The sequence below is a fragment of the Lentzea waywayandensis genome (assembly GCF_900115955.1).
Taxonomy (GTDB): domain Bacteria; phylum Actinomycetota; class Actinomycetes; order Mycobacteriales; family Pseudonocardiaceae; genus Lentzea; species Lentzea waywayandensis.
On sequence record NZ_FOYL01000001.1, the window covers coordinates 514,410 to 626,605 of the forward strand.

Here is a 112,196-nt window from a genome sequence, read left to right on the forward strand (position 1 = left end):
GACACCCGGTACCAGGACTCGTACTTCGATCTCGTCTTCGATGACCGGGCCACCCCGGTGCCGGACATCCCCGAGGGGGCGGTCACCGAATCGCAGACTTTCGAGAGCGGGGACCCCGACCCGTGGACGCTGGTGAACGTCATCGCCAGGTGCACCGACACCTCGTACCGGAACGGAGCGAACGCCAGTGACCTCCAGAACTGGGAGCCGCTGCTGGTGTCGGGTCTCGACCAGCGAGGGGGTGTGCTCATCGCCCATCGTGAGCACGACGCTTGGGCGACCTGCAGCTTCGGCCCCAGCGTGTTGGGCGGCGTTCACTGGGAGCATCTCCCCGCCGTCACGAAGAAACCCGAGAAACCCGTGCTGGTCACGATTCACGGGAACGAGTCGGCACTCATGGTCGTCGGGCGCATCAAGCGCTCGGCCGGCACCGTCGAGGTGTCCGTCGACGACGAGCAAGCGGTGACCGCGGACGTCGTCGACGGCTACTTCATCGCCACGCTCCCGGTCTCCACCAAGAACAGGACCGACTACATCAACAGCCTGCACGTCGTCGGCCGCGACTCCGACAACGAAGTCGTCTACGAGGGCGGGTTCGAGTGATCATGGAGCCATGACCTGGACGGCACCCGAAGTAGAAGTGACCGACGAACCGCTCCTCGGGGCGGAACGCCCGATGCTGGAGGCGTGGCTCGACCGCCATCGAGCCACGTTCCTGGGCAACTGCGCGGGACTCACCGGTGAACAACTGGCCGAGGAGTCCGCGGCGCCGTCGAACCTGAGTCTGCTGGGCCTGATCCGCCACCTCGCGGACGTGGAGCGCGTCTGGTTCCGCGTCCGCCTGGCCGGTCAGGACGTGAAGGCCCGGCACAGCGTGCCGGGCGACTGGGACGGCGCCTTCGAGGGCGTCGACCCGGCCCGCGCGGAGGCCGAGTACGCCGATCTCGTGGCTGAAATGGCCGAGGCCCGCGCGGCGGCTGCCACGCGGGACCTCGACGACGTCTTCGTGCACGAACGGGTGGGCGAGATCTCGGTGCGCTGGCTCTACGTCCACCTGATCGAGGAGTACGCGCAACACAACGGCCACGCCGACCTCATCCGCGAACGCATCGACGGACGCACCAACAAGTAGCCGGCCGCGTGGTCAGTCGCACCACCCGTAGGGCCCGTACTTCTGGGCGTAGCGGACCATGTCGTCCTCCCAGACCACGCCGTGGATGCGCACGCACTTACCCGGTGCGTACGCGTAGTGCGGGCCGGCGTAGTACTCGTAGTAGCCGGCGTCGCCGACCATGTTCGAGCCCTGGACCTGCAGGTGGGCGACCGTGTAGCTCTCCACGCCGACCTCGAAGCGCTTGATCGTGACCACGCAGTTCTTCTTCGTGGCAGAGCTGTAGAGCAGGTAGGTCTGGCCCCAGAGGGCCGAGCCGTTCTTCAGGTCCAGCGTCGCGTTCGGCGACACGCGCTGGTAGCCGGAGCCGCAGACCCCCTCTGGCGTGTACGGGTTCGCCGCCGCCTGCCCGGACGGCGCGAACAGCACCGTCATCACGACGGCCAGCGCACCCGCCAGCACGAACCGCGCCCGCTTCAACGTCGGTTTGTTCCTGCGTTCCACCAATGCCTCCCTACATAGGTGGTCCGTACACGCGCGGGTGGGACCGCCGGTTGCCTTGATCGACGACCAGCGGTCCCGGCCCGGGTCAGCCCACCTTCACCACGCGGGCCGCGCCGCCGCCGCGCCTCGTCGGCTCGGCGACCGCGCGCCAGCGTCCGTCCCCGGCCCGTTCGACGGCCGTGGCGGCGCCGATCTCGGCGTTCTGGCTGAACCTGTGCCCGATGGCCTGCAGGCCCGCGGTGGTCGAGGCGGCGATGAACGCGGCCTCCGCCGGGGTCGTGGCGGCGTTGCGCTGGGAGGCGCGCGGGGCCGCGACGGCGTCGACCAGGGACATCTTGCGGTCCAGGCGGGCGGTCAGGATCTGGGTGACCGTGGTGATGATGGTGGAGCCACCCGGCGAGCCGACGGCGAGCAGGACCTTGCCGTGGTCGACGACGATCGTCGGGGCCATCGACGAGCGCGGGCGCTTGCCGGGGCCGGGGAGGTTCGGGTGCGGAACGCCGGCGGTCGGGGCGACGAACTCGAAGTCGGTGAGCTCGTTGTTGAGCAGGAAGCCTCGGTTCGGCACGACGATGCCGCTGCCGCCCTCCGCCTCGATGGTCAGGGTGTAGGCGACGACGTTGCCCCAGCGGTCGGCCGTCGTGAGGTGCGTGGTGCGTTCGGCGTCCTCGCGCAGGGCCGAGATTCCGGCGGTGGCCTCGCAGGCCTTGGGGTCGCGCGGGTCGGCGGCGGGCTGCGGGGCGGGCAGCACGGCGTCGGGCTTGATCAGGCAGGCGCGGCTGTCGGCGAACTTCTGTGAGAGCAGGCCCTCGGTCGGCACGCGGGAGAAGGCGGGGTCGCCCACCCAGCGCAGGCGGTCGGCGAAGGAGAGCTTGGTCGACTCGATGAAGCGGTGCAGGTACTCGACGTCGGAGACCTTCGCGAGGTCGGTCGACTCGAGGATGTTGAGCGCCTCACCGACGGTCGTGCCGCCGGACGACGGCGCCGCCATGCCGTAGACGTCGAGGCCGCGGTAGCGGGTGTGCGTCGGGTCGCGGCGTTCGACCTGGTAGCGGGCCAGGTCGGAGATTTGCATGTCACCGGAGCGGACGTTGCGGGTCGAGCCGGGCACGACCGGCGGCTTCTGCACGGTCCTGACGAGGTCGCGGCCGACCGCGCCGCCGTACAGCGAGGCCAGTTCGGTGCGGGCGAGCTCGCGGTAGGTGTCGGCGAGCTGCGGGTTGCGGAACGTGCTGCCGACCGCGGGCGCCTGGCCACCGGGCAGGTAGAGGTCGCGGGTCGAGGTGAAGTCGGCGAAGCGGGCGGCGTTGTTCGTGATCTGCGAGTTGAAGGTCCGGTCGACGACGAAACCACGGCGTGCCAACGCTTCCGCGGGCGCCATCGCCTCGCGCAGGTTGAGCGTGCCCCACTTGCGCAGCGCCTGCTGCCACGTCTTGGGCGTGCCGGGGACACCGACGGACTTGCCGCTGGTCATCGCCTCGGCGAACGGCAGGGGCTGGCCGTTCTCCACGAAGAGCTGGTCGGTGGCGGACCGCGGCGCGGTCTCCCGGCCGTCCAAAGTGGACACACGGCCGGTTCGGGCGTCGTAGTGGACGAAGAACCCGCCGCCACCGATGCCCGCGCTGAACGGGTCGGTCACGCCGAGCGCGGCGGCGGTGGCGACGGCGGCGTCGACGGCGTTGCCACCGCGGCGGAGCACGTCGATGCCGATCTGGGACGCGTCGGGGTCGACGCTCGAGACAGCGCCTCCCCAGCCCACCTGCTCGGGCACGCGTGGCGATGATTCCGCCGCGCCTGCCGGGGCAGGGGCGACCAGTACGACGGAGAGCGTCAGTGCGGCAACCGTTCGCAACATGCGGAAACTTCTACTCCGTTACGACCGGATGGCAACACTCCTTGAGGAAGGCCTAAGGTGCGGACGTGTCGATCGATCTTGATCAGTTGCGAACCGATTTCACGAACACCCCGCTCGACGAGGCCGACCGCGAGGACGCGCTGCACCTCCTGCTGCGCGAACGCCGCGATGACGACGCCGGTCTGCTGCGCCATCTCCTCGCCGAGGAGACCGCCGCGCACCAGGAGGGCTGGGGCGTGCGCGAGACGTTGGTGCTCGCCGCGCTGCTGCTCGCCGAGTGCGGCCGTGAGGAGGACGTCTGGGCCCTGTGGGAGGCCAAGAACGCCTCCTTCGACACGATGGCGGGCCTCGACGGCTTCCTGCTGTTCCCGGCGGGCATCGCGGGCACGACGGCGCACGTGATCGCGGGTGAGGAGCATCCCGAACGCGGCGACCTCATGACCTACATGAGCGAGTACCTCGAGTACGAGAAGCTGACCGACGAGGACATCCGCGAGCACATCGCCGGTCTGCGCTCCCACTTCGCGCACTGAGCGCCTAGAGGACCTCCAGCGGGTCGAGCTTGATGCGCACCAGGTCCTGTTCCTTGCGCGCCGTCCGCACGGCCTGCGCCTCGGCCAGCACGGCGGCCAGCTGACGGCCTTCGCCGCGCGCGACCCGCACCAGGGCACGTTCCTTGGTCTCGTCGTCGCCCAGCGGCACCGGGCCGAGGATCTCGCCGGTGGGCGGCAGCCGGAGCTCGTCGAGCATGGCGTTGACCGCGTCCGGCGTGCCGTCGACGGTCGCCATCCGCACCGCAGGCGGGAAGCCCAGCTCGGTCCGCGCGGCGAGTTCGGTGGCGGCGTGCCACACCGGGTCCCAGCGAACGAGGGCCTGCACCGGGGTCAGGGACGAGTCCGCGATCACGACCACCCGCCCGTTGCCCGGCCGCACCAGGCCCGCGGCCGTCATCCACCGCCGAAGCGCCTCCTCGGAGGCGCGAAGGTCGGCCCTGCCCAGCAACGCCCACCCGTCGAGCAGCAGCACGGCGCCGTAGCCGCCCTCGGCCACGGGTTCGGCGCCCGGCGTCGCGACCACCAGGGAGGGTTTGCCGGGCACCTTGGTCAGCACCTCGTCCGCGCCGCTGGTCCGCACCGGAATCCCGGGAAACGCCCGCCCGAGCTCCTCCGCCGTGCGCCGAGCCCCGATGATCTGCCCGCGGAGCTTGCGCGACCCGCACGTGGGGCACCGGAACCCGGCCTCCGTCGCCGCGCACCACCGGCAGTACGCGGGCTTCGGCAGCCCGTGCTCAGTGCCTCCCGGCAACGCCAGCGGCCCCGCGCACCGGCGGCACCGGGCAGGACCCCGGCACTGCCCGCAGGCGAGCGACGGCACGTAACCACGGCGCGGCACCTGGATCAGCACCGGCGAGTCGGTGAGGGCGAACCGGGCCGCGTCGAACGCGATGGACGGAAGCCGAGCCGTACGAGCAGCAGGGTCCTTGACGTCCTGCCACTCGTTGTCGCCCACCGACACCACCCGCGGCGCCACGGACCTCAGCGTCTCGCGCGACGCCACGATCTCGTGCGCCCAGCCCGTCTCCACCAGCAACTGCGCCTCGGCCGTGCGGGCGAACCCACCGATGAGCAGCGCGGCCCCGGTCATGTGCGCGCGCTGCACCAACACGTCACGCACGTTCGGATACGGCGAACGCTGCTCGACGTGCAGATCGTCACCGTCGTCCCACACGACCAACAGCCCAGGATCCTTGACCGGCGCGAACGCCGTGGCCCGCGTACCGACCACCACCCGCGCCACGCCACGGCGCACGGACAGCCAGCGCTTGTAGCGCTCCGACGGCCCAAGGTCGGCCGACAGCGTCACGACGCCCTCGATCAACGCGCCACACGCCTCGACGACCCTGGCGAGGTCGCGGTGGTCGGGAACGACGATGGCCACCCCACGCCCGGACGACGCAACGGCGGCAGCCGCCTCCGCGAGCCGGGCGGGCCAGTCCTCGGCGGGCAGCGCCTGCCAGACGGCGTGGGCGGGACGGCCCTCGTGCAGGGCCTCCAGGTACTTGGGGCCGCGGGGATAGCGCGCCCAGGCGTCGGCGGGGACGGGCGGCAGCTGCGAGCGCGCGGCTGCTGCCTCGGTCGGCGGGACGGCTTCGGCCGATGGGGCTGCTTCGGGCTGGTAGGCGGCTGCGGAACGCGGCCCCTCGGGCTGCGGCACGGTTTCGGCCGACGGGGCTGCTTCGGACTGGTAGGCGGCTGTGGGACGCGGCCCCTCGGGCTGCGGCACGGTTTCGGCCGACAGGGCTGCTTCGGACTGGTAGGCGGCTGCGGAACGCGGCCCTTCGGACTGCGGCACGGCGTCGGCCGACAGGGCTGCTTCGGACTGCTGGGCGGCTGTGGGACGCGGCCCTTCGGACTGCGACACGGCGTCGGCCGACAGGGCTGCTTCGGACTGCTGGGCGGCTGTGGAACGCGACCCTTCGGACTGCGGGCCGGCTTCCGAACTCAGGACAGCTTCGGAACGGGGGACGGCTCGGACCGAAGAGGCGACTTCAGGATGCGAGGCGCCTTCGGCGGAACTCGGCTGCTCTGGCTGCGGGCCCGCGCCGGTGTGCGGAGCAGCCCCGGCCTGCGGAGCTCCGGTCTGCGGGATTCCGGCTTGTGGAGCTCCGGTCTGCGAAGCGGCCTCGGACGGAGAGGCGGCCTCAGGATGCGAGGCACCTTCGCCCTGCGGCACCTCGGCCTGTGCTGCCATCTCGGTCCGCGGCGCGGCTCCGGCCTGCGGCACGTCGGCCGACCGTTGCCCCACCCACTCGGGAAGCTGAGGCAGGGGCGGCGACTCCCCAGGCGCGGCGGCTTCCGCTCGGGCGTGCCGGGGTGGGATGGCCAGGCGCAGCACGTCGATCATGCCGCCCGCGTACCTGTCGGCGATGGCGCGGGCCAGGGTCGCGATCTCGGGGGCGAGCACCGGTTCTGGTGAGACGACCTTCTCGATGAAGGCCAGTTTCTTGCCGTACTCCGAGGTTTCCGCGCGCTCCAGCAGGTAGCCGTCGACGAGTTGGCCCGCGAACCTCACCCTGACTCGGCAGCCGGGGACGGCGGTTTCGTCCAGTTCGGACGGAACCGAGTAGTCGAAGGGGCGGTCCAGGTGGGCCAGCGGCACGTCCACTACGATCCGGGCGACCGGCAGCGACTCCGCGGGGACCCGCTCCCCTTTTCTCGCTCCGGTCTTCGCGTTCATGCCTCCTGGTGTATCAGACACCCCCGACAGTCACGCGTTGCGCCTCACCAATCCGGTGAAGCCCGCCACGAACAGGGTCGCGAACGCCCAGGCCAGGATCTGCAGCAGCCACGTGGCCGCGAGGACCACCTGGCCGGACGCCGCACCCGCGTCGACGGTGCAGCGAGTGGCGTCGACCTTGACCAGCGGCGTTGCCACGTTCAGGGCGTAGCCGACCTGTTCCACCGTCGAGCAGCGCACGGCGCCGGAGATCAACACCACCCCCACCGACACGGCGAGCACGCCGGCCAGCCACACGAGCGCGAGGCCGGGGCGGTAGCCGTGGCCTACCGTCACGCCTCGGATCAGGTGCCAGGCGCGGCCCCACCGCGAGAGCTGGCCGCGGCGGCGCAGATCACGTTGCTGGGCAACCCGGATCCGCCGCACGTCGCGTTCGTGGCCGGCGGCCTGATGGGCGGCGGCGAGCTGGGTCCACGGTTGCGTCGAGTAGCGGAGGGTGCGGGTCGCCAGGAACGAGAGCCATTCGTCCACAGTGGCGTCTCGTGGCAGGCCCTCGTAGGTCAGGCCTTCGAGTTGTGCCTTGCCCTCGACGCCGTCGAACGCCAGGAACAGCTCCTTGCCGACGCGCACGTGCCGCACGTCCAAAGCGACGTCGGGTGAGCTGAACCGGCCGTCTCGGAAGATGAGCTGGCCGTCGACCCGTGTCCCGCGTAATCGCACCGACGCGTGGACGCCGCCGCCCGAGACGTCGCAGCCCTGGGACAGGAAGATCCCGTCGCCGACCCGCAGGTCGACCAGCACGAGCCCCGCCTCGAAACGCGCACCGGCGCACCTCAGCACGGCCGAGATCTGCGAACCGCTCAGCGTCACCGAACCCGCGGCGTGGAAACCGTCGTCCAGGTAGACGCTGCCGCCGATGCGCATGTGCAGCGCGTCGATCGACTCCGCGGCGCTCAGGCGGGCGCCGCTCAGGCTCAGGTTGTGGTCCACGGTCAGGCCCCGCGCGTGCACGGCGGGCGCGCTCAGGCCGCGCAGGTCCAGCTGCGAGAACTGCGCCCGGTCGAGCAGCACCGGCTGCTCGGTCGTGCAGTCGCGCAGCACCAACGGTTTCTTCGCCACGACGTCGGACAGGTCGAGCTGACCGGTGATCTGGGCCCCGACGAGCACGAACCCGCCCGGATCCAACAAATCGTGCTCGATCATCCGCCGCCGGATCTCATCCCCCTTGATCTCCACGGGAGCAACGTTATCCGGAGATCGACTCCTGGCCGTTCTCGATGTGACCGCACAGACGGCGGCGGAACCGGGGCTCTTCCTCCACCGTCACCGTCAGGTCGTACCAGCCGGAGTTCATGATGGTCAGCCATGGGATGACGTGACGATGTCCTGGCCTCACGACGTAACGACGCCGCCCCAGCACGAACGTCAGCCGCGACGAACCGCTGTTCTCGAACGTCAACGTCAGCACACGGCTGTATCCGCGCACCGACGACGAGACGCGCGCACGGTCAGAAGACGACCCAACGAACTCACGGCGGAAGCCGTTGGGGCCGAGCAGCACGAGGTCGTGATCACCCGCGACCTCGAGCGACGCCGACGACGAGACGTCGAAGTGCTGCGGCAGCGCGAACTGCCCCGAGTACGGGTACAGCGCGAAGTGCACGGACGCTGACCCGGAGTTCGACATGTCCAGCGACGACCCGCGCAACGACGCGTCAGGCTGGTACGGCAGAGCGCGCGCTCGGCGGCGTCCAGGCTCCTGCTCCGGCATCTTCTGCTCGGACGGAGGCGCGGGACGCCAGCGCGGCGTCGCGGGCGGCACGGCGGCGGGCTCGCCGACCTCGGGCCACGTGCGGCGCCGGTCGAAGTCGAACGTCGAGGTCAGGTCGCCGGCGACGGTCCGGCGCCACGCGGAGATCTCCTCCGACCGCACCCCGGTCCACTTCTCCAGGAACTGCGTCATCGACGTGTGGTCGAACACCTGCGAGTTCACGTAACCGCCGACGGACCACGGCGAGACGACGGTCATCGGCACGCGGGTACCCAGCCCCAACGGCCGGTCGCCCACGTACTCATCGGTCACGGACAACGGCGGGCGCGGCGGCGGCACGTGGTCGTAGAAGCCGTCGTTCTCGTCGTAGGTGATGAACAGGACCGTGGACTCCCACACCTCCTGGTTGGACGCCAGCGCGTCCAGCACCTGGTAGGTGATCGAGGCGGAGGCGGCGGGCGACGACGCGCCGGGGTGCTCCGAGTCCACAGAGGACGGAACCAGGTACGACACGGCGGGCAACCGGCCGGCCGCGACGTCCACGCGGAACGTCTCCCCCAGCCCGCCGGGCTTCACCCGGTGCAGTCCCCTGTCGTACAGCGACTTCTCGGCCGCGGAGAGCTTCGAGAGGTCCAGCGAGCCGATCAGCGCGGGGTCGCCGGTCCCGTACAGCTTGTCCAGCGACTTGAACCCGGCGGGCAGCACCTTGCGCGCGATCTCCTTGAACCGCACGTAGAACTCCAGGTTGTTGTCCTGGAAGTTGTCCCACTCCTGGTACACCCGCCACGACTTCCCGGCCGCCTCAAGGCGTTCCGGGTACGTCTTCCACGTGTAGCCGGTGTGCGTGTCCTCGCTGTAGGCCGCGTTGCCGGTCGCGCGGCCACCGGACGGCTCGAAGCCGGTGTACCCGGACACCCAGTAGTTGCGGTTCGGCGAGGTCGAGGACGGCACCGAGCAGTGGTAGGCGTCGCACAGCGTGAACGTGTCCGCGAGCTCGTAGTGGAACGGGATGTCCTGGCGCGTGTAGAACGCCATCGTCGCCGCGGTCTTCGCGGGCACCCAGTTGTCGTTCCACCCGCCGCGCAACGCCGAGTGCCCACCGTTCCAGCTGTGGTCCAGGTCACCGATGTACTGGATGTCCCGCCCCGACGCCGCCTCACGCACCGGGAACGGCAGCACGCCCGACTGGTTGAACACGCCCTTCAGCGCGTTGCGGTCGGAGAACCCGCGCACGCCGCGGAGAGTCCCGTAGTAGTGGTCGAACGAACGGTTCTCCTGCATCAACAGCACGACGTGCTTGATCGCGCGCAGCCCTCCCCCACGGGGCTCACGGGCCAACGCGGCGTACACCGACGGTGGCAGCAGCGTGCCCGCACCAGCAGCAGCGACGGCAGCCATGAACCCACGACGAGAAAGCGACATGAACCGAGTTTGTAGTCCCGGAACGTGTCGTGGAACCAACCCTCGTATGAACAAAGGCCCTGGACGACCAGGGCGTTCTTCACACATCACAGCCGGCGCGCTCCGGTTAGCGTTCGGGCAACGCCCGGTTGTGACCCTCTCCCCAGGCAAGACACAGAAGAGGGGAAACGACCATGAGACTGCGCATTGCCGCCGCCGCACTCGCCATCGGGCTCTGCACCGCCGGTGTCGCCCAGGCCGACGAGGTACCGCCGGAGTTCCAGAACAGACCCACGCCCGCGGACTGCTACAACGCCGTGCCCACGATCGTCGGCGCGGGGTTCATCGTCGGCGGGCCGGGACCGGACGTGATCGTCGGCAGCAACGGCCCGGACACCATCTTCGGGCTGGGCGACAACGACATCATCCTCGGGCTCGGTGCCGACGACACGATCTTCGGCGGCGAGGGCAACGACCTGGTCTGCGCCGGCTGGGGCCCTGACCAGGTCCAGGGTGGAGACGGCCACGACACCGTCTACGGCGAGGGCGGCGACGACGACATGCGCGGCGGCGACGGCATGGACCTGTTGTCCGGCGACCTGAACCTCGACCGCGGCGACGGCCAGCTCGGCTTCGACTTCTGCCCGCCGTCGACGGAGATCACCGTCAGCTGCGTGTGACCGCCTGACGAAGCAGGATCTCCGTGGCCGGGTCGGGTCTCACCCCGAGCTGCCGCAACGAGTCCAGCACGCGCGCACGGACCTCCTCGGTCCTTTGTGGATTCCGTGCGCGCAACGCGGCGGCGAGCGCGAGCCGGTGGCCTCGCGGTTCGAACGGCTCCAGTTCCAGAGCCCGGTCGGCGAGGTGACGCGCCTCGGACGAGTCTCCGGTGACGAGCCGGAGCTCGCCCAGTGCCAGCAGGTTGCCGACGTGGCGCGCCCTGATCTGGGCGATCTCCGGCTCGCACAGATCGGTCAGGTCCGGGAGCGGCTCGCCTCGCCACAACGCGATCGCCTCGCTCAGCCTGGTCGTGTCGCTCAGCTCGTGGAACGACCAGAGATCCACTGTCAGCCGGTCGCTTCGGACGAGACGGAGGGTGTCGCTGTCGCTGCGCAGGAAGTAGCTGGCCTCGCCACCGGCACGGTCGGGTTCCAGCAGCCGCCGGAGGTGGGTCATCGTCACGCGCAGGTTTCTCGCGGCACTCGCGGGGTCCAGTTCGGGCCACAGCAGGTCGATCGCCTGGGCGCGGGTGATCACGGTGCGCACCACGAGAAGGCCGAGGAGCTGGCGGACACGGGCGCGGCGCAGTTCCGGAGCCTGTGCGGTGAGGCCGTTCCTGGTGACCCGCATCGGCCCGAGAACCTCGATGCCGACCGGGTGATGCGGTGGCGCGGGCACGGTGGCCAGCAGCTTGGCGGCACCGGCGGCGAGGCCGGGATCTCTGGCGAGCTCGCGGAACTGGCGATGCGCGGCCGGACCGACGCGGTCCGCCAGCCAGGTGCCCAGCTTCGTCCTGCCTCTCGCCGCCTGGCGCACGGCGAGTTCCGCCGACCAGGGCAGGGGAAGGAAGCAGAGGACGTGTTCCTCCGGCAGATCGGTGCGGAGATCTCCTTGCCTGGCTTGCAGGAACGCTCGTCCGGCCGTGCGGGCCCTGCGGTGGGACGGGCCCAGATCGGTGCTGTCCCAGCGTTCCCTGAGTTCGTCGCTGAGCACGTAGCCCAGCGTCAGGAACCGGCGCAGGTGCCGTTCGGCGACCTTGATGTCGGCGGGCCACCTTGCCAGGTGCTGCTTGTAGAGGTCGCGGGCCAGGTCCTCGTCGCCGCGGGTGACGGCTGCCGCTGCTTGCGCCGCACACGTCAGAACCGCGTCACGCGGGTTGTCCTGCTCGGCGGAGAGCTCGGCGGTGATCTCACCGAACGACGCGGCGATGACCGCGTGAAAGGCCCGCGCCACGAACTCGTCGCGAGCCGTGCCGTCCTCGTTGCCCCCTTGGAACTCAACGGGTTCACCGTCGAACCAACGCGCCGTGGCGACGTGACGGCGGGACAGGTCGCCGGTGAGCATCCGTCCGGCCAGTTCGGCCGCGTCCCGGCCCCGCCCGCACAGCGCGAGGCAGTGCACGTGGAACCGCGTCGTGGACACCGCAAGCGCTTGGGGCACCTCACTCGTGGGCGCCTGAGCGAGGTGGGTGAGCGCGGTCTCCGGGTCTCCGGCGAGCTCGGCGACCACCGCGGCGACGCTGTGCCGGAGCAGCCTCAGCACGGGTGACCGCGCTTCGAGCCGTTGGGCCCGTTGGGCGACGGCGACCAGTCTGGTGAGATCTCCCCTGGAGTGCGCGGTGATCACGGCCTGCCCCAGCGCCACCGCCGCACCGTCGTGGTCACCGGCGTCGAGCCAGCGCGCACACGCCCTGTCGACGAGGCAGTCGATGAACGGGTCGGCGAAGTCGTCGGCGTGCCGGACCGCGGCGGTGAGCACCAGGAACGCGGGCTCCTGAAGATGGTGTGCCGGAACCGCTTCGAGCCATCTCCTGGCCGTCGCGCTGGGCAGGACCGACAGCGTGGTCCGCACGAGCTCGACCGCCAGGCGCGCGAGCAGTGTCCAGTCGGCGGCCCGGCACGCGACCCGTCCGGCGCCTGCCAGTTCGCCGCGCTGGACCAGCACTTCGGCCGCTGTGGCGCGCATGTGACGGGTGGGCAGGACGCTCGCCCACAGGTCGTGGGCCCGGTAGCGGCCGTCGTCGAGCCGGTCCACGAGCGGAACGGTCCGGACCAGGTGTTCCACGTCGACGGGTGAGCCCGCCACCGCACTGACCTCCGAGGCGGTCGCGGACCCGAGAATCACCAGCGCCGCCAACGTTTCCCGCATCGGTGCGGACAGCCGGCCCAGCACCTCCTCGGCGGCGTAGCGCCAGGACGCGGCGGGGCCGGCGGTGAGCGACAGCCTGATCAGCGCGGGCCAGCCGTGCAGGTCCTCGGTGAGCTCACGGCCGAATCTCCTGGCCAGCGCGGACGTTTCGGCGTCGGTGAAGGCCAGGTCGGCGGTCTCGATCGTGGCCACCTCCCCCGCCGCTTCCCTGCGGGCCAGCGGAAGTCCCGGCACGACACGCCCGGACAGGACGAGGTGCGCGGTGGCCGGCAACGCGCGGGCAAGGGCGGCGAGCAGTTCCGCACCAGGTGATCCGTCCGGGACCTCGTGCACGTCGTCGAGCAGCAGGCACACGTCGAGCGGGGCCTTGCGGTGCAGCGCCTGGAGGATCTCCGCCACGCCGGGCTGGGAACCATGCGCTGCCGCGAGAGCGTCCAGGATCGTCGTGGCGAGGCGGGTCGCGTCCTCGTGGCCGGGACCGCAGGTCACCCAGGCGTCGATGCCGCGTGGTTCCAGGAGGTTCGCGCGGACCGCCTGGGCCAGCGCGGTGGTCTTGCCGAAACCCGGACCGGCGGTCACCAGCGTGACCGGACGGCACCACCGGCCTCGGAGGCGGTCGACCAGGCGCGGGCGGGCCAGTTCGACGTCGAGCGGGCGCGGCACCGCGTGCAAGCCTCTCTGGTTGTCCCCCACTCACTGCGGAGACCCGCGGGAGACCCGAAATACGCGAAACGGCCCGCCTCCAGGTGGAGGTGGGCCGTTCGGGCGTGCGGGCGATCAGGCGCCGGCGGCGTTGCGCAGGGCGTCGGCGCGGTCCGTCGACTCCCAGGGCAGGTCCACGTCGGTGCGGCCGAAGTGGCCGTACGCGGCGGTCGGGGCGTAGATCGGGCGGAGCAGGTCGAGGTCGCGGATGATCGCGGCGGGCCTGAGGTCGAAGACCTCCGAGATGGCCTGCTGGATCTTGGACGGGTCCACGGTCTCGGTGCCGAAGGTCTCGACGAACAGGCCGACCGGGGCCGCCTTGCCGATGGCGTAGGCGACCTGGACCTCGACGCGGGTGGCGAGGCCGGCCGCGACGGTGTTCTTGGCGACCCAGCGCATGGCGTAGGCGGCGGAGCGGTCGACCTTCGACGGGTCCTTGCCGGAGAAGGCGCCGCCGCCGTGACGGGCCATGCCGCCGTAGGTGTCGACGATGATCTTGCGACCGGTGAGACCCGCGTCACCCATCGGGCCGCCGATGACGAAGCGGCCGGTCGGGTTGGTGAGCAGCCGGACGCTCGAGGTGTCGAGGCCCAGTTCGGCGATCTCGGGGGCCACGACGTGCTCGCGCAGGTCGACGCCGAGCAGCTTCTCCAGGTCGATGCCGTCGGCGTGCTGCGTGGAGATGACGACGGTGTCGAGGCGCACGGGCTGGTCGCCCGCGTACTCGATGGTGACCTGGGTCTTGCCGTCCGGGCGCAGGTACGGCACGGTGCCGTCCTTGCGGACCGCGGTCAGGCGGCGGGACAGGCGGTGGGCCAGCGCGATCGGCAGCGGCATGAGCTCGGGCGTGTCGGTGCACGCGTAGCCGAACATCAGGCCCTGGTCGCCGGCGCCCTGCTTGTCGATCTCGTCGTCGGCGCCCTCGACGCGGTTCTCGAACGCCGTGTCGACGCCCTGCGCGATGTCCGGGGACTGCGCGCCGATGGCGACGTTCACGCCACAGGAGTTGCCGTCGAAGCCCTTCTGCGACGAGTCGTAGCCGATCTCGAGGATCTTCTCGCGGACGATCGTGGGGATGTCCGCGTACGCCTCGGTGGTGACCTCACCCGCGACGTGGACCTGGCCGGTGGTGACGAGCGTCTCCACCGCGACGCGGGAGCGCGGGTCCTTGGCCAGCAACGCGTCCAGGATCGAGTCACTGATCGCGTCGCAGATCTTGTCGGGGTGTCCCTCGGTCACCGACTCACTGGTGAACAGCCTGCTGCTGTGCTGGCTCACGGACACTCCTTGTTCGAGGGGCTCAACAGGGAAAAATTCTACTGAGAATCAGTCAAGCGAACGGTAACTGCGTCCCACACCGCGGACGCCACTTGTGTTTTGGGGCCGTGGGGTATAGGCGTCTCGGCGCCGTCCGGGGACAGCAGCCAGCCGGCGTTGTCCTCCTGCTCGAACGCCTTGCCGTCACCGACCGCGTTCAGCACCAGGAGATCGCAGCCCTTGCGCCGCAGCTTCGCCCGCCCGTAGTCGAGCACCGACGTCGTCTCGTCGCCGGTCTCCGCGGCGAACCCGACGATCAGCTGACCCGTCCTACGTGCGGAAACGAGCTCCACGAGGATGTCGGGGTTCTTCGTCAGCGCGATCGGGTCAGGGTCGCCGTCGGTCTTCTTGATCTTGTGCCCGGTGAGCGACAACGGCCGGAAGTCGGCCACCGCGGCGGCCATCACGACCACGTCCGCGTCCGCCGCCACCTTGTGCATGGCCTCGCGCAGCTCCACCGCCGAACCCACCCGGACCAGGTCGACACCGGCCGGCGTGACCAGGTCCGCGGTGTTGCCGGCGACCAAGGTCACTCGGGCACCGCGTTGCGCCGCCACCCGTGCGAGTGCATAGCCCTGCTTGCCGGACGAGCGGTTGCCGATGAACCGGACCGGATCGAGTGGTTCTCGCGTGCCACCGGCGGAGATCGCGACGTGCACACCTTCGAGTGTCCTCGCGAGGGCGTCCCGGCGCACCAACAGCAGCCGGACGAGTTCGACGATCTCGGCGGGGTCGGGCAGGCGGCCCTTGCCGGTGTCCTTGCCGGTGAGCCGGCCGGACGCGGGTTCGGCGACGATCACGCCACGGCTGCGCAGCAACGCCACGTTGTGCTGGGTGGCCGGGTGCTCCCACATCTCCGTGTGCATCGCCGGCACCAGCAGGACCGGGCAGCGCGCGGTCAGCAGGGTGTTCGTCAGAAGATCGTCCGCGAGGCCGTGCGCGGCCTTCGCGATCAGGTTCGCCGTCGCCGGGGCGACCACGACGAGGTCGGCGTTCTGCCCGAGCTTGACGTGCGGCACCTCGTGCACGTCGTCGAACGGGTCCGCGGTCACGACCTGGCCGGAGAGCGCCTCGAACGTGGCGGCTCCCACGAACTTCAGCGCGCCCTCGGTGGGAACGACCCGCACGGAGTGACCGGATTCGGTCAACCGCCGCAAAACCTCACAGGCCTTGTACGCGGCGATGCCCCCGCCAACCCCAAGAACGATCTTGGGGCGAACAGGGGCACCAGCGTCAGATGACGCAGTCACTCGCCCTCGGTGTGCTCAAGCAGACCCGCGTGGATCTCGCGAAGAGCAATCGAGAGGGGCTTCTCACGCGGGCCCGGCTCGACGAGCGGGCCGACGTACTCGAGCAGGCCCTCGCCGAGCTGCGCGTAGTAGTCGTTGATCTGGCGGGCACGCTTCGCGGCGTAGATCACCAACGCGTACTTCGAGCTCACCTGCTCAAGCAGGTCGTCGATCGGCGGGTTGGTGATGCCCTCCGGAGAACCGGTCAGGTGACCGAGCTCGGTGTGGGTGATCACTCGTCAATCTCCTGAATTTCGTGGTCCGACCATCAAGGATAGCAAGTCGGACGCGGCCGACTGCACGTCGGCGTTCACGACGACCTCGTCGAACTCCTTTTCGGCCGCCAACTCCTCGCGGGCGATGGCCAGCCGGCGTTCGACGACGTCCGGGTGTTCGGTGCCTCTGCCGGTCAGCCGGTCGACCAGGTGCTCCCAGGACGGGGGCGCCAGCATGACCAGCTGGGCGTCTGGCATGGCCACGCGGACCTGCCGCGCGCCCTGCAGTTCGATCTCCAGGAGCGCGGGACGGCCCGCGGCCAAAGCTTCCTCGACGGGCCTGCGAGGGGTTCCGTAGTGGTTTCCGGCGAACTCGGCGTGTTCGAGGAACTCGCCAGCCTCGACCATCTGCTGGAACTTCTCGTGGTCGACGAAGTGGTAGTGCACTCCGTCGACTTCGCCCGGCCTCGGCTTCCTGGTGGTCGCCGAGACGGAAAAGTAGATATCGGGTTGCTGGCTGCGCAGCTCCGTCAGAACGCTGGACTTGCCAACGCCCGACGGCCCGGACAAGACGGTGAGGCGGGAACGGGCAGAGCCCGTTCCCGCCTCGGTGCCAATCACTCTCCGCTGAACTCGGAGAGCAGGGCCTTGCGCTGACGGTCACCAAGACCGCGCAGGCGACGGCTGGGAGCGATCTCGAGGCGCTCCATGATCTGCTGAGCACGCACCTTGCCGACACCCGGCAGGGCCTCAAGCAGCGCGGACACCTTCATCTTGCCAAGGATCTCATCGCTCTCGGCGGACTTCAGCACGTCCGTCAGGGTCGTGCCGCCACGCTTGAGGCGCTCCTTGAGCTCAGCCCGAACGCGACGAGCGGCAGCAGCCTTCTCCAGCGCTGCGGCCCGCTGCTCCTCGGTAAGCTGGGGAAGAGCCACGATTTCCTCCGTGGTGTGGATTCTTTTCGGATCGGTGCCGCGACCGTACCGACCGCAATTGCCTGAGTACAACGTGACCCAGTCAGGTAAATCTTCAGCGGTCATGATTGCGGCGGGTGGTAGTAGTACCAACACCCTCCGGCGGCCTGTTCACCGCCCTCCGGCAACCCGTCGCCCACTCTAGGTGTGCTATGAGGCCGGTGACCAGCGGGGCAGCCGGTGGCGTGGACCCTACCAACACATGTTTGCCCTGGTGAGCGCGCCACACCCGAAAAGACGCGGCGCGCCCCTCCTCAGAGGCTCTCCTGCACCCTTCGCACGGCGCTGACCAGCGACGATACGTCCGGGCCGTGCTTGAGAACATCTCGTGAAGAAGTCGGAAAGACGTTGCGCATGTCGGGTCCGAAGAGCCGTTTTAGATCGGCCACGGAGCCTCCCTGAGCTCCGAAACCGGGCGCCAGGATCGGTCCGTTGAACCCGGAGAGGTCTACATCCGTTTCCCCGATCGTGGCGCCCACGACGAGACCAACATCGCCGCACGGGGAAATGCCTGAATTCCGAGCGGTGGCGAAATCGATGATCGTCCGCGCCACGGTTCGCCCGTCCGGAGCAACCGCCCGCTGGACCTGCGCGCCTTCCGGGTTCGACGTGAGGGCGAGCACGAACACGCCCCGGCCCGTCGCCCGCGCCGTGTCGAGCGCGGGCTGGAGCGATCCGAAACCGAGGAACGGGGAGATCGTGACCGCGTCACCGGCCAGCGGCGAGCCGTCGCCCAGGAACGCCTGCGCGTAGGCGGCCATGGTCGAGCCGATGTCGCCGCGCTTGGCGTCCACGAGCACCAGCGTGCCCGAGTCGCGCAGCTCCGCGATCACCCGCTCCAGCACGGCGACGCCACGAGACCCGTAGGCCTCGAAGAACGCCGCCTGCGGCTTCACCATCGACACCTTGCCGCCGAACGCCTCCACGGCCGTCAGAGCGAACCGTTCGAGGCCCTCCGCGGTCGGGGAGAGGCCCCACGCCTCCAGCAGGCTGGGGTGCGGGTCGATCCCGACGCACAGAGGCCCGTACGCCTCGACGGCTTTCGCCAGTTTGTCGCCGAAGGTCACTTGTCACCCCGCAGCGTGGCCTGGAGCGCCTGCAGCGGCTGGACCCCGATGTCACCCTGGATGAGCGCCTCGATGCCGTGCACGGCCGCGGCAGCGCCCTGGATCGTGGTGACGCACGGGATGTCCTTGGCCACAGCGGCGGTGCGGATCTCGTAGCCGTCGATGCGCGGGCCGCTGTTGCCGTACGGCGTGTTGAAGATCATGTCGATCTCGCCGGCCAGGATCATGTCGACGACGTTGCCGTCACCCTCGAAGTGCTTGCGCACCTCGGTGCACGCGATCCCGTTGCGCTTGAGCACCTCCGCCGTGCCCGCGGTCGCCAGGATCTGGAACCCGAGGTCGGCCAGCCGCTTGACCGGGAAGATCATCGCGCGCTTGTCGCGGTTCGCGAAGGACACGAACACCTTGCCCGACGTCGGCAGCGAGCCGTACGAGGCCGTCTGCGACTTCGCGAACGCCTTGCCGAACGACGAGTCGATGCCCATGACCTCGCCGGTGGACTTCATCTCCGGGCCCAGCAACGAGTCCACGCCGTGGCCCTCGGGCGTGCGGAAGCGGTGGAACTGCATGACCGCTTCCTTCACCGCGACCGGCGCGTGCTCGGGCAGCCGGGCACCGTCACCGGTGGCCGGCAGGATGCCCTCCACGCGCAGCTCCGCGATCGTCGCGCCGAGCATCACGCGGGACGCGGCCTTGGCCATCGACACGGCCGTCGCCTTGGACACGAACGGCACCGTGCGCGACGCACGCGGGTTCGCCTCAAGGACGTACAGCACGTCGTCCTTGAGGGCGTACTGGACGTTCAGGAGCCCCTTCACGCCGATGCCCTTCGCGATGGCCTCGGTGGAGCGGCGGACGTTCTCGATGTCGGAGGCGCCGAGCGTGATGGGCGGCAACGCGCACGACGAGTCGCCGGAGTGGATGCCGGCTTCCTCGATGTGCTCCATGACACCGCCGATGAACACTTCTTCGCCGTCGCACAGCGCGTCGACGTCGATCTCGATGGCGTCGTCGAGGAACCGGTCGACCAGCACCGGGTGCTCGGGCGTCACCTCGGTCGCGCGGGCGATGTAGCCCGACAGCGACTCCTCGTCGTACACGATCTCCATGCCGCGTCCGCCGAGGACGTAGGAGGGCCGCACGAGGACCGGGTAACCGATCTCGTCCGCGATCTCCTTGGCCTCGCTGAACGACGTGGCCGTGCCGAACTTCGGCGCGGGCAGGCCGGCCTCGGTGAGGACCTTGCCGAACTGGCCGCGGTCCTCGGCGAGGTGGATCGCCTCGGGCGTCGTGCCCACGACGGGCACACCGGCGTCGGACAGGCGCTGCGCCAGGCCCAGCGGCGTCTGGCCGCCGAGCTGGACGATCACGCCCGCCACGGTGCCGGAGCGCTGCTCGGAGTGCACGACCTCCAGCACGTCCTCGAACGTCAGCGGCTCGAAGTACAGGCGGTCCGACGTGTCGTAGTCCGTCGAGACGGTCTCCGGGTTGCAGTTGACCATCACGGTCTCGTACCCGGCCGCCCGCAACGCCATCGCCGCGTGCACGCACGAGTAGTCGAACTCGATGCCCTGACCGATGCGGTTCGGCCCGGAGCCCAGGATCAGCACCTTGGGCTTCTCCCGCTGCTCCGCGACCTCGGTCTCGGCGTTCGGGTCCAGCTCGTACGCGGAGTAGTGGTACGGCGTCTCGGACTTGAACTCCGCCGCGCACGTGTCGACCGTCTTGTAGACCGGCCGCACGCCCAGGCGGTGCCGCAACGTGCGCACGCCGTCCTCACCGGCCAGTTCGGACCGCAGCGCGGCGATCTGCCGGTCGGAGAGACCGGCGCGCTTCGCCTTGCGCAGCAACGGCTCGTCGAGCACGGGCGCGTCCAGCAGCTCCTGCCGCAGCGTCCCGAGCCACGCGATCTGCTCGATGAACCACGGGTCGATCTTCGACGCGTTGTACACGTCCTCAATGGACGCGCCGAGTCGGAGAGCACGCTCGACCGTGTAGAGGCGCCCGTCGTGGCCGCGCTCCAGCTGCTTCAGAGTGGACTCCAGAGTAGTGCCCTCCGGGTCCGGCTGAGTCCAGAAACCGACCGATTTCGTTTCCAGCGAACGCAGCGCCTTACCCAGCGCCTCCACGAAGTTCCGGCCGATCGACATGGCCTCGCCGACCGACTTCATCGTGGTCGTCAGCGTCGGGTCCGCACCGGGGAACTTCTCGAACGCGAACCGCGGCGCCTTCACGACCACGTAGTCGAGCGACGGCTCGAACGACGCCGGGGTCTCCCCCGTGATGTCGTTGGTGATCTCGTCGAGCGTGTAGCCGATGGCGAGCTTCGCGGCGATCTTGGCGATCGGGAAGCCCGTCGCCTTGGACGCGAGAGCAGACGACCGCGAGACGCGCGGGTTCATCTCGATGACGACCATGCGGCCGTTGTCCGGGTGGATCGCGAACTGGATGTTGCAGCCACCGGTGTCGACACCGACCTCGCGGATGACCTGGATGCCGACGTCGCGCATGTGCTGGTACTCGCGGTCGGTCAGCGTCATCGCGGGCGCCACCGTGACCGAGTCACCGGTGTGCACGCCCATCGGGTCGATGTTCTCGATCGAGCAGATGACGACGACGTTGTCGTTGCGGTCGCGCATCAGCTCGAGCTCGTACTCCTTCCACCCGAGCACGCTCTCCTCGATGAGCACCTCGGTGACCGGAGACTCCTCCAGGCCGATGGCCGCGAGGCGCTCCAGCTCCTCCGCCGTGTACGCCATGCCGGAACCCAGGCCGCCCATGGTGAACGACGGGCGGATGACGACTGGCAGGCCCAGCTCGGCGACGGTCTTGCGGACCTCGTCCATCGACTTGCAGACGGCGGAGCGCGGGACCTCGGAACCGATGCCCCGCACCAGGTCCTTGAAGATCTGCCGGTCCTCACCGCGCTGGATCGCGTCGATGTCCGCGCCGATCAGCTCGACGTTGTACTTCTCCAGCACACCGCGCTCGTGCAGCGCGATGGCCGTGTTCAAAGCAGTCTGGCCGCCCAGCGTCGCCAGGATCGCGTCCGGGCGTTCCTGCGCGATGACCTTCTCCACGAACTCGGCCGTGATCGGCTCGATGTAGGTGGCGTCCGCGAACTCGGGGTCCGTCATGATCGTCGCCGGGTTGGAGTTCACCAGGCTGACCCTGATGCCCTCCTCCCGCAGCACCCGGCACGCCTGGGTGCCGGAGTAGTCGAACTCACAGGCCTGACCGATGACGATCGGACCAGACCCGATGACCAGGATGTGCTTCAAGTCTTCGCGTTTGGGCATGTCAGCGGCCTTCGTTCATAAGGGTCACGAACTCGTCGAACAGGGGCGCGGCGTCGTGCGGGCCCGCCGCGGCCTCGGGGTGGTACTGCACGGAGAACGCCGGCGCGTCGAGCAGCCGGACGCCCTCGACGGTGCCGTCGTTCGGGCAGTAGTGCGACAGCACGGCGCGGCCGAACTCCGAGGAGAACTCCTCACCCGGCGTGCCCTCCAGCGCGAACCCGTGGTTCTGCGAGGTGATGGCGACCTTGCCGGTGGCCACGTCGATGACCGGGATGTTGATGCCGCGGTGGCCGTAGCGCATCTTGTACGTCCCACGACCGACCGCGCGGCCCAGGATCTGGTTGCCGAAGCAGATGCCGAACAGCGGCAGCTTCCGGCCCAGCGCCTCCTTCGTCAGCGCGATCGCGTGGTCCTGCGTGGCCGGGTCGCCAGGGCCGTTCGAGAGGAACAGGCCGTCGGGGCTGACCTTGAGGATGTCCTCGAAGGAACTGGTCAGCGGCAGCACGTGCACCTCGATGCCGCGCGCCGCCATCATCCGCGGGGTGTTCGACTTGATGCCCAGGTCGAGCGCCGCGACGGTGAACTTCTTGGCACCGATGGCCTCGACCACGTACGGCTTGTCCGTGGTGACGTCGACCGCGAGGTTCGCGCCGACCATCTCCGCCGAGGCCTTGACCTGCTCGACCATCGACGCGTCGTCGGTGAGCTCGGAACCCGAGAACACACCGGCGCGCATGGCGCCCTGCTCGCGGATGTGGCGGGTCAGGGTGCGGGTGTCGAGGCCCGCGATGCCGACCACGCCCTGGTTGGTCAGTTCCTCGTCGAGGCCGCGCTTGGACCGCCAGTTCGACGGCGTGCGCGCGGGGTCGCGGACCACGTAACCGGCGACCCAGATCCTCGAGGACTCGTCGTCCTCGTCGTTCCAGCCGGTGTTGCCGATCTGCGGCGCGGTCTGCACCACGATCTGACGGTGGTAGGAGGGGTCGGTCAGGGTTTCCTGGTACCCGGTCATGGCCGTGGAGAACACGACCTCGCCGAGCGAGACGCCGGTCGCTCCGTACGCCTCACCGCGGAAGACACGTCCGTCTTCCAGCACCAATGCCGCGTTCGTCACGCCTTGCCTCCCACGAGAGCTGCTACCCATTCGCCATAAACGTCTTTGTCATCGCCACGGAAGCCCGTGTCGAACAAGTGGCCTTCGTTCTCCCACTGGACCACCAGCAGGCCCTCTTCGCTGAACATGACCTTCCCGGCCAGACCGCGGTCGGTGCGGGCGTCCCGGATGGACTCGGCGGGGATGAAGATCGGTGACGCGCCAACGCGTTCGATGGCGACGCCCTCCGGAACGAGGCTCAGCGTGGCCTCGGCGCGGAAGCCGATGTCCCCGACCTGAATGCGGTCCTGCCAGTTGCCCGCGTTCGTCGTTCCGATGTAGACGCCCGTGGTCGCGAGCCTCGGGGCGCCCAGGGCGACCGGCGTCGAGGGGAACGCGGGGAGGTCGGCCTGCTTGCGCTGGCGTCGCTTCCAGCCGTGCCACATGCCGTAGACGCACAGGGCGAAGAAGACGAAGACCGCCAGGGACAGGAGGATCCGGGTCATTCCGCAATCCTCCCCGCCAGTGCGGTCACCCGGCCACGCAAGATGGTGGCCGTCACCGCGGCGGGCAGTTCCATGCCCTCGAACGGGGTGTTGCCCGCGATGCTCGCGAGCTGCGCGCCGTTCACCGTCCACGACGCGTCCGGGTCGACCAGCACGAGGTTCGCGGGCTCGCCGACCGCGATCGGACGGCCCTGGTCGGTCAGGCCGGCGATCTCGGCGGGCTTCTCGCTCATCACCCGTGCGACACCGCGCCAGTCCAGCAGGCCGGTCCTCACCATCGTCTCGACGACGATGCCGAGCGCGGTCTGCAGGCCGAGCATGCCCGGACGGGCCGCCGACCACTCGCAGTCCTTGTCCTGGATCGCGTGCGGGGCGTGGTCGGTGGCGACGCAGTCGATGGTGCCGTCCGCGAGCGCCTGCCGCAGCGCGTCCACGTCGGACTGGGTGCGCAGCGGCGGGTTGACCTTGTTGACCGGGTCGTAGGTGCTCAGCCGGTCGTCGGTCAGGATCAGGTGGTGCGGGGTGACCTCGGCGGACACCTTGGTGCCGCGGGCCTTGGCCCACTTCAGGACGTCGGCCGTGCCGGTGGTGCTGACGTGGCAGACGTGCAGCCTCGCGTCGACCTGCTTCGCGAGGATGCAGTCGCGGGCGACGATCGACTCCTCGGCCGCGGCGGGCCAGCCCTGCAGACCGAGCCTGGAGGCGTTCTCACCTTCGTGTGCCTGGGCGCCGACCGTGAGGCGCGGTTCCTCGGCGTGCTGGGCGATGACGGCGTTGAGCGCCTTCGAGTACTCCAGCGCGCGACGCATGATCAACGGGTCGTGCACGCAGTGGCCGTCGTCGGAGAACACCCTGACGTTCGCCTTGGAGTTGGCCATCGTGCCGAGCTCCGCGAGCTTCTCGCCCTTGAGCCCGACCGTGACGGCGCCGACCGGGTGGACGTCGACCAGGCCGACCTCCTGGCCGCGGCGGGCGACGTGCTCGACGATGACGGCGTTGTCGGCGACCGGATCCGTGTTGGCCATCGCGAAAACGGCCGTGTAGCCACCGAGTGCGGCGGCCTTGGAACCCGTTTCGATGGTCTCGGTGTCCTCGCGACCCGGCTCACGCAGGTGGGTGTGCAGGTCGACGAAGCCCGGCAGCAGAACCGCCCCGTTGCCTTCGATGACTTCGGCTTCTGGATCCGTGCCCTCTGCGATCACGCCGTCGCGGATCAGCAGGTCGATCGGTTCCCCCTCGCCGTAGGGACGTACTCCCTTGAGAAGCAAGGATTTCTTCACTTTGCAATTCCTCGCGAGCTGCTAGTGGTCAGCAAGGGTTTCACTGTGTTCGATGGTTCGGTCGCAAGCTCCCTCACGGGGTTTCCTCCTCGTGGGCAAGCAGGTGGTACAGCACGGCCATGCGCACGTGGACACCGTTGCGGACCTGCTCGGTGATCGCGGCCTGCGGGCTGTCGGCGACGACGGAGGCGATCTCCATGCCGCGCAGCATCGGGCCGGGGTGCAGCACGACGGCGTGCTCTGGCAGCAGCTTCAGGCGCCGCTCGTTGAGGCCGTACGCGATCGAGTACTCGCGCGAGCTCGGGAAGAAGCCGCCAGTCATCCGCTCGGCCTGCACGCGCAGCAACATCACCGCGTCCTGCGAGGCGAGCTCGGAGTCGATCTCGTGCGAGACCGTGACCGGCCACTTCTCGACGCCGGTGGGCAGCAGGGTCGGCGGGGCGACCAGCGTGACCTCGGCACCGAGCGTGGTCAGCAGGTGCACGTTCGACCGGGCGACGCGGCTGTGCAGGACGTCACCGACGATCGCGACCCGGCGGCCGTCGAGGCTGCCCAGGCGGTCGCGCAGCGTGGCGGCGTCGAGCAACGCCTGCGTGGGGTGCTCGTGCATGCCGTCGCCGGCGTTCACCACGGACGTGCTGGTGTGCTTGAGCCAGCCCGCGAGCCGGTGGGCGGCACCGGACGCCGGGTGGCGCACGATCACGCAGTCGGCGCCCGCGGCCTGCAGGGTCAGCGCGGTGTCGCGCAGCGACTCGCCCTTGCTGACGCTGGAACCGGAGCTGCTGACGTTGATCACGTCCGCGGACATCCACTTGCCGGCGATCTCGAACGACACCCGCGTGCGCGTGCTGTTCTCGTAGAACATCGTGATCACCGTGCGGCCGCGCAGCGTCGGCAGCTTGCGGACCTCGCGGCCGAGCAGCGCCTGCTTCAGCCGGTCCGCGGTGTCGAGGATCGCGATCGCCTGGTCGCGGTCGAGGCCGTCGGTGGAGAGCAGGTGCTTCACTTCAGCACCACTCCGTCGCGGCCGTCGAACTCCTCGAGCATCACGACGACGTCCTCGGTCTTCGACGTCGGCAGGTTCTTGCCCACGTAGTCCGCGCGGATCGGCAGTTCGCGGTGACCGCGGTCGACCAGCACGGCGAGCTGGACGGCGCGGGGCCGGCCGTGGTCGCGCAGCGCGTCGAGGGCCGAGCGGATCGTGCGGCCGGAGAACAGCACGTCGTCCACGAGAACGACCAGCTTGTCGTCGATGCCGCCCTCGGGCAGCTTCGTCGCTTCCAGGGGCCGCGTGGGGCCTCGGCGCAGGTCGTCGCGGTAGAGGGTGATGTCGAGCGTGCCCTCGTGCACCGTCCGGCCGGAAAATTCGGCGATCTTAGCGGCTAGACGTCGTGCGAGGGGGGCTCCACGGCTGGGAATACCCATCAAGACGACGTCGGGTGCGCTGGGTGCATCGAGAGCGGTCTTCTCGATGATCTGATGGGCCATTCGGGCGACAGTGCGCGCGACGTCACCGGCCGAGAGAATCTCGCGATCCCCGGCCGGATCCGTCGCGCCACGTTGACGTGACGCCACGGCTGGACCTCCTTCCCCGCCTCACTGGACGGGTCCTTAAAGGACGTCGGACACCTAGTGACAACTAGGCTGACCTGCACCGTATCACCTACGGACGGTCAACCATCCGAGTGGTGTGCCAGGCGTGGCGCGCGTCTCTCCTTGAGATCAGCTTGACCTGTCGACCACGGCGAGTAATCATTACTCTGCGTATCGATCGAAGCCTCCCCGCAGCACGCCGGTACTGCTGACGGGGCGAATGAACGGAGAACCGCCACATGGGCGACTACGCCAAGGCGCTGGGGGCCAAGCTCCGCGCTATCCGCCAGCAGCAGGGACTCTCCCTGCACGGCGTCGAGCAGAAGTCCGGCGGTCGCTGGAAGGCCGTGGTCGTCGGCTCCTACGAGCGCGGTGACCGCGCGGTGACCGTGCAGAAGCTGGCCGAGCTGGCCGACTTCTACGGCGTTCCCGTCGCCGAGCTCCTGCCCGAGGGCCGCGTTCCCTCCGGTGCCGAGCCGGCCACCAAGATCGTGATCAACCTCGAACGGCTGCAGCAGCTGCCCGTCGAGAAGGTCGGACCGCTGGCCCGCTACGCCGCGACCATCCAGTCGCAGCGCGGGGACTACAACGGCAAGGTCCTCTCCATCCGCACCGAGGACCTGCGTTCGCTCGCGATCATCTACGACATGACGCCGGGCGAGCTCACCGAGCAGCTCATCGACTGGGGTGTGCTGCCTCCCGAGGCCCGTCCCGCCAAGGAAGACTGAGCTTCACACGCCGTCCATGGCTCCCCCGACGTCCTGCTTGTCGCCCTGAGGACGTTCGAGGGAGCCATGTGCGTTCTTCAGGTCATTCGGGTGAGAACAGCCGCCGGACGTGCTCCCGGTCCGTGATCGCGTGGATCGCCGCGATCTTCCGCTCGCGCACCGTGAACGCCACCAGCGCGACCGGCTGACCGTCCACTGTCGACACCAGTCCCGCCTCGCCGCCGACGACCGCGGGTTCCATGCACGGCGCCTCCTGAATCACCGCCGTCCTGGGCGCGACCATGCCGGCACCCCGCAGCCAGATTCCCTCCGAGCGCAGCGTCACGTCCGCGTCGAGCACGTTCTTGCCCGCCATGAACGCGTCGACGACCTCGCGCTGCCCTGCCAGGTCCACATCGGACACCGGTCTGCCCGCCACCCGTTTGCGCGCCCGTGCCTCCACCTGGAGCGCGCCCAGCGGTGTGCGGCCGATCAGTGGCGCGACCTGCTCGAACGGCTCCTCGAACATGTCGTGCAGCACGTACGCGACGCGTTCGTCGGGGGTCAGCGCGTCGAGTGCGGTCAGCACGCCGAGGCCGGGTTCGTGGTTCGGTCCCCTGCTCACCACCGGGTCCGGCATCTGGAAGCCGTTCCTGGCCCGCACGCGCAGCATCGTGAGGCTCACGCGTGCGACGACCGTGGCCAGCCAGCCCGGCTCACCGGTCTTCTCGATCTTGCGTCGCGCTTCCCGCACCGCGTCCGCGGCTTCGGCGAACCGGCCGAGCATCCGGTAGGCGAGCCTGTCCTCCTGGTCCAACTCCCCGATCATCGTTGGTCCCCTTCAATCGAGCGCCCACTTCCACTAGACACCTGGCGGGCGTTCGATGTGACCAGTGATGGCAGTGGTAATGCTCACGGAACAAGTGAGGCGAGTTGTCGCTGGTCCTGGATCACGTGGATCGCGGCGATCCGGTCGTCGCGCACCGTGAACGCCATGATCGAGAACACCACGCCGTCCACCCGCGTGACGAAGCCGATCTCGTCGCCGACGACCGCGAACTCGACGGCCGCCATCGCGGCGTACTTCCGGAACAGGCTCGCACGGCCCGCGACGGTCCGCCCGCCGATGACCTGAAGGTCGCCCGCGCGCAGCACGACGTCCGGGTGCAGCACCGCGACCAGGCCTTCCAGGTCGCCTTCCCGGGACGCCTTGAGGAACGCCTGCACCACCTCGCGCTGCTGGGGCAGGTCGACGTTCGGCTGCGGCCGGTCCTGCACGCGCTTGCGGGCCCTGCTCGCGAGCTGACGTGCGGTGGCCGGGGTCTTGTCGATCAACGGCGCGATGTCGTCGAACGGCACGGCGAACAGGTCGTGCAGCACGAACGCCAGCCGCTCGTCGGGCTTGAGCGAGTCCAGCACGATCAGCATCGCGAGCCCGACCTGGTCCTTCGCGACGGCCTGCTGTTCGGGCTCCTCCCCCGTCTCGATCACGGGATCGGGCATCTCGAACGCGTGCTCACGCCTGTCACGCAGCATGTTCAGGCAGACCCGCCCCACGACGGTCGTGAGCCAGGCTGCCGGGTTGTCGATCTCGCTCGTGTCGGCGCGCTCGACGCGGAGCCAGGCGTCCTGCAGCGCGTCGTCGGCCTCGGCGAACGACCCGAGCATGCGGTGGGCGATGGCGCGCAACCTCGTGCGCTCCTGCTCGAACTGCGCGATCAAAGCTTCCCCCTGTGGCCTGGCACACACCCTGTCACGTTCCCGCGCGCTGCCGGGTCGACCGGGCAACGACTCATTCGGGAGGGTAATCATGAAGATCCTCGTGACCGGCGGCACCGGCACTCTCGGCAGGCACGTCGTCCCGCGGCTGCGCGCGGCAGGAGCCGACGTGACCGTGCTCAGCCGCCACGGCGACATCGCCTGCGACCTGCTCGGGGACGTCCCGCCGATCGAGGCCGACGTCGTGGTGCACCTCGCCGGCGGGCAGAAGGGTGACGACGTCGCCACCCGCAACCTCCTGGCGGCCTGCCGGGGCGTCCGGCACTTCGTGTACATCTCGGTGATCGGCGCCGACACCGTGCCGCTGGCGTGGTTGCGCACCAAGCTCGCCTGCGAGCAGGCGATCGCCGCGTCGGGCATCCCGTTCACGATCCTGCGCGCGGCCCAGTTCCACGACCTGACGCTGACGATGGTGCGCGGGCTCGCGAAGCTGCCGGTCGTGCCGGTGCCGGGGATGCGGTTGCAGCCCGTCGACGCTCGCGACGTGGCCGCCCGGCTCGTCGAACTGGCGATCGGACAGCCAGCCGGACGCGTGGCCGACCTCGCAGGCCCAGCCGTTCTCGACCTGAGACACCTCGTGCGCGGCTACCTGGGCGCCGCGGGCAAACGCCGGCTCACCGTGCCGGTGCGGCTGCCGGGCAAGGCCGGGCAGGCCTACCGGGACGGGCGGAACCTGACGCTGGACGGCGACCACGGCGCCCGGACGTGGGAGGAGTTCCTGGCCGATCGGTAGAATCCCGGCAACGTGACCTCTTCCGACGCAGGACTTCTCGCCGATCAGAACCCGCTGCCGTCCGGTGTGGACTCCCGGCTGCGCGAGCACCTCACGTTCCTGATCGAGGTCGATCAGCTCAAGACCGTGCTGCGCGCGTCCCCTCTCGCGGCGGCGGACCGGCGGGAGAACGACGCGGAGCACTCGTGGCACCTCGCGCTGATGGTGCTGACTCTCGCGGAGTACGCCGACGAACCCATCGACGTCGGCCACACGATGAAGCTCGTGGTCGTGCACGACCTGGTCGAGATCTACGCGGGCGACACACCGATCTACGACACCGAACTGGGCGAGAGCCAGCAGGAACGCGAGGAGGCCGCCGCCGACCGGCTGTTCGGCATCCTGCCCGAGGACGCGGGCCGCGCGCTGAGGGCGTTGTGGGACGAGTTCGAGGCTCGCAAGACGCCCGAGGCGCGGTTCGCGAAGGCCATGGACCGGCTGCAACCGTTGCTGCTCAACTGGATGGCGAAGGGCGGGACCTGGCGGACGCCCGGTGTGACCGCGGAGGCCGTGCGCGGTCGCAAGGCCGTGATCGGTGAGGGCTCGACGAAGCTCTGGGAAGCGGCGCTGGAGCTGATCGACGAGGGCGAGCGGCGGGGCTGGGCCCGAAGTTAGACCGGGGTGCCGGCCGGGGTGTGCCAGCCGCCGACGAACCACTCGACGTCGCCGGTCGCCGGGTCGTAGCGGCGGCGTTCGATGGTGCCGATGTCGGCGCCGTAGACGTGGATGCCGATGGTCGGTTCGCCGGACTCCGCCACGACCGAGTGAACATCGTCGTCGGTCGTGCAGCACACGGTGACCTCGCCGCGCCGGAAGACCTGCTCGCCGAGCTCGACCAGGGGACCTGGTCCGGTGGGCTTGGCGTAGCGGATCTCGCGTTCGGCGCCGGAGTAGATGCCGACGGCGCCCCACGTCTCATGGCCGTGCACGGGCGTGCGCTGGCCTGGCGCCCACACGACGACGGCGACGCACCAGCCGGGAGCGAGGTGCAACGGGTAGTTGACGTGGTGGTCGGGCGACGGGCGGGTGAGTTCGGGCGGGAGGCGGTAACCGCTGTCCAGCAAGGCGGACAGGCGCTCCGCGACCCGTTCGGTGATCTCGTGCTGGTCGTCGGAGGCGGCCACGATCGACGCCACGTCGTCGAGGAAGGTCTGCAGGTTCATGACCTGAAGCCTGGGACAGCGCTCGTATGACGTCCAATGCCAAAACCGCGGGCATCCCATCAACCTGGTTGATGAGACGCCCGCGGAAAGGGAACTACAGGACAGCGCGCAGCTGGTCCGCGATGACCGCGATCCGGCCGAGCACGCCGTTGACGAACCGCGGCGAGTCGTCCGTGGACAGGCCCTTGGCGAGCTCCACGGCCTCGTCGATGGCGACCGCGTCCGGCACGTCGGCCGCCCACAGCAGCTCGTACAGGCCGAGGCGCAGGATCGCGCGGTCGACCGCCGGCATGCGCTGCAGGGTCCAGCCCTCGGCGTGCTCCGAGATGAGATCGTCGATGCGCGACCGGTGTGCGGTGACGCCCTCGACGAGCGTCACCGTGTAGTCGTTCACCGGCGGCACGTCAGGAGACCCGACGCGCGAGGCCAGCAACGTCACCGCGTCGCTGCCCAGCAGGTCGGCTTCGTAGAGGAAGTCGACCGCGCGCTTGCGGGCCTTGCTCCGAGCACCCATCAGGACTTGTCGCTGATGCGGCCGAGGTAGCGGCCGTCGCGGGTGTCGACCTTGATCTTCTCGCCGGTCGTGACGAACAGCGGGACCTGGATCTCGGCGCCGGTCTCCAGGCGGGCGGGCTTGGTGCCGCCGGTGGAGCGGTCGCCCTGCAGGCCCGGGTCGGTGTGCTCGATGACGAGCTCGACCGAGGTCGGGAGCTCGACGAACAGCGGGACGCCCTCGTGCGTGGCGACCATCGCTTCCTGGTTCTCCAGCAGGTAGTTCGCGGCGTCGCTGACCGTCTCGGCCGAGACCGGGATCTGGTCGTAGGTGTCGCCGTCCATGAAGATGAAGTCGGTGCCTTCCTTGTACAGGAAGGTCATGCCGCGCTTGTCCACGGTGGCGGTCTCGACCTTGGTGCCCGCGTTGAAGGTCTTGTCGACGACCTTCCCGGTCAGCACGTGCTTGAGGGTCGTGCGCACGAAGGCGCCACCCTTGCCGGGCTTGACGTGCTGGAACGCGGTGACGGTCCAGAGCTGGCCGTCGAGGTTCAGCACCAGGCCGTTCTTCAGGTCGTTCGTGGTGGCCACGGTGGGATTTCTCCTGTGTAGGACGGGGGTGTCAGACGACCACGAGTTCTTTCGTGGTCAGGGTGAGGAGCTCAGGCCCGCTCTCGCGGACCACGAGGGTGTCCTCGATGCGGACCCCGCCCCGCCCCGACAAGTAGACGCCGGGCTCGACGGTGACCGCCATACCGGCCGAAAGTGTACCGGCACCCACCTTCGACAACGCCGGTGCCTCGTGGATCTCCAGCCCGACCCCGTGGCCGAGGCCGTGCAGGAACTCGTTCCCGTGCCCGGCCTTCTCGATCACCTCGCGTGACGCGTGGTCGACGTCGCTCACCCGCGCACCCGGCGTCAGCGCGTTGCGGCCCGCCGCCTGCGACCGCGCGACCAGGTCGTACAGGTCGCGCTGCCAGTCCGCGGGCTTGCCGAGGACGAGCGTGCGGGTCATGTCGGAGTGGTAGCCGTCGACCAGCGCGCCGAAGTCGAGCTTGATGAGGTCGCCCACGTGCAGGGTCGCGTCCGTCGGCGAGTGGTGCGGCACGGCCGAGTTCGCGCCGAACGCCACGATCGAGGAGAACGACGGGCCCTCCGCGCCGTGGTCGAGCATGCGGCTCTCCAGCTCGCGCGCGACCTCGCGTTCGGTGCGGCCCGCACGCAGCCCGCCGTGGCCGATCAACGCCCCGAGCGCGCGGTCCGCCGCCGCGCACGCCATCCGCAGCGCCTCGATCTCGACCTCGTCCTTGACCAGCCGCAGCTTCTCGACCAGGCCGCCGGCCTTCACCAGCTCCGCCTTGCCCGCGGCGGCGGTCAGCTCGTCCAGGCCGTCGACCGTCACCTGCTGGCTCTCGAACCCGAGCCTGCCCTTCGCACGCTGGGCCAGGGCGGTGTCGCACGGCCGGTCGATCAGCCGCTCCAGGTCCGGCACCTGCTTCGCCGACTGGGTGAGATAGCGGCCGTCGGTGCAGAACACCGTGGTGTCGTCGCCGGCCGCGTCGATCAGGACGGCGGCGTTCGATCCGGTGAACCCGGTGAGGTACCGGACGTTCAACAGGTTCGTGACGAGCAGCGCGTCCAGGTTGGTGGCCTGGAGCTCCTGACGCAGGGCGGTTCGGCGTGCGGCGTACGACGACATGTCTCGCAGCGTACGGCCAGTCCTAAGCTGTCCGCATGCGTCCTTGGTTCGTCCGTGCGTTGTGGATGGGGCTCCTTCATGGAGCCGTGCAGACCGGCGTGGCGGCCGTAGGCGTGCGCAGCCCCGAGGCCTCCTCGATCCGCCCGATCGCGATCGGGCTGCTGATCGCCGCCGCCGTCATCTGGGGCGCCGTCGACACGGCGCGCGAACTGGACGGCCGCGGCATGCAGTGGTTCATCGCGTCGCTGATCGCGGGCCCGTTCGCGGGTGCGCTGGGGGTGATCGGGTCGGCGTTGCTGGTCGACCAGACCGGGCAGGAGGCGCTGTGGGTGGCGCTGACGGGCGGAGCGGCGTTCACGGCGTTGCTCGTGCTCGCGCCCGCCGGGCTGGGGATGCTGCTGGGCGGGTTCCTGGTCGGCAAGGACTCGGCTAGTCCGAGGAGCTGACGATGAGCAGGTAGCGCGCCGTGGTGGTGAAGGTGCCCGACTGGCCCTTGACCAGCAGCTCGTGCTCCCCCGGCTTCAACGGCGGGATCCACGCCCACAGTCCGCACCCCTGCGCCGGCACGCGTCCCTCGCGCTGCCCCACCACGTTGTCGCGCGCGGCCTGGTAGGTGATCGCGACCGGCGCGATCCGGCGCAGTTCCATCAGCTGCCCGTCGAGGGTCACCGAGCCCTTGGCGTTCGCCATGAACGCGGTGCAGTTCGCGTCCGTGGAGGCGAGGTTGACCGCGGGACCGGCGAGCGGGCGACCGGCGGGCACCTGGCACCTGCGGTTCACGGCGCCGCCGAACGTGCCGGCGAAGAACCACACGTCCTTCGGCTGGTTCTCCGCGCACCACTGCCCCGTGTCGTCGACCACGGGGTTGCGGTTCTCCGGACTCGACGCCGCCCACGTCCACCACTTCGCCTGCAGGTCCTGATCGGACAGCTGCTCGCCCGCGGCCGTGGTCGTCTCGCTGCTGACGGGCGTGGGCTCCGGCGCGGCGGCGCACCCGGCGAGGAGCAGGGCGAACGCGGCGATCCACAGTCTCGGCACGATCAGCATCTTTACACGTTCAGACGGCCACGAGCTCGATTTCGAAGCCGTCCGCGTTCTCCAGGAACGCCGCGTAGTGATCTGGACCTCCCGCGTGCGGGTGTTTGTCCGCGAACATGAGTTTCCAGCCGTGCGCCTCGGATTCCCGCGTCAGCCGGTCGACGTCCGCGCGGGTTCCGGCGTGCAGGGCGAGGTGGTTCAGGCCCGCCTTCATCCGGTCGTGCGGCCCGGTCATGGCCGGAGACTGCTCGACCACGACGTAGGTCTCGCCGAGCTTCCAGCTGACGCCCGCGTTCCAGCGCTGGTGCTCGGTCCAGCCGAGCTCGGTGAAAATCCACCCGAACGTGGCATCGGCACGCGCGAGGTCAGGTACCCACAGTTCGACGTGATGCAGCACTCCGCTTCCCCCGGCTTCCTGTGATCGGCTGATGAAGATCGTCTGGTCACGGCGGTCGCGAGCACGGGGTCGGAGCCAAGTGAGGCGTCCACGAGGAGGCAAACCTCTGGATGCGCCACTACCGACAAACACCCGAACGCGGAATGTCCGCTTGTTGGTCATTGATTGACGATCAACTGGGTGTGGTGATGGCCAAAATCGCCACTGGCGTTCTGGACATCCCACCGCGAATCCCAGACCGAGGGCGGCCATGAACGACAACTCCCGCACGTGCAACACCATCTCGGGCGACGTCCGGAAGGAAGGCGCGGTCGTGCAGGTGCACAACGTGAACGGGGACCTCTTGTTCACGACGAACCCGCGACAGTCGGCGATCGCGGCACGCCCGCGACTCGGCGCGAGCACCGTCGAACCGGTGGTGCTCGGCGCGACCGCGCTCGCAGCCTTGGCCTTGCTGGGCTGGAGCTACCTCTTGAGCGCCAGCCAGCGCAGTGCCAGCAGGTAGCCCTCGACGCCCAGGCCCACGATCACGCCGCTCGCGATGGCCGAGATGACGCTGTGGTGCCGGAACTCCTCGCGCTGGTGGATGTTCGAGATGTGCACCTCGACCAGCGGCGCGGTGAGCTGCGAGCAGGCGTCGCGGACCGCGATCGAGTAGTGCGTCCAGGCGGCGCCGTTGAGGACCACGGGGATCGCGGCGTCGGCGGCCTCGTGCAGCCACGCGACCATCTCGCCCTCGTGGGCGGTCTGGCGGACCTCGACCTCGAAGTTGAGCTCCTTGCCTTCGGCCACGCACATCTGGACCAGGTCCGCGTACGTCGTGCGGCCGTAGACGTCCGGCTCGCGCGTGCCGAGGCGGTCGAGGTTCGGACCGTTGAGGACGAGGACCCTCACAGCAGCACCTTTCCGGAGCCGGTGGTCGGCTCGGCGGCGACGGCCGAGTAGGCGGCGGCGATCAGGGCCGGGTCCGGGCCTTCGAGGCGGCCGGGCTTGGCGAGACCGTCGAGGACGACGAAGCGGAGCACGCCCGCCTTGTTCTTCTTGTCGACCTTCATGCCGTCCATGAGCTGCGGGAGGGCGTCCGGGTCGTAGGACGTCGGCAGGCCGAGCAGTTCCAGGACGCGCTTGTGGCGGTCGGCCGTCTCGTCGTCGAGGCGACCCGCGAGGCGGGCCAGTTCGGCGGCGAAGACCAGGCCCACGCTGATGGCGGCGCCGTGCCGCCAGCGGTAGCGCTCGCGGCGTTCGATCGCGTGGCCGAGGGTGTGGCCGTAGTTCAGGATCTCGCGCAGGTTCGACTCGCGCAGGTCCGTCGTGACGACGTCCGCCTTGATCTGGATCTTGCGGCGGACCAGTTCGGCCAGCACCTCGCCGGTCGGGTCGAGGGCGAGCGCGGGGTCGGCCTCGATCAGGTCGAGGATGACCGGGTCGGCGATGAAGCCGCCCTTCACGATCTCGGCCATGCCGGCGATCAGTTCGTTGCGCGGCAGCGTCTCCAGCGTCGCGAGGTCGACGAAGATGGCGTCCGGCTCGTAGAACGTGCCGACGAGGTTCTTGCCCGCGTCGGTGTTGATGCCGGTCTTGCCGCCGACCGCCGCGTCGACCATGCCGAGCAGCGTCGTCGGGATGTTGACCAGCCGCACGCCGCGCATCCACGTGGACGCGACGAAGCCCGCCAGGTCCGTGACCGCGCCGCCGCCCAGGCCGACGACGACGTCGGAGCGCGACAGGCCGATCCTGCCCAGCACGTCCCAGCAGAATCCGGCGACGGCCAGGTCCTTGCCGTCCTCGGCGTCGGGGACCTCGACGCGGTGCGCGTCGGCGCCCACGGCCTTGAGCTCGTCGACCAGCACCTTGGCCGTCTCGGCCAGTGTCGGCTGGTGCACGATCGCGATCTTGGCCGTGCCGCTCAGGAACTCGACGATGTCGCCGAGCAGGCCGCGGCCGATCACCACGTCGTAGGCCTTCTCCGCGGCGACCCGGATGCGCACGGGCTCGGTCATGCTTGCTCTCCCTCGATCACCGCGTCGGTGACCTGTTCCGGGTCCAGCGAATCCGTCAGGACCTCGATCGTCGCGACCTCGCGGTACAGCGGCAGGCGCGCGTCCAGCAGCGCCTTGAACGTGGCGCGCGGGTTGATGCCGGACAGCAGCGGCCGCGAGGACGACAGCCCGGTGCGGCGCACGCCTTCGGCCATGCCCACGTTCAGGAACACGACGGTGTGCTCGTGCAGGCGCTCGCGGGTCGCCGCGGACAGCACGGCTCCCCCGCCCAGCGCCAGCACACCCTCGTGCTCGACGAGTGCCTTGGCGACCGCTTCCTCTTCCATGGCACGGAAAGCGGGCTCGCCGTCGTCGGTGAAGATGTCCGAGACGGGCTTGCCGGCCAGCGCGACGATGTCCGCGTCGACGTCGCGGAACGGCAGGCCGAGGCGTGCCGCCAGCAACTCGCTGACCGTGGTCTTGCCCGCGCCCGGCGGGCCGACCACGACGTAGCGCGGGCTCACATGCCCTCCCAGCGGGCTTCCAGGGCCTTGAGGTACGCGTGGGCGTTGCGGCGCGTCTCGGGAAGCGAGTCGCCGCCGAACTTCTCCAGCGCGGCCTCGGCCAGCACCAGCGCCACCACGGACTCCAGCACGACACCGGCACGCGGCACGGCGCAGACGTCCGAACGCTGGTGGATCGCGGTGGCGGCCTCGCCGGTGCGCACGTCCACCGTGGCCAGTGCGCGCGGGACGGTCGAGATGGGCTTCATCGCCACGCGGACGCGCAGGATCTCGCCGTTGGTGATGCCGCCCTCGAGGCCACCGGCGCGGTTCGAGCGGCGCGTCACGCCGACCGGGCCGCTGCCGCGGTCGATCTCGTCGTGGGCCTGCGAACCCCAGCGCTGGGCGGAGGTGAAGCCGTCGCCGATCTCCACGCCCTTCATCGCCTGCACGCCCATCAGGGCGGCGGCCAGGCGGGCGTCGAGGCGGCGGTCCCAGTGCACGTGCGAGCCGAGGCCCGGCGGCAACCCGTACACCAGCACCTCGATCACGCCACCGACGGTGTCGGCGGCCTTCTGCACGGCCTCCACCTCGGCGACCATCGCGGCGGTGCCGCGGGAGTCGAAGCAGCGCACCGGCGACTCGTCGATCGCGGGCAGGTCGTCCGGCGTGGGCAGCGCCGAGTCCTCGGGCGTCACGGCCTTGCCGATGGACACCACGTGGCTCAGGACCTGGACGCCGAGCAACTGCTGCAGGAACTGCCGTGCGACCGTGCCCAGCGCGGTGCGGGCGGCCGTCTCGCGGGCGGAGGCGCGCTCCAGCACCGGGCGGGCCTCGTCGAAGCCGAACTTCTGCATGCCCGGCAGGTCGGCGTGACCGGGGCGCGGGCGGGTGAGGGCCTCGTTGCGGCCCGTCGTCTTGAGCAGGCTCGGGTCGACCGGGTCCGGCGACATGACCGTCTGCCACTTGGGCCACTCGGAGTTGCCGATCGTGACCGCGACCGGACCGCCCTGGGTCTTGCCGTGGCGCACGCCGCCGAGGATCTCGACCTCGTCCTGCTCGAAGCCCATGCGGGGCGAGCGACCGAAGCCGAGCCTGCGGCGCCCGAGCTGGGCGACGAGGTCCTCGGTGGTCACCTCCACTCCGGCGGGCATGCCCTCCAGGACGGCGACGAGGGCGGGGCCGTGTGACTCTCCAGCGGTGATCCAGCGCAGCACGTTCACAATCCTTTCACAGCGTCGTCAACGCCCAGGTGGCGGCCAGCAGCCCCGGTCCGTGCGGCACGGCACGGCTGCGGCGGAGCGCGGCGACGACGAGAGTGACCGCGCTGGACAGGATCGCCGCAGGTAAGAGGGACGGCAGCGGGAGCGCCGCGCCGAGGCCGAAAGCGAGCTTCACGTCCCCTCCGCCCATGAACGCGGGCCGGAAGCGCCGGACGGCGAGATGCGCGCCACCGAAGACGAGTGCCGACAGCACCGCCGCTCCCAGTCCGTGGAACCGCAGGAGCAACAGCGCGGCACCCAACGGGAGGGTCAGCGCGTCCGGCAACCGGTGGTGCCGCAGATCGATCATCGCGAGCACGATGCCGAACCAGGCCAGCAGGAACGACGAGGGTGGTGCGTCCAGGACGGCGGCGACCGTCCACAGGGAACCCAGCGCGGACGCGAGCAGGACCGTGGTCATGGGACCACGGTCCTGCTCGGCACGACCTGGCACAAATTCCGGCCCGTCGTGAACGGTCCGTTCACGCACAGGCTTCACGGTGCCTCAGACAGGGCTGGGAGAACGCCCGAACAACGGGTTCAGCGAGACCAGTCGAACAGGGCGTCGTTCGCCGCCACGTCGACGTCCAGCGCGAGGTCGGCCAGCGCCTCGGCGGACGCGTCCAGCGCGATCACCGGGCAGATCGGCGCGAACCCGGCCGCCTCGACCTCGGCCGGGTCCCACGTCACGATCCGCTGACCGGCCTGGACCTGCTCGCCCTTGACGACGTGCAGCTCGAAGCCCTCGCCCTTGCGCTTGACGGTGTCGATGCCGAGGTGGACCAGGATGGCCGCACCGTCACCGTTGGCGACCACGAACGCGTGGGGGTGCAGCGTGACGACGGTCCCGTCGAGCGGCGACACCACATCGGCCTTGGCCCGAACCGGCTCGACGGCCACGCCGGGACCGACCATCGCCTCGGCGAAGACCTGGTCCGGAACCGCGGAAAGCGCGACCACCCTGCCCGCTACGGGGCTGCCGACGCGGAGGCTCACAGGAGGTCCTCGATGTCCGACGCGATGGTGTCCGCCTCGGGTCCGACGACGACCTGGACGACGTTGCCGGAGCGCATGACTCCGTGTGCTCCCAACGCCTTCAGGGCCTTCTCGTCCACGACGGAACCATCCTCGAGCTCGCACCTCAGACGGGTGATGCAGGGCTCGATCTCGACGATGTTGTCCCGTCCGCCCAGCGCGGCGAGGATCTTCTGAGCCTTCTCGTCAGCCACGTTCGTACCTCTCGTTCCCGTAACAGCGGTTGACACCCGCTCGGTGCGCGGAGCATTCTCCCGCACCAACTGGTCTAGACCGGAAAGTACCACTAGCGACGAGGGAGGTGAGTTGGTGAACGAGATCGTGGACGGGCCCAAGCCCAAGCACGCGCAGTTGCGCGAGATCCTGCGACGGCTGGCCGAACAGGAGCTCGCTCCAGGCTCACCGATTCCGTCGGAGCGCGACCTCGCCGAGCGGTACGGAGTCTCTCGCATCACCGTGCGGGCCGCAGTCGGCCAGCTGGTCGCCGACGGCCTGCTCACGCGGGCCAAGGGACGTGGGACGTTCACCGCCAAGCGGCGCTACGACCTGCAGCTCTTCCTGGCCTCGTTCACCTCGGACATGAAGGCGCGCGGGGTCGAACCCAGCACCGAGGTGATCAGCTGCGGCCAGGCGGCACCGGGCTCGAAGGCCTCGCTGGGCCTGGAGGCCGACGAGTACGCGTACCGCGTCGTGCGGCTGCGCAAGGCCGACGGGGCACCGTTGGCGCTCGAAGCCGGCTGGTACAGCCCGCACATGCTCCCCGAGCTCGACCGATGTGACCTGACCGGATCGATCTACGAGATCATCGCGACCCGGTACGGAATTCAGCTCGACCACGCGCGGCAGACCGTGTGGGCCGAGACCGCCGACGCGGAGACCGCGAAGGCGCTCGACGTCCGCAAGGGCAGCCCGCTCCTCGTGTTCAGAAGGGTCGCCAGCTCCGACGGGCAGCCCTGTGAAGACGTGACTTCCTGGTACCGGGGCGATCTCTACCAGGTGACCATGCAACTGGACCGGACCGTCCCGGGTTCCGGACCGAACTCCGCCAAGGGAGGTACCACATGAGCGCCAGCGCCCCAGAGGCGACAGGCGGTCGCGGGTTCAAGGGCCTGGCCGGTATGCAGCGGTTCGGCCGCAGCCTGATGCTGCCGATCGCCTCACTGCCCGCCGCCGCGATTCTCCTGCGTTTCGGTCAGCCTGACCTGCTCGGCAAGGACGGCCTGGGCTGGAACAAGGTCGCCGCCGTCATCGGCGGCGCGGGCGACGCCCTGTTCAGCAACCTGCCGCTGCTGTTCGCCGTGGGTGTGGCCATCGGCTTCGCCCGCCGTGGTGACGGTTCGACCGCACTCTCCGCCGTGGTCGGCTTCGTGGTCACCCAGGCCGTGTTCAAGGCCATGTCTCCGATGGTGCTTCCTCTCGCCGAGGATCCCACCAAGCAGGAGCAGATCAACTACTCGGTGCTGACCGGCATCGTGGTCGGCCTGATCTCCGCCGTTCTGTGGCAGAAGTACCACCGCATCAAGCTGCCGCCGTACCTGGCGTTCTTCGGCGGCCGGCGCTTCGTGCCGATCATCGTCGCGGCTGTCATGATCCCGGTCGCGGTCCTCATGGGTCTCATCTACCCGTGGTTCGACAAGGGCCTGACCGCGGTCGGCGAGGCCGTCTCGGGCAGCACGATCCTCGGCGCCGGTGTCTACGGCGTCATCAACCGCCTGCTCATCCCGCTGGGTCTGCACCACATCCCGAACACGTTCATGTGGCAGGTCTTCGGCGAGTACCAGGTGGACGGCGCCACCAAGACCGGTGACATCCCGAGGTTCTTCGCGGGCGACCCGACCGCCGGCACGTTCATGAGCGGCTTCTTCCCGATCTTCATGTTCGCGCTCCCCGCGGCCGCGCTGGCGATCATCCACACCGCCAGGCCGTCGCAGAAGAAGATCATCGCCGGCATCATGGGCTCGGCGGCCCTCACCTCGTTCATCACGGGTGTCACCGAGCCGCTCGAGTTCGCGTTCATGTTCGTCGCGTGGCCGCTGTACGTCATCCACGCGTTCCTCACCGGCACGTCGCTGGCGATCACCAACGCGCTGGGTGTGCACGACGGTTTCGGCTTCTCGGCGGGTGTGATCGACTACCTGCTCAACTTCAACATCGCGACGAGGCCGTTGCTGATCATTCCGATCGGTCTTGTCTACGCGGCGATCTACTACTTCCTGTTCCGCTTCGTCATCACCAAGTGGAACCTGAAGACGCCCGGCCGCGAAGATGACGAGTCGCCGGAGGCCGACGAGAGCGTCGTCGGCAGCAGCGGTGACACCGCCGTGCGCGAGACCGCGGTGCGCGAGAAGCGCGCCACGAACGAACAGCAGTAAGCACAACCAGCTCTACCGGGAGGAACCATCATGGCCGAGCGACGGGTCACCGTGGCCAGCAAGGTCGGACTGCACGCCCGGCCTGCCGCACTGCTGGCGAAGGCCGCCGCCGACCAACCGGTGACGGTCACCATCAGCAAGGACGGCGGCGAAGCCGTTGACGCGGCGAGTGTCCTGGGACTCATGACCCTGGGCGCTATGCATGGTGACGAGGTGGTGCTCACCGCCGATGGGGACGGAGCGGATGCCGCTCTGGACGCCATCGCCGAACTGATCGCCACCGATCACGACGAGTGAGCCGGGTCGTGAGTGGTCTCGGTCGCCCCGATGGCCGAGACCACTCGCGACCCACCCGAAGTGCAGCACGACACCCGCGGTCACGACGCCGGCCAAGGTCGACGGCGTGGCCTGCGGGTAGCTCACCATCAGCCAGACCCCGCCCACGGCCAGCACGGGCGGCACGAGAAGTCCCGCGGTCCACTTGCGCAGCAACAGGAACGCGAGCGTCGAGACCAGCAGAGCAGCACCGAGCGTGTCGCTGAACCGGTGCCAGCCGAGTGACACCGTCTCCGCCGCGACCGCCCCCGCGCCGATCGCCCCCGGCACCGCCACGAACAGCGCGAACCGCCTGGGCACGGCCATCGTCACCGCGATCACCGACGCCACCGCGGCCGTCGTGTGTCCACTCGGGAAGCTGTTGTGCACCAGCACGGCGTCGTCGTCCAGCGGCGGCCGCACCAGCACGTAGAGCTTCAGCACCTGTGCGCCAAGTACCGAACCGCCGAGCAGCAGCAACGGTGTCAGGGACTTCGTGCGTGCGAAGAGAATCACGAGGACAGCGGCGACGAGGATCGCCATGTCCACGTTGGACGCCCACGAACGTTGCAGTGACAGTTCGGGCAACGCGGCGTTCTCCGCCTTCTGCCCGAACGACGTCCACACCAGCGCGAAGTACGTGTAGAGGAATCCCAGCAAGCTTCCGGCCATGACTTCGAGATTCCGCGAGCCGCTCTATGGGAACGTGCACGGCATGTCATGGTTCGGCTACAGAACCAGCGCTGGTGCCGTCTCCTGCCGATAATGGATCTCGTGGCGATGGTCTTGCTGGTCGAGGACGACCCCTCGGTGCGTGAAGGACTCGGACTGGCGTTGCGCCGGCAGGGACACGACGTCCGGGCCGCGGGAACGGGCGAGGAAGGCGTCGAGAGACTGCGCGAGTCCCGCCCCGACATCGTGGTCCTCGACATCATGCTGCCCGGCATCGACGGCTTCGAGACGTGCCGCCGGATGCGCACGCACGCCGAGGTGCCGATCATCATGCTCACCGCGCGCGGCGACGACTTCGACGTGGTCGCGGGCCTGGAGGCGGGCGCGGACGACTACGTGGTCAAACCCGTCGAACCCCGCGTGCTGGAGGCCCGCATCCGCGCCGTGCTGCGGCGGACCGTCGCCGAGCCGTCCAGCCTCGAACGCCACGGCTCGCTGGTGATCGATCGGGCAGGCCTTCAGGTGCTGAAGAACGACGTGAAGGTCGCGCTGACCCCGACCGAGCTGAAGCTGCTGCTCGAACTCTCCCGCACGCCCGGCCGCGTGCTGACCCGCCAGCAGATCCTCGAAGCGGTGTGGGAGCACGACTACCTCGGCGACTCGCGGCTCGTCGACGCGTGCGTGCAGCGGTTGCGCGCGAAGATCGAGGACGTGCCCTCCGACCCCGGCTACGTCCACACCGTGCGCGGCTTCGGTTACCGCTTCGGCCCGCGATGAGGTCGCTGTTCCGCGGCCTGCGCCCGAGACTGATGGCCGCGTTCCTGCTGTTGACGGTGCTGGGCGCGGTGGGAGCCGCGGGCGCCTCCTACGCGACCGCCCGCACGTTGCTGCTGGCGGACGCTCAGGACAACTTCATGAACCCGCTCGTGAAGGACGTCCGCGACTACGCGCCCCGGCTGACCGTGCCGCCGGCGCAGCAGGACCTGGACGAGTTCGGCACGTACCTGCGCGGGTCGGGAGTGGTGCTGTACGAGGGCCTGCGCTCCGCCACCGGCCCCGATCCGGCGTTCATCCCCGCCGAGATGCGCGAGATGCTCAAGACGAGCAGGACGACCCTCTGGCAGCGCCGCACCGACCTGACCGACCCGTACGTCGTCATCGGCATCCCGCTGCTGCGCGCGGACGGCAATCCGACCGGCGTCGAGGTGTGGGCGCTGCTGTACCTGAGGGGCCCGCAGACCGCCATCGACAGCTTCTCGACCGCCGCCTGGGTGGGCGTCAGCCTGGTCCTCCCCCTGGCCCTGGGTCTCGCGCTCTTCACCGCCCGCGGCGTCCTGCGTCCCGTGCGCCGGCTCGGCACCGCCGCCCGCGCGCTGGGCTCCGGCCGGCTGGACACCCGCGTGGACGAACGCGGCTCCGACGAGTTCGCCGACCTGGCCCGCACGTTCAACCGCGCCGCCGAACAGCTGGAAGCCTCGCAGGCCGCGTCCCGGCGCTTCGTCGCCGACGTGTCCCACGAGCTGCGCACGCCGCTGACCGCGATGAACGCCGTGACCGCCGTCCTGGACGAGGACGCCGACACGTTGCCGCCCGACACGGCCGTCGCGGCCAGGCTGGTGTCGGCCGAGACGCGCAAGCTCACCCGCCTGGTCAACGACCTGATGGAGATCTCCCGCTTCGACGAGGGCCGCAACCTGCTGGAGCTGGACGACTGGGACATCAGCACGGCGGTCCGCGACACCCTGGCCGCCCGCGGCTGGGCCACGTCCGTCGAGGCCTCGTTGCCCGAGGGCGTGGTGGGCCGGGTGGACCGCCGCCGTCTGGACGTCATAGTGGCCAACCTCGTGGGCAACGCGCTCAAGCACGGTGGCGTACCGGTGCGGGTGGCCGTGCGGCCCGGTGTGATCGAGGTGTCCGACCACGGCCCCGGTATCTCTCCCGAGGCCCTTCCTCACATCTTCGACCGCTTCTACAAGGCAGACACGGCCCGCTCCCGTTCCGAGGGCAGCGGGCTGGGATTGGCGATCGCATGGGAGAACGCACGCCTGCACGGCGGCACCATCGAAGCGGCCAGCGTGCCCTCGGGTGGCGCGGTCTTCACCTTGCGCTTGCCCTGGTGACCCTCACGGCCTGCGGCATCCGCCCGACGTCGGTCCTCACCGGGGCCGAGGCGCCGACGGTCTCGTCGCACTCGGTGACCATCTACCTCGTGAAGCCGGAGCGGGACGGCCTGGTGCGGCGGAACCGCGACTACACCGGCACCGTCGACATCACGACGGCCATGAACCTTCTGCTGGCCGGCCTCACCGACGAGGAGCAGAAGCTCGGCCTGGTGAGCGAGCTGCCCACCACGTCGGCCAAGGCGATCGCCGTGCAGAACGTGATCGTGATGCCGCAGGGCGTCGAGCCGCCGTCATCCAAGTGGGCGGTGTTCCAGGTGCACTGCACGGCGCTGGCGAGCCGCGCGAAGGTGGCGGGAGTGGAGTCGCTCCCCGACGAGAACTGCCCGTAGTGGCGGCATCATGTCGGTCATGGCTCACACCGCCCGTCGCATGTTCGAGCTCCTGGAGCCGATCTGCCTGGTGACCTTCTTCGCCGACGAGTGCGGCGATGAACTGGCCGCGCTCGGCCACCGCACCTACTGGGACGGCTACTTCGCGAGCCGTGCCGCGCCGCTGGGACTGGTTCCGGCGGAGATCGTGCACGCGGCGTTCTACAGCTTCGCCGCCGGGGAGGCCGCGCGGCACATCCCCAGCGCCTGGGAGACGATCCCGCCCGAGGAGTCGCTCGCCGCGCGGGAACGGGGCAGCGCGGCCTCCCTGCGGCGGATCCTCGGCGAGCTGGCTGACTCTCCCGGCCTGGTGCGCGCCGCCGACCTGACCACCAAGGCGGCGACGAGCGCGCCCACGGCGGGCCGGGTGATGTACGCCGGGATGCGCACCGTCGCGGTGCCGGGTGACCCGGTCGCCCGCCTGTGGCACTCCGCGACCATGCTGCGCGAGCACCGCGGTGACGGGCACGTCGCCGCTCTCGTCGGCGCCCGGATCGGCGGCACCGAGGCCCACGTGCTCTCCGCGCTGGCGATGGGCATCCACCCGGCGGAGACGTTCGGGCGCATCCACCACCTGCCGAAGAAGCGGCTGGCCGCGGTGATGGACGGCTTGCGCGAGCGCGGTCTCATCGACGCCGACGGCCACTTCACCGACGCCGGCCGCGAGACCCAGCAAGGCATCGAGACCCTCACCGACGAGCTCGCCGCGGCGCCCTACGAGGCCCTCTCCCCCGCCGAACTGGACGAGCTGGCCGCCGAGCTCGCCCCCGTCAGCGCGAAGCTGGTCGCCGCGGGATCGAAGTGACGTCAACGGTCGTAGAGCAAGTCCGGCTCGTTGGTGAGATGACCGTCCGTCACGCGCGCGCCGTCGTGGAAGACACCGGACGCCGCTGCCTCCAGCGCCAGGAAGGCGCGCTCCACCAGGTCATCCTGGAAAGAGGCGGGACGCACCGGCGGCCGTAGGCCGTGCGTCCCACCGACCGGCCCTCCCAAGGTGAGGAACACCGGCATGCGATGGCTCCGGCCGAGTGGCACATCGTCCACAGCCAACGAGTCAGCGGTAGGCAACCACAGGCCCGGCGCACACCGGAATCGAACAGCCGAAGATCAAGACGAAAGTTACGCGCGGGCCGCGAGGGCGGCGTCGAGCGCTGACCGCATGACGTCCTGCGGCGCGGGCTTGCCGGTGAACTGCTCCACCTGCCCGAAAGCCTGGTGCAGCAACATGTCCAGCCCGGTGGCCAGTCGCGCTCCGGACGCCTCCACGGCCGCGGCGACCGGCGTGGGCCACGGGTGGTAGATCACGTCCAACACGTAGGGCGCACGGGCCAGGTCGGCGGCCAGCGGCACGGTGGCCTCGGCGGGCACCGTCGACACCAGCACGTCCGACGCGCCGGCCAGCACGCCGAGGTCCACAGAGGACAGTTCCAGGACCTCGACGGTGAGGCCGACCCTGGACGCGGTCTCCAGGGCCTCTCCCGCACGCGAAGGATCGCGCACCACAAGGGAAGCAGAGGTGATCCCGAGTGCGGCGAACCCGGCCAGAGCGGCCGTGGCCGTGCCGCCGGCACCCAGCACTACGCCGTGTGAGCCGCCGGAGAACCCCTTCTCCCGCAACGCACCCACCACACCGTCCACATCGGTGCAGTCCGCGTACCACTCGGAACCGTTGCGCACCAACGTGTTCGCCGCCCCCACCGCCGAAGCCCGCGCGGTCACGACGGACGCGAACGCCAGCGCGGCCCGTTTGGTGGGCATCGTGCAGGACAGGCCGACCCACTCCGGCCCCAACGAGGCGACCAGAGCGGGAACTTCTGCCTCGGAGCACTCCAGGCGCGTGTACTCCCAGTCGAGGCCCAGGGCGGCGTACGCGGCGTTGTGCAGCACCGGAGAAAGCGAGTGCTCGATCGGCGAACCGATCACCGCGGCCTTGCGCACCACTAGTAGACGCCGTCCTTCTGAGCCTTCTGGTCGTTCGCGTTGTGCTCCTCGAACGTGGTCGCGAAGCACGACGTGCCGTCCGTCTGGCACTTCACGAAGTACAGGATGTCGCCGCCCTCTGGCTTGATCGCGGCGGCGATCGCCTGCTGCGACGGCGAGCCGATCGGGGTCGGCGTCAGATTCTGGTTGATGTAGGTGTTGTACGGCCCCTGCGCCTCGCGGTCCGCGTCGGACGTGCGGATGTGGGGCTGGTTGTTCTTGTAGTTGATGGTCGAGTCGAACTGCAGGGGCATCGGCTTCTTGATGCGGTTGTAGATGACCTGCGAGACCTTGGTGAAGTCCTTCTCGATGGCTTCCTTCTCGATCAACGAGGCGATGACCAGCACCTCGTAGGGACGGAAGCCGGTGTTCATGGTGCCGCCGGGGATGCCCGCGCCCTGGAGCTTCTGCGAGGAGGACACGATGACGCCGCGGAGCAGCTCGACCGCGCTGACACCCGGTTTGACCTGGTAGACGCCGCGCATGATCAGGCCTTCGAGGCGGTACTGCGGCTCGGCGCGCTTCACGTCGGCGAGCGCCCAGTCCGGCACACCGAGGGCGACCGGGTCGGTCTGCTCGGCGGCGGCCTTGATCTCGTCGCCGGTCAGGCAGACCTTCGCGCCGTCCTTCTCCGTACAGCTCGCGTCGGCCAGCAGGGAGTAGATGCCCTTCACGGTCTTGCCGTTGGCCTGGATGTCGGTGAGCTTGAGGCCACCGACGACCTGGACGGCCGGAACGCGGGTCTTCGGGTCGATCATGCGGGCCACGGCGTTCTGACCCGACATCTTCGTCTTCATGAGGTAGAAGCCGGGCTGGATCGACGTCACACGGGCGTCGGTCTTGCTGGCCTCGACGAAGGCGCGCGCGGAGGCGATGACGCCGTTGTCGTACAGGGTCGACGCGATCTTGCTGACCACGTCGCCGTCCTGGACCTCGACGATGGCGTCGGCCTCGCCGGTACCCGCGAAGTCCTCGAACGAGCCGATGCCGCGCAGTTCGCGGTAGCCGTAGTAGGCGCCGCCCATGCCGACCGCGAGGATCAGCGCCACGACGAGCCAGAGGACCGTCTTCTTGCGCTTCTTCGCTTTGGCACGGGCGTTGTCCCGGCTGCGGTCACGCTTCAGCGGACGTCGCTCGTCCGCTTCGGGGTCGGTGAACAACCCGAGATCGTCGCCGCTCACACCTCGTCCTTTCGGGCGGACACAACCCGTGCCCGTGCGTCCAGCCAAGACTGCAGGATCTCGACAGCGGCAGCCTGGTCGACCACGGCACGCTGCTTCTTGCCCTTCACACCGCGCTGTGCCAGCACTCGGCTCACCACAACCGTCGTCAGTCTTTCGTCACTCAGGCGTACCGGCACCGGAGCGATGCGGTCGGCCAGGGCCGCAGCGTACGCGGTCGCCGACTCCGCTGCGGGGCCGTGCCGACCGGCCAATGTCTTCGGTAAGCCGACCACGACCTCAACGACGTCATGTTCGGCCACGAGACGTACGAGCTCGGTGAGGTCCGAGCCGCGCTTCTCGTCACGCTGGAGGGTAACCAGCGGAGTGGCCAGAAATGCCGATGGATCGCTGAGGGAAATTCCCACGCGAACCGATCCGACGTCGACGCCGAGCCTCCTGCCGAGGCCCGGGTCGCCGACATCAGTGGAATCAGCGCTGTTCAAGCACCTTGTCCAGTTCGTTCGTGAGGGCCGTGATGGCGTCGGGAACGCCGGCAGGGTTGGTGCCGCCGCCCTGGGCCAGGTCCGGCTTGCCTCCACCGCGGGCGGCGATGGCCGGGCCGAACACCGGGACGAGCTTGCCGGCGGCGAGACCCAGGTCGCGGGCGGCGGCCGTGGTGGCCACCACGAAGCTGACCTTGTCGCCGTCGACCGAGAACAGGGCCACCACACCGGGCTTGCTGCCCAGGCGGTTGCGGACCTCGCCGCCGAGGGTGCGCAGGTCGTTGCCCGACACGCCCTCCAGGCCCAGGGCCACGAGCGACAGGCCGCGGATGTCGAGGGCCTTGTCGGCCAGCGACCCGGCGTTGCCCAGCAGCTCGGCGGCGCGGACCTTCTCGAGCTCCTTCTCGGCGGACTTCAGGCGCTCGACCAGCGACTCGATCCGCTCGGGCAGGCCCTCGGAACCGACCTTGAGCATGTCGGAGAGGTTCTGCACGATGGCGCGTTCCTTGGCCAGGAACCGCATGGCCTCGATGCCGACGTAGGCCTCCAGGCGGCGCACGCCGGAACCGACCGAAGACTCACCCAGCAGGGTGATCGGGCCGATCTGCGACGAGTGCTCGACGTGGGTGCCACCGCACAGCTCGCGAGACCACTCGCCACCGATCTCGATGACGCGCACGGTCTCGTCGTAGGTCTCGCCGAACAGGGCGACGGCACCCAGCTCCTGGGCACCGGCCATGTCCGTGTAGACGATGCTGACCGGCAGGTCCCTGCGCACGGCGAGGTTCGAGACCTCCTCGATCTCGCTCTTGGCCTCGGCGGACAGGCCACCGGTCCAGGCGAAGTCGAGACGCAGGTAGCCGGGCTTGTTGTACGAACCGCTCTGCAGGGCCGACGGGCCGAGCACGTGCCGCAGGGCGGCGTGCACGACGTGCGTGCCGGAGTGGCCCTGACGGGCACCGACTCGCCACTCCGGGTCGACCCGGGCCTCGACGTGTTCGCCCTCGCTGACCTCGCCGGAGCGGACGCGCACCTGGTGCACCCACAGCTTGCGGGCGACCTTCTGCACGTCGAGCACTTCCAGCTCGGCGTTGGCGGTGACGATCGTGCCGGCGTCGGACTCCTGGCCACCGGACTCGGCGTAGAGCGGCGTGCGGTCCAGCACGACCTCGACGATGTCGCCCTCGCGAGCCGACTTCACCCGAGCACCGTTCAGCACGATGCCGCGCAGCGTGGCCTCGGAGGCGAGCTCGGTGTAGCCGGTGAACTCGGTCGGGCCCTGCTCCAGCAGCTCGCGGTACACCGACTGGTCGCCGTGGCCGGTCTTCTTGCCGGCGGCGTCGGCCTTGGCGCGGGCGCGCTGCTCGGCCATCAGCTTGCGGAAGCCGTCCTCGTCGACCGACAGGCCGGCCTCGGAGGCCATCTCCAGCGTGAGGTCGATCGGGAAGCCGTACGTGTCGTGCAGCTGGAAGGCCTTGTCACCGGGCAGCGTGGCGCGGCCGTCGGACTTCACCTCGGCGGCGGCACCCTCGAAGATCCGCGAACCGGCGTCGAGCGTGCGCAGGAACGTGTCCTCCTCGGCCTTGAGCACCTGCTGGATGCGGGCGAACCCGCTGACCAGCTCGGGGTAGGCCTCGCCCATCGAGTCGCGGACGACCTCGGCGAACTGCTGGAGCACCGGCTCGTTCACGCCGAGCAGGCGGCTGCTGCGCACGATGCGGCGCAGCAGGCGGCGCAGCACGTAGCCGCGGGCCTCGTTGCCGGGCGTGACGCCGTCGCCGACCAGCAGCACACCGCTGCGGGCGTGGTCGGCGATGACGCGGAAGCGGATGTCGTCGACCTCGTTGGCGCCGTACTTGCGGCCGGACAGCTCCTCGGCCCTGGTGATGACGGCGCGGACCAGGTCGGTCTCGTAGACGTTGTCGACGCCCTGCAACAGGTAGGCGACGCGCTCGACGCCCATGCCGGTGTCGATGTTCTTCGACGGCAGCTCACCGATGACCGGGTAGTCCTTCTTGGCACCACCCTCGCCGCGGATGTTCTGCATGAAGACGAGGTTCCAGATCTCCAGGTACCTGTCCTCGTCGACTACCGGGCCGCCCTCCTTGCCGTACTCGGGGCCGCGGTCGTAGTAGATCTCCGAGCACGGGCCGCACGGGCCGGGGACGCCCATCGACCAGAAGTTGTCCTCGACGCCGCGGCGCTGGATGCGCTCCAGCGGCATGCCGGCGACCTTCTGCCACAGCTCGATGGCCTCGTCGTCGTCCAGGTAGACCGTCACCCAGATGCGCTCGGGGTCGAAGCCGTAGCCGCCGTCGGACTGGGAGTTGGTGATCAGCTCCCAGGCCAGCCGGATGGCGTCTTCCTTGAAGTAGTCGCCGAGCGAGAAGTTGCCGGCCATCTGGAAGAACGTGAGGTGGCGCGTGGTCTTGCCGACCTCGTCGATGTCCGGCGTGCGCACGCACTTCTGGATGCTCGTCATCCGCGGGGCGGGCGGCGGGGCCTCACCGAGGAAGTACGGCTTGAAGGGCACCATGCCGGCGTTGACGAACAGCAGGTTGGGGTCGTCGAGCAGCAGCGAGGCGCTGGGGATGTACTTGTGCCCGGCCTTCTCGAAGTGCTCGCGGAAACGCTTGATGATCTCGTGGGTCTGCACGGGAGTCCTTGTGTGTTGCTGGGGATTGTCAGGGCATGGTCACGAGGCGAACGGTGTGTCAGTGCTTCCCGTTCGCCCTGGGCGCTCGGCGCCCTGGCGTGAATCCCGTCTGACGTTCCACGGTGTCCTGCAACTCCTGTTCCCGTTCGGCCATTCCCGCGCGCACCTCGGCCCCGAAGGAACCGATGGCGCCGGCGAGCTCACGCAGGCCTTCACCCACGTTAGTGCCGATCCCGGCCGGAGTCGCCTGCTTTGCGACCTCGGCGGCCTTCTTCGCGGCGAACAGCCCCGCCGCGGCGCCCAGCCCGAACCAGAAGAGGCGGCTCACTTCGCACCCCGCTTCGGGCGGCGCTTGGCGTGCTTGTTCGGCTGCTCGGCGGCCTTGCGGCGGGCCTTGACGGCCTTGCTCACGCCGTAGGACAGCGCGGCGGCCTTGACCAGCGGCCCGCCGAGCGTGGCGGTGAACAGGCTGGTGAGCGCGGAGACGTTGCCGGTGACGGCGCGCGCGTTGGCCGTGATGCCGTCGACGCGCTCAAGCTGCGTGTTCACGTGCGTGAGCGTCGTGTTGGCCTCGACGAACAACGGGTCCGTGTTCTCGTGGGCCTTGCGCATCGCGACCGTGGCCTCGTCGAAGAAACGCGCCGCCTTGATCGCCACGATCCCCACGATGAGCACGAGCAGCACGAAGGCACCGGCGGCGAGCCACCCTGGCGACACGGATCCTCCTGGTGAACAGGCGTTCGGGCTTGGTTGCGGGTGAGATTACCGGGTAGGTCCGACACCCGACCGAGGGGCACCATTTGTTGATCTTCAACGCCCCGTGGCGCCGTCGATCTGCTCCCGGATGATGTCGGCGTGGCCCGCGTGCCGGGCGGTCTCGGTGGTCATGTGCGCGAGGACCCAGCGCAGCGTCTTCGACACGCCTTCGACCGGGGTCACCATCACCGCCTCGGGATGGCCGGCGGCCTCGATCGCCCCGTCGCTGCCGGCCATCGCCGCGCGGTAGTCCGCGATCACCGTCGCCGCGTCGCGGTCGGCGGGCACCGTCATGCCGAACTCGGTGTCCGCGGACCACTCGGCGCCCGCGAGGTGGTACCCGAACCAGTAGCGCTCGGCTTCGGCCAGGTGCTGGATCAGGCCGAGGATCGACGTGCCGCTGGCGACCATCGGCCGCCGCAGCTCCTCGTCGGTCAGCCCCTCGGCCTTCTTGAGCACACAGTGGCGCTGGAACTCGAGGAACGCGTGCGCGACGTCGAGCTCGCCCGTGTCGACGCGCGGCACCGGCTCTCGCTGGGTCTCCGGCATGACGATCAACCTACGCACAGCCAATTGGAACGGACCACTCATTGACTCCTGGCCGTCACAGCCTGTGAAATACCCGTCACACAGGGCTTGACAGCTCGGCCTTGCACCGCGTGAAGTTAGGCAACCCTAAGTTGACCGTGCAGGAGGCCAAGTGAAGCCGGTGTCGCACCTGGACTCCTATCGGCTCCAGATCACCGCGGGCCCACCGCCCGTTCCGGACCTGTCGATGCCGTGGGACGCCCGCGTCGCCCGTGCGGACGGCTACGACCTGCACCTCGTGCACCGCTGGAACCAGGCACCGCACGTGGCGGCGTTCTGGCGGCAGGCGTGGACGCTGCCGCAGTGGGAACGCCGGCTGGAAGAGCAGCTGGCGGGCGACGACGACCGGCCGTTGCTGATCAGCTGGCACGGCCGCCCGGTGATCTACGCCGAGGTCTACCGAGCGGCCAGGCACGCCGTCGCCCGTTGCTACCAGGCGCGGCCGCACGACCTGGGGCTGAACCTCGCGGTCGGCGACCTGGCCATGACCGACCGCGGACTCGTGCGGTCGCTGCTCCCCCGGCTCACCGACGCGCTGTTCGAGGCCGACCCGCACTGCACCCGGATCGTGCTGGAACCGGACGTGCGCAACACCCGCGCCATCAGGTCGTTCGAGGCAGGCGGGTTCGTGGCGGCGGACGAGATCATGCTGCCGGGCAAGCTCGCACTGCTGATGGTGTGCCGTCGTTAGAACGCGGTGATGTCCTGCGGTGCGCGTTCCTTACGACTGAGCGCGCGCACGACGTCGATCGCGCGATGCTTGTTGAGCGCCATGCGGGTCAGCAGGTCGATGACGGTCTCGTTGACGGGGCGCGGGAACTCGGGCGTCTCCAGCCCGACGCTCACCGCGAGGTCGTCGGAGTGCACGACGAACTCCATCAAGCGGCTGACCAGGTACTCGTCCAGTGGCACCGCCCACGGCCCCCAGTGCGGCATCCGGACGCCCCGGTTCTCCTGCCCCGGCAACGTCTTGGCGAGTTCTTCGAGGGTCTGCTCGAACCGGTCGCACAGGGCCGCCTGCCCCTCCGCCGCGAGCTTCTCGCCGCCCGCCCGGATGCGGGTGTGGAACTCGGAGTCGACGTCCAGATCGGTCCACTTCGCGCGCTCGTAGTGCTCCATCAGGCTGACGACCGGCTCGTCACCGACCGGCGTCCCGATCATGCCCGGCAGCGGCAGGACCTGGTAGGCGACGTGCCCGGCGAGGCCGCTGACCCCGAACTCCGGCAGGGCGCTGGGCTGGTCCCAGTTCAGCGCGACCTGCTGGTGGCGCAGCAGGTCCAGGGCGATGCGGGCGGTGGTCAGGAAGTCTTCTCTGATCGTCACCTCGCCGAAGCTACGCGATGCTTCCCGATCGCCCGACGGATTTCTTCGGCATGTGCTTGCGGCTCAACGACCACAGCATCGCGGCCATCAGCAGGATCCAGCCGATGACGGTCCCGGCCAGCGCGAGCCCGGCGAGGTTCGGGTAGCGCTTGGTGTCGGAGTCGGCCACCAGGTTCCGGCCGTTGTGCGTGGTGGCGACCGGAACCGGGACACCGATGTGGTCGGGGGTGAGAAAGCCCCGCGACTCCATCGTGCGTGACGGCCCGCCGCGCGCGCTGACGTCGACCTGGCAGATGTACCAGGCCTTGAAGCCACCGGTCAGCGTGATCGGGTCCTGCCGCTCGCACGACCTCGCCACCCCGACGAGGGTGCTGGTGCCGCCGGCTTCGATCTGGTCGCCCAGGTGGGTCCAGACCGTGGCCGCCGTGAGGTACCCGAGCGGCGGCATCACGAAGAAGACGAACAGGAATCCGAGGAGCTTCATCCACCCTGCTTCTGTTCGGGCTCCGAGTCGAACAGATCGCCCGACTGACTGTCGAACACCTTGCCCGCCTCCTTGCCCAGGTCGACACCCAGCTTCGGCACGGAGTCGGCGGGCGCGGACTTCACCCCGTCCACGACGTGCTTCTTCGCCTCGCTCACCCCGTGCTTCACCGCGTCCAGGTTGGTCGCCTTGCTGACGATGGCGTTCGCCACGTAGAAGTTCGTCACCCCGCTGCGCGCACCGCTGGAGAGCTTGGTCAGTGCGTTCATGGCACCCTGGAAGACGTTCTCCAGCTTGCCGAACAGGCCGGTGGCGTTGCTGAACGCCTTGGAGAGCTTCTTGCACCAGCCCAGGGCCTTGTTCGCGTATTTGACGGCCGTGGCGGTGCATTCCGCGATCGCGCCCGCGACACCCGCACCGAACGCGGCCATGGCCGGGGCCCACCGAATGCAGATGCTGATCAGTTTGCCGACGGCTTCGGAGATCAGGTCGCGGACGATGCCCCGCACCACGTTGAGGATGGTCTTGCAGACGTTGACGAGCACGGAGATGCCCTGCGCGCCGGTCGCGACGGAGCCGTACGTGTCGGCCTTGTCGACACCGAACCGCTCGTACGCCCGGAACTCCTCGCCGGTCCACTGGCCGGTGTCGGTCTTCACCCACTGCCTGAGGTCGGTGGAGACCTGTTCGACGTGGTTGGCGATGTTGCCCCACGTCTTCGACATCGAGTCGAGCTGTTGCTGGTCGCCGGTGAGCCAGTCGAGCGGCTCCCGCAGGAACGGGACGTGCTCGATCAGCCAGCCGAAGCCCGCGCCGATCAGGCCCGCGAGCGGGTCCGCCAGGAAGCCCGCCACCCCCGTCGCGCCGCCCGCCGCGTTCATCAGGCCCTCGGCCCAGTTGCCCTGGCTGATGGCGGAGAACGTCTCGGCGGCGTCGTGCGCCAGGCCGAGGCCCTCGGTCGCCTTGGTCTGTTCGCCTGCGACTTTCAGCGGGTTCGTCATTTCCGGTGCGTCCCGTCGAGGTTCGTGGCCTGGGCTTGTTCGTTCGACTTGATGTGCAGCGCCATGTCGGCGAACTCGCGGTAGTGCGCGACCGCCGAGTCCGAGGCCTTCTCGATGGCGTTGGCGGCCAGGGCCGACGCGCCCGCGCAGATGCCCGCGAGCGGCATGCCCAGCAGGCCGAACGCCGTCGCGTCCATGGTCGCGTTCGCGGACGTGACCGCGGTGTTGATGCGGGCGCCGATGTCGTCGAGCTTGCCCAGGTGCGCCTTCATCTCGGCTTCGTCGCTGGCGTGGTTCATCGCAGGTACCCGCCGTCGCCGAAGTCCTCGTCCTCCTCGGGCGGACGGGGTGCGCGGGGCGGGCGCGGGACCGGCGGGTGGTCGTCCTCGATCTGGCCGAGGGCGGACTGCGGCGGGCCCCACGACGGGCGTTCGGGCTCGACGGGCGGCGCAGCGCTGCGGAGCTTGTCCATCATCATGTGCATCGCCTCGGAGTCCGCGCCCATCAACGGCGTCATGGCCTCCTGCACCGTCGACGCGACACGTCCCTGCGCGGCCTGCACGACCCGCAGCACCTCGCGGCCGACCGTGTCGCCGTCCTTGCGCTGCAAGGCGTTGCCGAGCCGGAGGTCCACCAGGTTGCCGGCGTCGTTCACCGTCACCGAGATCTGGCCGTCCGCGCTGCGTTCGGTCACCCGCAACGTCGCCAGCGTCTCGCGAATCGCGTCGCTGCGGCGTTGTGCCTCGGCGAGCGTCCCCTCGTAGTTCGCGAGGATCCGGTCAGGATCTGTCATCGTCGCCCCCGGTGTACGCGTAGTCACCCAACGCGACCGGATACTAGTCCGAACAGAGCAACGCCACGCGGGCTACTCGCCCCGGATCACCCGGCGCAGCCGGGGCAACCGCTCCGCCACAGCGCGTTCGTTGCCGCGCCCGGTCGGCTCGTAGTAGTCGCGCCCCACCAGGTCGTCCGGCGCGTACTGCTGCGTCAGCACGCCCTCCGGCACGTCGTGCGGATACCGGTAGCCCTGGGCGTTGCCCAGCTTCGCCGCGCCCGCGTAGTGGCCATCGCGCAGATGTGCGGGCACGGAACCGATGGCGCCCTTGCGGACGTCCTCGACGGCAGCGGAGATCGCGGTGGTGACGGCGTTCGACTTCGGCGCGGTGGCGAGGTGGATCGTGGCCTGCGCGAGGTTCAGGGTGCATTCGGGCAGGCCGATGAGCTGCACGGCCTGAGCCGCCGCCACGCACGTCTGCAGCGCCGTCGGGTCGGCCATGCCGATGTCCTCGCTGGCGTGGATCACCAGCCGGCGCGCGATGAAGCGGGGGTCCTCCCCCGCCTCGATCATCCGCGCGAGGTAGTGCAGGGCCGCGTCGACGTCCGAGCCGCGGATCGACTTGATGAACGCCGAGGTCACGTCGTAGTGCTGGTCGCCGTCGCGGTCGTAGCGCACCGCCGCCTTGTCCACAGTGGACTCCAGCAGCGACAGCGTGATCACGCCCTCGTTCGACGCCAGCGCCGAGTCCGCCGCCGCCTCCAGCGCCGTGAGCGACCGGCGGGCGTCGCCACCGGCCAGGCGGATCAGGTGGTCCTCGGCCTCGGGTTCCAGCACGACGGAACCACCCAGGCCGCGTTCGTCGGACACCGCGCGCTTGATGACCGAGCGCACGCCGTCGTCGGTCAACGACTTGAGCTGCAACACGAGCGAACGCGACAGCAAGGGCGACACGACCGAGAAGAACGGGTTCTCCGTGGTGGCCGCGACGAGCAGCACGATCCGGTCCTCGACCGCGCCCAGCAGGGCGTCCTGCTGCGTCTTGGAGAACCGGTGCACCTCGTCGATGAACAGGACGGTCGACTCACCGGAGCGGACCAGGCGGCGCCGGGCCTCGTCGATGACCGCCCGCACCTCCTTGACTCCGGCCGACAGGGCCGACAGAGCGACGAACCGGCGTCCGGTCGCCTTCGACACCAGCGTCGCGAGAGTCGTCTTGCCGGTGCCGGGAGGGCCGTAGAGCATCACGGACGCCGGTGTGGCGCCCTCGACCAGGCGGCGCAACGGGGCGCCCGGCCCGAGCAGGTGGTCCTGGCCGACGACCTCGTCCAGCGTGACCGGACGCATCCGCACGGCCAGCGGGGCGTTGGCCGCGATGCGCTCGGCCTTCTCCTCGTCGGACGCGCCGAAGAGGCCCTCGTCGAACAGACCTTCGCTCATGCGTTCGAGCCTAAGTCATGTGCGAGGATCGCGTTCCGTGCCCATCCCTCGTGCCGTGCTGCTCGCCGGACCCTCCGGCTCAGGCAAGTCGACACTCGCCGCCCACCTCGGCTGGCCCGTGCTGCGCCTGGACGACTTCTACCGCGACGGCGACGACCCGCTGCTGCCCCGCGACGAGCACGGCAGGGCCGACTGGGACGACATCGGCTCGTGGAACGCGGACAAGGCGCTCCAGGCGATCATCGAGCTGTCGGACAACGGCCGGGTCGAGGCGCCGGTCTACTCGATCAGCGAGGACCGCGCGGTCGGCACGCAGACGATCGAGCTCGGCGACGCGCCCGCGTTCATCGCGGAGGGGCTGTTCGCGGACCTGCTGGTCCAGGGCGCGCGGGAGGCGGGGGTGCTACGGGACGCGATCGTGCTCGCGCCGAGTCCGCCGGTCACGTTCGTGCGCCGGTTCGCCCGCGACGTCGCCGAGGCCCGCAAGCCGGTGCCGACGCTGGTCAGGCGCGGGTTGCGGCTGATGCGCGAACAGCCGCAGGTGGTCAAACGGTGCGTCAGCGCAGGCATGCGGCGCACGACACCGGCCAAGGCGCGGACCGAGCTCGTTTCGTGATCGCGTTCGCCAGTGGCGGTGGTGCTGATCTGGCAGGATGCCGCTCACACCACGACCGGGGGTAGCCGAGATGTCCGAAACGCCCGGCTGGTCCTCACCGGACCAGCCATCGAACCAGCCGCAGCAGCCGGGGCAGCAGCCGCCTCAGTACGGCCAGCAGCCCGGCTACAACGCCCCTCCGCCGCCCGGAGCGGGACCGACGATCAAGCCCGGCGTGATCCCGCTGCGCCCGCTGGCGGTCGGTGAGATCGTCGACGGCGCCATCACGACGATGCGCCGCTACCCGAAGCTGATCATCGGCGCGGCCGCCATCGTCGCCGCGGTCACGCAGATCCTCGGCCTGCTGGTGCAGCTGCCGTTCCTGGACGACCTCACCGCCGTCGTGACGCTCGACCCGAACTCGGTGACGCAGGAACAGGCGATCGACCAGTTCACCAGCGCCATCACCGGTTTCCTCACCGGCACGCTGCTCAGCGTCTTCCTGCTGCTGCTCGGCACCGTGTTCCTGTCGGGCTTCATCACCGTCATCGTGGGCCACGCCGTGCTGGGCAAGCCGGTCACGTTCGCGCAGGCGTGGGAGGAGTTCAAGCCGCGGCTGCTCCCGCTGCTCGGCGCGACGCTGCTCTCCGGTCTCGTGATCACCGTCGGCCTGATCCTCTGCATCGTGCCCGGCGTCTGGCTGTGGGTGTTGTTCGCGCTGGTCACGCCCGCGCTGGTGCTGGAGCGCTGCGGCGTCACCACCGCGTTCGGCCGGTCGAAGAAGCTCGTGGACGGCGCCTGGTGGCGGACGTTCGGCATCCTGCTGCTCACCGTCGTGATCGGCTGGGTGATCAGCTGGATCATCAGCCTGCCGTTCGGCCTGCTGGGCGCGGCGACGACCGGTTTCTCGTCCGACCCCACGGCGGCGCTGAGCATCGGCTCGCTGATCCTGTCGACCATCGGCGCGATCATCGCCTCGACGATCACGCTGCCGTTCAGCTCCGCGGTGACCGTGCTGCTCTACGTCGACCGCCGGATGCGTTCCGAGGGCATGGACATCGAACTCCAGCGGGCCGCAGGGCATGGCGGTATCTGACGTACCGGTAGATCTCGGCCGCGACGAGGCTCGGGAGGCGGCCGTCCGGGAGCTCAGTGACCCGGCGTACGTCTCCGACGACCCGAACCCGCTGCAACGCGCCATCGACTGGATCCTCGACCGCCTCGGCGAGCTCTTCGCCGGGGCGGGTGGCATGAGCGGGTTCACCGCGATCGCGATCATCGTGGCCGTGGCGGTGCTGATCGTGATCATCATCAGGCTCCGCGTCGGGCGCACAGGCCGTGTGCTGCGATCGGGCGGCACGGTGTTCGGTTCGACCGTCCTGACCGCCGCGCAGCACCGGGCCGCCGCCGAGAAGGCCGCGGCCGCCGGTGACCTGGCCGAGGCCGTGCGCGAACGCTTCCGCGCGGTGGTGCGCGAACTGGAGCAACGCGGCGTGCTCGACGCACGGGCCGGCCGCACCGTGGACGAGGTCGCTTTCGAGGCGGGCCAGGCACTTCCGGTGCTCGCGGACGACCTGCGCGGCGCGGCGATGCAGTTCGACGACGTCTGGTACGGCGGCAGGCCCGCGACGGTGGAGGGGTATCAGGCGTTGGTCTCCGTGGACGGCAAGGTGAGCGGATGACGGCGGTCTCCCCCGACGCCGGGCGGATCTGGACGGCCGCGCGCGGGCCACTGCTGATCGGCGTGATCATCCTCTTCACCGCCGTCGTGATCACGTTGGTGCGCGGCAGCGGCGAGGGCGGGTCGTTCGACCCCCGCTCGTTCCGGCCGGAGGGCAGCCACGCGGTCGCCGATCTGCTGGAGCAGAACGGCGTGCGGGTCGAGCTCACCGACACCGCGTCCGCTGTGGACGGTGCGACGCTGTTCGTGACGCAGCCGAACCTGATCGACCCGGAACGGCTCGCGGACCTGAGCAGCCGGGCCTCCGCGACCGTGCTCCTCGCGCCCGCCACCGGGGTGGGCCGGCTGGAGCCGGAGACCCGGCAACCGGGCTGCCCGCTGGCGGCCAAGGCGGGTGCGGCGACCACAGGCGGGTTCGTCTACGAGGGCGAACAGAGGTGCTACGACTCGACGCTGGTACGCACCGGCACCGTGACGATGATCGGCTACGGCGGGATCTTCACCAACCGCGACATCGACGAGGAGGGCAACGCGGCGCTCGCGTTGTCGTTGCTGGGCCAGCACGAACGGCTGGTCTGGTACGTGCCGTCGGCGGCGGACAGGTCCCAGCAGAAGTCGCTGACCGACCTGGTCCCGGACGGCTGGAAGTTCGCCGCGCTCCAGCTCGGCATCGCCGCCGTGCTGATCGCACTGTGGCGGGCGCGCAGGCTCGGCCGCGTGGTGCCCGAACGGCTTCCGGTCGTGGTGCGCGCCGCCGAGACCGTGGAGGGCCGCGCTCGGTTGTATCGCCGGTCGCACGCCGCCTCGCACGCTGCTTCAGTGCTGCGCCAGGCGACTCGCGACCGGTTGGCGCCGCTGCTGGGGGTGCCGTTGGGCGACGATCCGTCCGAGGAGATCGCCCGCAGGACTTCGCGTCCCGTCGCCTCGGTGCGGGCGCTGCTGTACGACGAGGGGCCGGTGGACGACCGGGGGCTGGTCGCGCTGGCAACTGATCTGGACGTTCTGGAGGACGAGGTGCGCAAGGGATGACGGCTGTGGTCACCACCGAGGAAGCCCGCACGGCGCTGGTGGCGTTGCGCGCGGAGATCGGCAAGGCCGTGGTGGGCAACGACGCCGCCGTGACGTCGCTGATCCTCGCGTTGCTGTGCAAGGGACACGTGCTGTTGGAGGGCGTACCCGGCGTCGCGAAGACGTTGCTCGTGCGTGCTCTTGCGCGCGCGTTGGACCTGTCCACGACACGTGTGCAGTTCACGCCGGACCTGATGCCCGGCGACCTGACGGGTTCGCTGGTCTACGACTCGCACAACGCCGCGTTCTCGTTCCGCGAGGGCCCGGTCTTCACGAACCTGCTGCTCGCCGACGAGATCAACCGGACGCCGCCGAAGACGCAGGCCGCGCTGCTGGAGGCGATGGAGGAACGGCAGGTCTCCGCCGACGGCAAGACCCGGCCGCTGCCCTCGCCGTTCATCGTCGTGGCGACGCAGAACCCGGTGGAGTACGAGGGCACCTACCCGTTGCCCGAGGCGCAGCTGGACCGGTTCCTGCTCAAGGTCACGATGCCGATTCCCGCGCGGGAGCACGAGATCGACGTGCTGACGCGCCACGCCTCCGGCTTCGACCCGCGCGACCTGTCCTCGTTGCAGCCGGTGGCGAGTGCCGCGCACCTGGAGGCGGGCGGGGCGGCCGTGCGCGCGTTGACCGTGGCTCCTGAGGTGATCGCGTACGTCGTGGACGTGTGCCGTGCGACTCGTCAGTCTCCGGCTGTCCGTCTGGGCGTTTCTCCGCGTGGTGCAACGGCTCTGCTCGCCGCCGCACGCGCGTGGGCGTGGCTCTCGGGCCGTGACTACGTGACGCCGGACGACGTGAAGTCGTTGGCCCGCCCTGCTCTGCGGCACCGCCTGGAGCTGCGTCCGGAGGCCGAACTGGAGGGCGTGACGACGGACGGCGTGCTGGACGGCGTGCTCGGCGCGGTCCAGGTGCCGCGCTGACGTGGCGCTCACGGGCCGCGCGGGCCTGCTCGCGCTCATCGGGGTTCTCGTCGTCGGACTCTTCTTGCCTTCGTGGCAAGGGATTCTCGTCGTGTTCGCTGTTCTTGTGCTGTGCGTGTCGGCCGACCTGTTGTTGGCTGCCAGCGTCCGGCCGTTGACGTTCTCGCGCGCGGGGTCGACCTCTGTGCGCACGGGCGAGCTGTGCTCTGTTCAGCTGACCGTGCACAACCCCGGACGTCGGCTCCATGGCGTTCTTCGTGACGCATGGACGCCTTCTGCCGGTGTGGTCGCCGACCGTGTTGCGGTTGATGTGCCCGCTGGTGGCTCGCGTGCGTTGTCGTTCGAGCTACGGCCGGTGCGTCGCGGCGATCGCACGGCGGACCGTGTGACCGTGCGTTCTCTCGGCCCGTTGGGCATCGCGGCACGGCAAGGCTCGCATGTCGTGCCGTGGACCGTGCGCGCGCTGCCGCCGTTCCACAGCCGCCGCCACCTCCCGCCCCTGCTGGAACGCCTGCGCGAACTGGACGGCCGCCGCGCGTCGTTGATCCGTGGCGCGGGCACGGAGTTCGACTCACTACGCGCGTACGTCATCGGCGACGACGTGCGCTCTATCGACTGGCGTGCGTCGGCTCGTTCGTCGGACGTGGTGGTGCGCACCTGGCGCCCGGAACGCGACCGTCAGGTGACGATCGTGCTGGACACCGCCCGCACCTCCGCGAGCCGGGTGGAGGGCGCCCTGGGCGGCCTGCCGCGCCTGGACACGTCGATGGACGCCGCGCTGTTGTTGTCCGCCCTGGCATCGCAGGCCCGCGACCAGGTGGACTTCCTGGCGTTCAGCACCAAGGTCCGCGCCTCGGTCCCCCGCGCCACGTTGCCCGTCCTGGTGCAGGCGATGGGACCGCTGGAAGCCGAGCTGGTCGAGTTCGACGCCCGTGCCGCCGTGGCCGAGGTCCTCCGCCGCGCCGGCCGCCGTTCGCTGGTCGTGCTGCTGACGTCGCTGGAGCCGTCGATCGAGCACGGCCTGTTGCCGCTGCTGCCGACGCTGGCCTCACGGCACCACCTGCTGATCGCCTCGGTGTCCGATCCGGCCGTGCACGCGATGGCCGCCGGACGGGGCGATTTGGAGGCCGTCTACACGGCTGCCGCCGCGGAGCGCACTCTGGCCGAACGGCGTCGTCTCACCGCTTTGCTCGCACGACACGGAGTCGATGTCGTAGACGCACTGCCCGATGACCTGCCACGCGCTCTCGCGGACCGCTATCTCTCGTTGAAGGCCGCGGGCAAGCTTTAGACGGCGACGGGCGTGACGTCCTCACGCTCGCTCGCGTCCACGTCGCCCGTCTCGCCTTGCTGCGCCGCTCGGCGTCCGATCACGAAGACGTACAACAGGAACAGCACCTCCGCGACCACGCCGATGCCGACGCGCGCCCACGTCGGCAGGCCGGACGGCGTCACGAACCCTTCCAGCACCCCGGAGACCAGCAGCACCACGACCAGCCCGAGTGCCACGGCCACGACCGATCGTCCTTCCGCGGCAAGGGCTTGGGCACGCGTGCGCTTGCCGGGGTCGATCACCTGCCACCCGAGCCGCATGCCGATGCCCGCCGCCACGAACACAGCCGTGAGCTCCAACAGCCCGTGCGGCGCCAACAGCCCGAGGAACAACTCACCGCGCCCCGCACCGAACATCAGTCCGATGCCCACGGCGACGTTCACGGCGTTGGTGAAGAGCAGGTAGATCGGCGGAATCGCGAACAGCACGCCGAGCAACAGGCACGCGGCGGTCATCCAGGCGTTGTTGGTCCACACCTTCGCCGCGAACGACCCGGCGGGATCGCTGGAGTAGTAGGACTCGTACCCGCCGCCGACCTTGGTCATCTCGCGCAGTTCGTCGGGCGCGGCGATGGCGGCCTGCACGTCCGGGTTGGAGGCGATCCACGCCGCGATGATGCCGGTGACCAGGTAGAACGCGACACCGGCCGGCACCCACCAGCGCCAGCCGAGGTAGATGGCGGCGGGCAGCCGATGTGTGAAGAAGCGCGTGAAGACCCGCCAGGCCGGCGTGTGGGTGCCCGTCAGCGCCGACCGAGCCTGCGCGACCAGCGACGACAACCGTTCAACTGTGGCCGGGTCCGGGGTCTGGCTGCGCACGATCGACAGGTGCGTCGTGACGCGCTGGTAGAGCTCGATCAGCTCGTCGGCCTCGGCACCGCTGAGCCGGCCGGACCGTTTGACCAGCTTCTCGAGCCGGTGCCACGACTCGCGGTGGCGATCGATGAACACGTCCAGATCCACGATGAGTCACACTATCCGCGTGGGGGACCTAGTCACCGGTGAAGCCGTAGTTCTGGACCTGCGCGTCGCACAGCTCGCCAGCAGGGCGGTCGCGTTCGCGTTCGACGTCGCGGTGCAGTTCGGCCTGCTGCTGCTCGTGTCGCTGCTGGTGCCGATCGGCTTCGACGACGCGCTGCAAACGGCCCTCGCCCTCTCCCTGACCGTGCTGGTCCTGGTCGGCTACCCCACCGCCGTCGAGTCGCTGTCCCGCGGCCGTTCGCTGGGCAAGCTCGTGATGGGCCTGCGCGTGGTGCGCGACGACGGCGGCGCCATCCGCTTCCGGCACGCCCTGGTGCGCGCGCTCGGCGGCTTCTTCGTGGACTTCTGGGCACTGGGCATGGGCGGCGCCGTCGCACTGTTCGTGTCCCTGTTCTCCCCGCAGGGCAAGCGCGTAGGCGACTACCTCGCGGGCACTGTCGTGATCCACACGCGGGTGCCGAAGCAGCAGGTGGAACTCGCCACGATGCCGCCGCAGCTCGCCGAGTGGGCGTCCGGGCTGGACCTGTCGCAGCTGCCGGACGAGCTGGTGCTGGCGGCGCGGCAGTACCTGAGCCGCTATCACGAGCTGACCGAGCAGGCGCGGTGGGATCTGGGGTCGCGGCTGTCGGACGACGTCGGGGCCGCCATCCGGTCGCCGCGCCTGGAGTACACGCATCCGCATCCGTACCTGTCGGCGGTGCTGGCGGAACGTCGGCGGCGCGCGGCTGGCTAGGCGTTCGCCAGCCGGAGACGTTCGGCACCCTGCTCCCGCACGGCGTCACCGGACGGCGTCGGATCGCCGTGCAACACCTCCCAGCGTGCGTTGTGCACGGCGGTCCACATGCTCCCGGCCCACGCGATCTCCATCTCCTCCACGGAGAACGCACGCCCACGGACCTGCTGGTAGGTCTCGATGAACGCCAGGGAACTCTCCAAAGGCACCCAGCTCGGCGGCGAAGCGTTGGCGAACGCCCCGGAGGCCGCGCCCACCAACGCCGCCTCCGGTTGCCACGCCAGGCTGTCCCAGTCGTGCACGGCCAGCACCGCGCCGTCCTGCCAGCGGAGGTTCTGCGCCTCGAAGTCGGCATGGCCCAGCACGCACGGCAGGTCGGTGGCCAGCAGCCGCGCACGCACCCGAGAAGCCACCTCCACGACGAACGGCGGCACCACGCTCTGGTCCCGCGCGTCGAGGAAGTCGATCACCGGCCACACACCGGGATCCTTGTGGTCCCAACGAGCCCAACGCGGCGACGGCAGCGGCGGTGGGACGGACACGTCGGCCAGCAAGGCCATCAGCGAAGCGAACACGGCCGCGTAGCGCCGGGCGACGTCAGGCGAAGTGCCGAGCAGCATCTCCCCGCCGGGCAACGACTCCTCGGCGTGCACGGCCAGCCCGTCCGCGAACACGACCGGCGTGAGCGGGCGGGGACACGGAAACCCCCGCTCCGCCAAAGAAGCCTGTGCGGCCAGGCACGACACGGCTCGGCCGTCGTCCTCGCGGGCCTTCACGTAGACCTCGCGGCCGTCGTCCAGCAGCAGGCCGAAGACCGAGGAGATCGACACCCGCTCGTACCGCACCTCGGACACCGGACTCCCCAGCTCCGAGATGCACCAAGCAGGCAGATCAAAGGTCATACGCCCAGCAACTCGGTCAGCAGCAACGGGTTCATGTAGTCGTCGTAGCGGACGATCTCGCCGTCGCGCAAGTGGAGGATCGCGACGGCGGTGAACGTGTAGTAGTCCTGCTTCACCTTCGACCAGCCGCGGTGGGTGATCTCGGCGACCGCGACGTCGGGGTCGTTGGTGCGCCAGCACTGGGCTTCCACGCTCTGGATCTCGATCCTGTCCCGCACGGAGGCGCCGCGGACCTGACTGAAGTAGGCGCGGATCTCCTCGCGGCCCTTGATCTCCTCCGGCTGGAAGTGCGTCGGGAAGCGGTAGGCCATGACCCCGTCCTCGGCGAAGAGGTCGGCGAACTGGCCGTGCGTCTCCTCCCCCGCCACCATGCGGCGGACGTGGTCGACGATCTGTTCGGGTGTGCGCGTCATGGCTTCATCCCCAAAAGTAGAATCGGAACGGTGACCCCGGTTATGACGATACGGAACGCGCGCCCCGGTTGGCAACGATGAGGGCCGATGCGGCTCGGAACCGCGAGAAGGTGCTGGAAGCGGCGCGTGAGCTCTTCGCGACGCAGGGCTTCGACGTGCCGCTGGACGAGATCGCCGGCAAGGCGGGGGTCGGGCCGGGCACGGTCTACCGGCACTTCCCGACGAAGCAGGCGTTGTTCCAGGCCGTCACCGAGACGCGGGTGTCGGCCATGATCGCGTCGGCCGACGAGCACGCGGACGACCCGCGGCAAGCGCTGTTCGCGTTCCTCACCAAGATGGCGGACGAGGCGGCGGTGAAGCGGGACATGTCCGACGCGATCACCGTGTCACCCGACCTGCGCAAGAGCCTGCACAAGGCGTTGGGCGGGCTTCTCCACCGAGCCCAGGAAGCGGGAACGGTCCGCGCCGACGTCACAGCCACGGACCTGGTGGTGCTGATGAAGGGGATGCTCCAGAGCATGCACGAAGGGGCGAATCCCGCCGTGTTGCTGGAGATCGTCCTGAAGGGACTTCAGTCGAGCCGGAAGCCGTAGGGCAGTTCGAGGCGGTGACGCGCCAGAAGCGCGGTGTCGGCGAGGATCTCGCGGGTCGGGCCGTCCGCGACGACCACGCCGTCGTCGATCAGCACGCTGCGAGGGCAGATCTGCAACGCGAACGGCAGGTCGTGCGTGACCATGAGCATGGTGGGGGCCAACGAGAGCAGCAGCTCGGCCAGTTCGCGGCGGGCCACCGGTTCGAGGTTCGCCGACGGCTCGTCCAGCACCAGGATCTCCGGTGAGCAGGCCAGCACGGACGCCAGCGCGACGCGACGTCGCTGACCGCCGGAGAGGTGCAACGGGGAGCGGTCGGCCACCGACTCCATTCCCACGGCGCTCAACGCCTTCGTCACCCGCGAGTCCACATCGGACATGCCGAAGTTGCGCGGGCCGAACGCGACGTCCTCGGCGACCGTCGGGCAGAACAGCTGGTCGTCGGGGTCCTGGAAGACGAGCCCGACGCGGCGGCGGATCTCGCGCAGGTTCTGCTTGCGGACCTCCAGGCCGGCGATCGAGATCGATCCCGAGCCGCCGCCGAGAACTCCGTTGAGGTGCAACGCGAACGTGGTCTTGCCGGCGCCGTTCGGGCCGAGCACCGCGACGCGTTCGCCGCGGTCGACGCGCAGGTCGATGCCGAACAACGCCTGGTGCCCGTCCGGGTAGGCGAAGGCCAGCTTCGAGACCTCCAGAGCGGGAGCCGCCACCGTCTCGGGGACGATCGTCGCCGAACCTCCCGGCTGACCCGTCCAGCCACGCGACACCATCGCGAGATGCACCCTCTCTCCGCGTTCGTAGGACCGGATGAACAGCGTGCCGACCGACCGGGCCACCGCGCCCGCCTGCCACAGGAACCGCGGGTCGTCGCCGCGCGAGATGCGGGCGACGCGCATGCGTTTCGCCTCGCCCACGACGACTTCGCCATAACGCAGCATCAAGGTGGCGATCATGACCAACGGCGCCGGCACCCGCAACGTCTGCAGACCGCGCAACAACTCCCCCGGCGCCGTCGTGGCCGCCAGGGTCAGGCTGATCAGCACGCCCAGCGTGCCCTTGGCCAGGATGTTCCAGCCCGCAAGTGTTCCCTCGACGGACACGGAGAGGCCCAGGAAGCCGATGCGCGGGTCCGTGCCGAAGATCGGCAGCAGGAACGCGAGCACCACGAACGGCGCCTCGATCACCGCACGCCTGAGAAACCACAGCACCGGTACCTGCGCGACGAACCACACCGCGACGATCACCAGCAGGTACAGCCCGAACAGCGGGAAGAGCGTGCGCGGGGTCGCCACGACACCCAGCACCGCCCCGAACGCCACGAGGATCTTCACGTGGGGCGCGAGGCGGTGCACCGGCGAGTCGCCGGCGTGGTGCAGGACGTCGTGGGCGCCGCTCACTACGCGTCGGACTTCTTGCGCAGCACCCAGAACAGGCCGAACGAGAGGGCCAGCACGACGATCACGCCGAGCACGCCCGCGAGGCCGGTGAACTTGTCGTCGCCGCCGAGCGCGTAGTCGGCGAACGTGCTGCCGGAGAACGGGTGCTCCTGCGCGTGCTCGGCGATCCCGGTGTCCTCGACGGTCTTGTCCAGGCCGTCCGGGTCGCCGGACGCGAAGTACGACAGCACTCCCGCGATCAGCAGTGACACGAACGCGAACCCGATGAAGAACTTCTTCACGATCGCACCTCCAGCGGCTTGCGGCTGCCCTTCAGCAGGTAGACGAGGTCTGGCCGGATCGACGCGACCGAGGTGACCGTGACGGCGGTGATCAGGCCCTCGCCGATGCCGATCAACGCGTGCAGGCCCCACATCAGCAGCGCGACCTTGCCGATCTCCACGCCGCCCGCGCCACCGATCGCGTACTCGACGACGAAGCCGGTCGCGGCGACCACCGTGTTGACGAACGCCGAGATGAACGCGACGGCGAACAGGCCGCCCTTGCCCCGCTCGGCGATCTTGCGCAGGGCGACGGCGACGAGGAACCCGGTCGCGGTGCCGATCAACGCCATGTTGGTGACGTTCGCGCCCAGGGCGGTGAGACCGCCGTCCGCGAACAGCAGCGCCTGCACCACCAGCACGATCGTCACGCACAGCGCGCCGACCCACGGGCCGACCAGGATCGCCGCGAGCGCGCCGCCGAGCAGGTGCCCGGACGCGCCGGGCAGGATCGGGAAGTTGATCATCTGGACGGCGAAGATGAACGTGGCCACCAGGCCCGCCATCGGCGCCGTGCGGTCGTCGAGGTCCGCACGGGCCTTGACCAGCGCGAAACCGACGCCCGCCGCCGCGATGACGAGGAAGACGACCGACACCGGCGCGTTCAGCAGACCGTCGCTCATGTGCATGGCAACAGGTGACATGAGCCGTCACGCTAATTGCCCGACCTCGGCTATGGCTAGGACTGTGCAACAACGATTTGCAGGCAAGAAGGGCGTTGATCGTCACACGGTCGCTAGTCATCGGATGACTTCTGCGGTTAGATCCGTTCCGCCGCCGCCACGGCACGGAGGGACGAACAGTGACAGAGCTGTCGCGTAGAACCTTTTTGTACGGGACGGGCGCGGCCGTGGGGGCCTCCGCACTGGGGGTGGGCACCGCGGTCGCAGCGCCCGAAACATCGGGTCACAACGTGCACCGGGACGTGGTCCGCGATGCCCGCATGGAGTGGAAGAGGCTGCCGCAGAACTGGGGCGACAGTCCTTTCCTCGCCAATGGGTTCCTGGGCGTCCAGGTCTACGCGGGACGCAACGCGAACGAGCTGAAGCTCATGCTCAGCCACTCCGAGGTGCAGGACCAGCGCGAGCACTGGGAGGCCGCGGTCGGCCTGTCCCGGCTGCCCATCGGGTACCTGACCTTGCAGTTCGCCGGCGCGATCACCGCTGTCGACTGGACGCTCGACCTGTGGAACGCCGAGCTCACGGGCTCGGTGACGACAACTCAGGGCAGCGCCACGTTCACGATGCTCGTGCACAACTCGCGCAGCACGTTCCTCGCCTCCGTCAAGGGCGAGGCGACCTGGGGTTTCCAGCCGCTGGAGTCGTCGACGACCCGTCAGATCCGCAGGCCGGCGGACTACACGGCCAACCCCGCCCCCACTCTGGGCACGGCCAACGGCGTCTCCTACGCCGCACAGCCACTGCTCGCGGGCGGTGGCTACACAACGGCCTGGCAGACCCGCAACGGCCGGTTCGCCGCGCACGTGGCGTACACACACCCTGCGGACACGCACACGTCCGACGCGATCCGTGAGGTGCGGCAGGCGCTCGCGATCCCGGCCGAGGTGCTGACGTCACAGCATCGCCGTTGGTGGAACGCCTACTTCGCGAAGTCGCTGGTGTCCGTGCCCGACAAGCTCGTGCAGCGCTTCTACTGGTTGCAGCTCTACAAGATGGCCGCCGCGACGAGGAACGACGCGCCTGTCATCTCGGAGTGGGGCCCGTGGTTCCCCGAGCAGGGCAACAGCTGGACGGCCGTGTGGTGGAACCTCAACGTCCAGATCTCGTATCCGCTGATCAACGGCTCGAACCACCACGAGCTCGACGCGGTCACGACGACGTTGAAGCGGTTCGAGCACAACCTCGAACTCAACGTGAACCCGGCGTACCGCGACGGGAACTCGTACGCGATCTGCCACCCCGGCGACCGCACGCTGCGCTCCGGGCCGCGCTACTGCGGCGTTCCGGGCGTCGCGCCGAACGACCATACGGGCAATCTTCTGTGGGCCTGCCACAACGTGTGGCTGGGCTACCGGCACACGATGGACAAGAAGATCCTGAAGGACGTCCTCTTCCCGATCCTGACGAAGGCGGTCAACTACTACGCCCGCTTCCTCGTCGAGGGCGCGGACGGCAAGCTGCATCTGCCGGAGACGCGCTCACCGGAGTACGCGAACGCCACGGACACCACGTACGACCTCTCGCTGATCCGCTGGGGCGTGCGCACGCTGCTGTCCATCGAGGAGAACGCGCGCTGGCGAGATATCGCCAATCGGCTCGTGCCTTACCACCTGGGCCCGAACGGTGCTTTGATCGGCAAGGACGTGTCGCTCAACGACTCGCACCGGCACTTCTCGCACATGCTCTGGTTCTACCCGTTGCGCGAGCTGACCTACGACATGCCGGAGCACCGCGACCTGATCAACAAGACGTTCGACCACTGGGTGTCGCGCCGGCAGGCGTGGGCCGGGTACAGCTACGGGGCCGCGTCCGCGATGGCGTCGGCGATGGGCAGGCCGGAGGAGGCACTCCAGTTCCTGCGCTACTTCCTCGACCGCAAACAGGTCGGCACGAACGCCGTGCTGACCGAGAACACCTTCTACCGCGAGGGAGGCAACCTCGCGATCGAGTCGCCGTTGATGTCCGGTCAGGCCGTGCTGGAAATGATGGTCCAGTCTCACAACAACGTCGTGCGCGTCTTCCCGTCAGTTTCGTCCACATGGGCCGATGCGTCCATCTCGTCGTTGCGCACGCAAGGAGCGTTCCTTGTGGACGCTTCCCGTTCCTCCGGACGGACGGACTGGATCAAGGTCCATTCGGAGGCGGGCTCGCCTTTGCTTCTGGAGCACGGGATCGCGGGCGACATCGACGTCCGCGACACGTGGGGACGACGCCTCGACTACAAGACGCGTGGCTCGGCCATCGAGATCCCGCTTCGCCGAGGTCAGAGCGCCGTCGTCTCGCGTCGTGGTACACGACCTGACGTCTCGGCACGTGATGTGAAGGCGAACGGCTCGTCTTCGCGCTGGGGTCTGCCGTAACGTCCAAATTCGAACATTCGGATTGCGCGTGTGGACGAGTGGAGTGTGCGGTGGATCTTCAGCACTGGCTCAACGAGGCGTTGGCCAACCACGAGAAGTGGACGGCCGACTACGGCACCTTCACACCCCACTCGTCCCTGCAGGTCGACCCGGCGCTCTTCGGTTCGGCACTCGCCGAGCTCCAGGACCGCCTGCGCGACAACTACCCGTTCTTCCATCCGCGCTACGCGGGCCAGATGCTCAAGCCGCCGCATCCCGCGGCGGTCGTGGGCTACCTGTCCGCGATGCTGATCAACCCGAACAACCACGCCCTCGACGGCGGTCCCGCGACCGCCGCGATGGAACGCGAGGTCGTGTCGGACCTGGCGACGATGTTCGGCTACGGCGACCAGCACCTCGGCCACCTGACGTCCAGCGGCACGATCGCGAACCTCGAAGCGCTCTTCGTGGCCCGTTCGCTGCATCCGGCCCGTGGCGTCGCCTACTCCTCGGAGGCGCACTACACGCACTCACGGATGTGCGGCGTGCTCGGCATCGAGGGATTCCCCGTCGCCGTGGACGGCCTCGGGCGCATGGATCTGGACGCGCTCGAAGAGCTCTTGAAGACCGGCAAGGTCGGAACGGTCGTGGTCACCCCGGGAACCACCGCTTTGGGTGCCATCGAACCGGTGCATCTTGTACTGGATGTCGCACGCCGATACGACGCACGGGTGCATGTGGACGGAGCGTACGGCGGCTTCTTCACGTTGCTCGCGGGCACCGACCTGGCGCCTGAGCCGTGGGAGGCCATCGGGTCGTGCGACTCCGTGGTGGTGGACCCGCACAAGCACGGCCTACAGCCCTACGGCTGCGGCGCGGTCCTGTTCCGCGACCCGTCCGTGGGCCGCTTCTACCTGCACGACTCCCCCTACACGTACTTCACGTCCGACGAGATGCACCTGGGCGAGATCAGCCTGGAGTGCTCGCGCGCGGGGGCCGCGGCGGCCGGCCTCTGGCTGACGCTGCGGTTGCTCCCGCTGACGCGCGACGGTCTGGGCGAGGTGCTGGCGGCCGGACGGCGGACGGCCGTGCGGTGGGCGTCGATGATCCGCGAGTCCGAGGCCCTGGAGCTCTACCAGGAGCCCGAGCTGGACATCGTCACGTACTTCCCGCGGACCGACCCGCTGTCCCTGTCCGCGGTGGACGCCGCCTCCCACCGCGTGATGGAGACGGGCATGAACGCGGCCGTCGACCCGATCTTCCTGAGCGTGGCACGGGCCTCGAAGACCGCGTTCGCCGCCCGGCACCCCGAGGTGGAGGCCGATGTGGACGGTGCGCGGGTGCTGCGCAGCGTGCTGATGAAGCCGGAGTCCGAGGACTACCTCGACACCCTGCACGCGCGGGTGCTGAGCCTGCTCTGAGGCCTGCCCTCTGACCGGTCAGACCCCGGTTCAACGCCAAATTGGGCGACTCACCCCCGGTGAGTCGCCCACTGGCGGCAGGTCAGCCGTGCTTCGCGCGCCGACCGGATCGGCGCGGCGGCAGCGGCGTGTCTCCGCGCAGGTCGAGGCGGCGCTGCTCGCCGTTGGCCTCGAGGTGCGTCACCATGCGGCGCAGCATCTCGGCCAGCGACTGGGCCTCGGACGACTCCAGCGGACCGCTGACGAAGACCTCTTCCTCGTTGAACTTGGGGAAGAGGTCGGCCATCAGTTCTTCACCCTCAGGGGTGAGCCGCAGGACCGCCAGACGCCCGTCGGTCGGGTGGCCCAGGCGCTCCAGCAGGCCCCGCGACTGCAGCGTCTTGGCGACGCCCGTCAGGGTGCCCTTGGAGATACCCGCCTCCTCGGCGACGTAGCGCGTCTCCATCTCGCCCCAGATCCACACGACCCAGAGCACGACGAAGCCGGTCCAGGTCAGATCGCTGGTGCGCAGCACCGAGTTCTCGAGGTGCTGGCGAATCGCGGTCGCGGCGCGGTGGATGTTCGACACCGCCGCCATCTGCTCGCGATGCAGCGGCACCGCACCGAGCTTGGCCTGGACGGCCTTCTCGGTCTCGGCAATCGTGTGGTGACCAGACAACTCAAAGTCTCCCGTGCTCGAGCTCAGGTGTTCCCGGCACAATACTTGCGGTTCCGAACTATGTCTGTGATGTGGTGCGAGTCAGTCCGCAACCACTTTGATCACGATCCCACATCGTGCATGATCTCGTGACGGTCGTCACCCGTCCAGTTACGGACTGTTGCCTCGTGGTGGACGATGAGTGTGGGGCACCGAACGGGGACCAATGGCGGTCTTTGCTCCACGGACGGGTCGATAGCGTTTGCCCCTCAACGTTATCCCCTCCGCGTCAGCGACACACTGTGCCGGAAAGGTAGTTCGACGTGGTCGGTGAACAGGTGACACGGGAACTCGCGGCAAGACTCGGCGAGGACGGGATCGACGTGGTGCGCGTCGTCTTCCCCGACCTGCTCGGCACCGACCGGGGCCGTGACGTCCTCGTAGAGCACCTACCTGCGGTGATTCAGCGCGGACTGTCGTTCTGCCGGGCCGTGTACAGCACCACGCCCGGCGGCAAGACGACCGAGACCGGGGGCGTGCTCGACGCCGGGCTGCCCGACGTGATCGTGGTCCCCGACCTCGACACGCTGCTCCCCATTCCGTGGGAACCGGGCGTGGCGTGGTGCATCGGCGACGCGGTGAGCCCCGCCGACGAAAGGCCCGTCGACGAATCTCCCCGACAGGTGCTCCGCAGGGCCCTGGAGGTGTTCGAGACCACCGGGCTGCAACCGGTGATCGGGCCCGAGCTGGAATATTTTCTCTGCGAGCCGGACGAAGATCGCCCGAACGGGTGGCGCCCCTACTGCGATGAGCCCGGCAACGTCTACGCGACCGGGCGCCGGGGCGATTCGGACGGTCATCTGCTGAGAACTCTCCGCACGCTCAGTTCGGCGGGCCTGCAGACGACCGGCGGCAACCACGAATACGCCGGGGGCCAGTTCGAGATCAACCTGGTCCATTCACCCGCCATGGACGCGGCCGATCGCGCGTTCCGCTTCAAAACGAGCGTGAAAGAGCTGGCCAGGCGGGAAGGCCGGCTGGCTACGTTCATGGCCAAGCCGTTCAACGACGGCGGTGGCAGCGGGTTCCACCTGCACCTGTCGTGCCACGAGAAGGACGGCCGCAACGCGTTCCAGGCGCCGGGGAGCTCCAGCGGCCTGTCGGACGAGGCGCGCTGGGCCATCGGCGGCATCCTCAAGCACGCCCCGGCGCTGGCCGCGCTGCTCAACCCCACGGTCAACTCGTACAAGCGGTTCGGCCCGGACTCGCTCGCGCCGTGGCTGATCGACTGGGGTCTCGACAACCGCAGCTCGATGCTCCGGGTGCCGGCCGAGCGCGGCGAGACCACCCGGCTCGAACTGCGGCTCGGCGACGCGAGCGCGAACCCCTATCTCGGCATCGCGGGCCTCGTCGCGGCCACCTACCTGGGCATTCGCGACCGGATCGAGCCGCCGCGGCCGTCCGCGGGGTACGGCTACGACCCGTCGAAGGCCCCGACGCTGCCCGCCACGCTGCCCGACGCCCTCGCCTATCTGGAGGAGGACACGGCGATGGTCGAGGTGCTGGGCAAGGACTTCGTGCGGTCCTATGTGGACTTCAAGTGGGAGGAGGTGGCCCGGTTCCAGCGGTTCGTGACCGACTGGGAGTTCACCGAATACGCGTACCACCTATAGTTCACCTGCGATGACTGCACTTACGGACCGGCTCACCTCGATCGCCGACGAAGACGAACTGTTCGACGCCTTCTCCCACTGGGCGACTGAGCGCGGCCTCGCGCTGTACCCGGCGCAGGAGGAAGCGGTCATCGAGCTCGTCTCGGGGGCCAACGTCATCCTCAGCACCCCCACGGGGTCGGGCAAGAGCCTGGTGGCGATCGGCGCCCACCTGGTCGCGATGGCGGCCAACCAGCGCAGCTTCTACACCGCGCCGATCAAGGCCCTGGTCTCGGAGAAGTTCTTCGCGCTGTGCGAGATCTTCGGGCCGGAGAACGTCGGCATGATGACCGGCGACGCCAGCGTCAACGACCAGGCGCCCATCATCTGCTGCACAGCCGAGATCCTCGCGAACATCGCCCTGCGCGACGGCCACACGGCCGACGTCGGCCAGGTCGTGATGGACGAGTTCCACTTCTACAGCGAGCCCGACCGCGGCTGGGCCTGGCAAGTGCCGATCGTCGAGCTGCCGCAGGCCCAGTTCCTGCTGATGTCGGCGACGCTGGGCGACGTCTCGTTCTTCGAGAAGGACCTGACGCGGCGCACCGGCAGGCCGACGGCGGTGGTCCGCTCGGCGCAGCGCCCGGTGCCGTTGAACTTCCAGTACGTCTCCACGCCGTTGCACGAGACGATCGAGGACCTGCTGCACGGCCGTGAGGCGCCGATCTACGTCGTGCACTTCACCCAGGCCGCGGCTCTGGAACGCGCGCAGTCGCTGATGAGCGTCAACGTCGCCACGAAGCCGGAGAAGGAGCAGATCGCCGCCACGATCGGCAACTTCCGGTTCTCGGCCGGGTTCGGCAAGACGCTGTCGCGGCTGGTCCGGCACGGCATCGGCGTGCACCACGCCGGCATGCTGCCGAAGTACCGCCGCCTGGTCGAGCAGCTCGCGCAGGCCGGTCTGCTGAAGGTCATCTGCGGCACGGACACGCTCGGCGTCGGCATCAACGTCCCCATCCGCACGGTCGTGTTCACCGCGTTGTCGAAGTACGACGGCACGCGCACCCGGATCCTCAAGGCCCGTGAGTTCCACCAGATCGCCGGACGGGCGGGCCGCGCGGGCTACGACACCGTCGGCACGGTCGTCGTGCAGGCGCCCGAGCACGAGGTCGAGAACATCAAGGCGCTGGCGAAGGCCGGCGACGACCCGAAGAAGCGCCGCAAGGTCGTGCGCAAGAAGGCTCCGGACGGGTTCGTGTCGTGGAGCGAGTCGACGTTCGAACGGCTCGTCGGCGCCGAACCGGAGCCGCTCACGTCGTCGTTCCAGGTCTCGCACGCCATGCTGCTGAACGTGATCGGCCGCCCTTCGGGTGGCGCGTTCCAAGCGATGCGGCACCTCCTGGAGGACAACCACGAGGACCGGCCGAAGCAGCTCAGGCACATCCGCCGCGCGCTGGCGATGTACCGGGCGCTGGTCGCGGCGGGCGTCGTGGAACGCCACGGCGACGACTTCCAGCTCACCGTCGACCTGCAGTTCAACTTCGCCCTGAACCAGCCGCTGTCGCCGTTCGCGCTGGCCGCGATCGAGCTGCTCGACCGCGAGGCACCGGGCTACGAGCTGGACGTGCTGTCGGTGATCGAGTCCATTTTGGACAACCCGCGGCAGATCCTGAGCGCTCAGGAGCACAAGGCGCGTGGCGAGGCCATCGGCGCGATGAAGGCCGACGGCATCGAGTACGACCAGCGCATGGAGATGCTGGACGAGGTCACGTACCCGAAGCCGCTCGCCGAACTCCTCGACGCCGCGTTCTTCACCTACCGCCGCGGCCACCCGTGGGTCGGCGACTACGACCTGTCCCCCAAGTCCGTCGTGCGGGACATGTACGAGCGCGCGATGACGTTCACGGAGTACGTGGCGTTCTACGGCCTCGCACGCTCCGAGGGCCTGGTGCTGCGCTACCTGGCCGACGCATACAAGGCGCTGTCGCAGACGGTGCCGGACGAGGCGAAGACCGAGGAGCTCAACGACCTGATCTCGTGGCTGGGCGAGCTCGTCCGCCAGGTCGACTCGTCGCTCATCGACGAGTGGGAGAAGCTCACCAACCCGGACGCGCCGGAGCAGGAAGTGCGCGTCGACCTGCCGCCCGCGGTCACCCGCAACGTCCGCGCGTTCCGCGTGCTGGTCCGCAACGCGCTGTTCCGCCGCGTCGAACTGGCCGCCAAGCGCGACTGGTACTCCCTGGGCGAGCTCGACCACGAGTCGGGCTGGACGGCCAAGGAGTGGATGGACGCGCTGGAGCCGTACTTCGAGGAGCACTCGGACATCGGCGCGGGCCCGAACGCGCGCGGCCCGGCGTTCCTGATCATCAACGTCGAGCGCGAGCGCTGGGTGTGCCGGCAGATCTTCGAGGACCCGGCCGGGGACAAGGACTGGGGCTTCAACGCCGAGGTCGACCTGGCGGCGTCGGACGAGCTGGGCGAGGCGGTCGTGACGATCACGGACGTCGGCCGGCTCTGACTCATCGGTTGTCGAGGCGCTCCATCAGCAGGCGCGCCTCGTCAGGGCTGATCGGCAGTTCCTCGTAGGTGTTGCCGCCGTTGCTGATGCCCCTGAGCAACGAGCACCGCTCCCACGCACCCTTGCGATAGGCGTACTCCTCCCACGAGTCTCCTTTGACGAGCGCGAACGCGTTCGCGAGGTCGAGTGCGTCCACGGCGTCGGAGAAGATCGCGAAGTACCCGGCCCCCTTCCAGTGGAGGCGCTGCCACAGCCTTCGCTGGGCCAGGGCCAGGTGGTAGGCGGCAAGGTCACCCGTCGCGTCCGCTGAGAGCTCCTCGACCCACCGGCCGCGGTGGGCCGCGACCTCGGCCAGCAGCGTCGACGGCCCCCACGCCAGCTCGCGCGTGAACGCCTCCTCGTGCTCTCCGTTCACCCTGACCACCGCGAACGGCAGGTTCGGCCCCTCCACGGACAGCACCTGGAAGCACCGTCGCGCGGGCTTCCCGGCGATGATCGTCTCGGCCTCCTCCTCGCTCACGGGCAACGCCCGGTACGACGAGTAGTCCTCCTTCTCCATCCGCCGCAGCACTCTCGACGGCACCCAGCCACTGTGCCCGGTGTGGATCTCCTCCCCGCCCAGCCGTGTCCGCCTGAGCACGGAGTGCAGGTGGCGCGGTTCGAACTCGGTCCTCTTCCACAGCGCGAAGTACCGGGGCCGGCCGCGTTGCCGCTCGGTGCGCACGGCGATCTCGATGGCGGCCCTCGCCTCACCGGCGTCCGACTCGTAGGCGACCTCGTCGATCCGCAGATCGGCGCGCCCGAGCAGGTCGGAGGGTTTCCACCGCAGATCGCGGGTGAACGCCTCCTCCGCCGACGCGGTCTTCCTGACCACCGCGAACGGGTGGTCGCGCCGGTCGCGGTGGATGAAGTACTTCATGCGATCCCCCCAGATCGGCCGAGCTCGAGTCAGTCATAGCAGAGCGGCACATGCCGCCTGACACAAACCGCGCAACCCTGCGGCAAAAGAGTTAATTCGCCTGTCGAGAACTCTTCCGGCAAGAGGACGCAATGCCGTGATTGATGCGACCCAGGACACACCGGTCCAGCCCGGCTCCTCCGGCGCCACCTGGTCTACCAGGGCGGTAGAACCGACACGGTGTCGAGAAACGTCGACTAAACGCCGAAACCCGTCCATTTCAGCCGACGGCCATAAGTGCGCGCCAGTTGAGACGAGCGCCAAACGAGACGGATTGCGCAATCGATTGACCGGGTAGTCCCCTTGGGGCAACATCATTGCACTGGACCGCAGTGGTCGGGATATGGTGATGCCCAGTGGGGGAAATGTCTGGCGCAGCACGACTGGAGGAATCCGTGGACCCGGCACTGGACGCCTTGCGCGACCGGCTGGCGGAGATCGTCGCGTCACCGCCGGACAACACCGAGGAGCTCGTGGACACGCTGAGCGGTCTCGCGAAGCTCTCGAACCAGTGGTCAGAGGCGATCCAGGCGCTGCGCGCGCCCACCCGCAGACTGGTCGGCCCGGCCGCCGCGGCCTCCGTGAGCGTCGCCGCCCGGCGCGCCGAGGAGTCGTTCATCGAGCTGGAGATCACGCTCGGTGACGCGCTGGCGGCCCAGCCCCGCGCGATCCGGCAGCCCTGACCGGTCTTTCCGCTCTCAGGAGCAGCCGAGGTCACTGACGGTTCCCACCCCCTCACCGAGACACACCCGATCGGAGGGTTTCCGCTCCTCGTCTCCCTGGCGGATGATGCGGCCGATCGGGGTTTCAGGGCGGGAGGGGGTGCTCGTGGTGCACACGGTGCGCAACCGGACCCCCGCGGCGGGTCACCCTCCGTGAGGGGGCATGATCGCGTATCCGACGCCCACGGCTCACCAGGCGCGCGATGACCGAGCGTGGTCTAATCGCCGCCACGTGAGGATCGGCCGTACACAGTTTGGACTCGATCTCGAATGACCTCAGGTCTGCCCTGCCCCATCTGCGAGGGGCCGGATCGACGTGGCAGCCTCGAGCGCTCCCTGCGGGTGCTCGCCGTTGACGACGAGGCGCCCGCGCTGGAAGACCTCACGTACCTGTTGCGCTCCGATCCGCGCATCGCTCACGTGGAAGCGGTCACCGACGCCACCAAGGCGCTCCGGGTGCTGCACCGCGCGATGGACGCCGGGCAGCCGTTGGACGCGGTGTTCCTCGACATCCGCATGCCCGGGCTGGACGGTCTCGACCTCGCCAGGGTGCTGTCGCGGTTCGCGCAGCCGCCGCCCGTCGTGTTCGTGACGGCGCACCAGCAGCCCGCGGTGGAGGCGTTCGAGCTCAAGGCGCTCGACTACCTGCTCAAGCCCGTGCGCGCGGAACGGCTCGCCGAGTCCGTGCACCGCATCGTGCACGAGGTCTGGGACTCGAAGACCGCTGCCGAACCCACTGCCCCGGCGCCCGCGCAGCCCGCGAACTCCACGCCACCGGAGATGGGTGACGAGGTCATCCCCGTCGAGCTCGGTGGCGTCACCCGCTTCATCCGCCTCGCCGACATCCGGTACGTGGAGGCGCACGGCGACTACGCCCGCCTGCACACCGCGACCGGCAGCGGCCTCGTGCGCGCGGCGTTGAACGGTCTCGAGGAACGCTGGCGCAGCGCGGGGTTCGTCCGCATCCACCGCAGCCATCTGGTGTCGCTCGGCCACATCGACGAGCTGCGGCTGGAGGACGGGCACCTGAGCGTCACGATCGGCGGCGCGGTGCTGCCGGTCAGCCGCCGGCACGCCCGTCACCTGCGGCAACTGCTCGTACGTCGCGCCCGGCCCACTCCCGTGCCGGGTACCGCCGGTGTCCTGCAACCGAGGAACGGGCTCGGGTCGTGACGACGCCGCCACCCCGGAGGCCGGACCCGAAGCCGACCCAGCGCGTGGTGGTGACGAGCCCGCGCACGCGGGCACCCCGTGCGCGCCGTCCGTACTCGGGCACGCGCGAGATCAACGAGCAGAGCGAGCTCGGCGCCGTCTACATGCGCACGCTGATCGGGGCGCAACGGCGGCTGGGCCTGTCGGTCTGCCTGGTGGCGTGCGGCGCGCTCGGCCTGCTGCCACTGCTGTTCGCGATCGAGCCGGAGTTCGGCAAGTTCCGGATCCTCGGGCTCGGCCTGCCGTGGTTCCTGCTGTGCGTGGCGACGTGCCCGATGCTGCTGCTGGCCGGCTGGTTCTACGTGCGGCAGGCCGAACGCAGTGAGCGCGAGTTCGCGGAGCTGGTCGAACGTCCATGACGAGTGGTTACGCCATCGTGGCGGTGCTGGTCGTCGCACTGGGCACGATCCTGGTCGGCACGTACGGACTGCGCGTCTCCCGCACCACGTCCGACTTCTACGTCGCCTCGCGCACGGTCTCCCCGTGGTGGAACGCCTCCGCGATCGGCGGCGAGTACCTCTCGGCGGCGTCGTTCGTCGGCATCGCCGGGCTGATCTTCGCCTACGGGCCGGACATGCTGTGGTTCCCGGTCGGCTACACCGCGGGCTACCTGGTGCTGCTGACCATGGTCGCCGCTCCCCTGCGGCGGTCCGGCGCCTACACGCTGCCGGACTTCGCCGAGGCCCGCTTCCGTTCCCGCGGCGTGCGCGCGGTCGCGTCGATCCTGGCGCTGGCGATCGGCTGGCTGTACCTGTTGCCGCAGCTGGAAGGCGCCGGCCTGACGCTGAACACGGTGACGGGCGCGCCGGACTGGTTGGGCGCGCTGGTGGTCACGGTGGTCGTGACGGCGAACGTGATGTCCGGCGGGATGCGGTCGATCACGTTCGTGCAGGCGTTCCAGTACTGGCTCAAGCTCACCGCGATCACCGTGCCGATCGTGTTCCTGATCGTCGTCTGGCAGGCGCACGGCGCCGACTCGCTGACCAAGCCCGAGTACCCGGCGTTCCGGCAGGACACCGAGGTCGCGTTCCAGCGCCCGACCACGATCCACGCCGAGAAGGCCCTCTTCATCAAGGGCACCGGCGAGGTCGACGGCGTGCGCATCGAGAACACCGGCATCGTGCTGACCGACGGCTACCACCGCATCGGGCAGGGCTCGGAGTTCACGTTCCCCAAGGACGCGCCGGTCCCGCATCTGTCCACAATGGCGCACAACACCAACGAGATGTGGTCGCTGCCGATGTCGAGCGGCCAGGACTTCCCGTTGTACGGGGCCTATTCGCTCATCATCGCGACGTTCCTGGGCACCATGGGCCTGCCGCACGTGATCGTGCGCTTCTACACCAACCCGAACGGGACCGCCGCGCGCCGCACGACGTTGATCGTGCTCGGCCTGCTGTCCGTCTTCTACCTGATGCCGCCGATGTACGGGGCGCTCGGCCGCCTCTACACCCCCGAACTGCTGATGACCGGCCAGACCGACGCCGTGGTGCTGGTGCTGCCGACGCGGATGATCGACGGCATCGGCGGCGAACTGCTCGGCGCCCTGGTGGCGGGCGGCGCTTTCGCGGCGTTCCTCTCCACCTCGTCGGGGCTGGTGGTATCGCTGGCGGGTGTGCTCTCGCAGGACGTGCTGCGCCTGGGCGGCGTGCGCGGCTTCCGGATCTCCACGGTGCTCGCGGGCCTCGTGCCGCTGGCGATGACGTTCGTGTCGACCGGCATGCCCGTGGCGGACATGGTCGGCCTCGCGTTCGCCGTCGCCGCGTCCTCGTTGTGCCCCTTGCTGATGCTGGGGATCTGGTCGAGTCGCATCACGACGGTCGGCGCCATCGCCGGCATGCTCGCGGGCGGCGTGCCCGCTCTGACCGCGGGCCTCGTCACGATGTTCGCCGACACCGGCGACGCCTGGTACGAGATCCTGCTCTCCCGCCCCGCCGCGTGGACGGTCCCGCTCGGCTTCACGGTCATGTACGTCGTCTCCCTGCTCACCCAACGGCACGTTCCGGCGGGGGTGCAGCGCACGATGGTCAAGCTCCACGCGCCCGAGAACCTCGGGCTGGACAGCTCAAGCTCCCACTCGGGCCCGGCCTCGGGCGACGAGCGAAGCCAGGGGTGATGTGAAATGCAGGACTTCCTCACCGCCGCCGCGATCCTGATCGTCGGCGGAGCGGCCGTCCTCGTCCTGTGGCGAGGCACGCGCAACAAGCAGTCGCTCTCGACCGAGGCCCAGCGCGTCACCTACGAAACCCTCCACACGGCCTGGTCCGCCGCTCCCCCGCTGCGCGCCGGGCTGGTCCCCGACGCGGCGAAGAAGTCCGCCCGGCACCTGCGCACGTTGCTGGACACCCCTGCTCTCGCCCTGACCGACGAGACGGAGGTCGTCGCCTGGGAAGGCGTCTCCGACCACCACGCGGCCGAGGCCATGGCCCAGGCCGAGGACGTCTTCCTGACCGGCCGCACCCAGGCGTTCGACATCGGCTGCACCGAACCGAACTGCCCGATCAACTGCGCGGTCGTGGCCCCGCTGACCGTCGAGGGCCGCGTCGTCGGCACCCTGGCCGCCTACTCCCGGGAAGCCTCCGCCGGACTCGTGCGCGCGACGAACCAGGTGGCCCGCTGGGCGGCAGGCCAGCTGGAGCTGGCCGAGCTGGACCGCTCCCGCACCCGCCTGGTGGAGGCCGAGGTGCGGGCCCTGCGCGCGCAGATCTCGCCGCACTTCATCTACAACTCGTTGTCCGCCATCGCCTCCTACGTCCGCACGAACCCGGAGCGCGCCCGGACCCTGCTCCTCGACTTCGCGGACTTCACCCGTTACTCGTTCCGCCGGCACGGTGACTTCACGACCCTGGCGGAGGAGCTGCGGTCGATCGACCAGTACCTGGCCCTGGAACGGGCGCGCTTCGGCGAACGCCTGAAGGTCACCCTGCAGGTGGCGCCCGAGGTGCTGCCGGTGACCGTGCCGTTCCTGTGCCTGCAGCCGCTGGTGGAGAACGCCGTCCGGCACGGCATGGAGGGCAAGGTCGAGCCGGGCCACATCCAGATCTACGCGAACGACGGCGGCGCCGAAGCCCACATCACCATCGAGGACGACGGCATCGGCATGGACCCCGAGAAGCTGCGCCGCACCCTGGCCGGGCAGGTGGACGAGTCGGCCGGCATCGGGCTCGGCAACATCGACGAACGCCTGCGGCGGGTCTACGGGGACGAGTACGGGCTGGTCGTCGAGACCGCGTGCGGGCTGGGCACGAAGATCACCGTGCGGGTGCCGAAGTACCAGGCGGGGATCAACGGCATGTGAGCCGCTCATCCTGCGATGAGCGGTCATCGGCACGATGAACGGTCGTTGACCGGCGAGGCGCACGAAAACGCCGGAGCCACCCTGTTCAGGGTGACTCCGGCGAAGCTCAGGACCAGCGGTCAGCTGGCGGCCTTCGCGGCACGGCGGTCCGCCGCGTCCAGCACCGCGCGAATCCAGTCGATCTCGTCGGTCCCGCACGCGCCCTCAGCCGCGGCGCGGCGAAGCCGGACCCACAGCCCCAGGTCGGTCCACTCCTGGAACCGGCGGTGCACGGTGGGAACGGTCACGCCGAACGAGGCCGGCAGGTGCCGCCAGGCGCATCCGGACGACAGCACGAACACGATCGCGGTGAACACCGAACGGCTGCACACGCGGCCGCGGCCGCCGCCCTGACGGCGGACCTTGGCCGGCGGGATGAGCGGTTCGACGACGGCCCAGAGGTTGGCCGACACGAGACGGGCGGAGAGCTGGTCGATGACGTCACCGCGGCCGGACTCCAGGCCGGACTCGGGCCAGGCGGACGTGCGCATCCACGAGTCGGGGCGCTGCGCGACGTCGGCGGGGCGCTGGTCCTGGCGGGCGGACTCGGCGCGCTGACGGGAGCGGAGCAGGGTGGCCAGGGCGGTGTCCTCGGCCGTGGTGCGGCGCTGGGGGACGGCGTAGGCCTGGTGCTGCTGGGCGTGGCGGGCGATCTCGGCGCCGACCGTGCGGCGGAACGACGGGTTCGCCGCGAGGCGCGGGTCCACCGGCTGGCCGTAGCGGGCCGGGACCTGGCTCACCGCCGCCTGGCGCGGCGGGATCTGGCCCGCGGGCGTCTGGCGTGGGGGGACTGGTCGCCCTGGCACCTGACGGGGCGGGACCTGGCGCGCGAGTCGCGGGTCCGGGGTGCGAGCGAACTGTGAGTCGGTCATGGGGTCCTCCGCCAGGACTTTTCCGTCAGGTGACAGCGCTCACAGTAGGAAGGCGGCCAGAAAACAGGTAAGTACGTAGGCCATAAAAGGCGATGAACGGGCGTGCGGCGGCGATACACGGCTTGCCCTGTTGAGACGAGTGGCGCACTGTCTGCGACGAACGGATAACCGGTCGTGGTACCGCTCTCACGATCGAGTGGCCCATCGAGAGGTAATGATCCGGTCGTTGACGCCACAGATAACGTTCGAACTGTGAAGCTCTTGGCCACCAGCGACCTGCACGTCTCCTACCAGGACAACCGTGATGTCGTGGAGACGATCGCCTCAGCGGACGAGACCGACTGGCTGATCATCGCCGGGGACATCGGCGAGAAGTTCGCCGACATCGAGTGGACGCTCGCCACCCTCCGGCCGAAGTTCGCGAAGCTGATCTGGTCGCCGGGCAACCACGAGCTCTGGACCACCAAGGACGACCCCAACCAGGCCCGCGGCGAGATGCGCTACAAGCAGCTCGTGGAGCTGTGCCGCGGGCTCGACGTCGTCACTCCGGAAGACCCGTACGTCACGTTCGACGGCGCCAAGGGTCCGGTCACCGTCTGTCCACTTTTCCTCGGCTACGACTACTCCTTTCGGCCCCATGGCGCCACGGACGTGAAGTCGGCCCTCGCCATCGCGCACGAGGCGGGAGTGGTCTGCACGGACGAGTACTTCCTGCACCCCGACCCGTACCCGTCCCGCGAGGCGTGGTGCCAGGCGCGCGTGCGGGAGACGGAGGAGCGGCTCGCGCAGATCCAGGGCCCGACCGTGCTGATCAACCACTACCCGCTCGTCCGCGACCCCACGTTCGTGCTGCGCTACCCCGAGTTCGCGCTCTGGTGCGGCACGACGCTGACCGCCGACTGGCACAAGCGGTTCAACGTGGTCGAGATGGTCTACGGCCACCTGCACATCCCCCGCACGACGCACTACGACGGCGTGCGCTTCGACGAGGTCTCGCTCGGCTACCCGCGCGAGTGGAAACCACGCGGCACCACCCAGGTGAAGCTGCACGACGTGCTTCGGGAGTCATGACAGTGCTGGAGCAGGTTCTGCCCCCGCCCATCGCGGCGGTGGAGCGGTACGACGACGAACAGCCGGCCGACCTCTTCCCCGAGGAGGAGGCACTGCTGGGCAACGCCGTGCCCAAGCGCCGGTTCGAGTTCGGCACGGTCCGCGCGTGCGCCCGCGAGGCGATGCGGCGACTCGACGTCGAGCCCGCCGCGATCCTGCCGGGCCCGAAGCGCGAACCGCTGTGGCCGGCCGGGATCGTCGGCAGCCTGACGCACTGCGCCGGGTACCGGGCCGCGGCGCTGGCCCGCGAGAGCGACTTCCAGACGATCGGCATCGACGCCGAACCGCACAAGCCCGCGCCGGACGGCGTGCTGGGCGCGATCGCGATCCCGGCCGAGCTGCGCCGGATGCCGGGACTGAAGGTCGACGACCCGAAGATCTGCTGGGACCGGCTGCTGTTCAGCGCCAAGGAGAGCACCTACAAGGCCTGGTATCCGGTCACCCGGCGCTGGCTCGGGTTCGAGGACGCGGACATCACGCTCAACGCCGACGGCACGTTCCACTCGCGCATCCTGCTGCCCGACACCCCGGTCGCCGGGTTCGACGGCCGCTGGCTGGTGCAGGGCGACCTCCTGCTCACCGTCATCGCCGTGCCCGCGCGCGGGTAAGTGGCCGTTCCGGGGGCCTGTCCCGTTGTTCCGGAACAAGACACACGAGTGTCGGATTGATCAACCATGGTGCACAGTGGTGGGGTGAACCCTCGACCGCCGGGAGGCCACCATGGGCGAGGACGTCGCGAAGCACGAGTTCACGCGCGAGGACCGCACGCGGTACCGCACCAAGGTGCGGCGTTGCCTCGACGTGTTCGCACGGATGCTGCGTGAAGCGCGCTTCGACTTCGAAAGGCCGATGACCGGCCTGGAGATCGAGATCAACCTCATCGACGAGAACTGCGATCCGGCGATGAAGAACCACGAGGCCCTGGACGTCATCGACGACCCGGACTTCGTGACCGAGCTGGGCCAGTGGAACATCGAGATCAACGTGGCCCCGCGCCGGCTCGCGGGCGGCGGCATCACGTCGTTCGAGGAGACCGTCCGCCGCAGCCTGAACTCCGCCGAGGAGAAGGCCCGCGCGGTCGGCGCGCACATGGTCATCAACGGCATCCTGCCGACCCTGCGCACCAAGGACATCTCCCCCGAGCTGCTCTCCGGCAACCCGCGCTACGCGTTGCTCAACGAGCAGGTGCTGGCCGCGCGGGGCGAGGACCTCCAGATCTCCATCGACGGCGTCGAGCGGCTGCACCTCACGGCCAGCTCGATCGTCCCCGAGGCCGCCTGCACGAGCACGCAGCTGCACCTCCAGGTGTCGCCGGAGCAGTTCCCCGCCTACTGGAACGCCGCCCAGGCCATCGCGGGCGTGCAGGTCGCGGTCGGCGCCAACTCGCCGTTCTTCCTCGGCAAGGAGCTGTGGCGCGAGACCCGCATCGCGCTGTTCCAGCAGGCCACCGACACCCGCGGCGACGAGCTCAAGGCCCAGGGCGTGCGGCCGCGCGTGTGGTTCGGCGAGCGGTGGATCAACTCGATCTTCGACCTGTTCGAGGAGAACGTCCGCTACTTCCCCGCGTTGCTGCCGATCTGCGACGACGAGGACCCGCTGGCCGTGCTCGACAAGGGCGACACGCCCACCCTGAGCGAGCTGAAGCTGCACAACGGCACCATCTACCGCTGGAACCGGCCCGTGTACGACGTGGTCCGCGACCGTCCGCACCTGCGCGTCGAGAACCGCGTCCTGCCGGCCGGGCCGACCGTCGTGGACACCCTGGCCAACGCCGCGCTGTACTTCGGTCTGGTGCGCGCCCTGGCCGAGGACGAACGTCCACTGTGGTCGCAGATGAGCTTCCAGGCGGCGGAGGAGAACTTCAACGCCGCCTCGCGCAACGGCATGGACGCGCAGATGTACTGGCCCGGCGTCGGCACCGTGCCGGTGGTCGAGCTGGTGCTGCGCCGGTTGTTGCCGCTCGCGCACGAGGGACTGATCCGGTGGGGCGTCGACTCGGCCGAGCGCGACCGTTTACTGGGCGTCATCGAGCAGCGGTGCCTGAGTGGCGTGAACGGGGCGACCTGGCAGGCCCGGGAGTTCCACCGGCACTACGACCACACGCACATGGACCGGTCGGACGCGCTGCGCACGATGCTCCGGACCTACGTGGACCTGATGCACGCCAACGAACCTGTGCACACCTGGCCGTTGACGTAGAAGAAGGGGGTGTAGCCGCAAGCGGCTACACCCCCTTCGTTCAGCTGGTTGGGAAGTTGTCAGGCGTACGGATGCGCTCGCGCACCCACACGCCCGCTTCCTTCAGCACACCGGTACCCGAGAAGTTCGTGCCGGAGCAGGTGCCCGTCTTGAACACCGCACCCGACAGACCGTCGTCGGAGTAGTTCCAGTTGGCCCACGAGATCTTCTTCTGGGCCATCAGGTCGATGTACTTCTGCGACGTCGTGAAGTCGTTCGAGCCGCCGCCGGACGCCGTCTGCGTGCCGAACTCGGTCACGAACACCGGAACAGCGCTGGAGACGCGGTTCAGGACGTCGATGTACGCCTGCTTGTGCGAGTTGGCGTAGAAGTGGAACGAGTACATGAAGTTGGTCGCGTTGACCTTGTTGTTCAGCACCACCGACGGGTCCTCGCCGTCGGAGTGGCCGAACGTCGACCAGCCGTTCGTGCCCGAGACGATGAGGCTGTCCGGGTCGATGTTGCGGATGACCGGGATCATCTGCTCGGCGTAGGACTTGACCCTCGCCCACGACGTGCCGTTGGGCTCGTTGGCGATGTCGTAGATGATGTTCGTCTTGTCCTTGTGCCGGTTGGCGATCTCCGTGAAGAACGTCTTGGCGCGGGACAGGTTGTAGTTCGGGTCACCGGGCGAGAGCTGGTGCCAGTCCACGAGGACGTAGATGCCGCGACGCGTGGCTTCCTCGATGTAGCCGTGCATCATGTCGGTGAACTTGCGGGGGTCGGTCTCGTAACCGTCCTCCTGGATGTACATGGCGACGCGGATGAAGTCCGCGTTCCAGTCGTTCACCAGCGCGTCCCACCACTGGGACTTCGCGCACTGGTGGTACCACTGGATGCCGTGCGTGCTCATGCCGCGCAGCTGGATCGGGTTGCCGTACTGGTTGCACAGCTGCACACCGCACACGCGCAGAAGGCCGTTGATGTCGTGCGGCCTGGTGCCGCCGGGCGTGCCCGGCTGCGTGCGCACCGAGATGGAGTTCGAGGCGCCGGACAGGTTGCCCGCCGCGTCGCGCGCCTGCACGGTGAAGGTGTACGCGGTGTCCGGCGTCAGGCCGGTCACGGTGTGCGTGGTGCCGGTCGCGGTCTGCCCGTTGGACAGGACGTACGCGGCGACGCCCACGTTGTCGGTGGACGCGTTCCACGCCAGCGACACCGAGGACGACGTGGTGCCCGTCGAGCGCAGGTTGCCCGGCACCGAGGGAGCCACGGTGTCCGGCGTGCCCGACTGGGCGTCGACGTCGATGCGGTCCAGGTTCGGGCCGCCGTTCGCCGTCGTCGCGACCGTCTTGATCGTGTTGGTACCCGCCGCGAGGGTGACTGTCGTGGACTTGGTCGTCCACGTGGTCCACGCGCCGGTGGCCGGGAACGACAGGTTCGACGCCACCACGGTGCCGTTGACCGAGATGTTCATCGGGCGGTTCGTCGTGGTGCCGTTGGCGAACCGGAACGTGAGTGCCGCCGGACCGGCGGTGCCCGCGTTCACCGTGAACTCGACGGAGCTGCCGACCTCGTTGTCGTAGTTGACGAAGCCCGAGCCGGTGAAGCCGGCGTGGTTGGACTCGACGAGGCCGTTGGAGATCGTCGCGCTCTCCGCCTGGTACTGGACCGGGGCGGCGACGGCGACGGCCGGAGCAACAGCGACTGCGAGAGCTGCTGGTACGACCAGGAACAGGGATCTGGCCACAGGGTGCCTCCTGTGTAAGGGGGACAGCAGGGCGCGGCGGCGATTTAGTTAAGAAGGTTTCCTATCAGTGGTGGCTTGAATCACAGCACTAGACCACTGCTCCTGTCAACAAATTCGGGCGACCGGAACAAGAGGGATGAGGCATCCTCAACCACCTGATGCGATCCAAAGTCACCGTGACCCCAGCGCAGCTCCCGGAGGTGCTGCTGCACGTCGCCGTCGTCCGGCCGGTCTTCCTGTGGGGAGCACCGGGTATCGGCAAGTCCTCACTCGTCCGCAAGTTCGCCGCCGAGCTGGGCCTGGAGTGCGTGACGCTGCTGGGCACGCAGCTCGCGCCGGAGGACCTCATCGGAGTTCCGGAACTGGTCGGTGGCCGTTCCCGGTTCGCCCCGCCGGAGTCCATCGCGCGGCACGACCCGTACTGCCTGTTCCTCGACGAGCTGAACGCGAGCTCCCCCGAGGTGCAGAAGGCGTTCTACTCGTTGATCCTCGACCGGCGCATCGGCTCCTACGAGCTGCCGAAGGGCTCGATCGTGATCGGCGCCGGCAACCGGGCGGTCGACAACGCCCTGGCGCGCCCGATGGCGTCCGCACTCGTGAACCGCATGATCCACGTGCACCTCACGGCGTCCGCTCGCGACTGGCTGACGTGGGCGCGTGAGAGTAACATCCACCCGTGGGTGCTGGAGTACCTGACGCAGCGCCCGGACCACCTGTGGAGCGCGGCGCCGAAGGTCGAGGAGTCGTTCTCCACGCCGCGCGGCTGGCACATGCTCTCCGACGCGCTGCACTCGTTCGGCGACGACATCTCCGACGACCTGCTGGAGGTGCTGGCGTTCGGCACGGTCACCGCGAACCACGCGTCGATGTTCAAGGCGTACGTGAAGACCGTGCGGCACGCGTACGGGCTGGAGGCCGTGCTGCGCGGTGACGCCTGCTGGCCGTCCGCTCCCCAGGACCGGGACCTGCTGTACTTCCTGGCCGAGGCGTTCCGCGCGCGGCTGGTGAAGGAGCTGCCGCACGACAAGGCGCACGCGCCGGCGGCGGGCAAGCAGCTGGCGCACCGGGGCAAGGCGCTGCTGCTGGAGCTGGCCGAGCTGTCGCTGGAGATCGCGCAGATGGTGATCGCGGCCGACGACGACGGCAATCCCGTGCTGCCCGCGTGGTTCCTCGTCGAGGTCACCCGCGACCTGCCCCGACTGGTGGCCGCACGCGCATGAGCAAGCGCGGGAAGGCTTTCGTCGACCAGGCCGCGCTGGACTTCGAGGCCGCACGCGCGCAGATCCGGCTGCATCCGCTGTTCGCGCCGTTGAGCAGCTACGAGAGCCGGAGCTCGGATCACCCGTGGGCGGACATTTCGCTGGACGGGTCGATGCGCGCGCATCCGACACGCAAGGCCGGTGAGGCCGAATGGGTGTGGGTGTTCGCGCATTGCCTGCTGCACCTGGGTTTCGGCACCGGCTCGTGCGACGAGGTGCTGGACTTCCAGCCCGCGATCCGGCTCGGCACCCGCCCGTTCTCGTGGGAGCCGGGCCGGTGCGTGCGCGGCGGACCGGCCAAGGACCCGAAGCGCTGGGCCGATCGGTTCGCCGCCGGACTGTCCAACGCCGCCGTGGCCGCGATCGACGTGGCGGGCGGCGCGCGGTCGTCGTTGTCCGACTCGCGGCCGGTGCGCAGCGAGTGGGACCTCGCGCTGAGCTGGTTCGTGTCGAACTACCCGCTGCTGGGCGCGCTGGCGTCGACCATGACGGTCGTGGCGGACGCGGAACTGGCGCGGGGCTGGGACATCTCGATCGCGGCGGTGTCCGCGGCCTCGGCCGAGATCTACGTGAACCCGTTGGCGGGATTGACGAAACCCGAATGGCGGTTCGTGCTCGCGCACGAGATGCTGCACGCCGCTCTCCGCCACTGCGACCGGGTCGGCGGGCGGGACCCGTACCTGTGGAACATCGCCGCCGACTTCGTGGTGAACGGCTGGCTGGTCGAGATGGGTGTCGGCTCCCCGCCTTCCGGGGTCCTGCACGACCCCGAGCTGCGCGGCCTCTCGGCGGAGTCCGTCTACGACCGGATCGCGGTGGACCTGCGGCGGTACCGCAAGCTGCTCACGTTGCGCGGCAACCATCAGGGTGATCTGCTCGGGGAACCTCTGCGCGGGCCTTCGGACGTGGCCGATCTGGACGAGTTCTACCGGCGGGCGTTGCTGACGGGGCTGAGCTATCACACGTCGTCGCGCGGACTCCTGCCCGCCGGACTGGTCGAGGAGATCCGGGCGCTGGAGCACCCGCCGCTGTCGTGGGACGCGCAGCTGGCGCGGTGGTTCGGGGAGTTCGTTCCGGCTGTGGAGAAGCGCCGCACCTACGCCCGCGCGTCGCGGCGGCAAGCGTCCACTCCGGACATTCCGCGGCCCGGCTGGGCGCGGCCGGAGTCGCTGGAGTCGCGGTCGACGTTCGGCGTCGTGCTCGACACGTCCGGCTCGATGGACCCCCGGTTGCTGGGCAAGGCTCTCGGCGCGATCGCTTCTTATGCCGCGGCACGTGACGTGCCCGCCGCACGCGTGGTTTTCTGTGATGCGATGGCATATGACGCTGGATATGTGCCCGTCGAGGACATCGCGGGCCGGGTGTCGGTGCGCGGGCGCGGCGGAACGGTGCTGCAGCCCGGCGTCGACCTGCTCGAACGCGCCTCCGACTTCCCCGAGGCCGGTCCGATCCTGATCATCACCGACGCCGGGTGCGACGTGCTGCGGATCCGGCGCGAGCACGCGTTCCTGATCCCGGCGGGCGCGCACCTGCCGTTCCGCGCTCGCGGCCCGGTCTTCCGGATGTCCTGATGGAGATCGCCTGCGACGAGTCGGGGTCCGAGGGCGAGAAGCTCGTCGGCGGGGTCACCGCGGTCTTCGCCCACGCCGGCGTGCTGCTCTCTCACGAGGAGGCGTCGGGGTGCGTCGAGACGCTGCGGGAGATGATCAAGTCGCCCGCGCTGGAGTACAAGGCGAACCACCTGCTGCGGCAGAAGAACCGTTGGGTGCTGCTGTGGTTCCTGGGGCCGGACGGCCCATTGGTGGGCAGGGCGCGCGTTCAGCTCGTGGACAAACGGCGGTACCTGGCCTCGCGGGTACGTGCTGAGTTCGGTGGTGTGACGGGGCCGCTGGAGCTGTACAACGACCTGCTGCGGGCCCGTGGCCCGCGCGGGAATCTCGACCCACTGTTCCCCGCCATCCTGCGCGCCGTGGCTCAGTGGCAGACTTCGGGGGGCGGGCCGGTGTCGATCGTGCACGACCAGCAGCTGTCGCTCACCGATGGACGGATCCGGCAGCTCAAGAAACTCGCGCCACGGCTGCAAAGCCTGACGCTGGTCGACTCGCAGTACGACGCCCGCGTGCAGGTTGCCGACTTCCTGGCCGGAATCGCGCGACGGGTCGCCGAGGAAGAACTCAACGGACGACCTGACCGCGAGGTGATCGAGTTGCTGATGCCCTTCGTAGTCGGACCTAGGATGTGGCATGCCTGACGCTATTTTCGCCGACCCGAGACTGGCTCGGCTCTACGACGCCTTCGACGGGCCGCGCGTGGACCTGAACCTGTACCTCGGCATCGCGGCCGAACTGGAGGCGGCGAGCGTGCTCGACGTCGGATGCGGGACGGGCAGCCTGGCGGTGATGCTGGCGTCGTCCGGCCGGACCGTCGTCGGGGTCGATCCGGCGCTGGCGTCGCTGGAGATCGCACGCGCCAAGGAGTCCAGGGTCACCTGGATCCACGGCGACGCGACCACGCTGCCCGCGTTGTCGGTCGACCTCGCGACGATGACCGGGAACGTGGCACAGGTGTTCCTCGGTGACGACTGGGAGGCCACGCTGCGCGGCGTGCGCCGGGCCTTGAAGCCCGGCGGGCACTTCGTGTTCGAGACGCGCCGCCCGGAGCACCGGGCCTGGGAGGACTGGTCGCGAGCGAAGCCGCGGGTGCTGGTCGGGGTGCGCGAGCAGCTCGAACTGCTCAACGTGAGCCTGCCGTTCGTGTCGTTCCGGCACACCTACCAGTTCCCGGACGGCTCGGTGATCTCCTCGGACTCGACGCTGCGGTTCCGGTCGCGTCCCGAGATCGAGCAGAGCCTGACGCGCTGCGGCTTCGAGGTCGTCGACGTGCGCGACGCACCCGACCGGCCAGGCCGCGAGCACGTGTTCGTGGCGCGCAGGGTCAACTGACCAGCGCGGGCTGCTTCCAGGCCCGCACCAGCCACGGCAGGACGCGCGGCAGCCGGTCGGCCACGATGTCGTGCAGCACCAGCACCATCCGGCCGGAGTGCGCGGGGCCGGCGTCGAGCCACACCACGTGCATCAGGACGCCGGTCTGAAGGTCGAGCCCCGCCTCCGCCTCCACGAGGGCGGCGGGGGTGGCGGCCACGGGGTCCGCGACCTCGTGATGCGCGAAGCCGGAACGACACAGCTCAGGATGCAGTTCCACCAGGGAATCCATGGCGGCGGCGAGACGTCCCACGCCCAGCCCTGCCCGAACCTGCACCGTAATGGCCCTCACGTTAGGAGAGCCTAACCTAGGCCCAGCCGGGGTTCCGCCCACTGAGTCCCAGGACACGGTCGAGCAGTGGCGCGTTCGAGTCGACCTCCACCGCGGCTCCGAAGAGCGAGCCGTCGCGGTCGTCCGGTCCGATCGACGACACGAAGCCGTGAACGACCTGGAGCAGGCCTTCCTCGACCTCGAACGGCTGCCCGGTCGCCTTGGCGAGATCCCAGCCGTGCAGCACGATCTCGTCCAGCGCCACGGCACCGGCGACCTGGCCGGGCAGGTCGACGCCACCGGCGCGGGTCATGCCGTCCCAGGCCTCGGGTGAACGCCAGGCCTTCGCCAGTTCCTCGAGCCTCGCCGGCACGGACTCGCGGAAGTCGAGCGGCAGCCGGGCCGCGTCACCGGAGCCCGAGCCTTCCAGCGGGGTCTTCGTCGCCGCCATCGTGAACGCCACCGACAGGCCGTTCACGTGGTCGAGCAGGTCGCCGACCGTGTAGGCGGGACACGGGGTCGGCGCCAACAGATCGCCGTCCGTCACGTTGCGCACCAGGCCCGCGAGCCGCTCGGCCGCGGGAGTCAGGTCGAACATCAGTAGCCGTCGCCTCCCCAGAACTGTTCCTCGAGCGTGTCGGCGGTACCGGCGAGAAGCTGGAGCGGATCGGTGAACTCGTGGATGTCGAGATCCTTGAGCGGCAACGAGTGCCGGACCACGACGTGCTCCCCCATGATCGCGAGGCCGCACGCGACGGTCGAGTTGCCCACCTCCGCCAGCACCGCGTGGAGGTCCACGTCCTTGGCCAGCCCGCACGGGGACGCGATCTGCACCCATTCGTGCATCTTGTCGAGCACTTCCCTGACGATGATCACGACCTGCGTCCGGTCGTCCTCGTCCTCCTCCACGTCCCCGAAGGTGAAGAGGATCCTCAGCTCCTCGTCCTCGTCGTGGATGACGTCGTACTCGGCGCGGACGTAGTCCGCGAGGTCTCCCCAACTCGCCATGGCGCAACCCTACTTGCCGCGATGGCCCACAGCCCGACAACCAGAACAGCCGCCACCTCGGCAGCGAGCAAGATCCTCTCTATGTAGCCCAACGGGAACACGCGCCACCACCGAACGTCGGACGCCATGCCCATCACAATGGCGTAGAGGATCGGCATGAATGCGACAACACTCAACAAACCGGACGCCATGGTCCATTTTGCATGTTTGCCCCACACGTGGTCCCGCAGCCACGGCCGCGCCAGCAGGATGACGGCGATCGGCAGGCTGACGAACGCGATCATGCTGCCGAACCGGTGAATGCTGCCGCTGAGCTCGTTGGTGCCCATGGCCCAGTTCGTCTTGGGGAACGCCACCACGAGGAACAATCCCGTCGACCACAGGATCAGCGAGATCGCGCCTCCCGAGCGCCACTTCGTCAGTCCTTTGTGGACCAGAACGGCGAGGATGGCGAGCGAGCCCACGGCCAGCGACACCACGGCGATGTCGAAGACCGTCCGGTAGTCGCCCAGCGCGTACTCGCTGATCGTGCGGCGCAGCGGGCCGACGGTCAGGTCGAGCAGGCCGACCATGGCCACCGTCGCGACGACGGCGAGTGAACCGCCGGTGGCGGCTAGTCGAGGTATCAGCACATAACGGACAACGCCTGTCCTGGACCGCTGGGTTCCTGGGTTCAGGAACCCGACAGCTCGCACCCAGGGTTTCAACAGGATTCAGCTCAGGACGCTGCCGCAGGTGATGTTGACCTGCGATCCGGTGATGGTGCGCCCCCAGTCCGAGGCCGCGAACACGGCCGCCCTGCCGACGTCCTCCAGCGTCGCCGCCCGGCCGAGCAGCGTGTCGCCGACGATGTCCTCCTCGATCGGCGCCCGATGCTCCAGCGGCACCGACTCGGGGATGCCGCCGGTCTGCAGCGTCACCACCCGGACGCCGTGCGGCCCGAGCTCGGCCGCGAGCTGACGGCGCATCGACTCGACCGCGTCGAACGCCGCGAGCAGGCCGCCGAGCTGCCACTTCCGGTGCGCCGACGGCTCACCGGTGCCGCCGAAGAACAGGATGACGCCACCGCCCTGCCAGGTCATGTGCCGCGCCGCCGCCCGCGCCGTGAGGAACTTCGACCGGACCGCCGACACGACCGGACTGAGGTAGTCCTCGACGCTCATCTCGACCATCGGCGTGCCCTGGACGTCGTTGTCGGTGGTGACGTTGACGGAGATGTCGATCCGTTCGAGCGTGGCGGCGTGCCGGTCCACGGCCTCCTCGTCCAGCGCGTCGACCACGGCGTAGCGGGCTTGGAGCTCGTCGGCCTTCGCCTTGAGCGTCGCCTCGGTGCGGCCGGCCAGGTGCACGTCGGCACCGGCGTTTTTGAACGCCGCCGCGATCGCGCCGCCCACGTTGCCCGCGCCGCCGTAGATGACTGCGGTCTTCCCGTCGAGGTTCATCGGTTCGCCGGTCATGGCGTCGAGGCTAGCTCCGCAGGGCGACGCTCGCCTCTTCCGCGACGGCCTCGGCCACGGCGTTCAGCGCCGGCGAGTCGAGCTTCCACTGCTGCCAGTACAGCGGCACGGAGATGGTGCGGCCCGGCGCGAGGTCGACCAGGCCGTCCTGAAGCTGTTGCGGCGGAACCATTCCCCAGCCGAGTCCCGCCACGATCGTCCGCACGTACACCTCGGACGACGGCACGTAGTGACGGTGCTCCGAGGCGCCGCGGCCGCGGGTGAGCGTGCGCACGAACCGGTCCTGCAAGTCGTCGTTGCGGTCGAACACGACCACGGGCGCGTCCGGCAGCCACGACTTCAGCGGGCCGTCCTCATGCCTGTCCACGTACGGCTGCGATGCCATTGCCGCGTAACGGATCTCCCCCAGCTTGGTCACCGAGCACCCCGCGACCGGCTCACGCGAGGACGTCACCGCCGCCATCACCAGTCCCTGCCGCAGCAACGCCGTCGTGTGGTCCTGGTCCTCGCGGTGCAGGTCGAACGAGATCCGCAGCGACGGCGAAACCCGTTGCAAAGCGGGCAGGAACCACGTGGCGAGCGAGTCGGCGTTCACCGCGATCGGCACCCGCACGACGGCGTCCTCGCCCAGCGCCGCGTCGAGGTCCTGGTCCAGCGCGAGCAGTTGCCGACCGTAGCGGACGATCACCTCACCGGACGGCGTCAGCCGCACCGGGCGCGCCCGCACCAGCAACACGCGGCCGGTCCGCTGTTCCAGGGCTTTGATGCGTTGCGAGACAGCGGAAGGCGTGACGTGCAGTGCGGCGGCGGCCGCGTCGAACGTGCCCGCGTCCACGACGGCGAGCAGCGTGCGCACCAGCTCCAGATCCATCACAGCTGCTAATGATACGTAAGAATCTGTAGCTGGCCTCATCAAGACGGCGTCAATAGCGTGGACCGCGTGACAGACCTGCTGCTCGGCTTCGGCACCATGATGACCCTGATCGTCGCGATCGGCGCACAGAACGCTTTCGTGCTGCGCCAAGGACTTCGACGACACGCGGTCGCCAAGGTCGTCGCCGTCTGCGCCCTCTCGGACGCGATCCTGGTCGCGGTGGGCGTCGCCGGGTTCGGGGCGATCGTGAAGAGGTTCCCGGCGGCGATCACGATCGCGGCGATCGCGGGCGGCCTTTTCCTGCTGGGCTACGGTTTCCTGGCAGCACGCCGGGCTTTCCACCCGTCAGCGCTTCAGGCGAGCGAAGGCACGAACACCCGTCCCGTCCTGACCGCGCTGGCGCTGACGTGGCTCAACCCGCACGTCTACCTCGACACGCTCCTGCTGCTCGGCTCGATCGCGGCCAGCCGCTGGCTGTTCGGCGTCGGCGCGGTCACCGCGAGCATCACGTGGTTCGTCGCGCTCGGGTACGGCGCACGGCTGCTGGGCCCGTTGTTCGCGAAGCCCCGCGCGTGGCGGGTGCTGGACGGCCTGATCGCGGCCGTGATGATCACCCTCGGGGTGACCCTGATCGCCGGGTGGTGATCAGCACGGGCAGAGCGTGGCTATGCTCCGAAGGGTGTCTGACTACCTTCAGGTCACGACGGTCGCCGATAGTCAGGAAGTCGCCGTGCGCCTCGCGCGATCCGCTGTCGCGGCGCGACTTGCGGCCAGCGCTCAGGTGCTCGGCCCCGCCACCTCGATCTACTGGCATCTCGGCGAGCTCGGAACCGGGCAGGAGTGGCAGGTGGTCTTGAAGACCACGGCTGCTCGCTTCCCGGCGCTACGCGACCATCTGCTCTCCGAGCATCCGTGGGAGAACCCGGAGCTCACCGCAGTGGAGATCGTCGGAGCAACCGACGCCTACTTCGGATGGTTGAAACGAACGGTTGAACCGGCGGACTAGCCCTGTCAGAACCCGAGCCGCACGGCCTTCGGGAGCCCGGCCCGGCCAGCCACCGGCCACGCCAGCGGATCCGGCCCCAGCTTCACCAACTCGGCGACCTGCAGCCGGGACCAAGGCGACACCGCGCGCGTCCCGTCCAGCACACCGGACGCGTAGTCCGCCCACGCCACCCGTTCGGTCGAGTCGACCTCGTCCGGGTTCGGCACCGGCTCGTCGTCGGACAGCACGCGGAACACCGGGCACATCTCGTTCTCGACGACGCCGTCCATCTCGGCGCGGTAGCGGAAGGCCGGCAACAACAGCTCGGGGTCGGGGGTCTTCATGCCGAGCTCGTCCCGCAGGCGGCGCAGCACGGCCTGCGCCATGTCCTCTTCCGGCAAGGGATGGCCGCAGCAGGTGTTGGTCCACAGGCCCGGGAAGGTCTTCTTGTGCAGGGCGCGGCGGGTGAGGATCGTGTTGCCCGCCGAGTCGAAGACGTAGCTGGAGAACGCCAGGTGCAGCGGGGTGTCCGCGTGGTGCACCGCTGCCTTGTCCTCGACGCCGATGGCCGAACCGTCCTCGGCCAGGAGGACCACCTGTTCCACAGTCACGGGCACCACGTAATCACACGCGGGCCAAGATCGGGAACCACGCGGACGAGTGAGCTTGAGCGTAGAGATAGCCGGACCATAGGTGGCGCAGGTCACCCTGGGGGCATGACTTCCCCGTTCGCTCAGGCTCACACCATGTTCCTGGTGCTGGTCAGCCCGGCGGGCCAGTACTCGATCTGGCCCGCGGTGCTCCAGGTACCCGCAGGGTGGCAGGTCGTCCACGGAGTCGCCTGCCGCCAGTCCTGCGAGGACTACGTCCAGACGCTCCGCAACGACCTTCCGCTGGCTGCCTAGCAGGTCAGCCGCGCGTCACCCCACACAGCGTTGTCGAGGCTCGTGCCGTCGCCGCCGTCGGTCACCCGCAGCGTCAACGCCTTCACCCCACCTACGTCAACGCTGATGGGCAGCGCCGGGTCCACGGACCGGCGTAGCGGGCTCGCGTGCAGCACGCGGCCGTCGCCCAGCACTTCGAACGTCACCGTGCCGCCGACGCCGGCCGCGCGGTCCACTCGGCCGTCGACCTCGTCGTCCACGCCCACGGTCGCGTCGAACCGGGAGCACGTCCCGAGTTCGACCGTCCTGTCCGCGGGTGTGGTGCCGATGCCCTTGCCGAACCGCACGCCGCCGGTGGTCAACGTCCTGCCCTCGACGGAACGGTCGTTGCCGGCGACGTAGATCTGGCCGGACGGCAACGGTTTCCACACGTGGGCGCGCGTCGCCTTCTCGGCCTCGGCACCGGCGAACCGCGCCACCAAAGGCACCTCTGTCAGTCCCACAACAGGGTTCGCGCCGACCGTCACGGTCCACCGGCCGTGCACCGACGCCCCCGGCGCGACCCGCGACACCCTCACCGCCGGGGAAACGTCCCAGCCGGACGGCACGCGCGGCGCGAACGTCACGCCGTGCAGCGACCGGTCCGAGGTGTTGGTGAACGTGCCGCTCATCTCGAACGCCTGTCCCGGCTGCACGGACACCTCCGAGGGCGAGACAGCGACAGAGGTCGACGGAACGCCACCGGTAGGCCGGGCACAGGTACCACGCGCAGGACGGCAGACCAGCGCGACGAAGCCGCCGTCCCGAGCCACCGGAATGGTCAGCTTTTCCGAAGTGACATGGGTTTCCTTGACCAGACCGGCAGCACCGTCGCGCACGACCTCGACCAGCCAACGCCCGGCGCCCAAAGCAGGCAGGTCCAGCACACGGGCCTCCCCCGCCACGGCCCCGCCGACGAACCACCGGTCACCCGAACGCCGCGCCATCACCACGCTTTCGGTGGGACGCCCGGACAGCAGCCGGGTCTCGTCCCACGCCGCCGGCGCCTGCTCCAGGAACCAGCGCGCCAACGGGCGGGCGTCGTAGGAGTCCGGGCGCCCGGCGAGGTTCTGGACGCCCGACTCGTACAGCACCGACAACGCCAGTTCGCCGCCGTCGGTGTTGGCACGGGCCCGGTGGAAGCCGCCGGGCGTGTAGTCCATGCCGCCCACCACGTTGCGGGTGAACGGCAATGCGGTCAGGTGGCCCGTGGTGAGGCCGCTGGACTTCTCGGCACCGTGCACGGCCTCGGTCGTCATGACGTGCGGCCAGGTGCGGTGGACGCCGTGCGGCAGCGTGGCGCCGTGGAAGTTGACCAGGAAGTGCATTCGGGCGGTCTCGGGCAGGATCTCGTCGTACCAGCGGTAGCGCTCCTGGCCGTCGGAGTCCATGAAGTCGATCTTCAGGCCGCGCACTCCCCAGCGGTGCAGCCACGGCAGGTAGTCCGCGCGCTTCTCGGCGGTGTCGACGCTGCTGAACCGCACCCAGGTGTGGATGCCGACGCCCCGCGCCGAGGCATACCGCACGAGCTCGGGGATGAAGCTGGTCTGCCGCCAGTTCGGGTCGTCGTACCAGCCCGCGTCGACCACGACGTACGGCCAGCCGCGCGCGGCCGCGTAGTCCACGAACTCCTTCTGCCGCACCAGGTCCTGCTGCACGGAACGGCCACCGGCGAGCCAGGACCACACCGCGGGACCGGGCTTGATCCACGACGTGTCGCGCACCCGCGAGGCCGGCGCCAGGTCGTCCACCAGCGTCGACTCGACCACGGTGGCCAGCGAGCCGACGATCATCGTGCGCCACGGCGTCTTCAGAGCGCCGGACACCGAGACCGAAGGGTCCCACAGCTTGACCTGGTACCGGCCGCCACCGACGTGCACGAGGCGCCCGCCGGAGTAGCGTCCGTCCACATCGGACTCGGTGATCAACGCGTACGAACCGCCGACCTCGAACAGCGCCGGGTGCATGTACTCGGCCTGCTCGGCGGAGCCTGCGGTGGTCTGGAGGAACGGGTTCTCGTAGTCACGCCGGTACTTCGCGAGCCACGCCACCGAATCGGCGGGCAGCACGAAGGCAGAGGCCTCACCGGTCACCGCACCATAACTCCGCGGCAGCTCGTACCGATACGCGACGCCATCAGGAGATTCGCGCACCACAAGGCCAAGCTCGCCGGCAGCGGACGTGAACCGGTAGGTGGTCTCGGTGGCGCGCACGACCCGGTCCCGCTTCTTGCCGGACGTCGTGCGGTAGTGCTCGAAGATCGCCCGGCGTGACTTGCCGGACAACGAAAGGCCGGCGGACAGGTCGGCGCGCTCGGTCATGATCCCGACCGGCGACGGCCGCACGACGGTCCTGCCTCGATGCGTCACCGCGAGGGTGACGGCACCACCGGAGACTTCGACAACAGCCCGCGGGCCCTCAACACCCGCCTGTGCGGGTGGTACGACCAGCCCCAACGCCAGCGCGACGACAGCAAGCGTTCTCACCGCCACGGACACTCCCCTCGTGATCCGGGGCGGCGGTCACCGGAAGAACATCCCTCGACCCGGACGCTATGCCGGGCATTTCATCCGAGTCAAGGGATGTAACAACCATGACAACTATTGACTGGCGGTGATCAGAGCAGGGTGATGTGCCCGTGCGAAGAGGCCGCACCGTGCTCGTTGTTGCCCGCGTACGAGGCCGTGAAGCCCTGCAGCAGGGTGGACAGGCCGACCAGCAGCGACACCTGAGCGTCGCAGGTGGCCTTGCCGGACGAGTTGGTCGTCGCGGTGCAGAGCGGGTTGCCCTTCACCGTGCGGAAGACGACCTGCTGACCGGCGATCGGCACCCCGGTGTGCTTGTCGGTCAGCGTCGCGTCGAGCGAGCGGACCGTGAACCCGAGGAGCCGCAGCTGGAGCTGAGCGGATCCGGACACGAGCTTCGACGCGGCGGGCGGCACGAAGTTGATCGCGATGCCCACCGGGCGCTGGCCCACGGCGATGGTGCCGGTGACCGTGTTGGACGCCGTGTCGATGATCGACACCGTGTTGCTGTCGAAGTTCGTGACGTAGGCGCTCGCGCCGTCCGGCGTGAGGGCCACGCTGATCGGGCGGTCGCCGACGAAGATCTTCTGCAGTTCGGTCATCGTCGTGAGGTCCACAACGGACACCGAGTCGAACTCGCTGTTCGTCACGTACGCGCGGGTTCCGTTGGGCGTCAACGCGATGCCGTGCGGCGTGAAGCCGACGGACGCGGTGCCGACGACGGTGCGCGAGGCCACGTCGATGGCGGAGACGCTGTCCGAACCCTTGTTGACCACGTACATGCGCGTGCCGTCCGCCGACGCCGCGATGGCGGTCGCCGCGTTGCCGACGGCGATCGTGGCGACGACGGTGTTGGCCGTCGTGTCGATGACCGAGACCTTGCCCGGCCCCGGAAGATCGTGCGTGACGTAGACGGCCGAACCGTCCTTCGTGACGACGACACCGTCGGCGTTGGAGCCGACCGTGACGGTCGCGGTGACCGTCAGCGTGGCCGTGTCGACCACGGACACCGTGCCGTCCAGATAGTTGGTGACGTAGACGAAGCCGCCACCGGGGGCGACCGCGACGCCCGCCGGGTGGGTCCCGACGGGAATGGACTTGTCGACCGTGTTGGTCGGCGTGTCGATGACTGTCAGCGTGTTCTGCACGGAGTTCGTCACGTAGCCGCGAGTCCCGTCGAACGCGACCGCTGCCATGTAAGGCGAGTTTCCGTTGCTGTCAGCGATCGTCGTGGACACCGCGTTCGTGGCCGTGTCGATCACCGACACCCCGCCGCCGTTGTTGGCGACGTATCCGAGCACCCGGCCGGCGGGAGCCGCCGAGGCCGGGGTCACCACCAGTGCCGTGGTGACGGCAGCCGCCATCACCAATGGACGCAACCGCATGTTCAATGCCTCCTGGCGCGAGTCATCCCGACCCTTCAGGACATCGCGACCGGATGAGCGGACGTTAGCCTCTTCTCGAACCAGTGATCGGAGTATTCGGCTGCGTTGTACGGAGCAATCTCCACGAACCCGTGTTTGGCGTACAGGCTCCTCGCCTCCACGAGATCTTTGCGGGTGTCCAGGCGCAACGTCGTGATGCCGCGCTTGATCGCCTCGGCCTCCATCGCGACGAGCAACGCCGACGCCGCGCCCTGCCCGCGGAACGGCACGCGCACGAACATCCGCGTCAGCTCACCGACACCGTTGTCGAGGAAGCGCATGCCCAGACAGCCGACATCGTTGCCATCGCGCGACACCACGATGAACACCGGCACGTCGTGGTCCTGCTCGTCGCGTTCGTAGGCGTCGATCTCGGCGTCGTTCGTCGGGCGTCCCCAGTAGCGGCTGATCATCTCCGCGTTGTACTCGCGGTTGAGCGGCGAACGCGCGGCGTCGGCGACCGTCACGGTCCAGTTGGTCATGCCACCATCATCGAAAGCCCGTCCACTGTGATTCAGGTCACTGCAACACTGGTACCGCGAGAAGCCAACTGGGGGCGTGATGTTCGCGGAGCTGTTCGACGAGCACGCCCATCCGTTGCACAGATATCTGGCGCGGCGGGTGGGCACGGACGTGGCTGACGACTTGGTCAGCGAGACGTTCCTCGCCGCCATGCGCGGCCAGGAGACCTACGACCCGAACAAGGGCAGCGTCGTCGGCTGGCTCTACGGCATCGCCACGAACCTGCTGCGCGGCCACGCCAAACGCGAGACCCGCCTGTTGCGCACCGCCGAACGGTACGGCGTCGACCTCGGTGTCGCCGAGTCGCTGGAGCACACGGTGGTCACCCGCATCGACGCCCGTTCGCACCTGCGGCGGATCGCCCGTGAGCTGGCCAGGATGTCCCAAGCCGACCGCGACCTCGTGCTGCTCGTGTCGCTGGCGGGCCTGACCGTGCAGGAGGCCTCCGAGGCCCTCGACCTCAACCCCGGAACCGCGAGGTCCCGCCTGCACCGCCTGCGCGCCAAGCTGAAGGAAGTGGAACATGCGTGACGTGCTGGACGACGACCTCGCCGAGCTGTACCCGGTACGTCCCGCCGACGACGTGCGGCTGGCCCGGTTGCGCGAGCAGCTCTTCGCCGAGAAGCCCCAGCCCCGCTCATGGCGCTGGGTGGGCGTCGCGGCCGCGGCCATGGCGGTGGTGCTGATCACCGGGCTGGTCGTGCTGCTCAGGCCTGTCTCGCGGGACGCGCCCGCGACGATGCCGACCGCGGCCGCCACCTCACTGCCGGAGGCGGCCGCGGTGCTGGAGCTGGCGCCGAAGCCGACCACGAAGTACCGGCACATCAAGTACCAGGTCTGGCAGCTCGTCACAGATGGCGAGGCGCCGTTCGACGCGACCTCGGTCAAGTTCGAGTACGACGTGTGGCTGCCCACCGCGCCGAACGAGATGGTGTTGATCTACCGCAGGTTCACCGGTGAACACCGGGCGGTCACCGGTCCGCAGCGTCCGATCAAGGACATCGAGGGACGGACCAGCGGCACGATCCTGTGGAACTCGTTCTGCGCGGCCACCCCGTGCCAGGAGGAGAGCATCTCGAAGCCGTTGCCCGTCAACGACGGGGAGAAGCTGGAGGCCGCGGCGCAGGCGTTGCTCTCGCCGTTCACCACCACCGGGGAGAAAGCCGGGCTCTACCGCAGGCTCGCCGAGGGCCCCGCGATCCGCTGGGACAACGGGAAGGTGTTCACCGAAGGCAGCCGGTGGGTGTTCCGGGTCGATCCCGTCACGGGTGAGGTGACCGGCATGGACGTGGACGCGCCGCACGACACCAGGCTGCCCAGCGGCACGCTGGCGTTGAGCGTCACGGTCACCTACGAGTGGACCGATCAGCGGCCGTCGTAGCTGCGGGGCAGGTACCAGGCCAGGGCGGCGCGCAGCTCGGCGACGTCGCGCTCGCGCCGCCGCCTGGTGCGTTCGTGGGCGATCGGGAACACCCGCACGCCGCCGTGATGCGCGCCGAAGAAGCGGCGCGGTGCCGGGTCCTTCAGCCAGACGACGACCCACGGCCGTTTCTTGTGCGGCACCACGCGCACCCGTGCGAGCTCGTACCACCAGTACTGGTGGAACTTGCCGTTGCGCGTGGTGGCGATGCCCTCGCGGCTGATCTCGATGACGACCTTGCGGCGGGCGGCGGCGCTGAAGTACCGCACCGCGCGCACGACGAGCACGCAGAACGCGGCCAGGGCCAGCAGCTGCGTGGCGCCGTTGGCCTGCGCGGCCGGGTCGGCGATCGCGGCGGCGAGCAGGGCCACGGCGAGGTTCAGCCCGCCCCACGCCATCGGCACGAACCGCGACGTCGAGAACGTCGCCGCGGCGGGCGTCATCGGCGCGGGCATCTTGCTGGTCGGCGCCTTGGGCGTGACGACCTGGGAGAGCAGGCGCGTCACCTCGGCCGGTTCGGGACGCTTGGCCGGGTCGCGGTGCATGCACTTCTGCACCAACGGCCGCAACGGCTTGGGCACGCCGTCGATGTCCGGTTCGCCGTGCGCGGCCTTGTAGAGCAACGTGGCCGTCGGGCCCTCACCGAACGGACCCTTGCCCGTCGCCGCGTAGACCAGCACGGCGCCGAGGGCGAACACGTCCGACGGGGACGCGACCTCCTGGCCGGTGATCTGCTCGGGCGACAGGAAGCCGGGCGTGCCGAAGACCATGCCGGTCTCGGTCAGCGCCGTGTGCTCCATCGCGCGCGAGATGCCGAAGTCGATGACGCGGGGTCCGTCGGCGCCCAGCAGCACGTTGGACGGCTTGAGGTCGCGGTGGACCAGGCCGGCCCGGTGGATCGCGGTGAGCGCCTCGGCCAGACCTTCGGCGAGGCGTCTCAAATGGTGCTCCGGCAACGGACCGTGCCGTTCGATGGCCTCCTGGAGCGTCGGGCCGGGCACGTACTCCGTCGCCATCCACGGCCGCGGCGCGCGCGTGTCGGCGTCCACGACCGCCGCGGTGCCGGCGCTGCCGACCGCACGGGCCATCTGGACCTCGCGGCGGAACCGCTCGCGGAAGCGCGGGTCGTCGGCGAGCTCGGCGCGGGCGACCTTCACGGCGACCTGGCGTCCGTCGCTGCCTTGTCCCAGGTAGACCGTTCCCATGGCACCACGACCAAGCCTGCCCAAGAGCAGGTAGTCCCCAATGCGCTGTGGTTGGTCCACCTTCACCGGATCGAGGGTAGCGGGAACTCGGGCCGAAACCTCACATCTGAGTAGATCTACGTATCGTTGTCGCCCATGGGCAGGACCCGCTTGTACCGCAACGGCGAACTCGTGGACAGGGACTTCCCGGTCTCCGAGATCGCGGAGCACGTCAAAGATCACTCCGCCGTCGTGTGGTTCGACCTCTGCGCGCCGTCTCAGGACGAGATAGGTCTGTTGCGCGACGAACTGGGGTTGCACGAGCTCGCGATCGAGGACGCGTTCACCGAGCGGCAACGCCCGAAGGTCGACCGCTACCCCACTCACCTGTTCCTGAGCGTTTACGCCGTCAAGTACGTCGAACACGAGATCAAGGCGTGCGAAGTCGACCTGTTCGTGGGCGAGAACGTGCTCGTGACGGTGCGCGAGAGCGAGGACTACGACCTCGCGAGTGTGGAGCACAGATGGGACAGCGCGCAGACGCTGGCGTCGTCGGGCGTCGGGTTCCTGCTGCACGGCCTGCTCGACGACATCGTGGACGGCCACTACGCGGCGGCTCAGAAGCTCGACGACGACATCGAGTCCCTGGAAGACCACATCTACGAGGAGAAGCCGCACGTCGGGCGCAGGGCGTTGCAGCTCAGGCGCGCGTTGGTGCAGCTCAGGCGCGTGGCGTTGCCGATGCGAGAGGTGCTGGGGTCGCTGACGCACCGCGAGCACGAGGTCGTGGACGACGTGATGATGCCGTACTACCTGGACGTGAAGGACCACACGCTGTTCACCGCCGAGCTGACCGAGTCGATGCGGGAGCTGGTCACGAACCTGCGCGAGGCCGAGGCGATGATGCAGGGCAACCGGCTCAACTCGATCATGAAGAAGGTCACCAGCTGGGCCGCGATCATCGCGGTGCCGACGGCGATATCGGGCTATTACGGCATGAACGTCCCTTATCCCGGCTTTGAGCAGCAATGGGGCGTTTGGGTGTCCACGCTGGGTATGTTCGGCCTCTCCTACATCCTGTACCTGATGTTCAAGCGCCGCGATTGGCTGTGAGCCTGTGAAGATCCACCTGACCCGCCGCGACGAGCTCGCGATCATCACGATCGACGCGCCGCCGCTCAACCTGTACTCCCTCGACCTCGACGCAGAGTTCCACGAGGCCCTGGACGAGCTGGGTGACGCGCGGGCGTTGCTGGTCAACGCCACGGGCCGGGTGGTGTCGGGCGGTGTCGACGTGTCGCTGTTCGCCGCGCAGGAGTACCGCTACGAGGCGCAGCAGCTGTTCGACCGCATGCTGATCCTGCCGCAACGCCTCGCCGCGCTGCCGATCCCGACCGTCTTCGCCGCACACGCGCTGTGCCTGACCTGGGCTTTCGAGCTGGCCGTGGCGTGCGACCTGATCCTGGCCGCGCAGAGCGCCCGGTTCGGGCTGGTCGAGAAGGTGGTCGGACTGACGCCGACGATGGGCGGCACGCAGCGCTTGGCGGCGCGGGCGGGCGTCGGTCGCGCGAAGGAGTTCGTGATGACCGGCGACCTTTACGACGCCGCCACGCTGGAACGGTGGAATGTCGTCAACCGGTTGTTCCCCGACGAAGGTTTCGCAATGGCCGCGGAGCAGTTCGCGCTGAGTCTCGCGGTCGGCCCGACGCAGGCACACTTCGCGACCAAACAGGTGCTCGCACATTTCGAGAACGGCGGCGTCCCGGAGGCCGACGCTCACGTCACGACGATCGCGTCCGCCCTGTTCGAAACCGAGGACCTGCCACGCGCTGTGCACAGCTTCCTCACGGACGGTCCCGGCCGCGCGACATTCACGGGTCGCTGATCTCACACATCAAAGAATCATATGGCTCGGTGATAGAACCGTGATCTACCTGCTCACACGGATGGAGCATTCCCCGCCAGGCGGAAGATGATGTTGCGCCGCAACGAGATCCGCTTGACTCCTCCGGTTCTGCCGTGCAGTGTGCTGACCGTTCAACGGCCCCCCGTACGAACTTCGTCGCACGAGTTCTGTACACATTCCGCAACGGCCGACGACACAATTAGCGAGTTCACGGTCCCCCGTCGTGAGCGCGCGTGGAGGTAGAACCAGCCGTGAGACTGAGATTGGCCGTACTGCTGACCGGTGGTGTCATCGTGTTGGCCGCCTGTTCCCCGACCAAGGCGGCCCAGCCGACACCCGTAGCGGAGAGCAGCAGCGCCACCTCGACCAGCACGCCCAGCAGTTCCTCGGCCGCCCCGAGCAGCAGTTCGGCGGCTCCCAGCTCGACGACCAAGTCCGCGACCAACGGCCCCGTGAAGCCCCCGGCGAACACCCCCGCCCCCGCCGGCTCCCCTGGCTGGAAGCTCACTCAGGGCAACACGGGCCTCGCCGCCCATGGCCTGAACTGCGACTCGCTGCCGCTCTACACCGGTCCCGGCGCCCCCGCCGCGGGCACCGTGATCTCCGGCAAGCGCGTCGAGCAGGCCCTCACGCTGTTCGCGGGCAACATCACCATCGAGAAGTCCTGCATCCGCCCGAAGAACCTCGGTGAGACCGCCCCGCTGATCACGACGAACGGCCCGTGCGGCAGCAACTCCTGCCAGGTCACCGGCGCTCCCGTCACCATCCGCGACTCGAACATCGACGGCTCCGCCCTGTCGGCGAAGACCATCGCGGGCTCCTGCGCGTTCCTCGGCGTCGGCACGCTTCAGCGCAACTACATCAGCGGCATGGGCTCCGGCATCTGCTTCTACAACACCGGCAGCTCCCTGAGCGGCCTCGCCGAGGGCAACTACGTCCGCGGCCTGCGCTCGGACGGCGAGTCCCACAACGACGGCGCCACGGTCCGCGACTTCCCGCTCGACAAGAACGCGGGCCGCACCCTGACGTTCCGCAACAACCGCATCGACTGCTCGACCGGCAACGACACCGGCGCCCTGTTCATCCAGACCTACGGCGACGACATCGACAACGTCACCGTCGAGGGCAACCTCCTGGAGGGCGGCGGCTACCAGCTCGGCCTGGAGTCGGGCTTCGACAACCTCTACGGCCGCAACATGAAGTCCATCAACAACCGCTTCAGCGGCACCGGATGGGGCGCGGCCTACGTGAGCCAGAAGGGCGCCTCGTACAAGTGGGCGGTGTGGCAGGACAACTTCCTGCACGACGCCAACGCGCCGGACGGCAAGGGCAAGCCCGCAGGCACTCCGTAGTCCCCTGATCGCCTTCGCCGCCGAGGCCCCCGCCGGCGGCGAAGGCGGTGCGCGGGCTCAGTCAGACGATGCACCGGAACGGCGCTCGGCCTGGGCGACGCGTTCCTCGAGGGCCCGGATGCGGTCGTAGAGATCGACCAGGGTCACGCCGTCGGCCACCACGCCGGGGCGCTGCCAATGCCTTCGCACGAAGTCCTCCCGGCTCTCCTGCGGCGACTGCTGGAACCTGGAAAAAGGCGCAGCACCGGGTTCCGTCGCCGGCGTGGAAGCGCCCAGCGCGCCGAACAAGGACTTCTGCAGCTTCATGATGATGAACCCGACGAGCACGATCACCACGAGAGCGGTGACGGGGATCAGCAAACCCCAAGCGTCCGACATGAGAAACCCCCTGATCCTCGGACAGCGGAGATCGACTCTACCGGCCGCGACACCCGCTCAGCCGTTGTCGCGGAACTTCAGCCAGCGGCCGCTGAGCGAGTCCCAGATCTCCTGGTAGCGCTCGAACATCTCCCGCACCAACTCGGGATCCACGTCCGCGGCCGGAGTGGACGCCACGTAGTAGGCGAGGTCGTCCTCCAGCCGGTGGAACTTGTAGCTGGCCTCCTCCATCAGCACCCACAGCGAGCGCCACGCGAAGAACGGCTCCAAAGCGGACACCACGGTCACCACCGCGACCAGTGCGAACGCCGTTCCCGTCCAGGGGTCGAGGTTCTGCAGGCCGAGGATGATCGTCGACACCGCCGAAAGCACCAAAGTGGTCAGTCGGACAGTTACGGACTTCCACCTGAACCGCTGCTTGCGGGAACGGGCGTACGCGTGCCCGCGTTCGATCTGCCCGAGCAGGTGCTGTGCGAGTTCGTGCGGCTTCAGGCCGGACGGCAAGTCGGTCACCGGCAAGACAATAGTTTCGAGGTAACTTCCCCGCGTGCAGTTCGATGGACCGAGAACCTTGCTGGCCGTCCACGCTCACCCCGACGACGAGTCGCGGTCGACCGGAGGAATCCTGGCCCACTACGCCCGTCAGGGTGTCCGGATCGTCCTCGTCACCTGTACCAGCGGCGAGCTGGGTGACATGCCCGGTGGCGTCAAGCCCGGAGAGCTGAACCACCACCCGCAGGCGGTCGCGGCGCGGAGACGGGCGCAGCTCAACGACGCGTGCGATGTGCTCGGCATCACAGACCTGGAACTGTTGGGATATCACGACTCCGGCGAGACCGGTGAGGTGCCGCCCGGCGCGTTCTGCTCGATCCCCGTGGAGACGGCGGCGGGGCGGGTGGCCGCGCTGATCGAGCACTTCCGGCCGCAGGTCGTCGTCACGCACGACCACCACAACCCGCACCAGCACCGCGACCACGTGCACGCCGCGCGAGTCGCGCAGCACGCGGTCAAGGAGACCGGGATCCCCGCGAAGCTGTACCTGGAAGCACACGACAGCCTTGCCACGACCACGGTCGACACGTCCGCGGTCGCCGACGTGAAGCGCAAGGCGTTGTACTGCTACGAGAGTCAGTCGCTCATCGGGAAGCTGACGGCGCAGCAACGGTTCGCGGCCGAGTCCTACATCCGCGCGATCGACACGACCGGCGCGCCGTTGCCGGAGACCGATCTCTTCGCCGGCATCACGCACCACGGGCCGGATCTGCCTCGCTGGTGAGCCAAGGGGCGTTCGTCGAGGACGAACGCCCCTTCAAGCTACAGCGGGAGCGCGGACAGCAGGCTGCTCGCGAGATCGCTCGCCTGAGCCAGCAGACCAGACGCCTGGTGCACGAGACCGTTGACCATGTCCATGAGTCCAGCCACGGCGAGAACCTCCCCGACGAACCCCGGTGGGCCAGTCCCACCGGGTGTTGCCGGGAATCAAAGCGCTAGCACAACAGGACCGCGCGCCCTGTCACACCATCGAGCTAAATGGACAGTCTCAAGTGGACTAGCGGCGACCCAGTGACGTGCAGGTGAGACCCGCGCGGCGGATGACGTCCGGGTCCAGGATGTTCCGGGTGTCGACGACCACCGGCTGCCGCACGGTCTCGGCCAGGCGAGCCCAGTCGAGCGAGCGGAAGTCCGGCCACTCGGTCAGCACGACGAGAGCGTCGACGTCCTTCGCGGCCTGGTACGGATCGTCCACAACGGACACCGGACCGAGGTCGGTACCGCCGGCCAGAGCCGGGTCGTAGCCGACGAGCTCGGCGCCCGCCTGCTTCAGCAACGCCGCCACCGCGAGGGCCGGGGAGTCGCGCAGGTCGTCCGTGCCGGCCTTGAACGTCAGGCCCAGCAGGCCCAGGCGCACGTGCGACAGCGAGCCG

Annotated in this window: 121 protein-coding genes and 2 pseudogenes (2 of these 123 cut by a window edge); 50 read left to right on the forward strand and 73 right to left on the reverse strand. The window is 69.3% G+C overall.

Going from position 1 to position 112,196, the window contains the following annotated elements:
• Together BM417_RS02365 and BM417_RS02370 are read left to right on the forward strand one after the other, a co-directional pair.
• On the forward strand, positions 1-603 hold the 3' portion of the coding sequence (locus tag BM417_RS02365; RefSeq protein ID WP_093588052.1) for a hypothetical protein. The gene continues 552 nt to the left of window position 1, outside the view; 603 of the gene's 1,155 nt are visible here — the last part of the coding sequence; its start codon lies off the left edge, out of view; the stop codon is at positions 601-603.
• 10 nt (positions 604-613) lie between these two features.
• Entirely contained in the window at positions 614-1,132 is a 519-nt protein-coding gene (locus BM417_RS02370; RefSeq protein ID WP_093588053.1) for a DinB family protein, read from the forward strand.
• 12 nt (positions 1,133-1,144) lie between these two features.
• On the opposite strand, the gene BM417_RS02375 is transcribed toward BM417_RS02370, so the two are convergent.
• Together BM417_RS02375 and ggt are read right to left on the reverse strand one after the other, a co-directional pair.
• Positions 1,145-1,615: a hypothetical protein gene (locus BM417_RS02375; RefSeq protein ID WP_093588054.1), complete on the reverse strand. Its 471-nt coding sequence runs from the start codon at positions 1,613-1,615 to the stop codon at positions 1,145-1,147.
• Between the two features lie 85 nt (positions 1,616-1,700).
• A complete protein-coding gene (ggt, locus tag BM417_RS02380) occupies positions 1,701-3,470 on the reverse strand; it encodes a gamma-glutamyltransferase (protein WP_093588055.1) in 1,770 nt (589 codons plus the stop codon).
• 65 nt (positions 3,471-3,535) lie between these two features.
• Between ggt and BM417_RS02385 the strand changes: the two genes are divergently transcribed.
• Complete coding sequence (locus BM417_RS02385; RefSeq protein WP_093588056.1) at positions 3,536-4,003, forward strand: hypothetical protein; 468 nt, start codon at positions 3,536-3,538, stop codon at positions 4,001-4,003.
• Positions 4,004-4,007: 4 nt separating this feature from the next.
• Here BM417_RS02385 and BM417_RS48950 read toward each other — a convergent pair whose 3' ends face one another.
• From BM417_RS48950 to BM417_RS02400, 3 genes are read right to left on the reverse strand one after another with little or no spacing between them, the layout of a single operon-like run.
• Positions 4,008-6,707, reverse strand: coding sequence for a primosomal protein N' family DNA-binding protein (locus BM417_RS48950; protein WP_093588057.1), 2,700 nt, complete (start codon positions 6,705-6,707; stop codon positions 4,008-4,010).
• A gap of 30 nt (positions 6,708-6,737) precedes the next feature.
• The gene (locus tag BM417_RS02395) at positions 6,738-7,943 is read right to left on the reverse strand and encodes a translocation/assembly module TamB domain-containing protein (RefSeq protein WP_093588058.1); all 1,206 of its coding nucleotides are present in this window, start codon (positions 7,941-7,943) and stop codon (positions 6,738-6,740) included.
• Positions 7,944-7,953: 10 nt separating this feature from the next.
• Positions 7,954-9,900 (reverse strand): phosphocholine-specific phospholipase C, encoded by a 1,947-nt coding sequence (locus BM417_RS02400; protein ID WP_093588059.1) that lies wholly within the window; start codon positions 9,898-9,900, stop codon positions 7,954-7,956.
• A gap of 173 nt (positions 9,901-10,073) precedes the next feature.
• On the opposite strand from BM417_RS02400, the gene BM417_RS02405 reads away from it, so the two are divergent.
• Entirely contained in the window at positions 10,074-10,559 is a 486-nt protein-coding gene (locus BM417_RS02405) for a calcium-binding protein (RefSeq protein WP_093588060.1), read from the forward strand.
• Here BM417_RS02405 and BM417_RS02410 read toward each other — a convergent pair.
• From BM417_RS02410 to pyrR, 13 genes are all read right to left on the reverse strand, one after another.
• A complete protein-coding gene (locus BM417_RS02410) occupies positions 10,546-13,410 on the reverse strand; it encodes a hypothetical protein (RefSeq protein ID WP_143138468.1) in 2,865 nt (954 codons plus the stop codon). The two genes, BM417_RS02405 and BM417_RS02410, sit on opposite strands and share 14 nt — an antisense overlap.
• A 114-nt stretch (positions 13,411-13,524) precedes the next feature.
• Positions 13,525-14,727 (reverse strand): methionine adenosyltransferase, encoded by a 1,203-nt coding sequence (gene metK, locus BM417_RS02415; protein WP_177320243.1) that lies wholly within the window; start codon positions 14,725-14,727, stop codon positions 13,525-13,527.
• A gap of 38 nt (positions 14,728-14,765) precedes the next feature.
• Complete coding sequence (gene coaBC, locus BM417_RS02420) at positions 14,766-15,974, reverse strand: bifunctional phosphopantothenoylcysteine decarboxylase/phosphopantothenate--cysteine ligase CoaBC (RefSeq protein ID WP_093588552.1); 1,209 nt, start codon at positions 15,972-15,974, stop codon at positions 14,766-14,768.
• Positions 15,975-16,012: 38 nt separating this feature from the next.
• Positions 16,013-16,291: a DNA-directed RNA polymerase subunit omega gene (rpoZ, locus tag BM417_RS02425; protein WP_045313812.1), complete on the reverse strand. Its 279-nt coding sequence runs from the start codon at positions 16,289-16,291 to the stop codon at positions 16,013-16,015.
• A gap of 3 nt (positions 16,292-16,294) precedes the next feature.
• Positions 16,295-16,891 (reverse strand): guanylate kinase, encoded by a 597-nt coding sequence (gene gmk / locus BM417_RS02430; RefSeq protein WP_093588062.1) that lies wholly within the window; start codon positions 16,889-16,891, stop codon positions 16,295-16,297.
• The gene (mihF, locus tag BM417_RS02435; RefSeq protein WP_030481817.1) at positions 16,888-17,205 is read right to left on the reverse strand and encodes an integration host factor, actinobacterial type; all 318 of its coding nucleotides are present in this window, start codon (positions 17,203-17,205) and stop codon (positions 16,888-16,890) included. The genes gmk and mihF overlap by 4 nt, the downstream gene beginning before the upstream one ends.
• Before the next feature lie 293 nt (positions 17,206-17,498).
• Positions 17,499-18,311, reverse strand: coding sequence for an orotidine-5'-phosphate decarboxylase (gene pyrF / locus BM417_RS02440; protein ID WP_093588063.1), 813 nt, complete (start codon positions 18,309-18,311; stop codon positions 17,499-17,501).
• Positions 18,308-21,610 (reverse strand): carbamoyl-phosphate synthase large subunit, encoded by a 3,303-nt coding sequence (carB, locus tag BM417_RS02445; protein ID WP_093588064.1) that lies wholly within the window; start codon positions 21,608-21,610, stop codon positions 18,308-18,310. Before carB ends, pyrF begins: the two co-directional genes overlap by 4 nt.
• A gap of 1 nt (position 21,611) precedes the next feature.
• On the reverse strand, positions 21,612-22,724 hold the full coding sequence (gene carA, locus BM417_RS02450; RefSeq protein WP_407656071.1) for a glutamine-hydrolyzing carbamoyl-phosphate synthase small subunit: 1,113 nt from the start codon (positions 22,722-22,724) through the stop codon (positions 21,612-21,614).
• Positions 22,721-23,209, reverse strand: a complete 489-nt coding sequence (locus tag BM417_RS02455; RefSeq protein ID WP_093588066.1) for a PH-like domain-containing protein — start codon at positions 23,207-23,209, stop codon at positions 22,721-22,723. Before BM417_RS02455 ends, carA begins: the two co-directional genes overlap by 4 nt.
• Entirely contained in the window at positions 23,206-24,489 is a 1,284-nt protein-coding gene (locus BM417_RS02460; protein ID WP_093588067.1) for a dihydroorotase, read from the reverse strand. Before BM417_RS02460 ends, BM417_RS02455 begins: the two co-directional genes overlap by 4 nt.
• 73 nt (positions 24,490-24,562) lie before the next feature.
• On the reverse strand, positions 24,563-25,495 hold the full coding sequence (locus BM417_RS02465; protein WP_093588068.1) for an aspartate carbamoyltransferase catalytic subunit: 933 nt from the start codon (positions 25,493-25,495) through the stop codon (positions 24,563-24,565).
• Complete coding sequence (gene pyrR / locus BM417_RS02470) at positions 25,492-26,064, reverse strand: bifunctional pyr operon transcriptional regulator/uracil phosphoribosyltransferase PyrR (RefSeq protein WP_089912344.1); 573 nt, start codon at positions 26,062-26,064, stop codon at positions 25,492-25,494. The genes BM417_RS02465 and pyrR overlap by 4 nt, the downstream gene beginning before the upstream one ends.
• A gap of 257 nt (positions 26,065-26,321) precedes the next feature.
• Between pyrR and bldD the strand changes: the two genes are divergently transcribed.
• A complete protein-coding gene (gene bldD / locus BM417_RS02475) occupies positions 26,322-26,810 on the forward strand; it encodes a transcriptional regulator BldD (RefSeq protein WP_030471611.1) in 489 nt (162 codons plus the stop codon).
• Between the two features lie 82 nt (positions 26,811-26,892).
• On the opposite strand, the gene BM417_RS02480 is transcribed toward bldD, so the two are convergent.
• Entirely contained in the window at positions 26,893-27,618 is a 726-nt protein-coding gene (locus tag BM417_RS02480; protein WP_093588069.1) for a sigma-70 family RNA polymerase sigma factor family protein, read from the reverse strand.
• Between the two features lie 83 nt (positions 27,619-27,701).
• Positions 27,702-28,511: a sigma-70 family RNA polymerase sigma factor gene (locus BM417_RS02485; protein WP_281251280.1), complete on the reverse strand. Its 810-nt coding sequence runs from the start codon at positions 28,509-28,511 to the stop codon at positions 27,702-27,704.
• Positions 28,512-28,599: 88 nt separating this feature from the next.
• On the opposite strand from BM417_RS02485, the gene BM417_RS02490 reads away from it, so the two are divergent.
• Positions 28,600-29,301, forward strand: coding sequence for an SDR family oxidoreductase (locus tag BM417_RS02490; RefSeq protein WP_093588071.1), 702 nt, complete (start codon positions 28,600-28,602; stop codon positions 29,299-29,301).
• A gap of 12 nt (positions 29,302-29,313) precedes the next feature.
• Positions 29,314-29,955, forward strand: coding sequence for an HD domain-containing protein (locus BM417_RS02495; protein WP_093588072.1), 642 nt, complete (start codon positions 29,314-29,316; stop codon positions 29,953-29,955).
• On the opposite strand, the gene BM417_RS02500 is transcribed toward BM417_RS02495, so the two are convergent.
• The 4 genes from BM417_RS02500 to BM417_RS02515 all read right to left on the reverse strand — a co-directional run bounded on the left by BM417_RS02500 (position 29,952) and on the right by BM417_RS02515 (position 32,694).
• A complete protein-coding gene (locus tag BM417_RS02500; protein ID WP_093588073.1) occupies positions 29,952-30,503 on the reverse strand; it encodes a cysteine dioxygenase family protein in 552 nt (183 codons plus the stop codon). The genes BM417_RS02495 and BM417_RS02500 overlap by 4 nt on opposite strands.
• 94 nt (positions 30,504-30,597) lie before the next feature.
• Positions 30,598-31,017: a transcription antitermination factor NusB gene (gene nusB / locus BM417_RS02505; protein WP_090005962.1), complete on the reverse strand. Its 420-nt coding sequence runs from the start codon at positions 31,015-31,017 to the stop codon at positions 30,598-30,600.
• The gene (efp, locus tag BM417_RS02510) at positions 31,017-31,586 is read right to left on the reverse strand and encodes an elongation factor P (RefSeq protein WP_093588074.1); all 570 of its coding nucleotides are present in this window, start codon (positions 31,584-31,586) and stop codon (positions 31,017-31,019) included. The genes nusB and efp overlap by 1 nt, the downstream gene beginning before the upstream one ends.
• Positions 31,587-31,617: 31 nt before the next feature.
• Positions 31,618-32,694, reverse strand: coding sequence for a M24 family metallopeptidase (locus BM417_RS02515; RefSeq protein ID WP_093588075.1), 1,077 nt, complete (start codon positions 32,692-32,694; stop codon positions 31,618-31,620).
• Between the two features lie 35 nt (positions 32,695-32,729).
• Between BM417_RS02515 and BM417_RS02520 the strand changes: the two genes are divergently transcribed.
• Positions 32,730-33,140, forward strand: coding sequence for a B-4DMT family transporter (locus tag BM417_RS02520; protein WP_143138469.1), 411 nt, complete (start codon positions 32,730-32,732; stop codon positions 33,138-33,140).
• Here the strand turns inward: BM417_RS02520 and BM417_RS02525 are convergent.
• Together BM417_RS02525 and BM417_RS48955 are read right to left on the reverse strand one after the other, a co-directional pair.
• Positions 33,124-33,732: a hypothetical protein gene (locus BM417_RS02525; protein WP_218164297.1), complete on the reverse strand. Its 609-nt coding sequence runs from the start codon at positions 33,730-33,732 to the stop codon at positions 33,124-33,126. The two genes, BM417_RS02520 and BM417_RS02525, sit on opposite strands and share 17 nt — an antisense overlap.
• A 19-nt stretch (positions 33,733-33,751) precedes the next feature.
• The gene (locus tag BM417_RS48955) at positions 33,752-34,129 is read right to left on the reverse strand and encodes a VOC family protein (RefSeq protein ID WP_245821630.1); all 378 of its coding nucleotides are present in this window, start codon (positions 34,127-34,129) and stop codon (positions 33,752-33,754) included.
• 250 nt (positions 34,130-34,379) lie between these two features.
• Between BM417_RS48955 and BM417_RS02535 the strand changes: the two genes are divergently transcribed.
• Positions 34,380-34,634: a hypothetical protein gene (locus BM417_RS02535; RefSeq protein ID WP_093588078.1), complete on the forward strand. Its 255-nt coding sequence runs from the start codon at positions 34,380-34,382 to the stop codon at positions 34,632-34,634.
• Here BM417_RS02535 and aroQ read toward each other — a convergent pair.
• The 7 genes from aroQ to BM417_RS02570 form a co-directional block, all read right to left on the reverse strand.
• A complete protein-coding gene (gene aroQ / locus BM417_RS02540) occupies positions 34,595-35,023 on the reverse strand; it encodes a type II 3-dehydroquinate dehydratase (protein WP_093588079.1) in 429 nt (142 codons plus the stop codon). The two genes, BM417_RS02535 and aroQ, sit on opposite strands and share 40 nt — an antisense overlap.
• The gene (aroB, locus tag BM417_RS02545; protein WP_093588080.1) at positions 35,020-36,129 is read right to left on the reverse strand and encodes a 3-dehydroquinate synthase; all 1,110 of its coding nucleotides are present in this window, start codon (positions 36,127-36,129) and stop codon (positions 35,020-35,022) included. The genes aroQ and aroB overlap by 4 nt, the downstream gene beginning before the upstream one ends.
• Positions 36,126-36,632 (reverse strand): shikimate kinase, encoded by a 507-nt coding sequence (locus tag BM417_RS02550; protein WP_093588081.1) that lies wholly within the window; start codon positions 36,630-36,632, stop codon positions 36,126-36,128. Before BM417_RS02550 ends, aroB begins: the two co-directional genes overlap by 4 nt.
• Positions 36,629-37,828, reverse strand: a complete 1,200-nt coding sequence (gene aroC / locus BM417_RS02555; RefSeq protein ID WP_093588554.1) for a chorismate synthase — start codon at positions 37,826-37,828, stop codon at positions 36,629-36,631. The genes BM417_RS02550 and aroC overlap by 4 nt, the downstream gene beginning before the upstream one ends.
• Positions 37,829-37,841: 13 nt before the next feature.
• The gene (locus tag BM417_RS02560; RefSeq protein ID WP_093588082.1) at positions 37,842-38,294 is read right to left on the reverse strand and encodes a prepilin peptidase; all 453 of its coding nucleotides are present in this window, start codon (positions 38,292-38,294) and stop codon (positions 37,842-37,844) included.
• Between the two features lie 119 nt (positions 38,295-38,413).
• Positions 38,414-38,869, reverse strand: coding sequence for a PTS sugar transporter subunit IIA (locus tag BM417_RS02565; RefSeq protein WP_093588083.1), 456 nt, complete (start codon positions 38,867-38,869; stop codon positions 38,414-38,416).
• Complete coding sequence (locus BM417_RS02570) at positions 38,866-39,102, reverse strand: glucose PTS transporter subunit EIIB (RefSeq protein WP_093588084.1); 237 nt, start codon at positions 39,100-39,102, stop codon at positions 38,866-38,868. The genes BM417_RS02565 and BM417_RS02570 overlap by 4 nt, the downstream gene beginning before the upstream one ends.
• Before the next feature lie 115 nt (positions 39,103-39,217).
• On the opposite strand from BM417_RS02570, the gene BM417_RS02575 reads away from it, so the two are divergent.
• Genes BM417_RS02575 through BM417_RS47515 form a run of 3 tightly spaced genes read left to right on the forward strand, consistent with a single transcriptional unit; the run spans position 39,218 to position 41,577 of the window.
• On the forward strand, positions 39,218-39,973 hold the full coding sequence (locus BM417_RS02575; protein WP_245821631.1) for a GntR family transcriptional regulator: 756 nt from the start codon (positions 39,218-39,220) through the stop codon (positions 39,971-39,973).
• Positions 39,970-41,280 carry a PTS transporter subunit EIIC gene (locus tag BM417_RS02580; RefSeq protein ID WP_093588086.1) on the forward strand — a complete coding sequence of 437 codons (1,311 nt, stop codon included), beginning with the start codon at positions 39,970-39,972 and terminating at the stop codon, positions 41,278-41,280. Before BM417_RS02575 ends, BM417_RS02580 begins: the two co-directional genes overlap by 4 nt.
• Positions 41,281-41,310: 30 nt before the next feature.
• On the forward strand, positions 41,311-41,577 hold the full coding sequence (locus BM417_RS47515; protein ID WP_177320291.1) for an HPr family phosphocarrier protein: 267 nt from the start codon (positions 41,311-41,313) through the stop codon (positions 41,575-41,577).
• A 198-nt stretch (positions 41,578-41,775) separates the two neighbouring features.
• Here BM417_RS47515 and BM417_RS48960 read toward each other — a convergent pair.
• Positions 41,776-42,267 (reverse strand): annotated as a pseudogene (locus BM417_RS48960) (phosphatase PAP2 family protein); the annotation flags it as partial.
• Between the two features lie 102 nt (positions 42,268-42,369).
• Here BM417_RS48960 and BM417_RS02590 point away from each other — a divergent pair.
• Genes BM417_RS02590 through BM417_RS02605 form a run of 4 tightly spaced genes read left to right on the forward strand, consistent with a single transcriptional unit; the run spans position 42,370 to position 45,623 of the window.
• Complete coding sequence (locus BM417_RS02590) at positions 42,370-43,044, forward strand: response regulator transcription factor (RefSeq protein WP_093588088.1); 675 nt, start codon at positions 42,370-42,372, stop codon at positions 43,042-43,044.
• A complete protein-coding gene (locus BM417_RS02595) occupies positions 43,041-44,387 on the forward strand; it encodes a sensor histidine kinase (protein ID WP_093588089.1) in 1,347 nt (448 codons plus the stop codon). The genes BM417_RS02590 and BM417_RS02595 overlap by 4 nt, the downstream gene beginning before the upstream one ends.
• Positions 44,384-44,779, forward strand: a complete 396-nt coding sequence (locus BM417_RS02600; RefSeq protein WP_093588090.1) for a hypothetical protein — start codon at positions 44,384-44,386, stop codon at positions 44,777-44,779. Before BM417_RS02595 ends, BM417_RS02600 begins: the two co-directional genes overlap by 4 nt.
• A 19-nt stretch (positions 44,780-44,798) precedes the next feature.
• Complete coding sequence (locus tag BM417_RS02605; protein WP_093588555.1) at positions 44,799-45,623, forward strand: SCO6745 family protein; 825 nt, start codon at positions 44,799-44,801, stop codon at positions 45,621-45,623.
• 314 nt (positions 45,624-45,937) lie between these two features.
• Here BM417_RS02605 and BM417_RS02615 read toward each other — a convergent pair whose 3' ends face one another.
• The 7 genes from BM417_RS02615 to BM417_RS02645 form a co-directional block, all read right to left on the reverse strand.
• Complete coding sequence (locus tag BM417_RS02615; RefSeq protein ID WP_281251281.1) at positions 45,938-46,756, reverse strand: shikimate dehydrogenase; 819 nt, start codon at positions 46,754-46,756, stop codon at positions 45,938-45,940.
• 2 nt (positions 46,757-46,758) lie between these two features.
• Entirely contained in the window at positions 46,759-47,979 is a 1,221-nt protein-coding gene (mltG, locus tag BM417_RS02620; RefSeq protein WP_093588092.1) for an endolytic transglycosylase MltG, read from the reverse strand.
• Positions 47,976-48,464 (reverse strand): Holliday junction resolvase RuvX, encoded by a 489-nt coding sequence (gene ruvX / locus BM417_RS02625; RefSeq protein WP_093588093.1) that lies wholly within the window; start codon positions 48,462-48,464, stop codon positions 47,976-47,978. Before ruvX ends, mltG begins: the two co-directional genes overlap by 4 nt.
• Positions 48,451-51,120, reverse strand: a complete 2,670-nt coding sequence (alaS, locus tag BM417_RS02630) for an alanine--tRNA ligase (protein WP_093588094.1) — start codon at positions 51,118-51,120, stop codon at positions 48,451-48,453. The genes ruvX and alaS overlap by 14 nt, the downstream gene beginning before the upstream one ends.
• Before the next feature lie 58 nt (positions 51,121-51,178).
• Positions 51,179-51,448 (reverse strand): hypothetical protein, encoded by a 270-nt coding sequence (locus tag BM417_RS02635; RefSeq protein ID WP_093588095.1) that lies wholly within the window; start codon positions 51,446-51,448, stop codon positions 51,179-51,181.
• Positions 51,445-51,837, reverse strand: coding sequence for a DUF948 domain-containing protein (locus BM417_RS02640; protein ID WP_093588096.1), 393 nt, complete (start codon positions 51,835-51,837; stop codon positions 51,445-51,447). Before BM417_RS02640 ends, BM417_RS02635 begins: the two co-directional genes overlap by 4 nt.
• A 93-nt stretch (positions 51,838-51,930) precedes the next feature.
• On the reverse strand, positions 51,931-52,425 hold the full coding sequence (locus BM417_RS02645; RefSeq protein ID WP_093588097.1) for a DinB family protein: 495 nt from the start codon (positions 52,423-52,425) through the stop codon (positions 51,931-51,933).
• A 151-nt stretch (positions 52,426-52,576) separates the two neighbouring features.
• Between BM417_RS02645 and BM417_RS02650 the strand changes: the two genes are divergently transcribed.
• Positions 52,577-53,155, forward strand: a complete 579-nt coding sequence (locus BM417_RS02650) for a GNAT family N-acetyltransferase (protein WP_093588098.1) — start codon at positions 52,577-52,579, stop codon at positions 53,153-53,155.
• Here BM417_RS02650 and BM417_RS02655 read toward each other — a convergent pair.
• From BM417_RS02655 to BM417_RS02680, 6 genes are all read right to left on the reverse strand, one after another.
• Positions 53,152-53,787 carry a maleylpyruvate isomerase N-terminal domain-containing protein gene (locus BM417_RS02655; RefSeq protein WP_093588099.1) on the reverse strand — a complete coding sequence of 212 codons (636 nt, stop codon included), beginning with the start codon at positions 53,785-53,787 and terminating at the stop codon, positions 53,152-53,154. The two genes, BM417_RS02650 and BM417_RS02655, sit on opposite strands and share 4 nt — an antisense overlap.
• Positions 53,788-53,797: 10 nt before the next feature.
• Complete coding sequence (locus tag BM417_RS02660) at positions 53,798-54,271, reverse strand: DUF6346 domain-containing protein (protein ID WP_093588100.1); 474 nt, start codon at positions 54,269-54,271, stop codon at positions 53,798-53,800.
• Positions 54,268-55,272 (reverse strand): hypothetical protein, encoded by a 1,005-nt coding sequence (locus BM417_RS02665; protein WP_093588101.1) that lies wholly within the window; start codon positions 55,270-55,272, stop codon positions 54,268-54,270. The genes BM417_RS02660 and BM417_RS02665 overlap by 4 nt, the downstream gene beginning before the upstream one ends.
• Positions 55,269-55,571, reverse strand: coding sequence for a hypothetical protein (locus BM417_RS02670; RefSeq protein ID WP_093588102.1), 303 nt, complete (start codon positions 55,569-55,571; stop codon positions 55,269-55,271). The genes BM417_RS02665 and BM417_RS02670 overlap by 4 nt, the downstream gene beginning before the upstream one ends.
• Positions 55,568-56,065 (reverse strand): YbaB/EbfC family nucleoid-associated protein, encoded by a 498-nt coding sequence (locus tag BM417_RS02675; protein WP_093588103.1) that lies wholly within the window; start codon positions 56,063-56,065, stop codon positions 55,568-55,570. Before BM417_RS02675 ends, BM417_RS02670 begins: the two co-directional genes overlap by 4 nt.
• A gap of 72 nt (positions 56,066-56,137) precedes the next feature.
• Positions 56,138-57,487 carry a replication-associated recombination protein A gene (locus tag BM417_RS02680; protein ID WP_093588104.1) on the reverse strand — a complete coding sequence of 450 codons (1,350 nt, stop codon included), beginning with the start codon at positions 57,485-57,487 and terminating at the stop codon, positions 56,138-56,140.
• A 37-nt stretch (positions 57,488-57,524) separates the two neighbouring features.
• On the opposite strand from BM417_RS02680, the gene BM417_RS02685 reads away from it, so the two are divergent.
• The 6 genes from BM417_RS02685 to BM417_RS02710 all read left to right on the forward strand — a co-directional run bounded on the left by BM417_RS02685 (position 57,525) and on the right by BM417_RS02710 (position 63,042).
• Positions 57,525-58,103 (forward strand): uridine kinase family protein, encoded by a 579-nt coding sequence (locus BM417_RS02685; protein ID WP_245821633.1) that lies wholly within the window; start codon positions 57,525-57,527, stop codon positions 58,101-58,103.
• A gap of 70 nt (positions 58,104-58,173) precedes the next feature.
• A complete protein-coding gene (locus BM417_RS02690) occupies positions 58,174-59,178 on the forward strand; it encodes a hypothetical protein (protein WP_093588106.1) in 1,005 nt (334 codons plus the stop codon).
• Positions 59,165-59,764, forward strand: a complete 600-nt coding sequence (locus tag BM417_RS02695) for a DUF4129 domain-containing protein (protein WP_093588107.1) — start codon at positions 59,165-59,167, stop codon at positions 59,762-59,764. The genes BM417_RS02690 and BM417_RS02695 overlap by 14 nt, the downstream gene beginning before the upstream one ends.
• On the forward strand, positions 59,761-60,792 hold the full coding sequence (locus tag BM417_RS02700) for a DUF4350 domain-containing protein (protein WP_093588108.1): 1,032 nt from the start codon (positions 59,761-59,763) through the stop codon (positions 60,790-60,792). Before BM417_RS02695 ends, BM417_RS02700 begins: the two co-directional genes overlap by 4 nt.
• A complete protein-coding gene (locus tag BM417_RS02705) occupies positions 60,789-61,751 on the forward strand; it encodes an AAA family ATPase (RefSeq protein WP_093588109.1) in 963 nt (320 codons plus the stop codon). The genes BM417_RS02700 and BM417_RS02705 overlap by 4 nt, the downstream gene beginning before the upstream one ends.
• A gap of 1 nt (position 61,752) precedes the next feature.
• Positions 61,753-63,042, forward strand: coding sequence for a DUF58 domain-containing protein (locus BM417_RS02710; protein WP_093588110.1), 1,290 nt, complete (start codon positions 61,753-61,755; stop codon positions 63,040-63,042).
• Here the strand turns inward: BM417_RS02710 and BM417_RS02715 are convergent.
• Positions 63,039-64,046 (reverse strand): stage II sporulation protein M, encoded by a 1,008-nt coding sequence (locus BM417_RS02715; RefSeq protein ID WP_093588111.1) that lies wholly within the window; start codon positions 64,044-64,046, stop codon positions 63,039-63,041. The genes BM417_RS02710 and BM417_RS02715 overlap by 4 nt on opposite strands.
• A 19-nt stretch (positions 64,047-64,065) precedes the next feature.
• On the opposite strand from BM417_RS02715, the gene BM417_RS02720 reads away from it, so the two are divergent.
• Positions 64,066-64,797 carry an RDD family protein gene (locus tag BM417_RS02720; RefSeq protein ID WP_245821634.1) on the forward strand — a complete coding sequence of 244 codons (732 nt, stop codon included), beginning with the start codon at positions 64,066-64,068 and terminating at the stop codon, positions 64,795-64,797.
• On the opposite strand, the gene BM417_RS02725 is transcribed toward BM417_RS02720, so the two are convergent.
• Both BM417_RS02725 and BM417_RS02730 read right to left on the reverse strand, forming a co-directional pair.
• Positions 64,794-65,651 (reverse strand): phosphotransferase, encoded by an 858-nt coding sequence (locus BM417_RS02725; RefSeq protein WP_322788932.1) that lies wholly within the window; start codon positions 65,649-65,651, stop codon positions 64,794-64,796. The two genes, BM417_RS02720 and BM417_RS02725, sit on opposite strands and share 4 nt — an antisense overlap.
• Positions 65,652-65,695: 44 nt before the next feature.
• Positions 65,696-66,112, reverse strand: coding sequence for a nuclear transport factor 2 family protein (locus BM417_RS02730; protein ID WP_093588114.1), 417 nt, complete (start codon positions 66,110-66,112; stop codon positions 65,696-65,698).
• A gap of 77 nt (positions 66,113-66,189) precedes the next feature.
• Between BM417_RS02730 and BM417_RS02735 the strand changes: the two genes are divergently transcribed.
• Positions 66,190-66,705, forward strand: coding sequence for a TetR/AcrR family transcriptional regulator (locus BM417_RS02735; RefSeq protein ID WP_093588115.1), 516 nt, complete (start codon positions 66,190-66,192; stop codon positions 66,703-66,705).
• Here BM417_RS02735 and BM417_RS48965 read toward each other — a convergent pair.
• From BM417_RS48965 to BM417_RS02750, 4 genes and pseudogenes are all read right to left on the reverse strand, one after another.
• Positions 66,684-67,472 carry an energy-coupling factor ABC transporter ATP-binding protein gene (locus BM417_RS48965; RefSeq protein ID WP_093588557.1) on the reverse strand — a complete coding sequence of 263 codons (789 nt, stop codon included), beginning with the start codon at positions 67,470-67,472 and terminating at the stop codon, positions 66,684-66,686. The two genes, BM417_RS02735 and BM417_RS48965, sit on opposite strands and share 22 nt — an antisense overlap.
• Positions 67,461-68,099, reverse strand: a pseudogene (cbiQ, locus tag BM417_RS48970) (cobalt ECF transporter T component CbiQ); the annotation flags it as partial. The pseudogene cbiQ and the gene BM417_RS48965, both read right to left, overlap by 12 nt.
• Positions 68,099-68,380, reverse strand: coding sequence for a PDGLE domain-containing protein (locus BM417_RS02745; protein ID WP_093588116.1), 282 nt, complete (start codon positions 68,378-68,380; stop codon positions 68,099-68,101). The gene BM417_RS02745 and the pseudogene cbiQ, both read right to left, overlap by 1 nt.
• Complete coding sequence (locus tag BM417_RS02750; RefSeq protein WP_093588117.1) at positions 68,377-69,063, reverse strand: energy-coupling factor ABC transporter permease; 687 nt, start codon at positions 69,061-69,063, stop codon at positions 68,377-68,379. The genes BM417_RS02745 and BM417_RS02750 overlap by 4 nt, the downstream gene beginning before the upstream one ends.
• Positions 69,064-69,332: 269 nt before the next feature.
• On the opposite strand from BM417_RS02750, the gene BM417_RS02755 reads away from it, so the two are divergent.
• Positions 69,333-71,459: a glycosyl hydrolase family 95 catalytic domain-containing protein gene (locus BM417_RS02755; RefSeq protein WP_407656072.1), complete on the forward strand. Its 2,127-nt coding sequence runs from the start codon at positions 69,333-69,335 to the stop codon at positions 71,457-71,459.
• Positions 71,460-71,509: 50 nt separating this feature from the next.
• Entirely contained in the window at positions 71,510-72,859 is a 1,350-nt protein-coding gene (locus BM417_RS02760; protein ID WP_093588119.1) for a pyridoxal phosphate-dependent decarboxylase family protein, read from the forward strand.
• Between the two features lie 82 nt (positions 72,860-72,941).
• Here BM417_RS02760 and BM417_RS02765 read toward each other — a convergent pair whose 3' ends face one another.
• Positions 72,942-73,517 carry a MarR family winged helix-turn-helix transcriptional regulator gene (locus BM417_RS02765; protein ID WP_093588120.1) on the reverse strand — a complete coding sequence of 192 codons (576 nt, stop codon included), beginning with the start codon at positions 73,515-73,517 and terminating at the stop codon, positions 72,942-72,944.
• A gap of 302 nt (positions 73,518-73,819) precedes the next feature.
• Here BM417_RS02765 and BM417_RS02770 point away from each other — a divergent pair, with 302 nt between their 5' ends.
• Together BM417_RS02770 and BM417_RS02775 are read left to right on the forward strand one after the other, a co-directional pair.
• A complete protein-coding gene (locus tag BM417_RS02770) occupies positions 73,820-75,169 on the forward strand; it encodes a glutamine synthetase family protein (protein ID WP_093588121.1) in 1,350 nt (449 codons plus the stop codon).
• A 10-nt stretch (positions 75,170-75,179) separates the two neighbouring features.
• Positions 75,180-77,666, forward strand: coding sequence for a DEAD/DEAH box helicase (locus tag BM417_RS02775; protein WP_093588122.1), 2,487 nt, complete (start codon positions 75,180-75,182; stop codon positions 77,664-77,666).
• Between the two features lies 1 nt (position 77,667).
• Here BM417_RS02775 and BM417_RS02780 read toward each other — a convergent pair whose 3' ends face one another.
• Positions 77,668-78,585, reverse strand: coding sequence for a hypothetical protein (locus BM417_RS02780; RefSeq protein WP_093588123.1), 918 nt, complete (start codon positions 78,583-78,585; stop codon positions 77,668-77,670).
• A 434-nt stretch (positions 78,586-79,019) separates the two neighbouring features.
• Here BM417_RS02780 and BM417_RS02785 point away from each other — a divergent pair, with 434 nt between their 5' ends.
• From BM417_RS02785 to BM417_RS02805, 5 genes are all read left to right on the forward strand, one after another.
• The gene (locus tag BM417_RS02785) at positions 79,020-79,307 is read left to right on the forward strand and encodes a hypothetical protein (protein WP_093588124.1); all 288 of its coding nucleotides are present in this window, start codon (positions 79,020-79,022) and stop codon (positions 79,305-79,307) included.
• 309 nt (positions 79,308-79,616) lie between these two features.
• Positions 79,617-80,519, forward strand: a complete 903-nt coding sequence (locus tag BM417_RS02790) for a LytR/AlgR family response regulator transcription factor (protein WP_218164299.1) — start codon at positions 79,617-79,619, stop codon at positions 80,517-80,519.
• Positions 80,516-80,917, forward strand: a complete 402-nt coding sequence (locus BM417_RS02795; protein WP_093588125.1) for a hypothetical protein — start codon at positions 80,516-80,518, stop codon at positions 80,915-80,917. The genes BM417_RS02790 and BM417_RS02795 overlap by 4 nt, the downstream gene beginning before the upstream one ends.
• Entirely contained in the window at positions 80,914-82,674 is a 1,761-nt protein-coding gene (locus BM417_RS02800; RefSeq protein ID WP_093588126.1) for a sodium/solute symporter, read from the forward strand. Before BM417_RS02795 ends, BM417_RS02800 begins: the two co-directional genes overlap by 4 nt.
• A 6-nt stretch (positions 82,675-82,680) precedes the next feature.
• Entirely contained in the window at positions 82,681-83,856 is a 1,176-nt protein-coding gene (locus BM417_RS02805) for a sensor histidine kinase (protein WP_093588127.1), read from the forward strand.
• Between the two features lie 119 nt (positions 83,857-83,975).
• Here BM417_RS02805 and BM417_RS50185 read toward each other — a convergent pair whose 3' ends face one another.
• A complete protein-coding gene (locus BM417_RS50185; RefSeq protein ID WP_143138470.1) occupies positions 83,976-84,767 on the reverse strand; it encodes a transposase in 792 nt (263 codons plus the stop codon).
• A 252-nt stretch (positions 84,768-85,019) separates the two neighbouring features.
• Between BM417_RS50185 and BM417_RS02815 the strand changes: the two genes are divergently transcribed.
• The 3 genes from BM417_RS02815 to BM417_RS02825 all read left to right on the forward strand — a co-directional run bounded on the left by BM417_RS02815 (position 85,020) and on the right by BM417_RS02825 (position 88,076).
• Positions 85,020-85,838, forward strand: a complete 819-nt coding sequence (locus tag BM417_RS02815; protein ID WP_218164300.1) for a metallophosphoesterase family protein — start codon at positions 85,020-85,022, stop codon at positions 85,836-85,838.
• Entirely contained in the window at positions 85,835-86,485 is a 651-nt protein-coding gene (locus BM417_RS02820) for a 4'-phosphopantetheinyl transferase family protein (protein ID WP_245821635.1), read from the forward strand. Before BM417_RS02815 ends, BM417_RS02820 begins: the two co-directional genes overlap by 4 nt.
• 112 nt (positions 86,486-86,597) lie before the next feature.
• Positions 86,598-88,076, forward strand: a complete 1,479-nt coding sequence (locus tag BM417_RS02825) for a glutamate--cysteine ligase family protein (protein ID WP_093588131.1) — start codon at positions 86,598-86,600, stop codon at positions 88,074-88,076.
• A gap of 40 nt (positions 88,077-88,116) precedes the next feature.
• Here BM417_RS02825 and BM417_RS02830 read toward each other — a convergent pair whose 3' ends face one another.
• Positions 88,117-89,802: a cellulase family glycosylhydrolase gene (locus tag BM417_RS02830; protein WP_093588132.1), complete on the reverse strand. Its 1,686-nt coding sequence runs from the start codon at positions 89,800-89,802 to the stop codon at positions 88,117-88,119.
• Between the two features lie 158 nt (positions 89,803-89,960).
• Here BM417_RS02830 and BM417_RS02835 point away from each other — a divergent pair, with 158 nt between their 5' ends.
• Genes BM417_RS02835 through BM417_RS02850 form a run of 4 tightly spaced genes read left to right on the forward strand, consistent with a single transcriptional unit; the run spans position 89,961 to position 94,003 of the window.
• Positions 89,961-91,022 (forward strand): ATP-binding protein, encoded by a 1,062-nt coding sequence (locus tag BM417_RS02835; RefSeq protein ID WP_177320245.1) that lies wholly within the window; start codon positions 89,961-89,963, stop codon positions 91,020-91,022.
• On the forward strand, positions 91,019-92,632 hold the full coding sequence (locus BM417_RS02840; RefSeq protein WP_093588133.1) for a vWA domain-containing protein: 1,614 nt from the start codon (positions 91,019-91,021) through the stop codon (positions 92,630-92,632). The genes BM417_RS02835 and BM417_RS02840 overlap by 4 nt, the downstream gene beginning before the upstream one ends.
• Positions 92,632-93,312: a DUF3800 domain-containing protein gene (locus BM417_RS02845; protein ID WP_093588134.1), complete on the forward strand. Its 681-nt coding sequence runs from the start codon at positions 92,632-92,634 to the stop codon at positions 93,310-93,312. The genes BM417_RS02840 and BM417_RS02845 overlap by 1 nt, the downstream gene beginning before the upstream one ends.
• Complete coding sequence (locus tag BM417_RS02850) at positions 93,305-94,003, forward strand: class I SAM-dependent methyltransferase (RefSeq protein WP_093588135.1); 699 nt, start codon at positions 93,305-93,307, stop codon at positions 94,001-94,003. Before BM417_RS02845 ends, BM417_RS02850 begins: the two co-directional genes overlap by 8 nt.
• Here the strand turns inward: BM417_RS02850 and BM417_RS02855 are convergent.
• The 6 genes from BM417_RS02855 to BM417_RS02880 all read right to left on the reverse strand — a co-directional run bounded on the left by BM417_RS02855 (position 93,996) and on the right by BM417_RS02880 (position 97,649).
• Positions 93,996-94,334, reverse strand: coding sequence for a condensation domain-containing protein (locus BM417_RS02855; protein WP_143138471.1), 339 nt, complete (start codon positions 94,332-94,334; stop codon positions 93,996-93,998). The two genes, BM417_RS02850 and BM417_RS02855, sit on opposite strands and share 8 nt — an antisense overlap.
• A 16-nt stretch (positions 94,335-94,350) precedes the next feature.
• Positions 94,351-94,911 carry a TIGR03086 family metal-binding protein gene (locus tag BM417_RS02860; RefSeq protein ID WP_093588137.1) on the reverse strand — a complete coding sequence of 187 codons (561 nt, stop codon included), beginning with the start codon at positions 94,909-94,911 and terminating at the stop codon, positions 94,351-94,353.
• Positions 94,911-95,321, reverse strand: a complete 411-nt coding sequence (locus BM417_RS02865; protein WP_093588138.1) for a type III secretion system chaperone family protein — start codon at positions 95,319-95,321, stop codon at positions 94,911-94,913. The genes BM417_RS02860 and BM417_RS02865 overlap by 1 nt, the downstream gene beginning before the upstream one ends.
• Positions 95,246-95,953, reverse strand: coding sequence for a DUF998 domain-containing protein (locus BM417_RS02870; RefSeq protein ID WP_245821636.1), 708 nt, complete (start codon positions 95,951-95,953; stop codon positions 95,246-95,248). Before BM417_RS02870 ends, BM417_RS02865 begins: the two co-directional genes overlap by 76 nt.
• An 81-nt stretch (positions 95,954-96,034) precedes the next feature.
• Positions 96,035-96,778: an SDR family NAD(P)-dependent oxidoreductase gene (locus tag BM417_RS02875; protein ID WP_456085495.1), complete on the reverse strand. Its 744-nt coding sequence runs from the start codon at positions 96,776-96,778 to the stop codon at positions 96,035-96,037.
• A gap of 10 nt (positions 96,779-96,788) precedes the next feature.
• Positions 96,789-97,649: a LysR family transcriptional regulator ArgP gene (locus tag BM417_RS02880; protein WP_093588562.1), complete on the reverse strand. Its 861-nt coding sequence runs from the start codon at positions 97,647-97,649 to the stop codon at positions 96,789-96,791.
• Positions 97,650-97,748: 99 nt separating this feature from the next.
• On the opposite strand from BM417_RS02880, the gene BM417_RS02885 reads away from it, so the two are divergent.
• Both BM417_RS02885 and cutA read left to right on the forward strand, forming a co-directional pair.
• Positions 97,749-98,297 carry a LysE/ArgO family amino acid transporter gene (locus BM417_RS02885; RefSeq protein WP_093588563.1) on the forward strand — a complete coding sequence of 183 codons (549 nt, stop codon included), beginning with the start codon at positions 97,749-97,751 and terminating at the stop codon, positions 98,295-98,297.
• A gap of 34 nt (positions 98,298-98,331) precedes the next feature.
• Positions 98,332-98,658: a divalent-cation tolerance protein CutA gene (gene cutA / locus BM417_RS02890; protein WP_218164301.1), complete on the forward strand. Its 327-nt coding sequence runs from the start codon at positions 98,332-98,334 to the stop codon at positions 98,656-98,658.
• A 5-nt stretch (positions 98,659-98,663) separates the two neighbouring features.
• On the opposite strand, the gene idi is transcribed toward cutA, so the two are convergent.
• Entirely contained in the window at positions 98,664-99,242 is a 579-nt protein-coding gene (idi, locus tag BM417_RS02895; protein ID WP_093588564.1) for an isopentenyl-diphosphate Delta-isomerase, read from the reverse strand.
• A 111-nt stretch (positions 99,243-99,353) separates the two neighbouring features.
• On the opposite strand from idi, the gene BM417_RS02900 reads away from it, so the two are divergent.
• Positions 99,354-99,542 (forward strand): MbtH family protein, encoded by a 189-nt coding sequence (locus BM417_RS02900; protein WP_093588140.1) that lies wholly within the window; start codon positions 99,354-99,356, stop codon positions 99,540-99,542.
• On the opposite strand, the gene BM417_RS02905 is transcribed toward BM417_RS02900, so the two are convergent.
• The 3 genes from BM417_RS02905 to BM417_RS02915 all read right to left on the reverse strand — a co-directional run bounded on the left by BM417_RS02905 (position 99,539) and on the right by BM417_RS02915 (position 103,991).
• Positions 99,539-102,052, reverse strand: coding sequence for a glycoside hydrolase family 97 catalytic domain-containing protein (locus BM417_RS02905; protein WP_218164302.1), 2,514 nt, complete (start codon positions 102,050-102,052; stop codon positions 99,539-99,541). The two genes, BM417_RS02900 and BM417_RS02905, sit on opposite strands and share 4 nt — an antisense overlap.
• A gap of 125 nt (positions 102,053-102,177) precedes the next feature.
• Positions 102,178-103,470 (reverse strand): YVTN family beta-propeller repeat protein, encoded by a 1,293-nt coding sequence (locus BM417_RS02910; protein ID WP_093588142.1) that lies wholly within the window; start codon positions 103,468-103,470, stop codon positions 102,178-102,180.
• 35 nt (positions 103,471-103,505) lie between these two features.
• The gene (locus BM417_RS02915) at positions 103,506-103,991 is read right to left on the reverse strand and encodes a GNAT family N-acetyltransferase (protein WP_177320246.1); all 486 of its coding nucleotides are present in this window, start codon (positions 103,989-103,991) and stop codon (positions 103,506-103,508) included.
• Between the two features lie 79 nt (positions 103,992-104,070).
• Here BM417_RS02915 and BM417_RS02920 point away from each other — a divergent pair, with 79 nt between their 5' ends.
• Positions 104,071-104,562, forward strand: a complete 492-nt coding sequence (locus BM417_RS02920) for an RNA polymerase sigma factor (protein ID WP_093588143.1) — start codon at positions 104,071-104,073, stop codon at positions 104,560-104,562.
• Positions 104,555-105,412, forward strand: a complete 858-nt coding sequence (locus tag BM417_RS02925) for a hypothetical protein (protein ID WP_093588144.1) — start codon at positions 104,555-104,557, stop codon at positions 105,410-105,412. The genes BM417_RS02920 and BM417_RS02925 overlap by 8 nt, the downstream gene beginning before the upstream one ends.
• On the opposite strand, the gene BM417_RS02930 is transcribed toward BM417_RS02925, so the two are convergent.
• Complete coding sequence (locus BM417_RS02930) at positions 105,397-106,722, reverse strand: serine/threonine-protein kinase (RefSeq protein WP_281251283.1); 1,326 nt, start codon at positions 106,720-106,722, stop codon at positions 105,397-105,399. The genes BM417_RS02925 and BM417_RS02930 overlap by 16 nt on opposite strands.
• Positions 106,723-106,791: 69 nt before the next feature.
• Here BM417_RS02930 and BM417_RS02935 point away from each other — a divergent pair, with 69 nt between their 5' ends.
• Both BM417_RS02935 and BM417_RS02940 read left to right on the forward strand, forming a co-directional pair.
• Positions 106,792-107,748, forward strand: a complete 957-nt coding sequence (locus BM417_RS02935) for a magnesium transporter CorA family protein (protein ID WP_177320248.1) — start codon at positions 106,792-106,794, stop codon at positions 107,746-107,748.
• Positions 107,749-107,752: 4 nt separating this feature from the next.
• A complete protein-coding gene (locus BM417_RS02940; RefSeq protein WP_245821638.1) occupies positions 107,753-108,520 on the forward strand; it encodes an enoyl-CoA hydratase/isomerase family protein in 768 nt (255 codons plus the stop codon).
• Between the two features lie 229 nt (positions 108,521-108,749).
• Here the strand turns inward: BM417_RS02940 and BM417_RS02945 are convergent, their stop codons facing one another.
• Positions 108,750-108,974, reverse strand: a complete 225-nt coding sequence (locus BM417_RS02945; RefSeq protein WP_143138472.1) for a hypothetical protein — start codon at positions 108,972-108,974, stop codon at positions 108,750-108,752.
• 19 nt (positions 108,975-108,993) lie between these two features.
• Between BM417_RS02945 and BM417_RS02950 the strand changes: the two genes are divergently transcribed.
• Entirely contained in the window at positions 108,994-109,893 is a 900-nt protein-coding gene (locus BM417_RS02950; RefSeq protein ID WP_093588147.1) for a right-handed parallel beta-helix repeat-containing protein, read from the forward strand.
• A gap of 57 nt (positions 109,894-109,950) precedes the next feature.
• On the opposite strand, the gene BM417_RS02955 is transcribed toward BM417_RS02950, so the two are convergent.
• Together BM417_RS02955 and BM417_RS02960 are read right to left on the reverse strand one after the other, a co-directional pair.
• The gene (locus tag BM417_RS02955) at positions 109,951-110,271 is read right to left on the reverse strand and encodes a hypothetical protein (protein ID WP_093588148.1); all 321 of its coding nucleotides are present in this window, start codon (positions 110,269-110,271) and stop codon (positions 109,951-109,953) included.
• A 57-nt stretch (positions 110,272-110,328) separates the two neighbouring features.
• Positions 110,329-110,784, reverse strand: coding sequence for a DUF4231 domain-containing protein (locus BM417_RS02960; protein ID WP_245821640.1), 456 nt, complete (start codon positions 110,782-110,784; stop codon positions 110,329-110,331).
• A 34-nt stretch (positions 110,785-110,818) separates the two neighbouring features.
• On the opposite strand from BM417_RS02960, the gene BM417_RS02965 reads away from it, so the two are divergent.
• Positions 110,819-111,547: a PIG-L deacetylase family protein gene (locus BM417_RS02965; protein WP_093588150.1), complete on the forward strand. Its 729-nt coding sequence runs from the start codon at positions 110,819-110,821 to the stop codon at positions 111,545-111,547.
• Between the two features lie 273 nt (positions 111,548-111,820).
• Here BM417_RS02965 and BM417_RS02970 read toward each other — a convergent pair whose 3' ends face one another.
• Positions 111,821-112,196, reverse strand: the 3' portion of a protein-coding gene (locus BM417_RS02970; RefSeq protein ID WP_093588568.1) for a UDP-glucose dehydrogenase family protein. 920 nt of this gene lie beyond the right edge of the window; the window shows 376 of its 1,296 coding nt (coding positions 921-1,296); the start codon falls outside the window, past its right edge; it ends in the stop codon at positions 111,821-111,823.

Excerpts from the sequence above, each read along its gene's own strand:
- BM417_RS02920 (WP_093588143.1), top strand. The coding sequence starts at position 104,071 with ATGTTCGCGGAGCTGTTCGACGAGCACGCCCATCCGTTGCACAGATAT.
- nusB (WP_090005962.1), bottom strand. The coding sequence starts at position 31,017 with ATGGGTGCTCGGAGCAAGGCCCGCAAGCGCGCGGTCGACTTCCTCTAC.
- BM417_RS02645 (WP_093588097.1), bottom strand. The coding sequence starts at position 52,425 with ATGCCGGAGACCCAGCGAGAGCCGGTGCCGCGCGTCGACACGGGCGAG.
- BM417_RS02670 (WP_093588102.1), bottom strand. The coding sequence starts at position 55,571 with ATGAACCACGCCAGCGACGAAGCCGAGATGAAGGCGCACCTGGGCAAG.
- BM417_RS02915 (WP_177320246.1), bottom strand. The coding sequence starts at position 103,991 with ATGACCAACTGGACCGTGACGGTCGCCGACGCCGCGCGTTCGCCGCTC.
- BM417_RS02490 (WP_093588071.1), top strand. The coding sequence starts at position 28,600 with ATGAAGATCCTCGTGACCGGCGGCACCGGCACTCTCGGCAGGCACGTC.
- BM417_RS02955 (WP_093588148.1), bottom strand. The coding sequence starts at position 110,271 with ATGTCGGACGCTTGGGGTTTGCTGATCCCCGTCACCGCTCTCGTGGTG.
- BM417_RS02705 (WP_093588109.1), top strand. The coding sequence starts at position 60,789 with ATGACGGCTGTGGTCACCACCGAGGAAGCCCGCACGGCGCTGGTGGCG.
- BM417_RS02455 (WP_093588066.1), bottom strand. The coding sequence starts at position 23,209 with ATGACCCGGATCCTCCTGTCCCTGGCGGTCTTCGTCTTCTTCGCCCTG.
- BM417_RS02500 (WP_093588073.1), bottom strand. The coding sequence starts at position 30,503 with ATGAACCTGCAGACCTTCCTCGACGACGTGGCGTCGATCGTGGCCGCC.
- BM417_RS02845 (WP_093588134.1), top strand. The coding sequence starts at position 92,632 with ATGGAGATCGCCTGCGACGAGTCGGGGTCCGAGGGCGAGAAGCTCGTC.
- BM417_RS02595 (WP_093588089.1), top strand. The coding sequence starts at position 43,041 with ATGAGGTCGCTGTTCCGCGGCCTGCGCCCGAGACTGATGGCCGCGTTC.
- BM417_RS47515 (WP_177320291.1), top strand. The coding sequence starts at position 41,311 with ATGGCCGAGCGACGGGTCACCGTGGCCAGCAAGGTCGGACTGCACGCC.
- BM417_RS02580 (WP_093588086.1), top strand. The coding sequence starts at position 39,970 with ATGAGCGCCAGCGCCCCAGAGGCGACAGGCGGTCGCGGGTTCAAGGGC.
- BM417_RS02925 (WP_093588144.1), top strand. The coding sequence starts at position 104,555 with ATGCGTGACGTGCTGGACGACGACCTCGCCGAGCTGTACCCGGTACGT.
- BM417_RS02400 (WP_093588059.1), bottom strand. The coding sequence starts at position 9,900 with ATGTCGCTTTCTCGTCGTGGGTTCATGGCTGCCGTCGCTGCTGCTGGT.
- BM417_RS02880 (WP_093588562.1), bottom strand. The coding sequence starts at position 97,649 with ATGGATCTGGAGCTGGTGCGCACGCTGCTCGCCGTCGTGGACGCGGGC.
- BM417_RS02935 (WP_177320248.1), top strand. The coding sequence starts at position 106,792 with ATGGGCAGGACCCGCTTGTACCGCAACGGCGAACTCGTGGACAGGGAC.
- BM417_RS50185 (WP_143138470.1), bottom strand. The coding sequence starts at position 84,767 with ATGACCGACTCACAGTTCGCTCGCACCCCGGACCCGCGACTCGCGCGC.
- BM417_RS02730 (WP_093588114.1), bottom strand. The coding sequence starts at position 66,112 with ATGACGCGCACACCCGAACAGATCGTCGACCACGTCCGCCGCATGGTG.
- BM417_RS02405 (WP_093588060.1), top strand. The coding sequence starts at position 10,074 with ATGAGACTGCGCATTGCCGCCGCCGCACTCGCCATCGGGCTCTGCACC.
- BM417_RS02820 (WP_245821635.1), top strand. The coding sequence starts at position 85,835 with ATGACAGTGCTGGAGCAGGTTCTGCCCCCGCCCATCGCGGCGGTGGAG.
- BM417_RS02775 (WP_093588122.1), top strand. The coding sequence starts at position 75,180 with ATGACTGCACTTACGGACCGGCTCACCTCGATCGCCGACGAAGACGAA.
- BM417_RS02790 (WP_218164299.1), top strand. The coding sequence starts at position 79,617 with ATGACCTCAGGTCTGCCCTGCCCCATCTGCGAGGGGCCGGATCGACGT.
- BM417_RS02480 (WP_093588069.1), bottom strand. The coding sequence starts at position 27,618 with ATGATCGGGGAGTTGGACCAGGAGGACAGGCTCGCCTACCGGATGCTC.
- BM417_RS02680 (WP_093588104.1), bottom strand. The coding sequence starts at position 57,487 with ATGAGCGAAGGTCTGTTCGACGAGGGCCTCTTCGGCGCGTCCGACGAG.
- BM417_RS02865 (WP_093588138.1), bottom strand. The coding sequence starts at position 95,321 with ATGGCGAGTTGGGGAGACCTCGCGGACTACGTCCGCGCCGAGTACGAC.
- BM417_RS02700 (WP_093588108.1), top strand. The coding sequence starts at position 59,761 with ATGACGGCGGTCTCCCCCGACGCCGGGCGGATCTGGACGGCCGCGCGC.
- BM417_RS02840 (WP_093588133.1), top strand. The coding sequence starts at position 91,019 with ATGAGCAAGCGCGGGAAGGCTTTCGTCGACCAGGCCGCGCTGGACTTC.
- BM417_RS02690 (WP_093588106.1), top strand. The coding sequence starts at position 58,174 with ATGTCCGAAACGCCCGGCTGGTCCTCACCGGACCAGCCATCGAACCAG.
- BM417_RS02875 (WP_456085495.1), bottom strand. The coding sequence starts at position 96,778 with ATGACCGGCGAACCGATGAACCTCGACGGGAAGACCGCAGTCATCTAC.
- BM417_RS02850 (WP_093588135.1), top strand. The coding sequence starts at position 93,305 with ATGCCTGACGCTATTTTCGCCGACCCGAGACTGGCTCGGCTCTACGAC.
- BM417_RS02535 (WP_093588078.1), top strand. The coding sequence starts at position 34,380 with ATGAACGACAACTCCCGCACGTGCAACACCATCTCGGGCGACGTCCGG.
- BM417_RS02695 (WP_093588107.1), top strand. The coding sequence starts at position 59,165 with ATGGCGGTATCTGACGTACCGGTAGATCTCGGCCGCGACGAGGCTCGG.
- BM417_RS02605 (WP_093588555.1), top strand. The coding sequence starts at position 44,799 with ATGGCTCACACCGCCCGTCGCATGTTCGAGCTCCTGGAGCCGATCTGC.
- BM417_RS02910 (WP_093588142.1), bottom strand. The coding sequence starts at position 103,470 with ATGCGGTTGCGTCCATTGGTGATGGCGGCTGCCGTCACCACGGCACTG.
- BM417_RS02515 (WP_093588075.1), bottom strand. The coding sequence starts at position 32,694 with ATGTCGTCGTACGCCGCACGCCGAACCGCCCTGCGTCAGGAGCTCCAG.
- BM417_RS02675 (WP_093588103.1), bottom strand. The coding sequence starts at position 56,065 with ATGACAGATCCTGACCGGATCCTCGCGAACTACGAGGGGACGCTCGCC.
- aroB (WP_093588080.1), bottom strand. The coding sequence starts at position 36,129 with ATGACCGAGCCCGTGCGCATCCGGGTCGCCGCGGAGAAGGCCTACGAC.
- BM417_RS02520 (WP_143138469.1), top strand. The coding sequence starts at position 32,730 with ATGCGTCCTTGGTTCGTCCGTGCGTTGTGGATGGGGCTCCTTCATGGA.
- BM417_RS02560 (WP_093588082.1), bottom strand. The coding sequence starts at position 38,294 with ATGACCACGGTCCTGCTCGCGTCCGCGCTGGGTTCCCTGTGGACGGTC.
- BM417_RS02805 (WP_093588127.1), top strand. The coding sequence starts at position 82,681 with ATGCAGGACTTCCTCACCGCCGCCGCGATCCTGATCGTCGGCGGAGCG.
- BM417_RS02665 (WP_093588101.1), bottom strand. The coding sequence starts at position 55,272 with ATGACGAACCCGCTGAAAGTCGCAGGCGAACAGACCAAGGCGACCGAG.
- BM417_RS02370 (WP_093588053.1), top strand. The coding sequence starts at position 614 with ATGACCTGGACGGCACCCGAAGTAGAAGTGACCGACGAACCGCTCCTC.
- BM417_RS02885 (WP_093588563.1), top strand. The coding sequence starts at position 97,749 with ATGATGACCCTGATCGTCGCGATCGGCGCACAGAACGCTTTCGTGCTG.
- BM417_RS48965 (WP_093588557.1), bottom strand. The coding sequence starts at position 67,472 with ATGGTGTCGCGTGGCTGGACGGGTCAGCCGGGAGGTTCGGCGACGATC.
- BM417_RS02835 (WP_177320245.1), top strand. The coding sequence starts at position 89,961 with ATGCGATCCAAAGTCACCGTGACCCCAGCGCAGCTCCCGGAGGTGCTG.
- BM417_RS02825 (WP_093588131.1), top strand. The coding sequence starts at position 86,598 with ATGGGCGAGGACGTCGCGAAGCACGAGTTCACGCGCGAGGACCGCACG.
- BM417_RS02780 (WP_093588123.1), bottom strand. The coding sequence starts at position 78,585 with ATGAAGTACTTCATCCACCGCGACCGGCGCGACCACCCGTTCGCGGTG.
- ggt (WP_093588055.1), bottom strand. The coding sequence starts at position 3,470 with ATGTTGCGAACGGTTGCCGCACTGACGCTCTCCGTCGTACTGGTCGCC.
- BM417_RS48950 (WP_093588057.1), bottom strand. The coding sequence starts at position 6,707 with ATGAACGCGAAGACCGGAGCGAGAAAAGGGGAGCGGGTCCCCGCGGAG.
- BM417_RS02735 (WP_093588115.1), top strand. The coding sequence starts at position 66,190 with ATGAGGGCCGATGCGGCTCGGAACCGCGAGAAGGTGCTGGAAGCGGCG.
- BM417_RS02860 (WP_093588137.1), bottom strand. The coding sequence starts at position 94,911 with ATGTTCGACCTGACTCCCGCGGCCGAGCGGCTCGCGGGCCTGGTGCGC.
- BM417_RS02900 (WP_093588140.1), top strand. The coding sequence starts at position 99,354 with ATGACTTCCCCGTTCGCTCAGGCTCACACCATGTTCCTGGTGCTGGTC.
- carB (WP_093588064.1), bottom strand. The coding sequence starts at position 21,610 with ATGCCCAAACGCGAAGACTTGAAGCACATCCTGGTCATCGGGTCTGGT.
- BM417_RS02800 (WP_093588126.1), top strand. The coding sequence starts at position 80,914 with ATGACGAGTGGTTACGCCATCGTGGCGGTGCTGGTCGTCGCACTGGGC.
- bldD (WP_030471611.1), top strand. The coding sequence starts at position 26,322 with ATGGGCGACTACGCCAAGGCGCTGGGGGCCAAGCTCCGCGCTATCCGC.
- BM417_RS02750 (WP_093588117.1), bottom strand. The coding sequence starts at position 69,063 with ATGTCACCTGTTGCCATGCACATGAGCGACGGTCTGCTGAACGCGCCG.
- BM417_RS02660 (WP_093588100.1), bottom strand. The coding sequence starts at position 54,271 with ATGAAGCTCCTCGGATTCCTGTTCGTCTTCTTCGTGATGCCGCCGCTC.